Origin of the sequence: Paenibacillus sp. YPG26 (genome assembly GCF_023704175.1) — a bacterium.
GTDB lineage: Bacteria > Bacillota > Bacilli > Paenibacillales > Paenibacillaceae > Fontibacillus.
Genome location: NZ_CP084530.1, coordinates 3525343 through 3640685 on the forward strand (window position 1 = coordinate 3525343; position 115343 = coordinate 3640685).

The 115343-nt window shown below is 52.0% G+C and carries 110 protein-coding genes, 1 pseudogene and 1 riboswitch (2 of these 112 only partly in view); of the genes and pseudogenes, 31 read left to right on the forward strand and 80 right to left on the reverse strand.

The genetic code is table 11. The features are described from left to right. From LDO05_RS16690 to LDO05_RS16705, 4 genes are all read right to left on the reverse strand, one after another. Nucleotides 1–400, reverse strand: partial view of a M23 family metallopeptidase gene (locus tag LDO05_RS16690; protein ID WP_251376432.1) — the 5' portion only. Its footprint begins 344 nt before the window's first position; the window shows 400 of its 744 coding nt (coding positions 1–400); the start codon lies at nucleotides 398–400; its stop codon lies beyond the left edge, outside the window. 160 nt (nucleotides 401–560) lie between these two features. Next, nucleotides 561–1874, reverse strand: coding sequence for a stage II sporulation protein D (gene spoIID, locus LDO05_RS16695; protein ID WP_251376433.1), 1314 nt, complete (start codon nucleotides 1872–1874; stop codon nucleotides 561–563). 233 nt (nucleotides 1875–2107) lie between these two features. Next, nucleotides 2108–3451, reverse strand: coding sequence for a UDP-N-acetylglucosamine 1-carboxyvinyltransferase (gene murA / locus LDO05_RS16700; RefSeq protein ID WP_251376434.1), 1344 nt, complete (start codon nucleotides 3449–3451; stop codon nucleotides 2108–2110). Nucleotides 3452–3752: 301 nt separating this feature from the next. Beyond that, the gene (locus LDO05_RS16705; RefSeq protein WP_251376435.1) at nucleotides 3753–4010 is read right to left on the reverse strand and encodes a DUF1146 family protein; all 258 of its coding nucleotides are present in this window, start codon (nucleotides 4008–4010) and stop codon (nucleotides 3753–3755) included. A gap of 352 nt (nucleotides 4011–4362) precedes the next feature. On the opposite strand from LDO05_RS16705, the gene LDO05_RS16710 reads away from it, so the two are divergent. Beyond that, nucleotides 4363–5058 (forward strand): copper homeostasis protein CutC, encoded by a 696-nt coding sequence (locus LDO05_RS16710; protein WP_251376436.1) that lies wholly within the window; start codon nucleotides 4363–4365, stop codon nucleotides 5056–5058. A gap of 135 nt (nucleotides 5059–5193) precedes the next feature. Here LDO05_RS16710 and LDO05_RS16715 read toward each other — a convergent pair whose 3' ends face one another. The 16 genes from LDO05_RS16715 to LDO05_RS16790 all read right to left on the reverse strand — a co-directional run bounded on the left by LDO05_RS16715 (nucleotide 5194) and on the right by LDO05_RS16790 (nucleotide 18624). Continuing rightward, nucleotides 5194–5607, reverse strand: a complete 414-nt coding sequence (locus LDO05_RS16715) for a F0F1 ATP synthase subunit epsilon (RefSeq protein ID WP_251376437.1) — start codon at nucleotides 5605–5607, stop codon at nucleotides 5194–5196. A 190-nt stretch (nucleotides 5608–5797) separates the two neighbouring features. Continuing rightward, complete coding sequence (gene atpD / locus LDO05_RS16720) at nucleotides 5798–7198, reverse strand: F0F1 ATP synthase subunit beta (RefSeq protein ID WP_251376438.1); 1401 nt, start codon at nucleotides 7196–7198, stop codon at nucleotides 5798–5800. A 92-nt stretch (nucleotides 7199–7290) separates the two neighbouring features. Then, nucleotides 7291–8160: an ATP synthase F1 subunit gamma gene (atpG, locus tag LDO05_RS16725; RefSeq protein WP_251376439.1), complete on the reverse strand. Its 870-nt coding sequence runs from the start codon at nucleotides 8158–8160 to the stop codon at nucleotides 7291–7293. A 123-nt stretch (nucleotides 8161–8283) separates the two neighbouring features. Then, nucleotides 8284–9798 carry a F0F1 ATP synthase subunit alpha gene (atpA, locus tag LDO05_RS16730; protein WP_251376440.1) on the reverse strand — a complete coding sequence of 505 codons (1515 nt, stop codon included), beginning with the start codon at nucleotides 9796–9798 and terminating at the stop codon, nucleotides 8284–8286. 24 nt (nucleotides 9799–9822) lie between these two features. After that, nucleotides 9823–10362 carry a F0F1 ATP synthase subunit delta gene (locus LDO05_RS16735; RefSeq protein WP_251376441.1) on the reverse strand — a complete coding sequence of 180 codons (540 nt, stop codon included), beginning with the start codon at nucleotides 10360–10362 and terminating at the stop codon, nucleotides 9823–9825. Continuing rightward, nucleotides 10359–10847, reverse strand: coding sequence for a F0F1 ATP synthase subunit B (gene atpF / locus LDO05_RS16740; protein ID WP_251376442.1), 489 nt, complete (start codon nucleotides 10845–10847; stop codon nucleotides 10359–10361). The genes LDO05_RS16735 and atpF overlap by 4 nt, the downstream gene beginning before the upstream one ends. Nucleotides 10848–10972: 125 nt before the next feature. Continuing rightward, nucleotides 10973–11200, reverse strand: a complete 228-nt coding sequence (gene atpE / locus LDO05_RS16745) for a F0F1 ATP synthase subunit C (RefSeq protein WP_251376443.1) — start codon at nucleotides 11198–11200, stop codon at nucleotides 10973–10975. 74 nt (nucleotides 11201–11274) lie between these two features. Further along, nucleotides 11275–12090, reverse strand: a complete 816-nt coding sequence (gene atpB, locus LDO05_RS16750; protein WP_251376444.1) for a F0F1 ATP synthase subunit A — start codon at nucleotides 12088–12090, stop codon at nucleotides 11275–11277. Beyond that, complete coding sequence (locus LDO05_RS16755; protein ID WP_251376445.1) at nucleotides 12083–12496, reverse strand: ATP synthase subunit I; 414 nt, start codon at nucleotides 12494–12496, stop codon at nucleotides 12083–12085. The genes atpB and LDO05_RS16755 overlap by 8 nt, the downstream gene beginning before the upstream one ends. Continuing rightward, nucleotides 12489–12773 (reverse strand): AtpZ/AtpI family protein, encoded by a 285-nt coding sequence (locus LDO05_RS16760; RefSeq protein WP_251376446.1) that lies wholly within the window; start codon nucleotides 12771–12773, stop codon nucleotides 12489–12491. Before LDO05_RS16760 ends, LDO05_RS16755 begins: the two co-directional genes overlap by 8 nt. A 173-nt stretch (nucleotides 12774–12946) precedes the next feature. Then, nucleotides 12947–14083: a non-hydrolyzing UDP-N-acetylglucosamine 2-epimerase gene (gene wecB / locus LDO05_RS16765; protein WP_251378765.1), complete on the reverse strand. Its 1137-nt coding sequence runs from the start codon at nucleotides 14081–14083 to the stop codon at nucleotides 12947–12949. Between the two features lie 175 nt (nucleotides 14084–14258). Next, the gene (upp, locus tag LDO05_RS16770; RefSeq protein WP_251376447.1) at nucleotides 14259–14888 is read right to left on the reverse strand and encodes a uracil phosphoribosyltransferase; all 630 of its coding nucleotides are present in this window, start codon (nucleotides 14886–14888) and stop codon (nucleotides 14259–14261) included. 310 nt (nucleotides 14889–15198) lie between these two features. Beyond that, nucleotides 15199–16446: a serine hydroxymethyltransferase gene (gene glyA / locus LDO05_RS16775; protein ID WP_251376448.1), complete on the reverse strand. Its 1248-nt coding sequence runs from the start codon at nucleotides 16444–16446 to the stop codon at nucleotides 15199–15201. A gap of 70 nt (nucleotides 16447–16516) precedes the next feature. Further along, nucleotides 16517–17104 carry a TIGR01440 family protein gene (locus tag LDO05_RS16780; protein WP_251376449.1) on the reverse strand — a complete coding sequence of 196 codons (588 nt, stop codon included), beginning with the start codon at nucleotides 17102–17104 and terminating at the stop codon, nucleotides 16517–16519. Between the two features lie 184 nt (nucleotides 17105–17288). Next, nucleotides 17289–17370, reverse strand: a riboswitch (ZMP/ZTP riboswitch). A gap of 49 nt (nucleotides 17371–17419) precedes the next feature. After that, a complete protein-coding gene (locus tag LDO05_RS16785) occupies nucleotides 17420–18004 on the reverse strand; it encodes a low molecular weight protein arginine phosphatase (protein ID WP_251376450.1) in 585 nt (194 codons plus the stop codon). A gap of 59 nt (nucleotides 18005–18063) precedes the next feature. Continuing rightward, nucleotides 18064–18624: a manganese efflux pump MntP gene (locus tag LDO05_RS16790; protein WP_251376451.1), complete on the reverse strand. Its 561-nt coding sequence runs from the start codon at nucleotides 18622–18624 to the stop codon at nucleotides 18064–18066. A gap of 331 nt (nucleotides 18625–18955) precedes the next feature. Between LDO05_RS16790 and LDO05_RS16795 the strand changes: the two genes are divergently transcribed. Further along, nucleotides 18956–19408, forward strand: a complete 453-nt coding sequence (locus tag LDO05_RS16795) for a DUF2269 family protein (RefSeq protein WP_251376452.1) — start codon at nucleotides 18956–18958, stop codon at nucleotides 19406–19408. A gap of 42 nt (nucleotides 19409–19450) precedes the next feature. On the opposite strand, the gene LDO05_RS16800 is transcribed toward LDO05_RS16795, so the two are convergent. The 18 genes and pseudogenes from LDO05_RS16800 to LDO05_RS16880 form a co-directional block, all read right to left on the reverse strand. After that, entirely contained in the window at nucleotides 19451–20311 is an 861-nt protein-coding gene (locus LDO05_RS16800; protein ID WP_251376453.1) for a DUF72 domain-containing protein, read from the reverse strand. A gap of 62 nt (nucleotides 20312–20373) precedes the next feature. Next, nucleotides 20374–21495: an L-threonylcarbamoyladenylate synthase gene (locus LDO05_RS16805; RefSeq protein WP_251376454.1), complete on the reverse strand. Its 1122-nt coding sequence runs from the start codon at nucleotides 21493–21495 to the stop codon at nucleotides 20374–20376. A gap of 255 nt (nucleotides 21496–21750) precedes the next feature. Then, on the reverse strand, nucleotides 21751–22380 hold the full coding sequence (spoIIR, locus tag LDO05_RS16810) for a stage II sporulation protein R (RefSeq protein ID WP_251378766.1): 630 nt from the start codon (nucleotides 22378–22380) through the stop codon (nucleotides 21751–21753). Between the two features lie 415 nt (nucleotides 22381–22795). Continuing rightward, nucleotides 22796–23977 (reverse strand): FtsW/RodA/SpoVE family cell cycle protein, encoded by a 1182-nt coding sequence (locus LDO05_RS16815; RefSeq protein WP_251376455.1) that lies wholly within the window; start codon nucleotides 23975–23977, stop codon nucleotides 22796–22798. Between the two features lie 151 nt (nucleotides 23978–24128). Continuing rightward, complete coding sequence (locus tag LDO05_RS16820; RefSeq protein WP_251376456.1) at nucleotides 24129–24266, reverse strand: hypothetical protein; 138 nt, start codon at nucleotides 24264–24266, stop codon at nucleotides 24129–24131. Nucleotides 24267–24764: 498 nt separating this feature from the next. Beyond that, nucleotides 24765–25652, reverse strand: a complete 888-nt coding sequence (prmC, locus tag LDO05_RS16825; RefSeq protein ID WP_251376457.1) for a peptide chain release factor N(5)-glutamine methyltransferase — start codon at nucleotides 25650–25652, stop codon at nucleotides 24765–24767. A 3-nt stretch (nucleotides 25653–25655) separates the two neighbouring features. Beyond that, nucleotides 25656–26723, reverse strand: a complete 1068-nt coding sequence (gene prfA, locus LDO05_RS16830) for a peptide chain release factor 1 (protein WP_251376458.1) — start codon at nucleotides 26721–26723, stop codon at nucleotides 25656–25658. Nucleotides 26724–27111: 388 nt separating this feature from the next. Beyond that, nucleotides 27112–27246 (reverse strand): hypothetical protein, encoded by a 135-nt coding sequence (locus LDO05_RS18870; RefSeq protein WP_276575522.1) that lies wholly within the window; start codon nucleotides 27244–27246, stop codon nucleotides 27112–27114. A 64-nt stretch (nucleotides 27247–27310) separates the two neighbouring features. Then, the gene (gene ychF, locus LDO05_RS16835; protein ID WP_251376459.1) at nucleotides 27311–28411 is read right to left on the reverse strand and encodes a redox-regulated ATPase YchF; all 1101 of its coding nucleotides are present in this window, start codon (nucleotides 28409–28411) and stop codon (nucleotides 27311–27313) included. A gap of 325 nt (nucleotides 28412–28736) precedes the next feature. Then, nucleotides 28737–29798 (reverse strand): type 2 isopentenyl-diphosphate Delta-isomerase, encoded by a 1062-nt coding sequence (gene fni / locus LDO05_RS16840; RefSeq protein WP_251378767.1) that lies wholly within the window; start codon nucleotides 29796–29798, stop codon nucleotides 28737–28739. A 299-nt stretch (nucleotides 29799–30097) separates the two neighbouring features. Then, nucleotides 30098–31603, reverse strand: a pseudogene (locus LDO05_RS16845) (phytoene desaturase family protein). After that, the gene (locus tag LDO05_RS16850) at nucleotides 31579–32733 is read right to left on the reverse strand and encodes a glycosyltransferase family 2 protein (protein WP_251376460.1); all 1155 of its coding nucleotides are present in this window, start codon (nucleotides 32731–32733) and stop codon (nucleotides 31579–31581) included. The pseudogene LDO05_RS16845 and the gene LDO05_RS16850 overlap by 25 nt, the downstream one beginning before the upstream one ends. Beyond that, nucleotides 32734–33474, reverse strand: a complete 741-nt coding sequence (locus LDO05_RS16855) for a lysophospholipid acyltransferase family protein (RefSeq protein WP_251376461.1) — start codon at nucleotides 33472–33474, stop codon at nucleotides 32734–32736. Beyond that, nucleotides 33461–34222, reverse strand: coding sequence for a carotenoid biosynthesis protein (locus tag LDO05_RS16860; RefSeq protein WP_251376463.1), 762 nt, complete (start codon nucleotides 34220–34222; stop codon nucleotides 33461–33463). The genes LDO05_RS16855 and LDO05_RS16860 overlap by 14 nt, the downstream gene beginning before the upstream one ends. Beyond that, on the reverse strand, nucleotides 34213–35136 hold the full coding sequence (locus LDO05_RS16865; protein WP_251376464.1) for a phytoene/squalene synthase family protein: 924 nt from the start codon (nucleotides 35134–35136) through the stop codon (nucleotides 34213–34215). Before LDO05_RS16865 ends, LDO05_RS16860 begins: the two co-directional genes overlap by 10 nt. Further along, entirely contained in the window at nucleotides 35121–36614 is a 1494-nt protein-coding gene (locus LDO05_RS16870) for a phytoene desaturase family protein (protein WP_251376465.1), read from the reverse strand. The genes LDO05_RS16865 and LDO05_RS16870 overlap by 16 nt, the downstream gene beginning before the upstream one ends. Further along, nucleotides 36611–38161, reverse strand: coding sequence for a phytoene desaturase family protein (locus tag LDO05_RS16875; RefSeq protein WP_251376466.1), 1551 nt, complete (start codon nucleotides 38159–38161; stop codon nucleotides 36611–36613). The genes LDO05_RS16870 and LDO05_RS16875 overlap by 4 nt, the downstream gene beginning before the upstream one ends. 157 nt (nucleotides 38162–38318) lie before the next feature. Continuing rightward, complete coding sequence (locus LDO05_RS16880; protein ID WP_251376467.1) at nucleotides 38319–39236, reverse strand: MerR family transcriptional regulator; 918 nt, start codon at nucleotides 39234–39236, stop codon at nucleotides 38319–38321. Nucleotides 39237–39452: 216 nt separating this feature from the next. Between LDO05_RS16880 and LDO05_RS16885 the strand changes: the two genes are divergently transcribed. Further along, a complete protein-coding gene (locus LDO05_RS16885; protein ID WP_251376469.1) occupies nucleotides 39453–40967 on the forward strand; it encodes a phospholipase D family protein in 1515 nt (504 codons plus the stop codon). 78 nt (nucleotides 40968–41045) lie between these two features. Here the strand turns inward: LDO05_RS16885 and cls are convergent, their stop codons facing one another. Next, nucleotides 41046–42554: a cardiolipin synthase gene (cls, locus tag LDO05_RS16890; protein WP_251376470.1), complete on the reverse strand. Its 1509-nt coding sequence runs from the start codon at nucleotides 42552–42554 to the stop codon at nucleotides 41046–41048. A gap of 197 nt (nucleotides 42555–42751) precedes the next feature. Between cls and LDO05_RS16895 the strand changes: the two genes are divergently transcribed. From LDO05_RS16895 to LDO05_RS16915, 5 genes are all read left to right on the forward strand, one after another. Next, nucleotides 42752–43348, forward strand: coding sequence for a TetR/AcrR family transcriptional regulator (locus LDO05_RS16895; RefSeq protein ID WP_251376471.1), 597 nt, complete (start codon nucleotides 42752–42754; stop codon nucleotides 43346–43348). A gap of 29 nt (nucleotides 43349–43377) precedes the next feature. Beyond that, complete coding sequence (locus LDO05_RS16900; RefSeq protein ID WP_251376472.1) at nucleotides 43378–43716, forward strand: DMT family transporter; 339 nt, start codon at nucleotides 43378–43380, stop codon at nucleotides 43714–43716. After that, nucleotides 43716–44030 (forward strand): DMT family transporter, encoded by a 315-nt coding sequence (locus LDO05_RS16905; RefSeq protein ID WP_251376473.1) that lies wholly within the window; start codon nucleotides 43716–43718, stop codon nucleotides 44028–44030. Before LDO05_RS16900 ends, LDO05_RS16905 begins: the two co-directional genes overlap by 1 nt. 93 nt (nucleotides 44031–44123) lie before the next feature. After that, nucleotides 44124–45050 carry a TetR/AcrR family transcriptional regulator gene (locus LDO05_RS16910; RefSeq protein WP_251376474.1) on the forward strand — a complete coding sequence of 309 codons (927 nt, stop codon included), beginning with the start codon at nucleotides 44124–44126 and terminating at the stop codon, nucleotides 45048–45050. 34 nt (nucleotides 45051–45084) lie between these two features. Next, on the forward strand, nucleotides 45085–48351 hold the full coding sequence (locus LDO05_RS16915; RefSeq protein WP_251376475.1) for an efflux RND transporter permease subunit: 3267 nt from the start codon (nucleotides 45085–45087) through the stop codon (nucleotides 48349–48351). A 235-nt stretch (nucleotides 48352–48586) separates the two neighbouring features. Here the strand turns inward: LDO05_RS16915 and LDO05_RS16920 are convergent, their stop codons facing one another. Beyond that, nucleotides 48587–49276, reverse strand: coding sequence for a TorD/DmsD family molecular chaperone (locus LDO05_RS16920; protein WP_251376476.1), 690 nt, complete (start codon nucleotides 49274–49276; stop codon nucleotides 48587–48589). A 355-nt stretch (nucleotides 49277–49631) separates the two neighbouring features. Between LDO05_RS16920 and moaA the strand changes: the two genes are divergently transcribed. Further along, nucleotides 49632–50639 (forward strand): GTP 3',8-cyclase MoaA, encoded by a 1008-nt coding sequence (moaA, locus tag LDO05_RS16925; protein ID WP_251376477.1) that lies wholly within the window; start codon nucleotides 49632–49634, stop codon nucleotides 50637–50639. A gap of 331 nt (nucleotides 50640–50970) precedes the next feature. On the opposite strand, the gene mobA is transcribed toward moaA, so the two are convergent. Continuing rightward, nucleotides 50971–51624: a molybdenum cofactor guanylyltransferase gene (gene mobA, locus LDO05_RS16930; protein ID WP_346657592.1), complete on the reverse strand. Its 654-nt coding sequence runs from the start codon at nucleotides 51622–51624 to the stop codon at nucleotides 50971–50973. A 164-nt stretch (nucleotides 51625–51788) separates the two neighbouring features. On the opposite strand from mobA, the gene LDO05_RS16935 reads away from it, so the two are divergent. Both LDO05_RS16935 and LDO05_RS16940 read left to right on the forward strand, forming a co-directional pair. Then, nucleotides 51789–53006, forward strand: a complete 1218-nt coding sequence (locus LDO05_RS16935; RefSeq protein WP_251376480.1) for an MFS transporter — start codon at nucleotides 51789–51791, stop codon at nucleotides 53004–53006. Nucleotides 53007–53189: 183 nt separating this feature from the next. Continuing rightward, on the forward strand, nucleotides 53190–54167 hold the full coding sequence (locus LDO05_RS16940; RefSeq protein ID WP_251376481.1) for a LacI family DNA-binding transcriptional regulator: 978 nt from the start codon (nucleotides 53190–53192) through the stop codon (nucleotides 54165–54167). 104 nt (nucleotides 54168–54271) lie between these two features. Here the strand turns inward: LDO05_RS16940 and LDO05_RS16945 are convergent, their stop codons facing one another. Together LDO05_RS16945 and LDO05_RS16950 are read right to left on the reverse strand one after the other, a co-directional pair. After that, complete coding sequence (locus tag LDO05_RS16945; protein WP_251376483.1) at nucleotides 54272–54874, reverse strand: nitroreductase family protein; 603 nt, start codon at nucleotides 54872–54874, stop codon at nucleotides 54272–54274. A 226-nt stretch (nucleotides 54875–55100) separates the two neighbouring features. Then, nucleotides 55101–56789: a glutamine--tRNA ligase/YqeY domain fusion protein gene (locus LDO05_RS16950; protein WP_251376484.1), complete on the reverse strand. Its 1689-nt coding sequence runs from the start codon at nucleotides 56787–56789 to the stop codon at nucleotides 55101–55103. A 193-nt stretch (nucleotides 56790–56982) separates the two neighbouring features. Here LDO05_RS16950 and LDO05_RS16955 point away from each other — a divergent pair, with 193 nt between their 5' ends. Beyond that, the gene (locus LDO05_RS16955) at nucleotides 56983–57456 is read left to right on the forward strand and encodes a low molecular weight protein-tyrosine-phosphatase (RefSeq protein WP_251376485.1); all 474 of its coding nucleotides are present in this window, start codon (nucleotides 56983–56985) and stop codon (nucleotides 57454–57456) included. Nucleotides 57457–57567: 111 nt separating this feature from the next. Here LDO05_RS16955 and LDO05_RS16960 read toward each other — a convergent pair whose 3' ends face one another. The 8 genes from LDO05_RS16960 to LDO05_RS16995 form a co-directional block, all read right to left on the reverse strand. Further along, nucleotides 57568–58104: a GNAT family N-acetyltransferase gene (locus tag LDO05_RS16960; protein ID WP_251376487.1), complete on the reverse strand. Its 537-nt coding sequence runs from the start codon at nucleotides 58102–58104 to the stop codon at nucleotides 57568–57570. Nucleotides 58105–58192: 88 nt separating this feature from the next. Further along, nucleotides 58193–59221 carry a LacI family DNA-binding transcriptional regulator gene (locus tag LDO05_RS16965; RefSeq protein WP_251376488.1) on the reverse strand — a complete coding sequence of 343 codons (1029 nt, stop codon included), beginning with the start codon at nucleotides 59219–59221 and terminating at the stop codon, nucleotides 58193–58195. Between the two features lie 215 nt (nucleotides 59222–59436). Then, on the reverse strand, nucleotides 59437–60270 hold the full coding sequence (locus LDO05_RS16970; protein ID WP_251376489.1) for a carbohydrate ABC transporter permease: 834 nt from the start codon (nucleotides 60268–60270) through the stop codon (nucleotides 59437–59439). Next, nucleotides 60270–61112 (reverse strand): carbohydrate ABC transporter permease, encoded by an 843-nt coding sequence (locus LDO05_RS16975; RefSeq protein ID WP_251376492.1) that lies wholly within the window; start codon nucleotides 61110–61112, stop codon nucleotides 60270–60272. Before LDO05_RS16975 ends, LDO05_RS16970 begins: the two co-directional genes overlap by 1 nt. A 97-nt stretch (nucleotides 61113–61209) precedes the next feature. Beyond that, the gene (locus tag LDO05_RS16980; RefSeq protein WP_251376493.1) at nucleotides 61210–62589 is read right to left on the reverse strand and encodes an ABC transporter substrate-binding protein; all 1380 of its coding nucleotides are present in this window, start codon (nucleotides 62587–62589) and stop codon (nucleotides 61210–61212) included. 441 nt (nucleotides 62590–63030) lie between these two features. Further along, entirely contained in the window at nucleotides 63031–65109 is a 2079-nt protein-coding gene (locus LDO05_RS16985) for a molybdopterin-containing oxidoreductase family protein (protein ID WP_251378768.1), read from the reverse strand. Nucleotides 65110–65288: 179 nt separating this feature from the next. Next, complete coding sequence (locus LDO05_RS16990; protein ID WP_251376494.1) at nucleotides 65289–66122, reverse strand: formate/nitrite transporter family protein; 834 nt, start codon at nucleotides 66120–66122, stop codon at nucleotides 65289–65291. Nucleotides 66123–66316: 194 nt separating this feature from the next. Next, the gene (locus LDO05_RS16995; protein ID WP_251376495.1) at nucleotides 66317–67678 is read right to left on the reverse strand and encodes an FAD-dependent oxidoreductase; all 1362 of its coding nucleotides are present in this window, start codon (nucleotides 67676–67678) and stop codon (nucleotides 66317–66319) included. A gap of 477 nt (nucleotides 67679–68155) precedes the next feature. Here LDO05_RS16995 and LDO05_RS17000 point away from each other — a divergent pair, with 477 nt between their 5' ends. Next, nucleotides 68156–68806: an SDR family oxidoreductase gene (locus tag LDO05_RS17000; RefSeq protein ID WP_251376496.1), complete on the forward strand. Its 651-nt coding sequence runs from the start codon at nucleotides 68156–68158 to the stop codon at nucleotides 68804–68806. A gap of 196 nt (nucleotides 68807–69002) precedes the next feature. On the opposite strand, the gene LDO05_RS17005 is transcribed toward LDO05_RS17000, so the two are convergent. The 10 genes from LDO05_RS17005 to LDO05_RS17050 all read right to left on the reverse strand — a co-directional run bounded on the left by LDO05_RS17005 (nucleotide 69003) and on the right by LDO05_RS17050 (nucleotide 78284). After that, the gene (locus LDO05_RS17005) at nucleotides 69003–69413 is read right to left on the reverse strand and encodes a YjdF family protein (RefSeq protein WP_251376497.1); all 411 of its coding nucleotides are present in this window, start codon (nucleotides 69411–69413) and stop codon (nucleotides 69003–69005) included. A 228-nt stretch (nucleotides 69414–69641) separates the two neighbouring features. After that, nucleotides 69642–70439 (reverse strand): (2Fe-2S)-binding protein, encoded by a 798-nt coding sequence (locus tag LDO05_RS17010; RefSeq protein ID WP_251376498.1) that lies wholly within the window; start codon nucleotides 70437–70439, stop codon nucleotides 69642–69644. 40 nt (nucleotides 70440–70479) lie between these two features. Next, entirely contained in the window at nucleotides 70480–71343 is an 864-nt protein-coding gene (locus LDO05_RS17015; protein ID WP_251378769.1) for an ABC transporter ATP-binding protein, read from the reverse strand. Nucleotides 71344–71745: 402 nt separating this feature from the next. Then, a complete protein-coding gene (locus LDO05_RS17020; protein WP_251376499.1) occupies nucleotides 71746–72090 on the reverse strand; it encodes a DUF3243 domain-containing protein in 345 nt (114 codons plus the stop codon). Between the two features lie 89 nt (nucleotides 72091–72179). Continuing rightward, nucleotides 72180–73052: a M15 family metallopeptidase gene (locus LDO05_RS17025; RefSeq protein ID WP_481857065.1), complete on the reverse strand. Its 873-nt coding sequence runs from the start codon at nucleotides 73050–73052 to the stop codon at nucleotides 72180–72182. Between the two features lie 287 nt (nucleotides 73053–73339). Then, the gene (locus tag LDO05_RS17030) at nucleotides 73340–74980 is read right to left on the reverse strand and encodes a DEAD/DEAH box helicase (RefSeq protein ID WP_251376501.1); all 1641 of its coding nucleotides are present in this window, start codon (nucleotides 74978–74980) and stop codon (nucleotides 73340–73342) included. A gap of 281 nt (nucleotides 74981–75261) precedes the next feature. Continuing rightward, on the reverse strand, nucleotides 75262–75903 hold the full coding sequence (locus LDO05_RS17035; RefSeq protein WP_251376502.1) for a ThuA domain-containing protein: 642 nt from the start codon (nucleotides 75901–75903) through the stop codon (nucleotides 75262–75264). Nucleotides 75904–75953: 50 nt separating this feature from the next. Next, nucleotides 75954–76799 carry a uroporphyrinogen-III synthase gene (locus LDO05_RS17040; protein WP_251376503.1) on the reverse strand — a complete coding sequence of 282 codons (846 nt, stop codon included), beginning with the start codon at nucleotides 76797–76799 and terminating at the stop codon, nucleotides 75954–75956. Between the two features lie 361 nt (nucleotides 76800–77160). Continuing rightward, nucleotides 77161–77913, reverse strand: coding sequence for a winged helix-turn-helix transcriptional regulator (locus tag LDO05_RS17045; protein ID WP_251376504.1), 753 nt, complete (start codon nucleotides 77911–77913; stop codon nucleotides 77161–77163). Then, nucleotides 77895–78284, reverse strand: a complete 390-nt coding sequence (locus LDO05_RS17050) for a Fur family transcriptional regulator (RefSeq protein WP_251376505.1) — start codon at nucleotides 78282–78284, stop codon at nucleotides 77895–77897. The genes LDO05_RS17045 and LDO05_RS17050 overlap by 19 nt, the downstream gene beginning before the upstream one ends. A gap of 160 nt (nucleotides 78285–78444) precedes the next feature. Between LDO05_RS17050 and LDO05_RS17055 the strand changes: the two genes are divergently transcribed. After that, entirely contained in the window at nucleotides 78445–78675 is a 231-nt protein-coding gene (locus LDO05_RS17055; protein WP_251376506.1) for a YczF family membrane protein, read from the forward strand. An 80-nt stretch (nucleotides 78676–78755) separates the two neighbouring features. Here the strand turns inward: LDO05_RS17055 and LDO05_RS17060 are convergent, their stop codons facing one another. Genes LDO05_RS17060 through LDO05_RS17070 form a run of 3 tightly spaced genes read right to left on the reverse strand, consistent with a single transcriptional unit; the run spans nucleotide 78756 to nucleotide 83505 of the window. Next, nucleotides 78756–80135, reverse strand: coding sequence for a GerAB/ArcD/ProY family transporter (locus LDO05_RS17060; RefSeq protein ID WP_251376507.1), 1380 nt, complete (start codon nucleotides 80133–80135; stop codon nucleotides 78756–78758). Between the two features lie 5 nt (nucleotides 80136–80140). Next, nucleotides 80141–81358: a Ger(x)C family spore germination protein gene (locus tag LDO05_RS17065; protein WP_251376508.1), complete on the reverse strand. Its 1218-nt coding sequence runs from the start codon at nucleotides 81356–81358 to the stop codon at nucleotides 80141–80143. Continuing rightward, a complete protein-coding gene (locus LDO05_RS17070; RefSeq protein WP_251376509.1) occupies nucleotides 81355–83505 on the reverse strand; it encodes a spore germination protein in 2151 nt (716 codons plus the stop codon). The genes LDO05_RS17065 and LDO05_RS17070 overlap by 4 nt, the downstream gene beginning before the upstream one ends. A gap of 208 nt (nucleotides 83506–83713) precedes the next feature. On the opposite strand from LDO05_RS17070, the gene LDO05_RS17075 reads away from it, so the two are divergent. After that, nucleotides 83714–85264, forward strand: a complete 1551-nt coding sequence (locus tag LDO05_RS17075) for an FAD-dependent oxidoreductase (protein ID WP_251376510.1) — start codon at nucleotides 83714–83716, stop codon at nucleotides 85262–85264. A gap of 129 nt (nucleotides 85265–85393) precedes the next feature. Here LDO05_RS17075 and LDO05_RS17080 read toward each other — a convergent pair whose 3' ends face one another. Then, nucleotides 85394–85909, reverse strand: a complete 516-nt coding sequence (locus tag LDO05_RS17080; RefSeq protein WP_251376511.1) for a hypothetical protein — start codon at nucleotides 85907–85909, stop codon at nucleotides 85394–85396. A gap of 195 nt (nucleotides 85910–86104) precedes the next feature. Between LDO05_RS17080 and LDO05_RS17085 the strand changes: the two genes are divergently transcribed. From LDO05_RS17085 to LDO05_RS17095, 3 genes are read left to right on the forward strand one after another with little or no spacing between them, the layout of a single operon-like run. Then, nucleotides 86105–86431, forward strand: a complete 327-nt coding sequence (locus LDO05_RS17085) for a PadR family transcriptional regulator (protein ID WP_251376512.1) — start codon at nucleotides 86105–86107, stop codon at nucleotides 86429–86431. Next, entirely contained in the window at nucleotides 86428–87027 is a 600-nt protein-coding gene (locus tag LDO05_RS17090; protein WP_251376513.1) for an HAAS signaling domain-containing protein, read from the forward strand. Before LDO05_RS17085 ends, LDO05_RS17090 begins: the two co-directional genes overlap by 4 nt. Nucleotides 87028–87029: 2 nt before the next feature. Beyond that, on the forward strand, nucleotides 87030–87872 hold the full coding sequence (locus LDO05_RS17095; protein ID WP_251376514.1) for a DUF4097 family beta strand repeat-containing protein: 843 nt from the start codon (nucleotides 87030–87032) through the stop codon (nucleotides 87870–87872). Nucleotides 87873–87924: 52 nt separating this feature from the next. Here LDO05_RS17095 and LDO05_RS17100 read toward each other — a convergent pair whose 3' ends face one another. Beyond that, entirely contained in the window at nucleotides 87925–88377 is a 453-nt protein-coding gene (locus LDO05_RS17100) for a hypothetical protein (RefSeq protein ID WP_251376515.1), read from the reverse strand. 659 nt (nucleotides 88378–89036) lie between these two features. Between LDO05_RS17100 and LDO05_RS17105 the strand changes: the two genes are divergently transcribed. The 4 genes from LDO05_RS17105 to LDO05_RS17120 are packed head-to-tail and all read left to right on the forward strand — an operon-like array spanning nucleotide 89037 to nucleotide 91720. Further along, nucleotides 89037–90329 carry an ArnT family glycosyltransferase gene (locus LDO05_RS17105; protein ID WP_251376516.1) on the forward strand — a complete coding sequence of 431 codons (1293 nt, stop codon included), beginning with the start codon at nucleotides 89037–89039 and terminating at the stop codon, nucleotides 90327–90329. Further along, nucleotides 90326–91036, forward strand: a complete 711-nt coding sequence (locus LDO05_RS17110; RefSeq protein ID WP_251376517.1) for a glycosyltransferase family 2 protein — start codon at nucleotides 90326–90328, stop codon at nucleotides 91034–91036. The genes LDO05_RS17105 and LDO05_RS17110 overlap by 4 nt, the downstream gene beginning before the upstream one ends. Continuing rightward, nucleotides 91033–91380, forward strand: a complete 348-nt coding sequence (locus LDO05_RS17115) for a DUF2304 domain-containing protein (RefSeq protein WP_251376518.1) — start codon at nucleotides 91033–91035, stop codon at nucleotides 91378–91380. The genes LDO05_RS17110 and LDO05_RS17115 overlap by 4 nt, the downstream gene beginning before the upstream one ends. Next, nucleotides 91364–91720, forward strand: coding sequence for an EamA family transporter (locus LDO05_RS17120; protein ID WP_251376519.1), 357 nt, complete (start codon nucleotides 91364–91366; stop codon nucleotides 91718–91720). The genes LDO05_RS17115 and LDO05_RS17120 overlap by 17 nt, the downstream gene beginning before the upstream one ends. A 114-nt stretch (nucleotides 91721–91834) precedes the next feature. Here the strand turns inward: LDO05_RS17120 and LDO05_RS17125 are convergent, their stop codons facing one another. The 5 genes from LDO05_RS17125 to pdaA all read right to left on the reverse strand — a co-directional run bounded on the left by LDO05_RS17125 (nucleotide 91835) and on the right by pdaA (nucleotide 99649). After that, complete coding sequence (locus LDO05_RS17125; protein ID WP_481857066.1) at nucleotides 91835–94006, reverse strand: MMPL family transporter; 2172 nt, start codon at nucleotides 94004–94006, stop codon at nucleotides 91835–91837. A gap of 419 nt (nucleotides 94007–94425) precedes the next feature. Continuing rightward, nucleotides 94426–96312: an ABC transporter ATP-binding protein gene (locus LDO05_RS17130; RefSeq protein WP_276575523.1), complete on the reverse strand. Its 1887-nt coding sequence runs from the start codon at nucleotides 96310–96312 to the stop codon at nucleotides 94426–94428. Further along, complete coding sequence (locus tag LDO05_RS17135) at nucleotides 96309–98066, reverse strand: ABC transporter ATP-binding protein (protein WP_251376521.1); 1758 nt, start codon at nucleotides 98064–98066, stop codon at nucleotides 96309–96311. The genes LDO05_RS17130 and LDO05_RS17135 overlap by 4 nt, the downstream gene beginning before the upstream one ends. Before the next feature lie 36 nt (nucleotides 98067–98102). Next, nucleotides 98103–98579, reverse strand: coding sequence for a MarR family winged helix-turn-helix transcriptional regulator (locus LDO05_RS17140; protein WP_251376522.1), 477 nt, complete (start codon nucleotides 98577–98579; stop codon nucleotides 98103–98105). Nucleotides 98580–98833: 254 nt separating this feature from the next. Further along, complete coding sequence (pdaA, locus tag LDO05_RS17145; protein WP_481857001.1) at nucleotides 98834–99649, reverse strand: delta-lactam-biosynthetic de-N-acetylase; 816 nt, start codon at nucleotides 99647–99649, stop codon at nucleotides 98834–98836. Nucleotides 99650–99788: 139 nt separating this feature from the next. On the opposite strand from pdaA, the gene LDO05_RS17150 reads away from it, so the two are divergent. Beyond that, a complete protein-coding gene (locus LDO05_RS17150) occupies nucleotides 99789–100865 on the forward strand; it encodes a site-2 protease family protein (protein ID WP_251376523.1) in 1077 nt (358 codons plus the stop codon). A gap of 64 nt (nucleotides 100866–100929) precedes the next feature. Here LDO05_RS17150 and bcaP read toward each other — a convergent pair whose 3' ends face one another. The 3 genes from bcaP to cidR all read right to left on the reverse strand — a co-directional run bounded on the left by bcaP (nucleotide 100930) and on the right by cidR (nucleotide 103922). Further along, a complete protein-coding gene (gene bcaP, locus LDO05_RS17155) occupies nucleotides 100930–102330 on the reverse strand; it encodes a branched-chain amino acid transporter BcaP (RefSeq protein ID WP_251376524.1) in 1401 nt (466 codons plus the stop codon). A gap of 209 nt (nucleotides 102331–102539) precedes the next feature. Continuing rightward, complete coding sequence (locus LDO05_RS17160; protein ID WP_251376525.1) at nucleotides 102540–102974, reverse strand: Rrf2 family transcriptional regulator; 435 nt, start codon at nucleotides 102972–102974, stop codon at nucleotides 102540–102542. A gap of 57 nt (nucleotides 102975–103031) precedes the next feature. Continuing rightward, nucleotides 103032–103922, reverse strand: a complete 891-nt coding sequence (cidR, locus tag LDO05_RS17165) for a cidABC operon transcriptional activator CidR (protein WP_251376526.1) — start codon at nucleotides 103920–103922, stop codon at nucleotides 103032–103034. 124 nt (nucleotides 103923–104046) lie between these two features. On the opposite strand from cidR, the gene LDO05_RS17170 reads away from it, so the two are divergent. The 5 genes from LDO05_RS17170 (at nucleotide 104047) to LDO05_RS17190 (ending at nucleotide 108538) form a co-directional block, all read left to right on the forward strand. After that, complete coding sequence (locus tag LDO05_RS17170) at nucleotides 104047–104424, forward strand: CidA/LrgA family protein (protein WP_251376527.1); 378 nt, start codon at nucleotides 104047–104049, stop codon at nucleotides 104422–104424. Next, nucleotides 104421–105107, forward strand: a complete 687-nt coding sequence (locus LDO05_RS17175) for a CidB/LrgB family autolysis modulator (protein ID WP_251376528.1) — start codon at nucleotides 104421–104423, stop codon at nucleotides 105105–105107. The genes LDO05_RS17170 and LDO05_RS17175 overlap by 4 nt, the downstream gene beginning before the upstream one ends. A 198-nt stretch (nucleotides 105108–105305) precedes the next feature. Next, a complete protein-coding gene (locus LDO05_RS17180; RefSeq protein ID WP_251376529.1) occupies nucleotides 105306–106262 on the forward strand; it encodes a carbohydrate ABC transporter permease in 957 nt (318 codons plus the stop codon). Continuing rightward, nucleotides 106259–107086 (forward strand): carbohydrate ABC transporter permease, encoded by an 828-nt coding sequence (locus LDO05_RS17185; protein ID WP_251376530.1) that lies wholly within the window; start codon nucleotides 106259–106261, stop codon nucleotides 107084–107086. The genes LDO05_RS17180 and LDO05_RS17185 overlap by 4 nt, the downstream gene beginning before the upstream one ends. A 72-nt stretch (nucleotides 107087–107158) precedes the next feature. Further along, nucleotides 107159–108538: an ABC transporter substrate-binding protein gene (locus LDO05_RS17190; protein ID WP_251376531.1), complete on the forward strand. Its 1380-nt coding sequence runs from the start codon at nucleotides 107159–107161 to the stop codon at nucleotides 108536–108538. 102 nt (nucleotides 108539–108640) lie between these two features. Here the strand turns inward: LDO05_RS17190 and LDO05_RS17195 are convergent, their stop codons facing one another. Genes LDO05_RS17195 through LDO05_RS17205 form a run of 3 tightly spaced genes read right to left on the reverse strand, consistent with a single transcriptional unit; the run spans nucleotide 108641 to nucleotide 109935 of the window. Further along, nucleotides 108641–108838, reverse strand: coding sequence for a hypothetical protein (locus LDO05_RS17195; RefSeq protein WP_251376532.1), 198 nt, complete (start codon nucleotides 108836–108838; stop codon nucleotides 108641–108643). Then, nucleotides 108831–109376, reverse strand: coding sequence for a hypothetical protein (locus LDO05_RS17200; protein ID WP_251376533.1), 546 nt, complete (start codon nucleotides 109374–109376; stop codon nucleotides 108831–108833). The genes LDO05_RS17195 and LDO05_RS17200 overlap by 8 nt, the downstream gene beginning before the upstream one ends. A gap of 10 nt (nucleotides 109377–109386) precedes the next feature. Beyond that, nucleotides 109387–109935: an NAD(P)H-dependent oxidoreductase gene (locus LDO05_RS17205; protein WP_251376534.1), complete on the reverse strand. Its 549-nt coding sequence runs from the start codon at nucleotides 109933–109935 to the stop codon at nucleotides 109387–109389. Between the two features lie 159 nt (nucleotides 109936–110094). On the opposite strand from LDO05_RS17205, the gene LDO05_RS17210 reads away from it, so the two are divergent. Together LDO05_RS17210 and LDO05_RS17215 are read left to right on the forward strand one after the other, a co-directional pair. Then, complete coding sequence (locus LDO05_RS17210; protein WP_481857067.1) at nucleotides 110095–110736, forward strand: HlyD family secretion protein; 642 nt, start codon at nucleotides 110095–110097, stop codon at nucleotides 110734–110736. A 9-nt stretch (nucleotides 110737–110745) separates the two neighbouring features. Then, a complete protein-coding gene (locus tag LDO05_RS17215) occupies nucleotides 110746–112293 on the forward strand; it encodes a DHA2 family efflux MFS transporter permease subunit (protein ID WP_251376536.1) in 1548 nt (515 codons plus the stop codon). 81 nt (nucleotides 112294–112374) lie between these two features. Here LDO05_RS17215 and LDO05_RS17220 read toward each other — a convergent pair whose 3' ends face one another. Continuing rightward, the gene (locus LDO05_RS17220; RefSeq protein WP_251376537.1) at nucleotides 112375–112851 is read right to left on the reverse strand and encodes a GyrI-like domain-containing protein; all 477 of its coding nucleotides are present in this window, start codon (nucleotides 112849–112851) and stop codon (nucleotides 112375–112377) included. Nucleotides 112852–112866: 15 nt separating this feature from the next. Continuing rightward, the gene (locus LDO05_RS17225; protein WP_251376538.1) at nucleotides 112867–113196 is read right to left on the reverse strand and encodes a DUF6054 family protein; all 330 of its coding nucleotides are present in this window, start codon (nucleotides 113194–113196) and stop codon (nucleotides 112867–112869) included. Nucleotides 113197–113389: 193 nt separating this feature from the next. Between LDO05_RS17225 and LDO05_RS17230 the strand changes: the two genes are divergently transcribed. Then, the gene (locus LDO05_RS17230) at nucleotides 113390–113893 is read left to right on the forward strand and encodes a ferritin (RefSeq protein ID WP_481857002.1); all 504 of its coding nucleotides are present in this window, start codon (nucleotides 113390–113392) and stop codon (nucleotides 113891–113893) included. A 94-nt stretch (nucleotides 113894–113987) separates the two neighbouring features. Here LDO05_RS17230 and LDO05_RS17235 read toward each other — a convergent pair whose 3' ends face one another. Next, nucleotides 113988–115343, reverse strand: the 3' portion of a protein-coding gene (locus LDO05_RS17235; RefSeq protein WP_251376540.1) for a GGDEF domain-containing protein. The gene runs 123 nt beyond the window's last position; the window shows 1356 of its 1479 coding nt (coding positions 124–1479); the start codon falls outside the window, past its right edge; it ends in the stop codon at nucleotides 113988–113990.

The following is a 115343-nucleotide window of genomic DNA, read 5'->3' on the forward strand; positions in this document are numbered from 1 at the left end:
CCATTGCGGCAACATGATCCTCGGCTGTGCCATCCTTGTCATAGAACGGCTTAACGACAGTAACCTCGGCGGCGTTAGCCACCGGCCATACGAAATCTTCCGGCGTAGCAGCAGTAGAGACGGACGCACCTTCTTCGGTCTTGCTGGAATCCACCAGCGGAGTATTGTCCACCGTTGTGGTCATTCCCGCTGTTTCTTTGACCTGCGGCTTAGGACGGCTGGCATCCTGGTAGACCCACACTAAGGTTAGTATGATTGCCGCGGTGGCCATGTATGCTGCCGGGTATACCCACTTTCTTGACAACAGCCTTTTCCATGAGGATGCCTGGACTACCGGCTCTCCCAATCCAATTTTAGGAGATTCCTCATTCTTTTGATTCTTCTGATTTTGATCATTCATAGTTTATCACCTCAGTAACCAGTGTTACCGGGGACAACTCTTTTATACTTCGGCAATCCTATTTATTTGTAAAATAACCCAGCCACCCATTTCACGCTCTTTCCTAATGGTAAATCATATTGTGAACCTTTATACCACCATCACGATTGTAAAGCCCGCCTTAACTCTTGGACAGCAGCCTGGAGGCTTGTTCCAAAGAGATTCCCGTGTAATAGTGCTTCAGGATCTCAGTCACCGTGCGGCCTTCCCGGGCCATTCCGTTAGCTCCCCATTGACTCATTCCTACGCCGTGGCCATATCCGTAGGTTGTAATCCTGACCTCATCTCCTTCTATATCAAAACGGAACTGGCTAGACCGCAGGCCCAGCTTCTCCCGAATCTCTCTCCCGCTGAACTTGCTCCCGCCTATCTCTGCTTCCTTGACTCTATGTCCTGTGGTGCTTGATAGGATCTTGAAAAGACTTCCCGCATTGCCCTTCTGCGCACTGGCAGGCACGCTTGCCTGGTCAAGCCCGAGCTTGTGCAATACACGGCTCAGCTTCAAGGTAACCGTCTCCTTATAGGCCGGATTCAGCTTCGCATCCCAGGGGCTGGCCACACTGCGGAGATAGGGAATCTTCTGACTCCAGTACTCTTCCGAATTCTCGGTATACCCGCTGCTCGCCGAGAAAAAGGAGGCCGTGATCGGCTTGCCTTGATAGGTCATAATCGTACCGGTTGTCTCTTGTACGGCCTTCTTGATCTTGGCCAGCTTGTCGGCCTCGCCGTTCGTCTTCCACCGGGCAAGCTCAGCACGTGAGAGATAGGCCTGGTGAGTGACGGTATCTGTCACATTGGCCGACCCGCGCGGCACGCCGCTGACATGCCCATCCACCAGCCGGCGCACGATGAAGGTCCGGGCGGCGACAGCCTGGGCCTTCAGTGCCTCCAGCTCGAAGGTGGCCGGCATCTCTGCGGCTAGCACGCCAGCCACATACTCTTCGAGCGGGAGGGTCTCGGTGACGCCGGTCTTCGTGAGATAGACCCGGACCGGCGTCTTGACCGCCTGCGGCTGGGCGGCCAGCGCGGGCACCGGCGGCTTCGCCGGAACCTGCACCTGCGCGGGCTGCACCGCCGCGCCGGGCGCATGCTGCCCGCGATGGAGCGTAAGCAGCGCGGGCAGCACCAGGGCCGCCGCCGTCAGCACAGCCGCGGCGGCCAGGATCTGGCGGTCCTTTCTTCCGAATCTCCCCCGGAAGAAAGGACCGCGGCCCCCTCGCACGCGAATGCGGGTGCGGGGCGGCTCGCCCGCGCCGGGCGGCGGCGTATGCGCGCCCGGCGGCGGCAGCTGCTGCGGGCCCGCGCTTAGCGGGGCCCGCGAAGGGGCCGCAGCCGCCGCTGGATTGGTTTTTATATCATTTAAGCCAGGCTCCCCTAATCTTGATTGATAACCAGGCGTTAATGTTACTTTTATAGATGCTCTCTTCTCCCTCATGCTTCTTGCTACCTCCATCACCTACTAGTAATTTAGCTGACCTGGTCAAGATTGTCCGGTCAGTTCACTCTAGCTTTTACTCGTTATATCTTTTCGCCAATATACTTATAGATATGAGTTTTGGTCAGGAGGTAGAACCCGCACGCATAGCATTTAGCTCCACACTACGCTTATCCACACGACAAAAAAAGACCCCTGCCCTAAAGCAGAGGTCCTTCTAAATATTATGATATTTACGCCAAAGTAGGCTGGATCTTGAAAATACCCAGTTCTTCTTGAACCGCCGAAGCCTCGCTGCCGGATGCTTCCGTCTCTTCGTCCATGGATACACGCCAGATGTTAGCTCCAAGTCCTTGCAGCTTCTCAGCCAGGTTCACGTAACCCCGATCGATGTGGTGTGTTCCACTCACTTCGGTTGTGCCTTCAGCTACGAGTCCGGCAATGATAAGCGCCGCACCGGCCCGAAGATCTGTGGCGCAGACTTTCGCGCCCTTAAGGTTCGAACCGCCTGTAACAATTGCGCTGCGGCCTTCTACCTTGATCTCCGCATTCATCAAGCTGAACTGCTCTACATGCATAAAGCGATTCTCGAATACAGTCTCGGCCACCACACTGGTGCCTTCAGATTTAAGCAGCAGGGCCATCATCTGCGACTGCATATCAGTCGGGAATCCCGGATAAGGCAATGTCTTCACATCAACGGAGCGCAGCGGCTTGTTCGCTGTTACACGAATTCCGTTCTCCTGCACATCCACAGCAACGCCCATTTCTTCAAGCTTGGAGATTACAGGTCCGAGGTGATCCGCAATCGCACCCTCTACGAACACGTCTCCGCCCGTAATGGCTGCCGCGATCATATAAGTTCCTGCCTCAACACGGTCAGGGATAACAGTATGATCCACACCATGCAGCTTCTCAACGCCCTCAATGCGGATCACACCGGTTCCCGCACCGCGAATGATTGCCCCCATGCTGGTTAGATAATTCGCAAGATCGACAATTTCCGGCTCTTTCGCCGCATTTTCGATAACCGTGGTGCCTTCTGCAAGTGTAGCTGCCATCATAATGTTCTCGGTAGCTCCCACACTCGCCACGTCCAGGTAGATCTTCGCACCGCGGAGCCTGCCTTCGGACTTAGCTTCAATATAACCTTGACCAATGTTAATCTCAGCACCCATAGCCTCGAAGCCCTTAAGATGCTGATCGATCGGTCTGGTCCCTATAGCGCATCCGCCAGGGAGTGAAATTCTTGTATGTCCCATGCGTGTAAGCAGGGGTCCCATGACCAGGAAAGATGCCCGCATTTTGCGTACCCACTCATAGGGAGCTTCACAGGATACCAGTCTCTGCGCATCCACCGTGATCACTTCCTGCTCGTATGTAACAGCAGCTCCTAGATACTCCAATACCTTATTAATCGTCATCACATCATCAAGTGGTGGTGCATCTCTTATGATGCTGACCCCTTCTTCACCCAACAAAGAGGCTGCGATAATGGGCAGCACTGAGTTCTTAGCTCCGCTGACTTTGACGTTCCCGGTCAACACATTGCCACCGCGGACGATAAATTTGCTCATCTTGGTTCCCTCCGCGCGTTCATTTTCTCTTTTTAACTTTTGAAAAGAGTATCCCGCTAATTCACTAAGTTTCATAATACCATGGTTTATTTACATGACTCAAGAGTTTGTTAACATAAGAACATTGCCCAGCACGTTAAGCCGAGCCGACTTTAATCACAATGTTCTCTTACCATACTGGGGATAAAGTTGCGGGAGCATAAGATCCATATTCCCATTGTTAACACATTGTTTCGATGTTATTCGACATTTCATACTCGCTAAATAATTCCTATGAGAGATATAACCAAACGTCTGAATATTAAAACATGTATCGAAGCATTCGCGTATAACCCCAGTAATCCAGCACAAAAGAAGCAACAAAATGTCCCAAAACAACGGCTAGCAGAAGATGCAGCAGCTTGCCCTGTGGTCCTTTTGGGTTGCGTACAACCAAATCCAGCTTCAAATTCTGCAGCGCCCAGAAGGCGGCCGCAATGCTAACCAGCGATACGATGATAGCTGTCAGACCACCCACAGCTATACTTGACGGCAATTGGCTCACCGTGTTTGAATCCACTTGGATTCCTCCTCGGGCACGCTTATAATCTATGCGGGCAACCTAAAATCGGTTAATCACACACACCATAGATTATATCGGTTATTTATGAAAGAAACTGAAGGATGTATTTCCTCCACCTTATTCACGGGATTGGCGCAATTTTTTAATTTGTATTTTACAAAACAAAGACCTTCTATATCATACTTGCCAAGCTTGTAATAATCCAGCTTTTTTCATGCTTTTTCAAATTTTGTCACATGAAAGCGGTTAATTGTACAAAGTATAACTTCGCCTGCTTTTTTAATATAATTAAGAGTGGAGATAATCTGGATATGTACACTCTTACACAGTAATTTACGGGGGAAATTCTATGATACTTGAAGTCATTGCCTACACCCTCGGCGATGCAAAAGTTGCTCATGCAGCCGGAGCCGACAGGATTGAGATCATTACCGCACCCGCAGAAGGCGGGTTAACACCGAGCCGCGGTCTTGTTGAAGAGATCCGGGAACACAGCAGTATTGATATGCGTATTATGGTGCGGCCGCACAGCCGCCATTTCTGCTATGACGCAGATGACGTTCAGACTATAGTCAGAGATGCCAAATTGTTCAATGGTCTAGGTATTGACGGATTTGTATTTGGCGCGCTTACTCCTGAACGGAGGGTCGATGAAGAGCTTCTGAACAGATTCATTGAGGCGGCTGGCGGGCTTCCGATCACCTTCCACCGGGCATTTGACGAAGTTCTTGACCAGGAAGAGGCACTCATGACTTTAAGCCGTTTCCCACAGGTTACCCATGTTCTAACCTCAGGGGCTAAACCTTCTGCTGCTGAAGCTGTAGATACGCTGCGTCAGCTTCAGCATCTGGCGACTCATGCGGGTCACCTTCGGATCATTGCTGGTGCAGGCTTAACTGTAGATATACTTGCTGACTTTATTCAGAGATCTGGTGTATCTGAAGTCCATATGGGTTCCGGCGTCCGGGTGAACAATCATATCCTTCAGCCGCTGGATGCCAGTTCAATCTCGGAAGCGAGAGGTTGGGTACATCGATCCCGCTGACTTCCTCCCTGCAATCATGTTCCAAATTTGGTTCTATTATATGTAGGATTGAGGGGAATAACCTGTATATGCTGCATAAGTAAAAGAGGCATTTCCTCTGGTCACCCGGACCACGGAAATGCCTCTTCTTCTTATCTATTCCTTGCTTCGGGTAGAGACGTTGATACGGGTAATCGCTCTTTGTAATGCCAGCTCCGCACGACGGTGATCGATTAGATCCTGCTTACCACTCGAGCTTAGACGCCGTTCAGCGCGTTCTCTCGCCGCTATGGCACGTTCTACATCAATGTCCGTAGACTTCTCTGCGCTTTCGGCCAATAGAATCACTTTATCCTTCTGAACTTCAACAAAACCGCCGTGTACGGCAAGCGTTGTTGATTGCTTCGCGGACTTAATGGTGATCGGAGCTACTTTCAGTGGTGTGACAAAAGGAATGTGTCCGGGGAGAATCCCCAGTTCCCCTTCTTCCCCACGTACTGACAGGCTCTCAACCTGTTCCGAGAATACAATGCGCTCAGGAGTAACAATTTCTAATAAAAAGGTGCTCACTTGCAACCCTCCTCAAAGTTTTCCTCGAGAGGAAAACTCACTTCGTAAGCATAAGCCAAGCTATCCAAAGGATAGCTATCTTCGTAAGCACTACTAAGTTTTCCTCGAGAGGAAAACTCACTTCGTAAGCATTAAGCCAAGCTATCCAAAGGATAGCTATCTTCGTAGCATTGCTAAGTTCTCCGGTGAATTACAGAGACTTCGCTTTCTCAACAGCTTCTTCGATAGTTCCTACGTACAAGAAGGCTGCTTCCGGAAGATCATCATGCTTACCATCCAGAATTTCTCTGAAGCTGCGTACAGTCTCAGCAATTGGAACGTATTTACCTGGGAATCCGTTAAATGCCTCAGCTACGTGGAACGGCTGGGACAAGAAGCGTTGAATTCTGCGGGCACGTCCAACGATCAGCTTATCTTCTTCACTAAGCTCATCCATACCGAGGATCGCGATGATATCTTGAAGCTCTTTGTAACGGGCCAAGATTTGCTTGACACCTTGAGCTACGTTATAATGCTCTTCACCAACGACTTCCGGAGTCAGAATCCGGGAGCTGGATGCGAGTGGATCTACCGCTGGGTAGATACCCATTTCAGAGATTTTACGCTCCAGGTTCGTCGTTGCATCCAAGTGGGCAAATGTAGTTGCCGGAGCCGGGTCAGTATAGTCATCCGCTGGAACGTAGATGGCCTGAATGGAAGTAACGGAACCCTTCTTGGTTGAAGTAATCCGCTCTTGCAATTGACCCATCTCCGTAGCAAGTGTCGGCTGATAACCAACCGCTGAAGGCATACGTCCAAGAAGGGCGGATACTTCAGAACCTGCTTGTGTGAAGCGGAAGATGTTATCGATGAACAGAAGCACGTCACGGCCTTCTTGATCACGGAAGTACTCGGCCATTGTAAGACCTGTCAGAGCAACACGAAGACGCGCACCTGGTGGTTCATTCATTTGTCCGAATACCATGGCCGTCTTGCCGATAACGCCGGAATCGGTCATCTCATGGTACAAGTCATTACCTTCACGTGTACGTTCGCCTACGCCGGCGAATACGGAGATACCGCCATGCTCTTGAGCGATGTTGTTGATAAGCTCCTGGATGGTTACCGTCTTACCTACACCGGCACCACCGAACAGACCGATCTTACCACCTTTGGCATAAGGGGCAAGCAAGTCGATAACTTTGATTCCTGTTTCGAGAATCTCAGCTTGTGTGGACAGCTCTTCAAATGAAGGAGGCTGACGGTGAATCGGATTCTTTACAGTAGCCGCAGTTTCGCCTCTGTTGTCGATAGTCTCACCCAGCACGTTGAATACACGGCCCAGAGTAGCTTCACCAACAGGTACAGAGATAGGCGCGCCTGAATCTACAACTTCTGTACCGCGAACAAGACCGTCCGTAGAGGACATCGCGATACAACGAACCAGATTGTCACCCAAGTGATTGGAAACTTCAAGGATCAGGTTACTTACGTTCCCTTGTTGATCCTTCTTCTCAATTCTAATAGCATTGAAAATCTCGGGAAGTTGACCACGTTCAAATTCAACGTCGACAACCGGACCCATAATGCTGACAACGCGTCCTTTACTCATCTTTCTCGTTTCCCTCCTAGGTGTTTGCGGTGATGGCTCCAAATACTTATAGCTGCAAATCTAACCGCAAACTGTCATTGTAACCTTGATAATTAGGATTGAGCATTCGCTCCGGCCACAATCTCCGTAATTTCTTGAGTGATTGCCGCTTGGCGAGCACGGTTATAAGTCAGTGTCAATTCACCGATCATCTTGCTGGCATTCTTCGTTGCATTGCCCATCGCCGTCATCTTGGCACCAAGTTCACTTGCTTTACCCTCGAGCAAAGCACCATAAATGATGGTCTCCGCATACTTAGGTAGAAGCACTTTAAGAACGTCCTCAGGTGAAGGCTCATACTCATAGCTTGCCTTCACTTCAGTGGATGCCGCGGCCTCCGGTCCAGCAAATGGAAGAAGGAGGTTAATGGTTGGCACTTGGGTAAGTGCGTTAATGAATTTGTTGTAGCAGATGTAGACCTCGTCATACTGCTCATTCTCAAAGCTGCTAACCGCCGAGTAAGCCAAGGACTTGATATCGGCGAACGAAGGAGAGTCTGAGAGCTCAGTCACCTCGCCCACAACAGGAAGCTCACGCCGTCTGAAATAGTCGCGGCCTTTGCGTCCGACTACGAATATACCGTACTCCTCTTTGGAGGAGTGACTAGCCTTGATCTTATCCATAACAGCACGAAGCATGTTGGCATTGTAACCGCCCGCAAGTCCGGCATCGGAAGTGATGACGATGTACGCCGTTTTCTTGACTGGACGGGTAACCAGCATCGGATGAGATATTCCTTTGGTAGCCGCAGCGATCCCGTTCACTACTTCCTTCAGCTTTTCCGCGTAAGGACGTGAAGCCTGGGCTTTCTCCTGTGCTTTACGAAGCTTAGAAGCAGCTACCATCTCCATCGCTTTCGTGATCTGACGAGTACTTTGAATACTCTTGATCTGACGTTTTATTTCGCGAATCCCTTTTGCCATGATTTCACCACCTTAAAGTTTCGGACAAGCCAAAACTGACATCAGAAGCATATGTTTATGCCATACCTATATGGGAGCCTAAGCCTTGACACGTAGGTTCAAAGCTTAGGCTGACTGTGTTGTTTAAGCAGATACTGCAAAGCTCTTCTTGAACTTCTCGATAGCATCCTTCAAAGCGGACTCGTTATCTGCAGTCAGATCCTTGGTATCACGGATTGATTGCAGAATCTCCGGATGATGGCTGTCCACGAAGTTGTGGAATTCACCTTCAAAGCGGCGAACGTCAAGAACAGGGATTTCATCCAGGTACCCGCGAACTGCCGTGTACAAGCTGATTACCTGCTTCTCAACCGGAAGCGGCTGGTTAACACCCTGCTTGAGGATTTCCATCAGACGCGCACCACGGTTCAGACGAGCTTGCGTGGATTTGTCGAGGTCAGATCCGAACTGGGAGAACGCCTGAAGCTCACGATATTGAGCCAGGTCCAGACGGAGTGATCCTGCAACCTTCTTCATCGCTTTGATCTGTGCGGAACCACCGACACGGGATACAGAGATACCTACGTTGATCGCCGGACGTTGACCTGCATAGAACAAGTCAGACTCCAGGAAGATCTGTCCATCCGTGATGGAGATTACGTTGGTAGGAATGTAGGCGGATACGTCAGAAGCCTGAGTCTCGATGAAAGGCAGCGCCGTAATTGAACCGCCGCCAAGCTCATCGCTAAGCTTCGCCGCACGCTCCAGAAGACGGGAGTGCAGGTAGAAGACGTCACCAGGGAAGGCTTCCCGGCCCGGTGGACGACGGAGCAGCAAGGACAATTCGCGGTATGCCGCAGCTTGCTTGGACAAGTCATCATAGATGATGAGGACATGCTCGCCTTTGTACATGAAGTACTCGGCCATAGCTACACCGGCATAAGGTGCAATATACAGAAGCGGTGACGGATCCGAAGCAGCAGCAGTCACAACGATTGTATAATCAAGGGCACCATGCTTACGGAGAGTCTCAACCACGTTAACTACAGTGGATTGCTTTTGTCCAATAGCGACGTAGATACATTTCACGCCGTTACCCTTTTGGTTGATGATGGTATCAATCGCGATTGCGGTTTTACCAGTTTGACGGTCACCAATGATCAATTCCCGTTGGCCGCGGCCAATTGGAACCATCGCGTCAATCGCTTTAATTCCTGTTTGCATTGGTTCATGTACCGATTTACGGTCGATAACGCCTGGAGCGTTGTTCTCAACCGGACGGAATTCAGTAGTCGCAATAGGACCTCTGCCGTCAACCGGTTGTCCAAGCGGATTCACTACACGGCCAAGCAAAGCTTCGCCTGCAGGAACCTGCATGATTTGTCCAGTACGTTTCACTTGGTTACCTTCGCGAATCTCGCTGTATGGTCCCAAAATAACGACACCCACATTGCTCTCCTCAAGGTTCAGGGCAAGGCCGAAGATGCCGTTCTCAAATTCGAGCAGCTCGTTAGCCATCGCATTCTCGAGTCCGTGAACACGGGCGATCCCGTCACCAACTTGAATAACGGTTCCGACTTCAGCTACTTCGATTTCCGTTTTATATTGTTCGATTTGACTTTTGATCAGTGTACTGATCTCTTCAGGTCTGATACTCAAGAATTTCACCCCTATCTTCAGTGCTTATCTTCGAAAAGACTTTTCAAGGCGTTCCAATTTGCCGGCAAGGCTTCCGTCATACAGCTTGTCGCCGATGACTACCTTCATACCGCCGAGCAAATCTTTATCGACTACGTTATTAACACGGATTTTCTTATGAATCAACTCACCAAATTCCGCGGCAACCTTCTGTTGCTCCTGGTCATTTAACGGGTAAGTTGTGTATACCACGGCGTTAGCAACGCCTAGAGCTTCACTCGCGATTTTGACATAACTGTCAAGCAAGTCGGACAATACGTCCGATCTTCCACGCTCGATGAGCAGCTTGATTACAGCGATTACCGGTTGGGACAGCTTGCCTTCAAGGCTGCTGTTGATGATGCTCCATTTGGCTTCTTCAGAAATATTAGGCGAGGTAATAAAATTCACGATATCCTTGTCGGAAGTAAGTGCCTTTACCGCTGCTGTCAATTCCTGTTCAACTTCAAGCGTGCGGCCATCCTGCGCCGCGGCCTCATAAAGCGCTTTGGCATAGCGTTTGGCTACAACTGTCTCGCGGCTCATGATCGGCCACCGACTTCTTTGAGGTACTGATCAACCAGTTCTCCCTGCACGCTGTCTTCTTTCACTTCTTTGCCGATCAGCTTGGAAGCAATCTTGACGGATGCAACTCCAACTTCGCTGCGAAGCTGCTGCACCGCATTTTCCTTCTCGTTCTGAATCTCACGAACAGCATCATCCTTCAGACGGACAGCTTCGTTCTTGGCAAGCTCTACGATTTGAGCTGCTTGCTTGCTGCTGGTTTGTTTGGATTGTTCGATAATATCATAAGCATCCTGACGCGCCTGTTGCAGAGCTTGCTTCTGCTCCTCTACATATGCAGTTGCCTGTTCGCGCGTAGCTTTGGCTTCATCAAGCTGCTGACGAACCAGCTCACGGCGCTGCTCCATAATGGAGAACAAGGGACCAAATGCATATTTCTTAAGCAGCAAGTACAGGATTAGAAAAGCGATAAGCGTAATTGCTGTATTTTCCCATACGTAATTCAACCTCGTCACTCCTTTCCAAAAGCATCATTCATCTCAGATCGCCCGGTTAAGGGACTATTTAAGAATAAAGAAGGCGGCAGATGGACTTCGCCTTCCCCGCCAAGCTTTGGGTCGTACAATAATTATTAGGCTTTACCGTAGAACATGAACGCGAGTACCACGCCGATGATAGGCATAACCTCGATCAGACCTACTCCAAGGAACATCAAAGTTTGTAGAGTTGACTTAGCTTCTGGCTGACGAGCAACACCTTCAACTGTTTTACTGATCAAAAGACCGTTACCAATACCTGCGCCAAGTGCGCCCAGACCTGCTACAATACCTGCTGCTAACAATGCGTATCCTTCTACCATTTGTAAATCCTCCTCAAATTTGTGATTAATTTTTGTAATATCGATCAAGCTGAAATGAAAATTCAACTTGTGTGTTAATGATCTTCATGCATATCTACGGTTTGGGAGATGTACACCATCATCAGTACAACGAAGATGAAGGCTTGAATCGCGCCGATAAATATACTGAAACCCTGCCAAGCCATCAAGAGCGGTACAGATAGCACTGCGCCGATTACGTTGGATGTAGCTAGACCCATGATAACTCCGATCAGCACCTCTCCGGCAAAAATGTTCGCGTACAAACGAATACCGTGTGTAAGCAGCTTGGAGAATTGCTCAATCAAGTTAATTGGGAAGAAGATTGGATATGGCTGGAAGTAGTGTTTGAAGTAAGGCTTTGTATTCTTCACAGCTCCCAAATAGTGAACGATTACAAATACTAGAAGAGCAAGACCCATGGTTACGCCAATGTCAGCTGTTGGAGATTTCCACCAGGCAACCTCGGCATGGGGATGTTCTTCACCCTTCGCGTGCTGTTCGTCCAGCGTATGAGTGACTTGAACGAGCTCCTGACCAAAGACATGAGCTGCATCCTTATTGTCGTACTCTGTCACCACCCCAAAGATCAAACCCAGCATATTCCCTACAAAAATGAACATAATCATAGTTACGCCAAGTGCAAGGAAGGGCTTGCCTTTCTTGAAATCCATGGCGCTGGAGATCTGGGCTTGTACAAACTCGATCGCCCACTCCATGAAGTTCTGCATCTTGCTGGGGTTCTCAACAGATAAATTCCTTGTGGCAAGCTTGGCAATGATAAATACAATCACGCTGGTAACAATTAGCATTAGCACGACAGAAAGGTCAATGCGCAGTCCGCCCAACTCAATAATTGGTGATTCATGCATGTTTTTTCACCCCTTTCTCAGACGCGTCATCTTCTTCCTTTCTAGACTGGATAATACCTGCGAATAGTAGAAGGAACTGGGAGAAGACCAATCCGCCGACAACCGCGTAGATGTTGAACATCTCGGGCTTCTTAATGGCTATCATGGCAGCTGCCAAAGCAAAGGCGGCACGGGTGAAGAATCCTAGACCCCGTCGTCGTTGATCCTGGCTTGTAATTCCATCCATAAAACGTCTGACTTTAAGTGCCAAGTAATTGGCGTTCACATAACTGACGACAATGCCGAGAGCTATTCCAATCGGAATGGACTTATACTCCTGAAACAACGCTGCCGCAATGAAACATAGAGCAAGAGCGGAGTATGTCGCCACCTTCAGTACTCTACGGTATACCCGCAGTTCATCCATCGCTGTCCTCCATGACCTTCTTGATAAGATAAATGACACTAACCATGCCGATCACGACGCCGATAAGCACGCCAATTCCAGTGCGGATACCTGTCGAGGAACCGCTACCAAAACTATCCCACCAGCTGCCCAGATAATAGCCGGCAACTGTGCACACAGCAATGTCAATTCCAATCGCGGACACGAGACCTGCAGCTTTGAGGACGGTACCGGTATTAGCCGGTTTGTCAGAGTCTGAATCAGTTGATTTCTTTGGACTTTTTGAAGGTTGATCCATAGCATAACCCGCCTTATAATCCCAGTTTATTTTACTGAAATTAATGAACTTTTGTCAACGAAGAAATCTTTCACGCTTTAAAGCGAAAAGAGTACTAATTCCAGCCCTGACAACCCGCAAAGCGTACAGTATAACTGTATGCTGTCTATTTCTCGCTCATACTCCATCGGAAATCAATTTATGAACATTGTGTGAAAAGCGTCAGGACGCTCATCATTTAGCCCGAAATGGTGACAAATTGCCTTGACGATTCTCTCCGAAGCCTTACCGTCTCCATACGGGTTGGCAGCCCGGCTCATGGATTCATATAGAGCTTGATCAGACAACAGGACTCTTGTCCGCTCGTATACAGCCTCTTCATCTGTGCCTACCAGCTCCAGGGTTCCAGCTTCAATTCCTTCTGGGCGTTCGGTGGTATCCCGCAGAACCAGCACCGGAACACCAAAGGAAGGAGCTTCTTCCTGCATTCCGCCCGAGTCGGTCAGAATCAGATGCGTATGCGGATAGATGTTATGGAAATCAACCACATCCAGCGGGTCGATCAGCTTGATCCGGGGATGGCTGCCCAGGATTTCATAGGCTGGTTCCCGGACCGCCGGGCTTGGGTGGACCGGATAGACAATCGCGATATCCTCAAATTCATCGGCAATTCTCCGAACCGCTCTAAAGATATTACGGTGGGGCTCTCCTTGGGACTCCCTGCGGTGTGCCGTCATCAGAATCAATCTCTTACCCTCCGCAAAGTCCAGAACAGGGTGCTTGTAATCCGACTTCACAGTATATTGAAACACATCCGTAATCGTATTGCCTGTGACATAAATAGTTGAATCATTCTTGTTTTCTTTGCGCAGGTTGCCCGCAGACCAGTCCGTGGGTGCAAAGTGCATATCCGCAAGAACTCCGGTCAACTGACGGTTCATCTCCTCCGGGTAAGGGGAGAGCTTGTTCCACGTACGAAGGCCGGCTTCGACATGTCCAACCTGGATCTGCTGCAGGAAAGCGGCATAGCTGGCCAGGAAGGTCGTCAACGTGTCACCATGGACAAGCACAATATCCGGCTTCGCCTGGGCGAGCACTTCCTCCAGGCCTTGCAGTACCCGAATGGTAACCTCGTTCAGCGTCTGGCGTTCTTTCATCACATTCAGGTCATAGTCCGGATTGATCTGGAATACCTCAAGTACCTGATCCAGCATCTCACGGTGCTGCGCCGTCACACAGACCACAGATTCTATCTTGTCCGGATGCTTCTGAAGCTCCAGAATAAGCGGAGCCATCTTAATAGCCTCCGGTCTCACCCCAAAAATCGTCATCACTTTAATCTTGTTGTTCAAAACTGTAACCCCTTTCTATTTGCCTGAGACCGCGCCGGACTTCAGCCAGCGCCGCTCTTCCTGAAGATAATCGCAAGTAGACTTCCATGTCCTGCGATCATCTCTCGATCATCGTCCTTGAGCAGGCCTGCAGCTGAGAGCTGCAGGACCACGGCTACTTGGTTCCGTACAAGCGGTCTCCGGCATCTCCCAGACCTGGAATGATGTATCCATGATCGTCGAGGCGTTCATCCATTGCGGCTACATAAATATCCACATCCGGGTGAGCATCCTGAACCGCCTTAACCCCCTCTGGAGCCGCGATCAGGTTCATCATCTTGATCTGGGTGCAGCCCCGCTTCTTAAGGGATTCTATAGCAGCAATTGCTGAACCTCCGGTTGCCAGCATAGGATCAATAACGATCAGTTCGCGTTCTTGAACATCTGTGGGAAGCTTCACGTAGTACTCAACCGGCTGCAAAGTCTCAGGGTCACGGAACAAGCCCACATGTCCTACCTTGGCGGCAGGAAGCAGCTTGAGAACGCCATCCAGCATCCCCAGGCCAGCGCGCAGAATCGGAATAAGGCCCAGCATACGGCCGGAGATCACCTTCGATTCGGTCTCTGCAACAGGAGTCTGTACAATTATAGATTCGAGCGGCACATCTCTTGTAATCTCATAAGCCATCAAAGTGGCGACTTCATCCACCAATTCACGAAAATCCTTCGTGTTCGTACGCATATCGCGGATAAAAGTAAGTTTGTGTTGAATTAACGGGTGATCACATATCACTAATTTTCCCATGGCTAGTCCCTCCGGTTATGTTGCTGCTGTGTTCTCCTTAAGAGGCCTGGCCCTGTATACATAAGCTTCTATACACTCCAGCTTGTATTATAGCGGCCAAATCCTGTTTATTATATCACTCCCCTGGGGCATTTTCACCTTCAAATGCACCCTTATCAGCCACAAATACCAGCTTGGACAAAATCATCTGAATTATTACCGGGCTGCCCTCTCCAATAATCCCGCTATCTTAACTTATGCACCTCTATATACAGGAAGTGGCCCCTGCACTATTGAAGCACAGGAGCCACCAGAGAATTATAAGGGAGAATTAATACTTCATTTCAGGATAGAGCGGGAAGCGGTCAGTCAAGGCCACAACGCGTGCACGGGCTTGTTCAAGCACGGCTGAATCCTCAGGGGATTTCAAGGTCAAGGCAATAATCCGTCCGATTTCGACCATAGCTTCTTCATCCATTCCGCGTGAAGTCGCAGCTGGCGTACCCACACGAATACCGCTCGTTACGAATGGACTTGTAGGATCGAAAGGAATCGCGTTCTTGTTCACGGTAATTCCGATGGAGTCAAGAACATGCTCTGCATCCCGTCCGGTAATGTTCAAGCCGCGTGTATCGATCAGCATCAAGTGATTATCCGTTCCGCCAGATACCAGGTTGAGACCTTCCTCAACCAAAGTCTCAGCAAGACGCTTCGCATTCTTCACAACGTTCTCAGCATATGTCTTGAATGAAGGCTGCAGCGCTTCGCCCAAAGCGACAGCTTTGGAAGCAATAACGTGCATCAAAGGTCCACCTTGAATACCTGGGAACACAGCCTTGTCGATGGCCTGAGCCCAAGCTTTTTTACACAGGATCATGCCGCCGCGTGGACCGCGAAGCGTCTTGTGCGTTGTAGTTGTTACGAAATGAGCGTGTGGTACCGGGCTCGGATGAAGACCCGCAGCAACCAGACCCGCGATGTGCGCCATGTCCACGAAGAACAGCGCGCCTACGTCATTGGCGATCGAAGCGATAGCTTCAAAATCAATAATCCGCGGATACGCGCTCGCACCAGCCACGATCATACGAGGACGGTGTTTGAATGCAGCTTTGCGCAGATCGTTATAGTCAATTGTGAAGGAATCTTCCTGAACACCATAAGCTACGAAATTGTACAGCAGTCCCGATGCGTTAACCGGACTACCGTGAGTCAGGTGACCCCCGTGGGCAAGATTCATACCCAGCACGGTATCTCCAGGCTTAAGCGCAGCCAGATAGACGGCCATGTTGGCTTGAGCTCCCGAGTGAGGTTGAACATTCGCATGCTCCGCGCCGAACAATTCTTTCGCACGGTCACGAGCGATGTCTTCTACAATGTCAACATGCTCACAGCCGCCATAGAAGCGTTTGCCAGGGTAACCTTCAGCGTATTTGTTCGTCAGTACGGAGCCAAGGGCCTCCATAACTGCTTCACTTACAATGTTCTCGGAGGCAATCAGCTCAATGTTGTTGCGCTGACGCTTAAGCTCCAGATTCATCGCCTCAAGTACTGCCGGATCTTGCTTTCTCAAATTTTCCATGTTCGTCATCCTCTCATACTTAATAATAAATAAGTTGAATTACCAGCTTAAGCTCAACTTATACAGTTGATTAATCACACAGATTGGAGTCCTGCACGTGCGGCAGAACGTAGACGGCTCTCTCGCCGCCAATCAGCTTCGGACGGCTCCAGGCCGCATTCACCCGCGCTTCCCCTACATACCGGATGGAAGGGCGGAAAGGTACAGCAACCCGGCGCAGATGCATACCGATCATCGTCTCGCCGATATCAATCCCGGCATGAGCCTCGATGGTCTCGGCAAGGCAGGGATCCTTCAGCCGGCTGTAAGCACCGGCCGCCATGGATCCGCCTGCTTTGGGTACCGGAACCGCACTGACTTCGGTCAGGTTCAGACGTTCGAGCAGATCGCGTTCAAGAACAAGCGCCCGGTTAAGATGCTCGCAGCACTGAAACACAAGCTCGAAGCCATACCTTGCCCTTACCTGCTCCAGCCCCTCATACAGCTCTGCTGCGATATGCTCGGCCCCATGGGTGCCGATCCGCTTGCCCGCTACCTCGCTGGTGCTAACTCCGGCTACTACGATCTTGCCAGGTCCAAGCCCCGCCGCTTCCGCGAGATCAGACAATACGATTGCCGCTTGTTCCCGGATGGACAGCGCTTCATTGCCTTCATTCATTCACACATTCCTCCCATTCCAATCACAGGTACAAAGAGTACGATCCAGGCGGTACAAATCGTGAACCGAATCCGCAGGAATCAACATCCTTCCCGCTCACAACGCCCTTATTATACCTAAAAACCGACAAGAAATCGAAAGAAGGAATGAAAAAAAGAGCAGTACGCATCAAAAAAACGCGTGTGCTCTTTGCCCAGGCGACCGGCCGTATACTCCGATGCTCCATCGTGGTTAGCCCACTCTCGTCGCCAGTCACATCGGATCTGCAATTTTCAACTTCATCATATAGCAATCACAATTGCTTTGCAAGCCAAATTAATGAGACTTCCGCTGCTTCAGTATATCGATCAGCTTGTCCAGTGCAGTCCGAATCTCAGCTGCTGTGCGGTCATAGTCCTCTCTCGTACCGCCAAAGGGATCTGATATATCATATACCGGTATTCTCTGCCGGAGTTCAATCATCCGCTGGCTATCCGCCGCGCTCATCTGCTGTCCCAAAGACATCTGCAGTTCTCTTGCTGCGAGATGACCATCCAGTTCCCGGATATCCGCCAGTACCTGTTCGTCATCCTCCACATACTCCTTAAGAGTGAAGGTCTTCCCCGCTGTTCCCGGAAAATACTGAATAACCTGTCTCTTATGTCCCTGAGTTAGGGTCAGAATCAGATCTGCCCATTCCGTCAGCTCCGCCCGCAGGGCCGTGGAGGTCATAAGATCTTCAATCTGGTTCTCTCTCAGCACAGCCTCCGCATGATAGGAGATCTGTACTCCGTCCGCCGCTGACACCCCGGCGGAACGGACCTCAACATCTACGCCGTGTTCCTTGGCAAGCTTGCGCAGCATGCCCTCAGCCATCGGGCTGCGGCACGTATTTCCTGTACATACAAACAAAATCCGCATACCTGTGTCTTCACCTCCGGTAACTCTCTAGCTCCAAGCCTCTATTGTCTACTATTGTATCAAAAGATAAACATCAGTCCAAATGCAAGAAGCACAGCGCCGCCCGCCGCTTCCCCGTAATCGCCAAGACTATGGCTTACCTTGCGCCCCAGCATAAGACCCAGTACAGACATCAAGCCGCCAAAGAAGCCAAAAGCCAGCACAGTAAGCGCCAGATTGCTATGGAACATTCCCAGCGAGACACCGACCGAGAAGGAGTCAACACTCACACTCATAGCGAAGAGCAGCACCCCAACAAGCGTCCGGGGATTCACAGTCTGCATCCCGCCTCCCCGCCAGGAGCTTATGATCATATGCCCTCCAAGCAGCACGAGCAGTCCTCCAGAGACATACCCGGCTACCTGACCCAGCAGCATCCCCAGGTATTCCCCGGTAAAAATACCCAGCAGCGGCATAAGAATATGAAACAGCGCGATGACCGCGCTGATCCGCAGGACCTCGCGCAGGCGCACCCCCTTCATGCCGATGCCTATTCCCAATGAAAAAGCGTCCATTCCCAAGGCCGCTGCCATCATTACGATTGTCGCCAGCTCACCAAGCTGTTCGCCTGCTTCCAACATTCATTATTCCCCCATGTCCGCGACTCCGTTTGGTCGGAATTTGCGAGCTAGATTACGGTGTGCATTTCCGTCTTGACGGAAATTGCACCTGGAACTCGTTGCACATTTCCGTCTTGACGGAAATTGCGAACTTCACTTCGTCGCATATTTCCGTCTTGACGGAAAATGCGAACTCACTTCGTCGCATATTTCCGTCTCTAGAATCAAATTATGCGGACAAGGCAGGGTTCATGACAGCTTATCCTTTTACGGGGGCAGGCATGAATCTCGTGTATGGACAGTAAGTATGGAGTACAGGCATAGCATAGATTTTTAGAGGGGAGAGAGCAAAATGGAGGCAATGGAAACCACTCTCGTGCTTATCCATGTTCTGGCGGCAATCATCGGCATCGGGCCAGCCTTTGTACTGCCAGTTATCACACAATCCGCCAAGACAAGCAGTCAGCTGAAGTTCGCCTATCAGCTGAACGACAAGATCAACAAGTACCCGAAGGCCGCCGGAATCACCCTGCTGGTTACCGGCATTCTCCTTATGCTTCTTGATCACACGGGATTCACCAAAATGTGGCTCAATATCAGTCTCGTCCTATTTGTCCTTATCGAAATTCTGATTATCGGGTTCCTTGACCCCGCTATGAAGCGGGCCGCCCATTTAATCAGGCAGCACAAAGAGGAAGGTATCCCTGAAGACTACCTCCCCTTGGCCAGCAAAATTAACGCTCTGAACCGGATTGTCCAGGTCCTTACCGTGCTGGTCATCATGCTAATGGTGATCCGCCCTTAAGCACGAACACGGGCCCGGCATTCCTGCTGAACCCGCACTCTCCTAGGACTCTCCGAACAGATCCATCTGACGCGGAGCGTTACCGGCTGGCTCCATGCCGAGAAGGGCCATCATTTCCTTGGCATTGTCTGCCGCATCGCCGCCGGAGTTATTGTTGAAAATCATATAGATATCGCCCGCATCCTTCTTGCGCAGCTCGTCCAGGTGATCACGCCACTCAAGAAGCTCCTCCGTAGAGTAGCGGTACAGCGTCCGGATCTCCCGCCAGTTCGGAGCACTGCTCTTCTTCCATCCTTCCGCATTCCTGCCGTGCAGGCGAATGAAGGTACGGCCTGGCGCCCCGGGCTCAAGCACGGTTGGAACCGACCCATGCCCAATCTGCGGCTCGTCGCAGATCACATGGAACCACCCTTCCTCCCGCATGAACTGAATCGTCTTCTCCCGGGTATCCTCCTGGAACCAGCTCGGGTTCCGGAATTCTATGGCGAGCGGCAGGTCCCCCATCCATTTGCGGATGGCCCGCAGCCGGCGGATACTGTCCAGCGTACAGTCGAACCAGGGCGGGAACTGAAAGAGCACCGCATTCAGCTTGCCTGCCTCCACCACGGGGTCAATGGAACGAATAAAGGCTTCGAACATTTCTCCCGGGCCTGCGAACTTCTGGTTTTTCCCGCGCGAATGGCCCGTCATCCCCTGATAAGCTTTAACAAAAAAAGTAAAGTTCTCAGGGGTTATATCCACCCAGCGCTGAAAATTAGCCTGGGATTGTATAGCATAAAAGGAGCTGTCCACTTCGACCACAGGGAAGTGCTGCCCGTAGATCCGCAGCTTGTCCCGAGCAGGCGTGCGCGCTGGATATAGGTCATCATGATCTCCCCATCCGGTTACTCCTACCTGGATCATCGCTACCCCCGCCTCTCCTGACTAGTAATATCGCGAATTCTTTTCGATATGAAAAGGATTCCCTATACGTCTATTACCTCGTCCCCAGCGGCTTTAAGCAGACGATTCATCACGGCCAGGCCGACCCCTTCCTCGGGGCAGGCCTCGGCGACCATGAAGGTGGCGCCTTCTTCATCGAAGCGGCGCAGCCCCGCATAGAGTCGGTGCGCCGCGTTCTCCAGCGCACCGACCGGGCCGAGCGAGATCGCGATGCTCGCCCGGTAATGGTGCAGGTGCTCGTCATACGCGAGCACCCCCGTCACTTCGCCGCGCGCCTCCGCCGCGGCGAGCTCCGCCTGGACCCGGGCCACAACGGCCCCCGGGTCCTGCCCACGCACAATGCGCAGGCTGCCGCGCGGCGCATAGTGCGTGTACTTCATGCCCGGCGAGCGCGGCGCCGGGCTGCTCTCTCCCCGCCCGCTGTGCAGGGCGGGGTCGGTGTGCACGCTTGCCGCGACGCGGGCAAGCGCTGCGGCCGTGACCGAGCCGGGGCGCAGCACGGTCACGGTGCCGTCCGGGCCGGCCTCGGCCACGGTGGACTCGAGGCCCACGCCGGTGGGCCCGCCGTCCACGATGCCGCCGATCAGGCCGGCGAGGTCCTCGCCCACGTGGCTCGCGAGCGTGGGGCTCGGGCGCCCGGACCGGTTGGCGCTGGGCGCCGCCACCGGGCAGCCTGCGGCGGCGATGAGCCGCAGGGCGATATCATGGGCCGGCATACGCACGGCCACGGTGGACAGGCCCGCGGTCACGCGCGGGGAGACCGCGCCGGGACGGACCGGCAGCACCAGGGTGAGCGGCCCCGGCCAGTAAGCCTCCATAAGCCGCCGGGCCGTATCGTTCACGTCCAGGACAATCTCGTCCAGCTGGGACAGCTCCGCGATGTGGACAATGAGAGGATTGTCCGACGGCCGGCCCTTGGCGGCAAAAATCCGCTCCACAGCTTCATCGCTCCGCGCATCAGCTCCGAGGCCGTATACCGTCTCCGTCGGGAAGGCCACCGTCTCTCCGGCACGCAGCAGAGCGGCCGCCTCCTGAATAGCCTCATTCAGGTCATGTTCCCGTGTGGGATGTCCAGAGGCTGCACCTTCCGCAGCCGACACATCCCAGTATTTCGTGGCCCGATCGCCCGCATGCTTATTTTCCATTAAGATCCCAAGCTTTCTATGTGAGATTTGAATATACACCGTTACATACCAAAAAGCGCCCCAATCTCCCAGTATAGTGCGGAATGCACCGGACTGCGGCAGAGTGAGAGCACTCTTAACAGCTGAATGAAGCTGATGGATGCCATCGGTTGTGCTTGCCGTTATATAAAATATAAGAATAAGTGCCACAATAACAACGAATATTTTACCATAATAACTGCTTGAAACAAACGACTATCCCCTGCAAAATTCCCCTTAAGAGAACAAGCTGCCTACCCAGCTGAACAAGCTGCTGAGCACATCCCACAGGAAGAAGCGAACCTCCGGGGCCTTGGCCTCCGCCTTAGAGTCAGCCTCTATGCCGCCCGCGGCGGACGTTGTCTTCACCGCATCTCCAGTCTTGGGGGCCGCGTCCCCGGTTCCGGCGTCAATGAAGCAGAGCGGCGGGAACAGCACACACCACCAGTTCTTGCCTTCCCCTGTCCCCAGGGTTACACGGACAGCCTCGTAATCCCCCGCCGGATATACTTCCCCGCCATACAGCTTGGTTGGAAAAGGAACGACCCCAAGCTCCACCTTATAGCTGTATGATTCCCCATTGGCCCGAAGCGTCCGGCCCACCTGATCCTCAATCTCGTGAAGCCGGGTGCGAACAACCTCCCTCGCCTCTTCAAGGCTCTGCGGGTGATCCAGCTTCTCGACCCACCCATTCATCTGCTCGACAACGGCATCCCTGACATTACGCTTCACAATCTGATCCTCGGGACGATCGGAGTTGGCAAGAATGCGAAGCCGGATCGAATCCTTGGGAATCTCCGTTCTCGCTATGGCCGCATCCGTCTTCTGGCCCTCCCAGGACATGAGCAGAACCGCCATACACAGCATGAGCAGCAATGCATTCCGCAGCAGGCTGGTTCCTCTCGTTCCTATCGCTCCCCTATTTCCTGTGATTTCCTTGTTCCCGCTATTCCGATTCTCGGTCATTCCGGCATCCCCCTTACCGTGATGTGCTGATGTCTATCAGTATGTCCGGTTAAGAGATTCATAAACCTATGAATCTAGCATTTACTAACTTTCCCGTATCCCAGGCATGTGCCTTTATCTGTTGTGCAGCAAATCCCTGGTCTCAGAATATGAAAACCGCCCTGCCAAACCTGCGAAATCAGCAGGGGAGCAAGACGGCTATTTGTGTACTGTTGTATTTGCGTGCTGTTGTATTCCTGTATTGTTCTATTCTGTATTATTCTATTCTGTACTGTACTATTTCCGTTATGTTCTCTTCCAGACGCCTGTCCAGAGGTTAACTGGTGCGGCTAAGAGCGGCTTTGCTCGTCCGCGGAATATCATCGTCTACTTCATGACCGTGAATACGCACACTCATGGCCAATCCCAGACTAGCCATATTGATCAAAAGTGAGGTTCCCCCATAGCTGATGAATGGCAGCGTAATCCCGGTCAGCGGCATCAGGCCCATGAACATGCCGATATTCTCAAATATCTGATAGAGCCACATGGCCACAATACCCACGATGAGCAGCGGCCCGCTTTTATCCTTGCATTCGAGAGAGATCAGAATGAGCCTGTGGATGAGTATGAAATAAAGCAGGAGCAATACCGAGCAGCCAAAGAAGCCAAATTCCTCGGCCACCACCACAAAGATGGAATCCGAATATGTGTAAGGTACCCTTCCAGACTGAACATACGCTCCCTGCATATATCCGCTGCCGAACATGCCTCCGGCGGCAATGGCTACAGTGGCATTCTTCGTATGATAAGACGCGTCCTTGTCCGCCTTCTCCGGCAGCAGCCAGGGATCGATCCGGTTCAGCCAGTGCTGCTTATTGGTCTGCTTCAGGGTTGTGGAAATCTGCTCATGGAAGGTGATATATGTCTTGACTCCCACAGTTATTGTTACAGCCGCAACGATCAGAATAATAAGAGCATGGGAATACTTCAACTTACCTATCCAGAGCAGACCAAGCAGGATTACCAGATAGCTGAGACCGTTACCGATATCATTCTGGACCATTGCAAGCGCGAACGGAATCATGGTAACAAGCCCAAGCGGCACCACATCTCTCCAGAAAGAGAGACGCAGCCGGTATTTGCGCATAAGCAAGGCGGTCAAAGTAATGATCAAGATAAGCTTGAACAGCTCTGCGGGCTGCAGACTAACAAAGCCCAGATCCAGCCAGCCTTTTGCCCCGTTCAGTTCACTCCCGTTAAATATAACAACGACCATTAGTAAAACTCCTGCCCCGAACAAATACAGGAAGTATTTCGTCAGCAGCCTGAAATCAACCAGCATCATGCCAAAAAAGGCGATAAAGCCGGCAATGTAAAAGAACAACATTTTCGTCTCATAGCCCTTGAATTTCGGCCAAGCAGCAACACCGCTATGGATCAGGACGACACTTAGTATCCCAAAAATAAACACGATAAAAACAATCGACCAATCCACTTTTTTCCACTTGTTAAGCATGAAGCGGCTCCCTCCAGCGTTCCCCGGGCACAGCACTACCACTGTTTTTCCAGAAGCTATCTATATTTCTGTATTCTGTGTTCCTATATCTCTGTATTTCTCTAATTCTATTCTTCTCCACACTTCTTAGGTGTGCTTCTTTTTCTCTGTATTACTGTATCTCTGTATTACTGTATCTCTGTTCTTCTGTACTTCTGTACTTCTGTACTTCTGTACTTCTGTACTTCTGTTCTTCTGTTCTTCTGTTCTTCTGTTCTTTTGCTCTTCTGCTCTTCTGCTCTTCTGTCATTCTGTATTTCAGTTCTTCTAATTCTATTCCTAAAACTGCCGCATCTCTGCATCTCTACAGTTCTGTATTACTATCTCTCATGTTCAAGGCCATAACCGATCCAGCCCCTGGCCAGGCAGAGACCAGTGCAACCAATGTTAAGTCTAAGGGTACACTATCGCTCTTAATGGTACACTATCGCTCTGTACGCGAACAAGCGCAGCGGCTTCTGTTAATTCTAATATAGAGCAGGCAGTCTGCGAAACGCAAATTACCTGGGAGAAGCTGCAAGGTTTCCCTATTCCGCTTCAGCGGTGAATTAAGCTGCAGCCAACTATAGCTTCGGGGAGATCGCCAGACCTTCCTAATCCTATGGATCAATAGTTCAGCCTACTTTTCAGAATTAGAATCTCCCATTCCGGGTCTAGTCAAATACCACCCAGTATCTGGCCAAATTTATTAAGCAGTCCAGGCAGGATAGGGCCTCCCGGTGGTTGGCATAGCGGAGATTCATCCTCTCTAATTGCGGGCAATTCCGAGAACGTGCCGGTCAATCCCCGCAAGATCCGGAATGGTTACGATCTCTTCCCAATGACCTGCCGACCGGAGAAGCGCCGCCACGTCCGCGGCTTGTCCCATACCCAGCTCAAATCCAATAAGCCGCGGCGGGGCGGGAAGCAGACGGAGCTGGTCCATCATGATCCGGTACGGGGCCAGCCCGTCGGGGCCTCCGTCCAGAGCCAGCCGGGGCTCGAAATCCTTGACCTCCGGCTCCAGGGTCTCAATCTCCTCCGCCGGGATGTAAGGCGGGTTGGAGACGATAATATCGAGCGGCTCGCCGGCGAACGGTTCAAGCAGGTTCCCCTGCTTGAACGTGATGTCGGCCCCAAGCCGGGCCGCATTCTCCCGCGCAAGCGCAAGCGCATCCGGCGACAGATCGCCGGCAGCAATCTGCCACGCGGGACGCAGATGCTTCAGGGCAGCCGCAATTGCGCTGCTGCCCGTCCCAATATCGGCCGTGCGCGGCGATCCGCCCGACCAGAGCTTGTCGCCTTCGGCGGCAATGGCTTCCACGAGCAGCTCCGTCTCGGGGCGCGGAATCAAGACGGCCGGGGTGACCTTGAAGGTCAGGCCGTAGAATTCCTGCTCCCCGGTAATGTACTGCGCGGGCTCCCCCGCCGCCTTCCGGCGCACAGCTTCTTCCCAGGCGGCCGCATGCTGCGCCGGGAACGGATCACGCAGGGCCATCAAATACTCGGCCCTGCTTACCTTCAGCACATGCCGCAGCAGCAGCTCGGCATTGGACTCCGGCTCATGCACTCCCGCCGATGCTAAAAAAGAAGAAGCCTCCTTAAAGGCTTCTATCAACGTACTTCCTGAAGACAGCTTGAACTCGTCTATATTCAAGGACTATTCTCCTTTGTCCATCATTTCTGCCTGCTCCGCAATCGTAAGCGCGGACACAAATTCCTCAATCTCGCCGTTCATCACTTGATCCAGCTTATGCACAGTCAAGCCGATCCGGTGGTCCGTTACACGGCTCTGCGGGAAGTTGTACGTACGGATCCGTTCACTGCGGTCACCCGTACCCACCTTGCTCTTGCGCTCCCCGGCGAATTTCGCTTCTTCTTCCTGACGCTTCACATCATAGATACGGGCCCGGAGCACCTGAAGGGCTTTCTCTTTGTTCGAGTTCTGCGACTTGCCATCCTGACAGGTAGCCACAATCCCGGTTGGAATGTGGGTAACCCGCACTGCGGATTTGGTAGTGTTAACGGACTGGCCGCCCGCACCGCTGGAGCAGAACGTGTCTACACGAATATCCTTGTCGTGGATTTCGATATCGAAATCCTCAACTTCCGGCATTACCGCTACGGTAGAGGTGGAAGTATGGATACGTCCGCCCGACTCCGTGGAAGGAATGCGCTGTACCCGGTGGGCACCGCTCTCGAATTTCATTTTACTGTAAGCCCCGCGTCCATTGATCATGAAAATAACCTCTTTGAAGCCGCCCAGATCACTCGCGTTCACGTCCATGACATCCACGCGCCAGCCTTGGGAATCAGCATAACGGGTGTACATGCGGTACAAATCCGCCGCGAATAGAGCCGCTTCATCGCCGCCTGCCGCACCGCGGATCTCTACGATCACGTTCTTGTCATCGTTCGGGTCCTTCGGAAGCAGAAGGATATGAATCTTCTCCTCCAGCTCCTGCTGGCGCGCGGACAGTTCTTCAATCTCCATCTTGACCATTTCACGCATCTCATCGTCAAGCTTCTCCGCCTGCATCGCTTTCGCGGCATCCAGTTCTTCCATGACGTTCTTATATTCGGTAAAAGCCTCGTAAGCAGGCTGTAAGTCTGATTGTTCCTTGGAATAATCCCTAAGCTTCTTCGGATCACTGGCCACGTCCGGATCACACAGCAGCTCGCTTAATTTCTCATAACGATCAGCAAGGGATGAAAGTCGATCTAACAAGGAAAGCACCTCTCTTCACATACATTATTTCCTGATTAAAAAGTTAAGGCAAACGACTTTTTATTATAGCATGGTTTTGTCCATTTGAATAGATGGCCGGTACCCGGCCAGCTGGGGTCTGCTGGGGTCTGCTGGGGTCTGCTGGGGTCTGCTGGGGTCTGCTGGGGTCTGCTAAGTGACTACTCATATATGGATTTCAGGGAAATATACCCTATATTCATGTGCAGGGACAGGGGTTTTTAACCATGACTAGCTGAGCAGCTACAGTAAGCTATCCCCAGCTGACCGTTCCAAGCTGAGTATATCCATTCTATGCGGATCATCTTTCGTCTGTTCGCAGGTGTTCTGTGCATCCCGCTAACTTCATTGTCATCATGCATCCTGTCCTCTACTCGCCCTGCCTCCTTACCGCCTTATCCGCCTTATCTTCCTTAACTCCTGCATTCTTGTTGCACGCGCTCTTGGAGACAAGTGCCATACCTCTCCCCGCATGGTCTCCAAGGGCAGCCTGCAGCCCATACACAAAAGCCCCGTCCGTCTACACGGGCAGGGCTTCTAGCTGTACGCTCTTTATATGGGATTAAGGCCTATACGTTAAAGCGGAAATGCATAACATCGCCGTCCTGTACGACATACTCTTTGCCTTCAAGACGAAGCTGACCGCGCTCTTTGGCTACGTTCATGGAGCCTGCGGCAACCAGGTCATTGTAGGAGACTACCTCGGCCCGGATGAATCCGCGCTCGAAGTCGGAGTGAATTACTCCTGCTGCACCAGGAGCTTTGGTTCCCTTACGAATGGTCCAGGCCCGAACCTCCTGAACACCGGCAGTGAAGTAAGTGTAGAGTCCGAGCAGGCGGTAGGCCGCTTGAATCAGGCGGTCCAGACCGGAAGCATCCAGGCCAAGCTCCTCGAGGAACATCGCTTTGTCTTCGCCTTCAAGCTCGGCAATCTCCGCTTCCACCTTCGCACTGATCGGCACTACTTCCGCATTCTCGGCAGCGGCGAATTCTCTTACCTGCTGAACATACGGGTTGCTGTCCGCTTCCGTAACTCCATCTTCGCTGACATTTGCCGCATACAGAACAGGCTTCAGGGTAAGCAGATGCAGATCACGAACGATCGCCTTCTCATCCTCTGACAGCTCGATGCTGCGCGCCGGCATATCGTTGTACAATGCTTCCTTCACACGCTCCAGCACTTCAACCTCTTGGGCGTACTGCTTGTTGCCGCCCTTCATGTTTTTGCGGGAACGCTCGATCTTCTTCTCCACGCTGTCCAGGTCAGCCAGAATCAGCTCCAGATTGATCGTCTGGATGTCGCTGATCGGGTTGATCTTGCCGTCCACGTGAGTAATGTTCTCGTCCTCGAAGCAGCGGACCACATGCACAATTGCATCCACTTCACGGATGTGGGCAAGGAACTTGTTCCCAAGGCCTTCCCCTTTGCTGGCACCGCGCACAAGCCCGGCGATATCTACGAATTCGAACGCCGTTGGCACGGTGCGGTTCGGCACCACGAGCTCAGTCAGCTTGTCGAGCCGCTCGTCAGGCACTTCTACTACGCCTACGTTCGGATCGATGGTGCAGAACGGATAGTTCGCGGATTCGGCACCTGCCTGCGTGATCGCATTGAACAGTGTCGATTTGCCGACATTCGGCAGACCCACGATTCCTGCTTTTAAAGCCATATCTATGACAACTCCTCATTATTGTAATTGCTCAGTCTTCTTCAACCATAGTACATATACCCCGGGAATATTTCAAGGACAGCCGTCGAAAAAAACTCCACCCGCGTCCTGCCGAAGAGGCTCCTATATGGCAAAAACCAATCCGCTGGGGATTGGTCTCGCATAACAGCTATATATCTGCCGCTGAATCATTTCGGCATCGCTTATGCTCCCATAATGGCCTGAAGGAGCGAGCGGAGATGATCTTCCGCCTGTGTGAATGAAGTCCCAGCCCCTTACCCGGCCTGCACAGGAATCATCCGCTGGGGATTGGTCTTCCCATCGGCTATTTGCGAACCAGGCGCTCTGTGGCCTTAAGCGCCGGAATGTCGGCAGCGCCGATTCCGAACATTGCAGTCCGCAGCTCCAGCTCCACCCGTCCAAGCACCTCGTCAAGCCGCTGCTCGGACTGGACCGCAGGCCCTAACAAGGCTCTGCCGAAGCCCGCCAAGTCAGCGCCAAGCGCCAGCGCCTTGGCCGCATCCACACCCGAGTGCAGTCCGCCGCTGCCAATAAGCGCACAGCCCGGAAGCGCGGCCCGCACAGTCTGAATGCACTCGGTTGTCGGGATGCCCCAGCCTGCGAAGGCTTCTGCCGCCTGGCGGCGGAGCGGATCGCCGCTGCGGAACTTCTCCACCTGGCTCCAGGACGTGCCGCCCGCACCGGCCACATCAATGAACGAGACTCCGGCGTTATGCAGCCGGATCGCTGTGTCGTCATCGATGCCCCAGCCCACTTCTTTTACCCCTACGGGTACAGCCAGGGTCTGACACAGCTGCTCCACCCGCTGCAAAAGCCCGCCGAAATTCGTATTCCCTTCCGGCTGGAACACCTCCTGCAGACCGTTCAAGTGAAGGACCAACATGTCCGCCTCTGCGATCTCAACCGCCTTCCGGCAGTCATCGATGCCAAAGCCGTAATTCAACTGTACAGCGCCAAGGTTCGCGATAATCGGAATGGTCGGCGCTTTACGGCGAACCGCGAACGTTGAAGCAAGCTCGGCGTGTTCCACGGCCGCCCGAACCGAGCCCACTCCCATCGCCCAGCCCCGGCGCTCTGCGGCCTCTGCAAGCCGCTCATTTATGCGCCCAGCCGTCTCGCTGCCCCCGGTCATCGAGCTTATTAATAACGGCGTTCTCAGCCTCCGGTTCATGAAGTCCGCACTCAGGCTAATGTCATCAAAGTCGATCTCCGGGAGAGCATTATGCCGGAAGGCATACTGATTGAAGCCGCTGGTTACACCGGCGGCGTTGACTTCTTCCTCAAGACATATACGGATATGCTCCGTCTTGCGGCCGGATGTCATGGACAAGGCGGCACCTGTGGAAGCGTGCCTGTGATTTTCCATCTTCGCACGGTCTGTCTTGCTTATGCTCGCACTGTCCGTCAAGTTCATATTCGCACTGTCTGTCTCGATTGATGTCTCCAATCTCTTCAACCTGGCTCCGTTCATTCTCCTGCCCGCCAAGCTCCTGCTTCTACGTCTGCCCCCAACTCTATTACGTTCCTTCATCCCCGCTCCTCCTGCCGGCTGCTGTCGTTCATTGCTTTATTTCGCAGCATAACATTCCCATCTATTGCTGCTATTATAATCTACAAGCCGGGAACTAGCCTAACTTTTCATACAAAGTCCTGCCATCAAGGCGTTCACAAGGTCTCTTTGGCGATATAGTCCGCCACCAGCTGACCGGACAGAGTAACCATCGGGGTCCCTCCGCCCGGATGTGTTGTGCCGCCGGCGAACCAAAGCCCTTGAATATCCTTGCTGCGATTCGGAGGCCGGAAGAAGGCCTGGTTCATGCTGTTCGAAGAAATACCATAAATTGCTCCCCTGTGCGCACGTGTATCCTTAGCCAAATCAGCGGGGGTATAGGTCTTCAACACATCGCTTTGTCTTATTCCCTTCAGTCCCAGACGCTCAAGCTTGGACAGAATCAGCCAGGTATATGCCTCTTTCTCCCTCGTCCAGTCCCAAGCTGCTGATAAATAGGGGGCATTGGCCAATATGAACAGATTGCTGCTTCCCGCCGGTGCTCCGGATCCATCAGAATAAGAGGAATCGCAGACATAGATGGCCGGATCAAGGGGAGGACGCTCATATGTGAATATGTCCCTGAATTCCCGCTTGTAATCGGCTGGATAGAACACGGTATGATGGAGCAGCTCAGTGAACTTGACTGGAACTCCCGCCATAAGGGAGAAACCCGATAAGGAAGGCTCGTAAGCGGAGATCTTCCGATCAGACAGGGAGGGCCGATTCCTGTCCTCAATCAGCTCCGCGGACGCGCTTAGCAGATCTCCATTCATAACAACAACCGGAGCTTCATAGTTTCCCCGGTTCGTCTCGACTCCGGCGGCCCGCCCGCCGCTGACTCTCAGGCTTGTCACTTGAGTCCCTGTCTCAATCCGTACTCACGACTCCTCGGCCAGCCGCCGAAATCCCCGGATCAGCTCGTAGGTTCCGCCTCGTACCCCGTATATTCCCTGCTCCGCCTCCACATGGGCAAGCATCCCGAAGATGGACGGCGCCTCATACGGAGATGAACCTACATATGTTGCGTAACGGTCGTACATCGCCAGCGTATTCGGATGGTTGAAGTAACGAAGAAGCAGCTTCTGGAGGGTGAGGTGTGGCCGGATTCTCAGAAGCCCAAGGACCATGTCCGGAGCAAGCTTGTCCCTCCAGGTCAGGGGAAGCTTATTCAGAAACCTGTCTTCGGCATAACGGTACAGCTGCCCCGATTCCTGAAGAAAATCATTATAGCGAAGGGCGTCCCGCGGGCTGAATTTTTCGATCTGCTCCCGCATCCGCTCCCGGTCAGAGGTTAAGTCCACTACATTTCCATCCGCAAAAACATTCCGTGTACGCGGCTCGAGCGGATATAACTGTATGTAGTCATCCATATTTTTGCCCGCGTGAGTGAACACATTCCTAAATATATGCGGCATGGTAATCGTGCTCGGTCCGCGGTCAAAATGGTACTTCCCGGCGGTGATCCGCTGCAGCTTGCCGCCGACCTCCTGCTGGCGCTCGAGCACAGTCACTTCATAACCTTGACAAGCAAGCCGAATCGCACAGGACAATCCTCCAAATCCCGCGCCTACGATCAGGGCCTTTCCTCTCTTTGTCATGAATAGTGCCTTCCTTTCCATATGTAGCCTTTACCACCATTCCCCGATCTCCAGGAAGCCGCTGCAATCGCGATGAACACAGCAGCACTGGCTGGCATTAGAGCGCCTCCCCATATTGGCCTGCCGCTCCGGCCATCACTCACCGCCTTGATCACCATCCCAAGAGCCGTCGTAATAGCGGCAAGTCCGGCAGTCTCCCACCAGCCGAGAAAGAGTGCCAGAATCAGTACCACGGCGGGCAGTACATACCCCAGCATGTATCCTGTCAGAATGCTCCCAAGCAGGAATCCATTTCTCGAGACCCCTTCGTAAATGTTCTTTTTGTATCCATTCCACACCTGCTCCGCATTACGGTACATCCGCATATCCGCTACCTCATGAATGCCGCACAGCAGCACAGGATCTCCGGCTTCCTTGACTCGCCGGGCAAGCATCATATCGTCCAGAAGAGAGGAGGCGATGCCGGCGTGGCCGCCGGATGCCGCGTAGCTGTCGCGGTGAATGCACATGAACGCGCCATGGGCCGCTACGAAGCGGGGATCACCACTCTGTCTAACCATCCGTATAGGCAGATGGCAGGCAATAACCAGTGCCATCATCGGCACAGCCAGTTTCTCAAGCCATGTTCCGGTCTCCTGTCTGGGGAATCCGGTAATCAGCCCCCGACCCTGTACGTCTGCTTCAGCCATAACGGCCTGCAGCGCATTCGGCCGCAGCCGCACATCCGCGTCCAGGAACAGCCACCAGATTCCATTGGCTTCCTGAGCCAATTGGTGACAAGCGTAGGATTTGCCCATCCACCCTGGTGGACGCCGCGCCCCCCGGATCACACGAACCCGTGAATCCCGCTCGGCTGCAGCTTGAGCAAGCTTGTATGTGGCATCCGTTGATCGATCGTCTAACACGATCACCTCCAGCTCCAAGTCTCCGGCTTGGCAGCCGAGAACCGAAGTCAGACAAGCAGGCAGATTGTCCTCTTCATTACGCGCGGGAATCAGTACCGAGATCTTGGCTGCATTCTGAGGGAACCGAGCCCGTAGAGCCCCGTTGGACCGCCGCAGCGGCAGCCGCGGCAATTGTGACGTGTTCCAGCATACGAAGACCAGCTGAACACTTAATATCACGGTCAGAGACAACCATAGATAGTACATTTACAGCCCCACCCTTCTTCTGGCCTCATCATAGATCTCATTTGTAGACCGGCTTTTATTAAGCAGCAGCGCATATCCGATTGGCAGCTCTCCCCTGGCCTCAAGAATTTCCGCTTTATGCAGATTCAGCTCCGTCTCCAGACGAGTACAGAGCAGCTGGGCAGAGCCAGAAGAGCCAAGATGGCCCCACGGCTCCGCCACGGGGGTACCCACCCTCATGTAAGCATCCGGCTTCATGCCGAGGAATAATCCGTGATACAGCGTAACCGGGATCACGACCGTCTCAGGACAACGCTCCAGCAAGTAACCAACGCCGCGGCGGAACTCCAGCGGCCGGGACTCGAGAGGCAGCATTTCTCCTTGTGGAAAGATCCAGACCCTGCCTTCGCGGCTCAGCAGCTGCTCCGTATATTTCAAGGTGCTCCTCAGTGAGCCGGGACTCTGGCTGTTGATGGAGAAAGCCCCCAGCCTGCGGAAGAACCGATACTTTTGAAGCTGCTCCTCCTCCATCATCATGTAATGGTCCCCGGCCGACTGCCTGCGGATCGCATGGTAGACGAGAAGGCCATCCCACCAGGAAGTATGGTTCATTACATACATAATAGGACGTCCCGAATTCAAGGCTCCGCAGTCCAGCTGACCTTTTATAGCGATAGAACGGAAGTGTCTGCTCAATAAGTAGGATCTGTTGTACCGGTCGAACAGGTGCTGAAATGCAGCCGATTTATCAGCCTTTAACATGACGGCAGCTCCTCTCGGCAAGCAGGATTCCGGCGGCCGCAATTATCGGGCAGAGCCAAAGACCATAACGAAGCGCCACGAGTCCGAACAGCAGCAGAATCATCTGGTACAGAATCTTGCCTTTCCGCATCCAGACAGGCCCCAAAGGCTTATGCGGCAAAATTAAAGACAGCAGTGCTCCTATCAGGAACCAGCACAGGAAGTTGCTCCACGGCACTCCATAGAATCCCCCTGCAGAGGACCAGTACCAGTACCCGCTGTGCTGGGCTACGGGATCCAGGACGAGATCAAGCAGCACCGCCCACGCTCCCGTCCGGGCAGCTCGCATGATCCGGGAGCCTCTTCCGCGCACGGAATCGTTGTTCCCGCTGATCAGGAACGCGTTCACAACAACGGCGATCCAGGCGAACCCAAGCGTCACGGGGACTCCCATTACCAGCGGTCCCAAGACATCCGAGTAGCTGTAACTCCCGAACAGAAGGCCGCTGTTCACGCCGATCCACTCCACAGCCATGCCGCCCAGCCAGATTATGGTCGCCGCAAGCACGATATACCCGGTTCTTTGGCGCCAGGCAACAGGGTAATCAAGCCGATTTTCCGCCTGGTGGAGAAGGCTTAGAGCGTATGCGCCGTACAGAACCAGGAACAGCCCGTTCGAGAACTTCAAGCCTTCGGGCACCTTCATGAACACCAACAACACGGCTCCTACGCTGTACCAGAGCCAGAATACACGCGATACTACAGCCATCCAACCGTATCGGCCATCTGCTGCTGACCACTAAGCTTCTTCGGAACAAACTCATGATCAACCTCGGAGCCGCCGAAATGCCGCAGCTTGACCCTGCGATAGATTTGAAATTTCATCCTGTCTTCCACAAAGGCCCGCTTGCGAAATACGTCAAATCCATTGTCCTTGACCGCCGTAAGGATCGCCCCATACAGCACTGCGGATAATTCTACCGCGAACGCGCTCTCTGGCGGATATGCGTCCAGACGCTTCATTCCAGCTTGCAGCCAGCCTGCCGCAAGCTGTTCGAGATCTTGAACAAGGGCGATCCATTTCCCGTTAACCTCGCCGCGAAGCAGCTCTTCCTCGGTGTAGCCATGGCGAACCATAAGCTCAAGCGGTATATATCTGCGGCCGCGTGCCAGGTCTTCACCAACATCTCTGATAATATTGACAATCTGCATCGCCTTGCCTAGCGCAATTCCTGATTCCTGTACCGCTTCATTGCTCTCATCATCAACCTCCCGCAGGACAGGCAGCAGCATCTCGCCGACGGTTCCGGCAACCAGATAGCAATACCGTTCCAGCTGATTCATTGTAATGTAATGGGTAAAGGTCAAATCGCTGTGCTGCCCTTCCATCTGGCGCAAGAACGGCTCTTTCGTAAGTCTTGGAAAAGAAGCGAACAACCCGCGCAGAGCCGGCCATATAAAATGACCATCGGCCTTCTCCAGCTCCATGAGGTGATCTCCCAATTGATCAAGGGTATAGAGCGAGTGTTCAGGTTCATCCACACTGTCATCAATCATTCGGCAGAATGCGTAGATGGTGAACACCGCCTCGCGGCGCGGGCTCGGCAGACCTCTGAATGCTTCATAGAACGAGGAGGACCTCTCTCTCATCAAATCTTCGCACTGCTTCATTTGGATATCCACTCGATTCCCATCTCCTTTAACATTTGCTCGGACGCCATTCCGGCTCCCTGCATGACGATCGGAACTCCGCCGCCTGGATGAATTGAAGCGCCCGCCGCGTACAATCCGCGAATGTTGTAAGGCCGCGGCTGGGGACGATACACTCCGGATTGACGAAGCACGGGGGCGATACCGAAGCTTCCTCCCCCATACAGTCCGTCCGCCGCGGCATCCTCCGGCGTCCGAATTCTTCGCCAGGCTATCGCCCCTCTCAGGCCGGGGAATCCCCGCCGTTCAGCATCCTCCAGCACCCGTTCGACCAGGGGTTCCGCAGCATCCGCCCAGCTCAGTCCGTGAAGACCTGGCGGTACCGGAATAAGCATATAGAGAACGCTCTCCCCGGGCGGGGCCGCCTCTTCATCAAGAGCAGCCGGATTAAAGACATAATAAGAAGGCTGGCCTGGAATACGGCCATGCTCAAAGACCTCATGCATATGATCCATGAAGGACTCCGGCAGGAAGAATTGATGCGTCCGCCGCTCCGACCATCTGCGCCTGACACCCAGATAGACCAGCACACAACCTGAGGAGGGCTTGAACGTTCTCTTGCGTGAGGCCGGCTTCCCTTCCATTCCTTCCACAAGCAGCTCTTCCATTCCCGTGAATTCTCCGTTATAGAGGACAGCGTCATAGGCCTGCCGCTCTCCTTCCGCCACAACGCCACGGCAGACGCCATTCTCCACAACCAGCTGGTCAATCCGCCGGCCAGTCTCTATGGTTCCTCCGCGCCTGCGAAGCTCCTCCTCAAGAACGAGAGGCAATGACGCGTAACCTCCCTTCAGCATCCAGACCCCGAAAGCATGCTCCGCGTAAGGGAGCATCGTATAGATTCCAGGGGTCTGATGCGGCGCTCCCCCGATATACAGGCTTTGCAGGGAGAAGGCGTCGCGGACCTCGCTTGTGCTGAAGTAGCCGGCCGCGGCTGTCCGCAGGCTCTGGTAAGCCCGGAGTCTCCACATTAGGCGCAGATTATCCGGGGTGAAGAAGTCGCGCCGGCGGGGAAAGGAACGTTCCAGAAACGACTCCTGTCCCGCGGGATACAGCTTCTCCATTCGCTCCATGAAACGGATGAAGCCGCCCTCCTCTCCAGGAAAGACCTTGGCCAGCTCTTCAGCCATAGCGTCCCGCTCCCGGTATTTCGTAAGCTTTCTACCGTTCGCGTAATGAATGTCATACATGGGCTCACAGGGAAGAAGCGTGATCCGGCTCCGGGAGACACCCGCCTCTTCCAGCAGCGACAACAGCATTTCCGGCAGCAGAACAATAGTGGGACCCTGATCAATTCTGTAGGCTCCTTCCTGCTCAAAGGCAAGCCGGCCTCCCACCTTGTTCTTCTGCTCGTACAGCGTGACATCCACACCATGTCTGTTCAGCATAAGAGCCGCGGTTAGTCCCCCGATTCCACCCCCTACTATCGCCACGCGCTTCATCGGCTTCATACAACGCCGCCTTTCCCGGCCATCGGAGGGGAGCCCGATCCAGCCGTCTTGCGGAGCTCATCCTGCTGCATCAGCATGGAGACGCTGATCTTCGCGGATTCAAATATCGTCGGCAGCCCGCTGCCGGGATGCGTGCCTCCGCCAACCAGCCATACCCCTTCAACTTCCTCGAACCGGTTATGCGGCCGCCGAAGCATCATCTGATTCAGCGAATGGGACAGATTGAATGTCGCCCCCTGATACACATGGAGCTGACTCTCCCAGTCCTGCGGTGTGAAGATCAGCTCCTCCTCAATTCTATTCCGGATTCCCACAAGCGCTGGAATCCTCTCCAGCCGGTCAAGGATGGCTTCGCGGTAAGCGGGAGCCTCACGGGACCAGTCTGTTCCAGACTTCAGGTTCGGTACCGGAACCAGCACGTACAGCGAGGATTTGCCGGGTGGAGCGAGTGTGGGATCAACGACGGATGGATTATGAATATATAGGGAAAAGTCCTTGGAGATCTGCATGCGGCGAGTGATATCGTCCACGTTACGCCGATAGTCTTCAGCGAAATATACGGAGTGGTGCGGCAGATCGATTGCTCCGTTGATGCCGAGGTACATCATGCAGGTGGACAGTGAATACTTTTTGCGTGACAGCTTATCTGGTGTATACTTCTTCAGTTCTCCCGGAGGGAACAAGCTGTTCATGGCAGCGGCAAAGTCGGCATTCAGCACAACATGGTCTGCCTCAATTCTCTCTCCATTGTCGAGAACAACACCCTCTGCCTGCCCGTTCCGGGTAATCACCCGCTTCACTCCGGTAGACAGCCGGATTCTCCCGCCATCTTCGCGGATAATCCGGGCCATGGCTTCGAACACCTGGTGGATGCCGCCGACAGGATGAAAAAGGCCGTAGCGGTGTTCGAGGAACGACAGGATCGTAAAGGTTCCGGGACAATTCCAAGGAGACATGCCCAAATACTTCGCCTGAAAGGTGAATGCCAGCTTCAACCGTTCATCCTCGAAATACCGGGACAGCCGCTCATATACCGTCTCCGTCAGATGCAGCTTGGGCAATGCCTTGAACACATCGGGCTTGAAATAGTCACGCAGCGAAGTGAATGGCCTCTGAAGAAGCGGCATCACCCTGCCAAACTTGATCTCTTCATCCTTCATGAATCGCCGGTAGCCGGCCTCTTCTCCCGGGAACAACCGCGCAATGGAAGCCGCGGTCGCTTCAGGATCGGCTGACGGCGCGAATACGGTATCTCCAAAATGCAGTGAATACAGCGGACTTAGCTTCTTCATGACAATATAGTCATCCAAGGAACGGCCTGCAGCGGTAAATAATTCTTCTAGCAGCTGCGGCATCATCAGAAAGGTTGCTCCCCGGTCAAAGCGATACTCCCCCAATGTGATCCCGGATGATCTGCCTCCAACTCGATCATTCTTCTCCAGCACTTCAACCTCGTAGCCTTGATGCGCCAGCAGCATCGCGGCAGCGAGACCTCCCGGTCCGGCTCCGATTACAACGACTCGCCTCCCGTTAGGGCGTTGGGCCATATACAGGCCACCTCTTTCCTGTCCAATCTTTATACCAACGTTATACAAATATCATACAAATATTATACTCCGTTGTAAATGACGAACTTTCCAGGCTGCCCTCGAAAGATCCAAACACGCAAAAAAAGCCTCCTTGTTCCCAGAGGGACGGAGACTTCTAGTGTTTGGATGACTTGCGGACCAGCGATTCCAGCCAATCCTTCCATTCCTCGGCCGGCAGCTTGAGGACCGATTCAGGATATTTACAATTAGGAGAACGCTCATAAGCCTTGCCTCCGAGCGCCACCGTAATATGCGGACAGGCTGACTTCAGGCGGCTTACCAGCTCGTCTGTCTCTTCGATCAGAGAAGGATCTGTCAGGGATAGACAGACCAGAGAGATGTCCTGAGCATGGATAATTCTGACCAGATCCTCCTCAGGAGTGTTCGCCCCCAGATAGAGAACCTCCACCCCGTGCTTGCGCAGGAATAAGGAGAACAGCAGAAGGCCGACCTGATGGTGCTCGCCTGGCGGGCAGAAGGATAGCGCCTTGGGCATGAGATGATTGACCGGGAACAAATGAAAGAATTGAAAGAAACGCTGTGAGATGAGCTGGGTCATATAGTGTTCCTGCGCCACACTCGCCCGCCCCTGCTCCCAGGCTGCACCCACTCGAATCAGAACAGGCACCAGCACGTGATAGAACATGGCGTCATAACCGTAGAGCGAGAAGCCGAAATCAATCAGCCCGTTCGCCCTCTCCCCTTGAAAGGAGAGGAGCGCCTCATAGATTTGCTCCTCCATCTTGGCATAAGCGGTCTGATCGCCTGCCTTGGGAAGTTCCGACAGAAGCGCCGAGGCTTGATCCTCCTCTTTCTTTCGGCTCTTGAGCATTTTCACGGCCTGGGAGATCGTCGCCCCCCGCTCTTCAACCTGGGCTTTAAGCCATTTGAGATCTTCTACATTCTCCTCGGTGTATAAGCGGTATCCAGCATCCGTACGCTCGGGTACCACGGCCTCGTAGCGGTTCTCCCACGCGCGGATTGTCACCGTTGGGATATTCAGCATCGCTGAGACTTGTTTGATCGAATACAACCCTTTCACTCCACTCTGGTTCTATTTCCGTCACTGCGTCTATCTTCATATTCCAGCATACCAAACATTGTACAAAAAAAGTACACTCATTATACACCAGGAGAGCGCCAGAACAACATACCATCTTCCGGTTAGTTCACTTCGGGTTGTTGAAATTGCTTCAACACGGCTGCAAATACGTTAAATAGAACATAAACAAGCAGTAGGAGGGTAACTATGGCGCCTTTATCCAATCCGCGTATCTCTTCGCAAAGCTCCCGGAAGCGTTCCCTGCTCAGCCGGCTCCTTATTTCTCTCGCTGTGCTCACAGTATGGCTGGCCGCCGTCATGATCTATCAGACTCATAAGCCTCTTCCCGCGGGAACTTCGTATGAGAGCCCCCTGTACAGCGTGGATGAAGTGAATTTTCTGTATGATCTGACCTATCCGGATGGAAAAGGGGGCGTGCACCAGGAACGGCAAATTGTAGACCGGGTGCTTCAAATGATAGAGGAAGCCCGGGAATATGTCGTGCTCGATCTGTTCCTGTTCAACGATTATGTACATGAAGGTCAGCGTTATCCCGATGTCAGCGGTGAAGTGACCCGAAGGCTGATCGCTCAGAAAAAGAAGCATCCCCGCCTTCAAATTACGTTCGTCACCGATGAGATCAACACCAATTACGGCTCGGCTCCGAATCCCCTGCTCGAGCAGCTCAAGCAGGCGGGTGCCCAGATTGTTATTACCGACGTCAATCCGCTAAGGGATTCGACTCCCGCTTATTCAGCGATATGGCGGACCTTCATCCAATGGTTCGGCCATTCGGGGACCGGCTGGATCCCGAATCTCATGGCTTCAAGCGGACCTGACATTACCGCGCGCTCCTATCTGAAGCTGCTTAATGTGAAGGCTAATCACCGAAAGGTGGTTGCGACCGAGAATAGTGCCTTAATCTCCTCGGGAAATATACATAATGCCAGTGCGCTGCACTCCAATATCGCATTTGAGGTGCGCGGGAATATAACCGCGGATATCCTGTCCAGTGAACAGGCTGTGGCGGACTTCTCCGGCGGCGGAGCTCTGCCAAGGTGGCAGGGCGCTTCTTCCAATCAAGGGTCCAAGGGTCCGGGCGGTATATCCCAGACCGCTTCCGCTCCCCTTCAGATCCGATATCTCACTGAAGGCAAGATCTATAAATATCTGCTTGAGTCGATCCGGAGTACCACCAAGGGAGATACCTTATGGATGGGTATGTTCTATCTGGCCGATAGCCAGGTTCTGAACGAGCTTGTAGAGGCTGGGCAGCGCGGTGTCCAGATTCGTCTCATCCTCGATCCGAATCAGAACGCGTTCGGTCAGGAGAAGATCGGACTTCTCAATCGTCCAGTGGCCCAAGAGCTTCTGGAACGCTCAGGTCAGGAGATGCAGATACGCTGGTACAATACTACGAAGGAGCAATACCACACAAAGCTTCTCTATATTGCCAAGGCGAAAGGCCCCAGCATGGTGATGGGCGGCTCGGCCAACTTCACAGCCCGCAATCTGGACGACCTCAACCTCGAGAATGATCTGTGGATATCCGTGCCTAAGGGGAACAAGCTGACCCGGGATCTGGACCATTACTTCAATAGGATCTGGTATAACGAGGGAGCTGAATACAGCCTGGATTACAGTGCCTATCATGAAGAATCCGTCTGGTTCAAGGACATCATGTACCGGCTTCAGAAGGGGCTGGGCTTCACAACAAATTAATAAAAAGCGGCTGACTCAAGGATTCGTCATCCTGAGTCAGCCGCTTTTTGGCTTGCGCCGGGCTTAGATACCACCTGCCTAGAGCAGCGGCGACATGAGCCGGGCTGCCGATTCCATAAGCCGTACTACAACGCGCTTCTGCATGAAGGCTTTTCTCTCAATCAGCTTGGTGGAGTTCAGATCACGCTCGAAATCTTCAACAATCTTGCGAACACTGTCACTCTGAACCAGAAGCGCGCTGACCTCGAAGTTCAAATGGAAGCTTCGCATATCCATATTGGCCGTGCCGACCGTTGCCACTTCCCCGTCAGCAATAAGCAGCTTGGCGTGCAGGAAGCCCTTCTCATACTCGTAGATCTTCACGCCTGCTTCAAGCAGGGAGGGGAAGTAAGAGTGTGAGGCCAGGTAAGGCAGCCATTTGTCAGGCTTCGCCGGGAACAGAATGCGCACATCAAGACCCGAAATTGCCGCTACGCGCAGTGCCGTCAGCAGATCCTCATCCGGTATGAAGTAAGGTGTTGCGAGCCATACCGACTCTTTGGCCGAGGTAATGATAGAGAAGAAGATATCCTTGAGCGAGCGGGTCGGATTATCCGGACCACTCGGCACAATTTGGACCGCGCCGCTGCAGCCCAGCTCCATTTCAGGAGACAAGTACTCCAGGCCAAGAATTTTCTCGCCGGTTACATACTTCCAGTCCTGGAGGAAAATAATCTGCAGAGACCTCACCGCTTCCCCCTTCACCAGCATATGGGTATCCCGCCAGAAGCCATAGGTTTTGCTGCGGCTTAGGTACTCATCCCCGACATTCAGGCCACCCATGAAGGCGGTGTTGCCGTCAATGACAACGATTTTACGGTGGTTACGGTAGTTCACCCGGCTCGACAAGGCCAGGAACCGGACCTGTCCGTAAATCCCGATCTGGATCCCCGCTTCCCTCATCTCATTGAGGAAGGCCTTAGACAGGCCAATGCTGCCCACCGCATCGAACATAAAGCGGACCTCAACACCTTCCCGCGCCTTCTCGATAAGCGTACGCTGAATTTCACGCCCGATCTCATCCGCACGGTAGATGTAATATTCCATGTGAATATGGTGCTTCGCCATCTTCAGTTCCTTCAGCAGCGAGGAGAACGTCTCCTCCCCGTTGGTGAGCACTCGTGTCCGGGTCGCCATGGAGAACGGGGTGCGCGCGATCTTATGAGACATCTTGAGCAGCTTCTGCTGTCCCGGCGTGAACGTGGACAGATCAAAGCCCGCATGCAGATTGGTGTTATCAATCATCTCGTAAGCCTTCTGGTCGTTCAGCGCCTTCTTGTCGAACTTCCTCCGTTTGAAATAGTTCTGGCCGAGCAGGAAATACAGGATCAGGCCAACCACCGGCAGAAGCACCAGCAGCAGGATCCAGGCCAGGGTACTGGAAGGATTCCGGTTCTCCATGAAGATGGCCAGCCCCACCGTAATTACAGTCAGCGTCTGAAATATGCTGACCAGCGTGCCGCCGAAGCTCCCCAGGAATCCGAAGCCCAGAATATAAAAGGCAAATAATATTGCCGCAATAAGTATAATTTGCAAGCCGCGTCTCATGCATGATCTCCTTTTCCACGATGTAACACTTATTCTGACATAATACCATTTTACATGAAGCTGACTATTCCTCCTAACCATATTCCTCCAAAATCTGTATTAGGCTGCAAGAACTTGCAATCCCGCCTACCTTGACAAGGTTATGGTTATGTGAAAAAATCACCCTAACGACCGTTAGGAAGGTGGGCTATAACTCTATGACAACAGGCAGACAACGGATTCAGGAAGCCGCCTTGGCCCAGTTCGCAAGAGACGGATACGAAGGGGCTTCTCTACAGCAGATTGCGGCTGCGGCCGGGATCAAGAAGCCATCCATTTACGCCCATTTCAAAGGCAAGGAAGATTTGTATATGAGCGTACTGGGCAGGGTGTTCAGGAAGGAGAAGCATAGAATTGTGCAGTTTTTTCTAAGTCGTCAACGTGATCCTCTTGAGGAAAGGCTGCAGGGTCTGTTCGTTATGCTTCAGGAAGAATATGAGCGAAATGAGGATATGAAGTTCCTGCTTCGCATGCTGTTTTTCCCGCCTCATGCCATTCGTGACGAGGTTATCGGCATCATCTACCCGTTCCTTGATTCCCTTGAGAGAAAGTTGATTAAGCTAATGGAGGCAGAGTCCCGAAGAGGCACATTCCAGCCCGCGGATATTCATCAGGCCGCCATTGCCTATATGACCTTAGCAGACGGGATTATGGTTGAACTGCTGTACTCACAGCCCGAAAGATCCAGGACACGCCTGGAGGCCGCCTGGCCCATCTATTGGGAGGGAATTACCGGGCAGAGCGACAGGCAATAATACTGGATCACAATTAGGAGGAGACAAACATGAACAGACACTGGCTGTACGTCCTTATAGGCGGATTAATAGAAGTAATATGGGTAAGCGGACTTAAGCACTCGGCTGCCTGGTGGCATTGGCTAATTACCGCCGCAGCTATCGCGATCAGCTTCTGGCTCATTATTGAAGCATCGAGAAGACTTCCGGTGGGAACCGTCTATGCCGTCTTCACAGGCATAGGAACTGCGGGAACGGTTATTGCGGAGATGGCTGTCTTCGGCGAGCCCTTCAGATGGTCGAAGACGCTGCTGATCGCGCTGCTCCTGGTTGGTGTAATCGGCCTGAAGCTGATGGCGGAAGGCACGAATGAGGAGGCGACTTCATAATGGCCTGGATAGCTCTTATTATTGCCGGATGCTGCGAAGTTCTAGGGGTCATCGGCATCAAGCAGGTTACCCTGCGGGGGAATCTGGCCGCGTACGGTCTGCTGGGAATCGGATTTCTGTGCAGCTTCTCGCTGCTTACTTTTGCCATGACTACACTGCCTATGGGAACTGCCTACGCGGTATGGACGGGGATAGGCACCGTAGGAAGCGCCTTGGTGGGCATGTTCTTGTATAAGGAGCCCAAGGAATGGCGGAGACTGGTCTTCATCGCCATTATTCTGGTGGCATCTGTAGGTCTGAAGCTGATTCATTAGAACAAATTTGAATCTCCGAATCGGAGTGTAATATAATGTCATTGACTAGTTGGTCATTAGTGAAACCCGCTGGTCAGAAAGGAGTAGAAGCTGTTGTCTGAGAAGTCCACAGATAAAAGAAAGCATATCATCCGAACAGCCATGGAACTGTTCTCGGCCAAGGGGCCATCGGCGACCTCCATGCAGGAAATCGCCGAGCACTGCGGGATGTCCAAGGGAAGCCTGTACCTGCACTTTAAATCCAAGGTGGAGCTGGAGACCAGCATTTACAACCACTGTTATCAAATGCTGCAGGAGCACTTGATTGAAGCCGATCAATTGCCGGGGCTGTCCCCGAAGGAAATTCTGCAAAAGCAGATCGAGGTTCTGCTTAGTCTGGTTCTGGAGCTGCGGGAATTTCTGCTGATGCAGCTTAGGGACTGGGTAACTAACGGCAAGAAGAGCATGGAGCCCCAGTGTGTCAAGGATAACAATCTGATGCTGCTGAGCTGGGCACAGACGCGGCTCGTGCGGGCCTATGGCCCTGAGATCGCCCCTTATGCTGCGGATCTTACTTTGTTCCTGCACGGCTCGTTCGGTTCCTATATACGTCTGCTGTTTGATTCAAGGATCAACATTAGCATTCAGATGATGTCGGAGCACCTGATGTTCGCGCTGGATCAGTTAAGCGACGGATTCCTGCATAAGCGTCCGCTGCCTCTATTCTCGGCGGAGATCCTGGAACAATGGGCCAATGAAGGGCTTGAGGGCCTGGCTCCGAACAGACACCCGCTTCAGGTGATCAAATCCATGAAGATTAGAGCGAGGGATCTCAGCCTGCCTGCTGACCGGAAAGAAGAGGTTATGGACTCTCTGCAGATTCTCGAACAGGAGATTGTTGAGCTCCAGCCAAGGCGCGTCATCCTGCAGGGGATGCTCAGGAATCTGGAGAATATTCCCGAGCTTGATGAGGAGTTCAAGGAATTGGAAGCCGCCATGCTTCATACGAATTCAAGACCAAACCCTGTCACACAAGGGTGATTAGAGAGAAACGGAGAGGAGCAGTTGCTTACGTATGAAAGGAATTATTAATTTTTCACTGCGGAACAAATTCGCGATCTGGCTGCTTACAATCATCGTGGTTGCCGCTGGGCTGTATAGCGGTCTGACCATGAAGCAGGAGACCATCCCGAATATTAACGTACCCTATTTAAGCATCTCGGCAGTATATCCAGGTGCAGCACCCGAGAATGTGGTGGACGAGATTACCAAGCCTCTGGAACAGAGTCTGCGGAATGTCGATGGCATCAAGACCATCACCTCGACTTCGATGGAGAATGCTTCATCCATTATTCTTGAGTTCAACTATGGGGCGAATCTGGATAACGCTTCTGCTGCCGTACGGGAAGCTCTGAACAGCGCTACTCTACCAGACGGGGCTCAGAAGCCGCAGATTACGCGGTTCAGCCTGAACTCATTGCCCGTGATCTCACTCAGCATGAGTGCCAAGAACGGCAGCAATCTGGAGAACCTGACCCGGACGGCTGAGAGTGATGTGAAGCCTGCCCTGGAGAAGCTGGAAGGTGTCGCTTCCGTCCAGGTGGCCGGTCAGTATGTGAAGGAAGTTCAATTGAAGTTCAACCAGGAGAAGCTTAAGGAGCTCGGCCTGACTGAAGATACGGTAAAAGGGGTCGTTCAAGCCTCGGCCGTCCGTGTGCCGCTCGGCTTGTTCGAAATGGACAAATCGCAGAAGGCTGTCGTTGTTGATGGAGCCATCACAACGGTGGAGGACCTGAAGAATGTCACCATCCCTGTGACTCCTGGCAGCGGCGCGGCTGCTGGCGGAGCCGGAGCGCAAGGTGCAGCAGGCCAAGGTGCGGCCGCTGGCGGAGCTGGAGCACAAGGCGCAGCAGGCCAAAGCGCGGCCGCTGGCGGAGTTGGTGCGCAAGGCGCGGCAGGCCAAAGCGCGGCGGGCCAAGGTGCTGCTGCTGGCGGGGCCGGAGCACAAGCTGCAGCTGTGCCAGCGTCTATTCCTACGGTTAAGCTGACAGATGTGGCCGCAATCAATGTCGTGGGCAAGGCGGAGTCCATCTCCCGGACGAATGGCAAGGAATCCATCGGGATTCAGATTGTGAAGTCCAATGACGCCAATACCGTTGATGTGGTTAACAAAGTCAAGGACCGGGCAGAGTCCCTGAAGTCCGAATTCAAGGATCTTGAGATTACCACCCTGATGGATCAAGGTAAGCCGATTGAGGATTCCGTGAACACTATGCTTAGCAAAGCTGTATTCGGCGCCCTGTTCGCCGTGCTGATCATTCTGATCTTCCTGCGGAATATCCGCTCTACCATTATCTCGGTAATCTCGATTCCTCTCTCGCTGCTTATTGCCGTGTTGGCTCTGCGCCAGATGAATATTACGCTGAACATGATGACCCTGGGTGCAATGACTGTAGCTATCGGCCGGGTCGTCGATGACTCCATCGTTGTCATTGAGAATATCTACCGGCGCCTATCCCTAACCGGCGAGAAGCTTAAGGGCAGCGAACTCATCCGCGAGGCGACGCGCGAAATGTTCGTTCCGATCGCCTCATCTACAATCGTAACGATCGCGGTCTTCCTGCCGCTTGCCTTCGTTAGCGGCATGGTGGGCGAGCTGTTCACCCCATTCGCTCTCACCATGGTGTTCTCACTGCTTGCGTCCTTGCTGGTTGCCATCACTCTGGTACCCGCATTGGCCCATACCTTGTTCAGGAATGGTCTCAAGAAGACGCATGATCATGAGGAGAAGCCCGGTGCGATGGCCCGCGGCTACCAGAAGATTCTGAACTGGTCCCTGAACCATAAGCTGATCACCTTCGGATTCGCGGTTCTGCTGCTGATTGGCAGTCTGTTCCTGACCAAATTCATCGGCACCAGCTTCATGCCGGAGCAATCCGAGAAGTATGCTATGGTGACCTACTCGCCTGCACCAGGCGACACGCGTGAGGATGTCGAGCAGCGTGCGCTGACTGCCGAGAAGTTTATTTTGAAGCAGCCTGGTCTTGATAAAATGCAGTATTCCGTAGGGGGCTCCAATCCGCTCAGTCCCGGCCCTTCCAACTCCGCTTTGTTCTATGTGATCTATAAAGAGGACACGAAGAACTTTGAAGATGTGAAGAAGAAGTTAGTCGATGATCTGAAGGTTCAGGTGCCTGAGGGAACCTGGAAGGAGATGTCCGGCATGGGCGGAGGCATGGGCGGCAGCAAGCTTGCCGTTCAGGTCTTTGGCGATAATCTGAAGCAGATCCAGCCGGTATCCGATCAGATTCTGAAATGGGTGAATGAGGACAAGGCTCATTTTGACAAAGGCGATTCCAGCTTGTCCAAAGCTTATGACCAGTACACCCTGATCGCGGACCAGGAGAAGCTCAGCTCACTTGGACTTACAGCCGGACAACTGGCCATGAAGCTCAGTCCGCAGCGTGACCGTCCGGTGCTGACCGAGGTGCAGATCGATAACAAGGACTACAAGGTCTATATCGAAGCTGACAACAAGACCTACAAGAGCCTGGAAGACATCGAGAATGAGACACTCCTGTCTCCGCTTGGCAAGGAAGTAGCTATTAAGGATGTAGCCAAAGTAGACAAAGGCATCTCACCTAACTCCATCATGCGTATTGACGGCAAAATGGTTATTGAGGTTAGTGCCAATATCGTTTCTACAGATGTAAGCAGCGCTTCCAAAAGCCTGCAGGACAAAGTTAACGCCTATGACAAGCCGGATGGCGTCACAGTGGAATTCGGCGGAGTTACAGCACAGATTAACGATACCTTCACCCAGCTTGGCCTTGCCATGGCCGCCGCGGTTGCAATCGTATATTTCGTGCTTGTAGTTACGTTTGGGGGCGGGCTTGCGCCATTTGCCATCCTGTTCTCCCTGCCATTCATCGTTATTGGCGCACTGATCGCCCTGTTGATCGGCGGAGAAACTCTGAACGTATCGTCACTTATGGGTGCACTCATGCTGATCGGGATCGTGGTTACCAATGCCATCGTCCTGATCGACCGTGTAATTCATAAGGAACGCGAAGGCCTCTCTACCCGGGAAGCTATTCTGGAGGCCGGTGCAACCCGTCTTCGTCCGATTTTGATGACCGCTCTGGCCACAATCGGTGCGCTGCTGCCGCTTGTCATCGGTCTTGAGAACAGTGCTGGAATCATCTCGCGGGGGCTCGGAATTACCGTAATCGGCGGACTGATCAGTTCGACCCTGCTGACACTCGTGATTGTGCCGATTGTCTATGAGTTCCTGATGAAGCTGCGCCGAGGCGGAAGATCCAAGTCTACAGCTAAAGCTTGATTTGAATTAAGCACTCTGCATTCATAATCACAACAACCATATAATAAAGGGCCGCACCCTAAGTAGATAACTCTACAGGGGTGCGGCCCTTTGTCCTATCACCAACATCATTTCCTCTTGCCCGATCCGCCCACTCACACTAAGAGCGGGAGTAGGTCAAAACGGTAGGGTAGATCACGCAATAATCTGCACAGGTCAAATGGTCTTAGCTTGTGCCTATCAGCGTGTGTATGAATCAGTCTAGTGCAGCTCTCCATAAACGCAGCATGCTGAGATCCCGCGCCAGAAAGTCCGACAGCAGTACAGCCAGACCTTTGTATAACGGAGTCCTCGCCTCTCTCCGCAGGGCTTCAGCGAAGGCTGGTGCCCACTGCAGCAGGTGGGACTCCAGGAACCACATCTGCATGTCGGCAAGCTCCGTGCATTTGTTCCTGACACAGCCTGCCACAAGCATCCGGTCTGCAAGCACGGACATGAACTCCAGTTCAATCGCGATATGATCATCCCGTTCATTATGCAGCTTGTTGAACACAACTCCGCACTCACAATAGACTTCCCCGAGCCCCGAGATGTTCCTCAAGGCCTCGGAACCTTCCCGTCTAGCCCGGAATACCCCTTCTGTCAGAGGCAGTACAGCCTGACTCCCCGCGAACAGCCTCATATATTCATCAGCTTCTTCATAACATACCTGCCGAAGCCGGCTTTCATTTATACTATCCAAGTATCCCTTCAGTAAGCGGGCACCCTCACCCGATATCACCGGACCTTTAAGCTTGCCTTCGCGGCGGTACTGTGCAATTAAGGAGAGACGAGGCTCACGGCGCAGAAAATCAACCAGCAGCTGGTATACCCAGCCTCTGCGTTCCAGCCACAGCATTTGTTCTTCGCTTGCAGTAACTCTATCCGGCAATATAGTCGTTGTCATCCTAAGTCAGCTCCCTGGATTCACTTATATTAGAGATACCGCCTTCCTTACCTGATTGACGACGTCTCTTCTCTTATATTATAGCCAATACAGATCTTTCCAAGTGAACGATTTCACATTTAATATTGACATTAGCGTGAACGCGCTTTCATAATATTCTTCCAATCGACCATGTTCGCTCCCACAGCTCGAAGCCTCCTCTCCGTCACATCTCCCCTCTGATGTCACTTTCCAAGGTTCAATATTTTTTTTAAAAGATTGCCCAATCACTTGCTTCGCGATACCTCAAAATGAACTATAATAAGTATTATTAGTTCCTATTCCAAGCTTCATATCGCAGAAAGGGTGAATCTGGATGGAAATGCTGAATGACTCTTTCGGACGGATTCACGATTATCTCCGGATTTCAGTAACGGACCGCTGTAATTTGCGCTGTGTGTACTGCATGCCCGCCGAGGGGATGGTCTTCCAGCCTCACGACGAGATTATGTCCTATGAGGAGATCGCTGAAGTCGCCGCCGCCTTGGCTCCTATCGGGCTGCGCAAGATCCGTCTTACCGGGGGAGAACCGCTTGTCCGCAAAAATCTGGAGCAGCTTGTATCCATGCTGTCCAGCATAGAGGGAATTGAAGATATTTCGCTCACAACGAACGGCATTTTCCTTCCCAAGAAGGCAGCCCTCCTTAAGGAAGCAGGTCTGAACCGTATCAACATCAGCCTCGACTCACTTCACAAGGACAGGTATGCTCTGATTACCCGGGGAGGCGACGTCTCCAAAGTGCTCGAGGGGATTACAGCCGCGGAAGAAGCCGGACTTGAGCCTATCAAGCTGAATGTAGTGCTGATGAAGGGATACAATGATGATGAGATTCAAGACTTCATCGCCATGACTTTGGAACGTCCTATTCATGTGCGGTTTATAGAATATATGCCAATCGGCAGTGCTACCGATTCGTGGCGGGAGTCCTACCTGCCTCTGGAAGCTGTTATGGAGGCCTGCCGGGCGGCAGGCTGGGAGACGGAGGCTGCAGGCCAGCTGAAGGGCAATGGCCCTTCCCAGAACATGAGAGTCAAGAACGCCCAAGGCACGTTCGGCCTGATCCACCCGGTTAGCGATCACTTCTGTGATAATTGCAACCGGCTCCGGTTGACTGCAGACGGCCATATCAAATCCTGTCTGTACTGGTCTGAAGAATTCAATGTCCGGAAGGTTACGGGCAGGAATGACCCTGATGCAATCCGGTCCATGTTCATTAACTCCCTGGGGACGAAGCCGAAGAACCACGAGATGGCACTCGCTCTGGAAAAGAAAGATCAAAGCAACACCCCCACCTCACGCCGGATGTCCCAGATCGGCGGATAAGCAGGATCTGATGCCCTGATAGGCAGCAACGATTCCATAGACAACCGGACAAGCCACCCACGCTTCTTCATTGAGGCCGGGTGGCTTGTCTTTACAAATTAACCCGCCACCCATTTTACTTGCATATGCTCGTCCATGCATGTCTATGCCAGTACATGCCCATCTATGCTCGTCTATATCGTCATTCGCCTATGTCCATCCATACCCATGTTTGCCTCTTTATATCTTCGTCCGCCTATGTCCGACTATACCTATCTATCTGCGCTTGTCTGGATCATCCACTGTCTATGTCCATCCATACCCACCTATGCCTGTCTATGTCGTCGTCCGCCTATGTCCGCCTGATCTTGTACTCCTCATAGATCTCACAAGCCTTCTCATAATCCCCGGGCCGGTTCATATTGAAAGAGAGCATCTCCTCTGTTACTCCTGCTTCTCTGCACAGCTCCTGTGCAGGAATATAAGCAGCATGCAGGGTCTGAGTCCAGGGGATAAGACGCAGCTGCTCTTCTCTGAGAGCCGCATCAAGACTCGGCAGCACGGAGCGCCTGTACATCGCAAGCAGCGGCAGCACAGAGCCCTCGGCGGTAAGCGGAATCACTGCTTCGATGAGTTCCCTCGTGCCCATTTGGTGTTCCTTTGCGCTAAGAGCCTCAGCCTCTGATATAAGCCGCTGTAAGACGGCTGTGTTCACAAAGGGCATGTCGCAGGCTGTAATAAGGTTCCATGAGCTTGTGGATGCGGACAGCCCGGCATGGATTCCCGCAAGCGGCCCAGCTTGTCTGTAGATGTCAGGTATAATTTCCGCACCCAAATGCAGATAGGGAGATTCTTCGTTCGATACAACAAGCACCCTTTTGGTAATATCCGCCAATTGCCGAACCAGGTTCTCTATCACCGGGAGCTCTCCTACAGGGAGCAGTGCCTTGTTCCTCCCCATACGGCTTGACCTCCCTCCCGCAATCACTATAGCTGTAATATCCATGAATTAAGCGCTCCCCTCTGTGCCATAATTAAGAAAATCCTATAAAACATGGTTTGTATCCCTTTCCATCACATGATACATTGATCTTATCCGGTTTTATTTACTTAGCGACCATTGTCTTCTTCACCCGAGTTCAGGCCGTTATTCATACAGGCCAGAAAGGAATGGCGCGTTTGCGACATCAATACGCTTCACTAAGAACACAGTCACTGCTTCCTCTTAAGTTTCTTAACTTTCTCATCTATGGGGCCATGGTTATTTTTGCGGCCTTTTTCCAATTATATTTGCAGGAAGCCGGCATGAACAAGCTGGAGATCGGTCTGCTTCTATCCATGGGACCTATCGTCTCGCTTGCTGCCAATCCATTCTGGAAATACTGCAATGATCGTCAGCAGAATACGAAATATGTACTTCTTCTGATGATGTCCGGGCTCCTGCTTGTCGGCTATCTTATATTTCTGGTAGATACCTACCGTATGCTCTATTGGACCATGATATTATTCTACTTCCTGCAGACACCATTGCTTGCTCAGAGCAACACGATGACCCTGTGTTATGCCGAGAATTCCGGACGAAGATTCGAATCCTTCCGCATGTGGGGTTCACTCGGCTGGGCATGTGTCGCGGTAGCTGCCGGAGCAGCTATGGACGCATCCGGTGCGTACGGCATGTACCTGCTGTTCATGCTGGTCCTGTTTCTTGCGATCAGCTCCGCCCTGGTGCTTAGGCCGCTTCGCCGTGCCCCGGATACACCGTGGCTGAACCTGTGGGAATTCACCCGTTCCCTGAGGAACAGGTACTTTGTATCTTTTATCATCCTGGGTATGCTTGTCGCTGTCCCAAGCTCCATGAACGCCATGTTCATGCCCTTTTTCATCACAGATCTCGGTGGATCTCGGCTCTACGTCGGCTTGGCTGTATTCGTCTCGACGATTTTGGAAGCGGGCGTATTTATGCTGCTGCGCAGATATATGACAAGGAAAATCACCCACCTCATGGTCTGCATGTTCCTGGTCAGCCTGCTGCTCGCTCTAAGATGGATGATGATGGCCGAGGTCACTAGTTCTCTGCAAATTGTATTTATTCAGGTGCTGCACGCTGTAACCTTTGGCGGATTCTTCTATGTCGGTACACAGCTGACCACCTTATTCCTGCCAAGACCATACAGGTCGTCTGGACAAGCCGTATACACCCTGGTTCTCGGCGGAATATCCGGCATGATCGCCGGAGCATTTGGAGGATGGCTCTACCACTATTTCGGCGCGGTTACGATGTACAAGATAAGTCTTATGCTGACCTTATGCGGAACGCTGGGGTTCGCTGTGATGGGGTATCGACTGTATCGGCACGGCTACACGCCAGTTATTCATCACAAGGAATAACAGACAATCCACGCAAGACCGTCACGCCCTGGACTCAGGTAACGCCGGTTCTATGTGGATTGTCTGCTGCGTGGGACTGAGAAATAAGCCTTATCCCTTTGCTAATATAATTTGTGAAACGCATTTCAGAGCAAGTGATTTGTTCGGATTAATTATAATGGCTGAGTGGGAGGTGAGAGATCCATGGCCAATATCAAGGAAATCGCCAAGATCGCCGGAGTCTCTGTAACTACCGTGTCACGTGTTCTCAATAATCACCCTTATGTCAAGGAAGACAAGCGTAGAGCAGTGCTCGAGACCATCGATCGTCTGAACTATTCCCGTAATATTAATGCCCTGCATCTGCTGAAAGGCAGGACCCAGATTATCGGGGTGATCCTGCCCATGATTAATCACTCCTACTTCGGCGCCATGATGGAAGGGATAGCGGGAGAAGCACTTAAGTCCGGTTATCAGCTCATGGTATCTCAGACAAGCTACCAGCCTGAGGAAGAGCAGCGAATGCTGGAAATGATGCGGAACAAGCAAATTGACGGCGTTATTATCTGCTCACGTGCTCTACCCCTTCAGCATATTGAGGCCTATAACTCGTATGGGCCAATTGTGCTCTGTGAGGACATTGGGGCGGCTTCGATGTCTTCGGTGTTCTTGAACCATTACAATTGCTTCCAGGAGGTAATCCGGCACTTATGGAATAAAGGCTACCGTACCATCGGATATTCCATTGGCCGCACGGAGGGTACCAGCAGCAGCAGGCGGTATGAAGCTTACTGTGATATTCATGAGGAATTCGGCATTTCGGTTAATCCGGACTGGATTTATGACCATTGCCTGGACATTGAAGACGGGGTGCTTCTGGTGCGCCATATGCTGGAACAGACCAACCGTCCATCTGCCCTTGTGGTCACAAGCGCTCAGGTAGCAGCTGGAATTCTGCTTGAAGCTGGACGTCAAGGACTTAAGATTCCCGAGGACCTGGCTTTGATTAGCTTCGATAATATGCCAATTTCTGAAGTGCTCGGCATCTCAACCATGGACAACGGGATTTATACTATGGGATCAAGCGCAATGACGATTATTGACGAACTGGTTCGCGGAACTGCCAGCGGTCCTATAACCAGAGAGATTTCATTTCAACTGATTGAAAGATCAACCGCATAATCATAAACGTATGTTGGCAGCATCTAACACCAATAAGGCCCGTATTCAAAAGCTGCTGCTTCTGAATACGGGCCTTGTTAAGTTTTAATCCAGGGAAGAGCTAATTATTTGAATACTTTCACGCGCTCTTCAAGCGGTTGGAATTGCTTCTCGCCGGCCGGAGCCACGATTTTACCGAAAGGAAGCTGAGCTCTTAGTTTCCAGGACTCCGGAATTCCCCATTCGGATACAATCGCCTCGTCGATGATCGGGTTGTAGTGCTGCAGGGAAGCGCCAAGGCCTTCTTGCTCAAGAGCGGTCCATACGACGAATTGAAGCATACCGGAAGATTGCTCAGACCAGATCGGGAAGTTATCCGCATAAGAAGCGTACTGCTGCTGCAGACCTCCAATCACATTCGTATCCTCGAAGAACAGAACTGTACCGTAACCCGCACGGAACGATTCCATTTTCTCAGCAGTGGACTTGAAATTCTCATCATTATTTATAATTTTGCGAAGGATATCTTCCGTATGATTCCACAGCTTGTCATGCTGCTCACCAAGCAGAACAACCACCCGTGCACTCTGGGAGTTAAAAGCAGAAGGAGTATGTTTTACAGCTTCGTTCACGATTTCTTGGATTCTTTCGTCAGAAATAGGGGATTCTTTGCTAATTGCATAAATACTACGTCTGTTTTTCACCGCATCGAAGAATGCATTTGCCATTTGGAATACCTACCTTCTTTTAGTTAGTTATTTACTTTTTAATTGTAACATACGTCTTAGTTCAAAAACAATCTTTTTGACAATCATTTTCCTGTTTTTCCTAATTAGATATTTTACAGCATATTTATTACAATTACCCGCTCCGTCTATAATTATGCAGCACAAAAAAAGCGTACATTCGTATGCAAATACGAATGTACGCTCTTCAGGCCGCTGGTCAGCCAGCTTATTGAGATTTGGGCAGCTGGAATGAGCTCTTCAGCGATACAATCAGGTTGAATACCGGCTCTCCAGGCTTCGAATGCTTGCTGTCCACATTGAAGTAACCATGACGGAAGAACTGGAATTTATCCTGCGGCTTCGCATCCTTCAGTTCCGGCTCCACATAACCTTGAACCACAGTCAGGGAATTGGGATTAATCTGATCCAGGAAGGTCTTCTCTTCCGCTCCCCCGGTCTCCGCTTCCTCCCCGCTATCCTCTTCAAGAATAAGGGGCTCGTAGAGACGGAACTCAGCCGGAACAGCTGACCCTGCATCTACCCAGTGAATGGTTCCCTTGACCTTGCGGCCGGTGAACCCGCTGCCGCTCTTCGTCTCAGGATCATAAGTGCAGTGGATCTCTACAACATTCCCGGCCTCATCCTTAATGACTTCATTACACTTGATGAAGTAGGCATGCTTCAGGCGAACTTCATTGCCCGGGAAGAGGCGGAAGTATTTGCTTGGCGGATTCTCCATGAAGTCGTCTTGTTCAATGTATAGCTCACGCGAAAAAGGAATTTGGCGGCTTCCCATATCCGGATTCTCCGTGTTGTTCTCGGCTTCGAGCAATTCCGTCTGGCCTTCCGGGTAATTCGTGATAACCACCTTCAGCGGATGGAGCACGGCCATGGTGCGGGGAGCTGTAAGCTTGAGATCCTCCCGGATAAAATGATCCAGCATGGCGGTCTCAACCTGCCCTTGGGCCTTCGAGATCCCGGCTTCATAGACAAAGCTCTTGATCGCATCCGGTGTATACCCGCGGCGGCGCAGTCCCGAGATGGTTGGCAGACGCGGGTCATCCCAGCCATCAACAATTCCCTCATCCACAAGCATCTTAAGCTTACGCTTGCTCGTAACTGCAGAAGCCAGGTTCAGGCGGCCGAACTCATATTGATGCGGGGCATGCGGCATCTCCGTCTCCGCAATAACCCAATCGTAGAATGGCCGCTGATCTTCGAACTCGATCGTACAGAGAGAGTGGGTAACCCCCTCAATGGCATCCTCCAATGGATGCGCGAAGCTGTACATCGGATAGATACACCAGGTATCACCGGTGTTGTGGTGGGTCGCATGGGCGATCCGGTAAATAACAGGGTCACGCAAATTAATATTCGGGGAAGCCATGTCAATCTTGGCGCGGAGCACCTTCTCCCCGTTCTTGAACTCACCGGCACGCATGCGGGTGAATAAGTCCAGATTCTCTTCTATTGAACGATTCCGGTAAGGGCTGTCTTCCCCCGGCTCTGTAAGCGTACCGCGCTTCTCGCGGATCTCATCCGCGCTAAGATCGTCCACATAGGCCTTCCCCTTCTTAATCAGCAGCACAGCGCGATTGTACATTTCTTCGAAGTAATCGGAAGCGAAGCGAAGCTCATCCCATTCGAACCCAAGCCACTTCACGTCTTCCTTAATTGAATTCACATACTCGATATCTTCCTTGACCGGATTGGTATCGTCGAATCGCAGATTGGTTCTCCCCCCGAATTCATCCGCGAGGGTGAAATTAATCCAGATGGCTTTGGCATGTCCGATATGAAGGTAGCCATTGGGCTCAGGAGGGAAGCGGGTAACAATCTCCTTTACCTTGCCGCTCTTTAGATCTTCCGTAATAATATTTTTGATAAAATTCGGAGGTGTGCTCGCATTCGTCACAGTATCTCCACCTTTCCGTCTGTTCTCTCTAGGTTTAAATATACCGATATCTGCACAATAGTTCAATGCACCTTCGCCTTGGAAGACCCCCGGCACTATGAATCCTTTGATAATCTCTACGAACTTCGATATAGTGACAATGAACAGGTGATAATTACGTCATCATGAATTTAAGGCAAAGGAGTTAGCTCGCATGGTAAAAGTTTTGTTCGTATGCTTGGGCAACATCTGCAGATCGCCCATGGCAGAGGCAATGTTCAAGCATCTGGTTAAGCAGGAAGGCTTAGAGGGACAATTTCAAATCGATAGTGCGGGTACTGGTGACTGGCACATTGGCAACCCCCCGCATCAAGGCACTTTAGATATTTTGAAGAAATATCAGGTCAGTTCTGAAGGACTCTTCGCCAGGCAGATTACTCCAGAGGATATGGAACAGTTCGATTACATCATAGCAATGGATGACAGCAACATTCAGAATATGTACAAAATCTCAGGTAAGCAGGAAGGCCGCAACACATTCCGGCTGCTCGACTTCAAGCAAGAGCTTCAGGTCAAGGATGTGCCGGATCCTTACTTCACCGGAGACTTCCAGGAGACCTACGATCTGCTTACTGAGGGACTTGAGGCTTTGCTGGCACATATCAAGCAAGAACAGGCTATCTCGTGATTTGATACCAGGGATATCCGGTGGAGATATGCTTCCCTAACGGCAGCCAGGTGAGCTCCATAATCCTGTATTCTGTAAGGGGAGCTATTGTCACTTAGAGTCAGCATCACCTTAAGGGCACTCTTTTACACCTTCCTGCCCTTCATCTGCTTTGGGCTGCTTAAGCGGGTACCACAGCAGAATATCATCAACATATCTGCCACCTAAATAGAATTCCTCTACAAGCCGTCCCTGCTCCATGAATCCGCAGCTGCGGTAGAATTCAAGCGCCTTTCCATTCGTCGCCAGCACGCGAAGACAAAGCTTGCGTATGCCCTGCCGGGCAGCATGCTGCTTCATGCCATCCATTAGCGCCCGGCCAATACCCTGCCGCTGATAGGACGGATGCACGGCAATATTAATTTCGTACACGTGGCCGTTGCTCTGAAGAGGCGTCGGGCAGTAGAAGCCCAGGTATCCGCATATTCTCTCTTCGATGACAGCAACCAGCTGTGAACCGGGTGGATTCTGCTGCAGGAAGCTCTCCCGTGTAACAGGTGCCAGCTCAGCAGGTGTCGTCTCCGAGCTCCATACCAGCTTATCAATTTCAATCAGCTCCGCCGCATCTCTAAGCTCGGATACGCGGATGAGCGTCTGTCCGAATCTCATCGTGTCGCTACCCTCCAGTCCAATGCTCCGTATTCTTGCCTGTGTATATATGATAAATACAACCTCATACGCGCAAAAAACCCAGCTCTTATGTTAAAAGCCGGGTGGATTCCCGAATCACAAGCTCCGCCGGGAAAATTTTATGAGCATGCTTAACCTTCTTATTTATCATATCGAACAGGATTCGTATCGTCTCTTCGGCAATCTCTTCCACCGGCTGCCTGATCGTAGTAATAGACGGATTATAATAAAATGACATATCCACTCCATCAAATCCGGCAACGGAGTAATCCTCCGGCACCTTCTTGCCTGCCTCCAGCAAGGCTTTGCACGCACCAATGGCCATGCTATCAGAGACGGCATAAATGGCTGTGAACTCTTCCTTAGACTGTAACAGCTCTTTCGTAACCACATACCCATTCTCCATGGAGTAGCTCTCAACATCTTCCTTCATGCTCAGAACCAATTGATCATTCAGCTGGACGCCATGATCCTCCAGCGCTTTCTTGTAGCCATCATACCTTAACTTCCCGATACTTACGTCATCCACAGGAGCTGTAATAATTGCAATCTTCTTATGACCCAAGCTGCACAGGTAGTCCACCATTTTGTAACTTTCCTTGAAGTCATCCACGGCTACATAAGAGAGCTCATCCGGATCGAACTCTTCCGTCGTTCCTATGGTGCTCAGCACAAAAGGCACGGTCAGCTGATCGAGCTTAACTCTGGGATGAGAGAAGCTTCCTCCGAGAAATACAATTCCCTTAAGACGTTTCTCCTTCACGAGCTCTATCGCAACCTCGATCTCATCCTGGTTCTCATCTACCCGCTGAAGAATGAAGGAGTATTTCTTGGTCTGGATCTCCTTCTCAAATACCTGTATCATCCGGTTGAAGAAGGCGTTGGTGATCCCCTTAATAAGTACGGCAATCGTCTTGGAAGCGGACCGCTTCAGATTTCGAGCGCTGTTATTCGGGACATAATGGTTCTCTTTAATTACCTGCATAATCATGGCTTTGGTCTCTTCATTAATGTCCGGGTGGTTATTAATGGCTCTTGAGACGGTAGTAACGCCCACGCCACACATTCTAGCAATATCTATAATCGTAATAGCCATATTTATTCTTTCCTTACGCTGTAGCCGCCATCATCACGTAACTACATCCTTTGTTTTTAATAATCATAAATATAGCAATTTAAGAAGCAAATGACAATAAACTGTTATTGGCTTATACATCCAATTGGCCTCTTCAAAACAAAAAGCAGGGTACCCCTGATCACATGATCAGGAGAGTTACCCTACTAATATCTATACATCCATAGACTTGAAAGTTAACCTTTAACTGCACCAGCTACTACGCCTTCAATAATATACTTCTGGCATAGCAAGTAGAATACGACAATCGGAACGATAGCCAATACGAGCATTGCCATCATAGCCCCCATGTCGATAGAACCATATCCACCCTTGAGGTATTGAATCGCAAGCGGAATGGTCTGCCACTCTGTACCAATGACCAATTTAGGCAATAGATAGTCATTCCATACCCACATTACGTTAAGGATAGCTACCGTAATCGCAATGGGCTTAAGGATAGGAAATACGACTTTGAAGAACGCCTGAATCGGGCCGCAGCCGTCAATCATCACAGCCTCTTCAACTTCCAGCGGGATCGATTTCACAAATCCGCTGAACAAGAAGACGGACAGACCTGCGCCAAAGCCCAAGTAGATCAGAATAATCCCGATGGGGTTATCGATATTCAGCGTGTTCGCTGTCTTCGTCATTGTGAACATTACCATTTGGAAAGGAACGATCATGGAGAAGACAAACATATAGTACAGCAAGCTGGTGAACTTGCTTTTTACCCGGGTAATGTACCAAGCTGTCATTGCTGTCAACAGAACGATAACCGCTACTGAAGCCACCGTAATGAAGACCGACATACCAAATGCACTTAAGAAATCTGTCTTCGCTATACCACCAGTATAGTTCTTCAGACCAGCAGAAGTCGTGCTGGTTGGCAGATCAAAAGGCGTATCGCTGATGAAGAACTTTCCTTTGAAGGAGTTCATCAGAACGATGAATATAGGAGATAAGAATATAATAGACAGAATCAGCATGATAATGAAAATGGTATAATCTTTCGCACGTGCCTTTTGCATTAATTCTCAACTTCCTTTCTTCTGGTAATGACGAGCTGCACTAAGGCGATCAGTGCTACCAGGACAAAGAATACAACCGCTTTGGCCTGACCCACGCCTTCCCAACCGGTCCTACCATAGAAAGTATTATAGATATCCAGAGCCAACATCGAAGTCTCTTTTGCTGGAGCTCCGGCCGTGAGTGCCAAGTTTTGGTCAAACAGCTTAAATGAATTAGATAAGGACAAGAACAAACAGATTGTAATGGATGGCATAACCATAGGCAGAGTTACGCTGCGAAGAATTCTGAAGCGGTTCGCTCCATCAATTTGTGCCGCTTCCATCAAATCCTTAGGTACGTTCTGAATTCCGGCAATGTAGATGATCATCATATAACCGATCAATTGCCAGTTCATGAGGACAACGAGCCCCCAGAAGCCGTAAGTTGCGCTAGAAGTCAAGGTAAGATCGAATTTAATCAGGACACCGTTAATAATCAACTGCCAGATGTAACCTAGTACGATACCGCCTATCAGGTTAGGCATGAAGAAGATCGTTCTAAATAAATTGGTACCTTTCTTCCCCCGGGTTAACAGCAGACCGAGCAAGAAGGCGAATACATTGATCGTAATTACAGACACAATTGTAAATTTAACCGTGAACCATAGAGCGTCCAGAAACTCTTGGTTTGAGAATGCTCTGACGTAATTTTTAAGCCCTATCCATTTGGCATCGTTCACTGTGGTGAATTCAGTAAAGGATAGATAAATACCCAGTATGAACGGAATTATAAATGCGATTAAGAATGCTAGTATGGTTGGTAATGCAAAAAGAGCAAAATATTTTTTTATCGACTTTTGCATATTCCTACTCCTTATCCAGGATTAATGGTTATGCCACTGTTCGCCAGAAGGTTCACAGTGGCATATTTTTATCTATAGTCTAATACATTTTCAACAACTATTTTGCTTTTTCGGATTTCCAGGAATCGATAACAGCTTTCTCTACATCAGCCCATTGCAGGCCGCCTTGTACGTATTGCAGCAATGCACTACCGAAGCTGTTCTTGAACTCTTCACTTGGGAATGCGGCGAATGTCCAAGGCACTGTGTTCAGGCCTTTGCTCATCCAGCTGCTAACTTCTTTCGCAAGCGGATCTGCTGGTCTTTCTTCTTCTTTAAATGTGTTGAAAGGAGCGATAAATCCAAGCTCACCACTTACATACTTCTTACCTTTTTCACTGGAGAACAACCACTCCAAGAAAGCGATTGATGCTTTTTGCTTCTCAGCGGATACTTTGCTGTTCACAGCGAAGTAGTTCTCAGTACCGATAGCCAGACCTTGCTTCTCTTCACCAGCAACACCAGTGTAAATAGGCATGAATTTAACATCTTCGGCTTTAACTACGTTACCGTCTACACCGTTGATTTGGGACCAGCCCCAGTTACCGTTCTGAACCATAGCGGATTGACCCAAAGCGAATTCAGCCATAGAGTCAGCTACTGTTTTGCTGCCCAGCAATGTTTTCTTAGTTACAGAGTTGTTCGTGTACAGATCGAAAATGTTTTGGAAGTTCTTACCGTACTTGAATGTAATTTCATTAGATTGAAGACCTGCTTGAACCGGATCCTTCACAGATGTGTTGTCTTTGAACTCATAGAACAAAGGAAGGTTAGCCAAGTGGGACTGCCATCTCCATTGCTCGCCTGCACCCAGGGAAGTAGAGGAGAATACGCCTTTAATGCCGAGCTGATCTTTCTTGGCTGTCATATCTTCAACAACCGCTTTCAGCTTGTCAAATGTGTTAACTTCAGCTACAGAAGCGTAAGGAACCGCTTTGTCAGCCAGAGCAAAGTACTTCTTCATGATCGCGTCATTGTAGATGATACCGTAACCTTCTACTACATAAGGAATACCGTATACGCCTTCGCCATCTTTAACTGCCAGACTGTTATCTGTCAGATAGCTATAAAGCTTAGTATCCTTAAGATCTAGTGTGTAATCCTTCCAAGATTGGTAGCCTACAGGCCCGTTAATCTGGAAAATTGTAGGAGCGTCAGATTTTGCAATCTCAGCTTTAAGCGTAGGCTCATAAGTTCCACTAGCAGCAGTTACAACTTTAACTTTCACGCCAGTCTCAGCTTCATAATCCTTAGCAATTTTGTCGTAAGTCTCAGCAATTTCAGGCTTAAAGTTAAGGAAGTAGATTTCTTCTTTAGCCGTCTTTCCTGTTGTACCATTTGTACCGGTGTTAGTCTCCTCTTTGTTACCGCAGCCTACAGCCAATCCAGCAAGCAAGGTCATGGAGAGCATAAGCGTTAGCCATTTCTTCATCTTCATTCTATTTCCCCCTTGTTCATACAATGTTCGAATTGAATGCGTTTCCGTGAATAGGATCGAAAATCGTGGTAACGCTTCCGACAACCTTATCGGCAACCATTCCGGTAACGTTTTCAACTGCACGGTTATAGTAACATATTAATTTTTACTTGGCAATAATTTTGTTTGGGCATTTAACAAAATATAACTTAACATTTTTTTCAAGCTACAGACACTCTGCCCGTCATCTGGCTTGTACTTCCGTTGTGGACCTGACTTGGGACGGGACCAGATTGGTCATACATACTATGCCCGCGCTTTCTGGGAATATACAACATTATATTCGCAATCGCCGTCTTCACAGACTCGTTCACTTAGAACCCTAGGTCTATAATCAATCTAAAAAAGGAACCCCGCGGGGTTCCTTGACTCTTTCCGTTATTAGCAGCGCTGCCTCAGATATTACCTGCCGTTCCGTTTCACATCAACTACAGTGGAGAAGAAGGTGGCCCCTCCTCCCATATCCGCAAGGCGGCTCGGGGTGAGTGCGTTGGCACGCTGTCTCCCGTTATCTCCTTCCCACCAAAGCCCCTGACTGACCACGATGCCTGGAAGCATCTTATCTACGACTAGCGCTTTGACAATGAAGCTGCCGCGATCGTTCCACACTGTGACTTCATCGCCATCGTTAATTCCCCGATGCCGGGCGTCTTCAGGATGAATCTGAAGGGCAGGGCCTTTCTCAAGCCGCATCAGCTTTGGCACATTGGCAAAGGTCGAATTCAGGAAGCTGTGATTCGGCGGGGAAATGAACATCAGCGGATAGGTGGATTCCTTACCCGGACGTCGTTGTCCGTCATAGCCCTCATGCAGTGGCACGTAAGTGGGAAGCGGAGGCAGACCCGCCTCAGCCAGCGTGGCTGAGTACAGTTCGATCCTGCCTGATGGCGTTGTCAGACGATCCAGATAATGCAGCCGCTCATCTATATTAAGCTGTACGAATCGGCGATCCTTGAGCGCTTCATAGGTAACCCCTGTGAGATACGGGTTATTCTCCACCTGGAGGGCAGCTTGGATCATTTCAGGCTCCGTCTCCTGGAATGCCTCGTCCTCAAAGCCCATCGCCTTTGCCAGCAGCTTGAAGGTCTCCACATTGCTCTTGCTCTCCCCGATTGCCGGGATCACCGGCTCCTGAAGCTGCACATAAGTGTGCCAGTAGGAAGTATACAGGTCCGTATTCTCAAAGGTTGATGTGGCTGGGAGAATTATATCTGCGTATTTCGCGGTATCTGTAATGAAGAGGTCATGAACCACGGTGAACAGATCCTCACGCAGCAGCCCCTGCTCCACTCTGCCTGTCTCCGGAGCCACTACAGCCGGGTTGGCGCAGTAGACGAACAAGGCATGAATGGGAGGGTCAAGCTGCAGCAGCACATCGCCAAGCTGATTCATGCTGACGCTTCTCGCTTCCGGGTTCGGCCGCAGGTCAGGCCGTTCCAGCGCTTCGCTGTTAACTTTGGCATAGGGTCCATTGGACTTGAAGGCCCCGCCCCCCTTAACCAGCCACTGACCCGTCAGCGCAGGCAGGCAGGTGATGGTTCTGACTGTCATACCGCCATTGTCATGATGCTGGAGCCCGTTGCCAATATGAATATACGCCGGTGAAGTCTTCCCATACATCATGGCAAGCTTCACAATGTCTTCCGCAGGCACGCCTGTAATCGTGCTTACAAGCTCAGGTGTATACTCCCGGACATGCTCTCGCAGCTCCTCATGACCTACCGTGTACCGGGCAAGGAACGCCTCATTCACCAGACCCCGGTCAAACAGAACATGCATCATCCCCACAGCTAGTGCTCCGTCTGTTCCCGGATACAGCGGTATGAACCAGTCGGCCCGCTCTGCGGTCCGGTTGCGGTGAACATCGATCACAACCAGCTTCGCTCCGCGCTTCCTGGCCTGTTCGATAATCGGAATCATATGCATGTTCGTGCTAACAATATTGCCGCCCCATACAATGAACAGCTCGGCTTCCGCAGCATCCTCCGGAATCGTCCCGCCGCCGAAACCCATCGTATACTTAAATCCCGCATTACCCGCAGCATTGCAGATCCCCTGCTGGAGCTTGGTTGATCCCATGCGGTTGAAGAACCTCCGGTCCATGCCATCCACACTGAGGATCCCCATATTGCCGTAAAAGCTGTACGGCAGAATAGTCTCAGGACCATGCTCCGCGATCAACTGCTTGTACCGGGCGGCAATCTCCGCAGCAGCCTCGTCCCAAGAGATGCGTTCGAATTTGCCCTCGCCCTTCGCGCCTATACGCTTGAGTGGATAGAGCACCCGCTCCGGATGGTATACCCGCTCAGTCATATTCCGTACTTTGTTACATATGGCGCCGCGAGTAACCGGATGCTCAGGATTACCCGTCACCTTGACAATTCTTCCATGCTCTTTATGCAGTAATAACCCGCATGTATCTGGACAATCCAGTGGACACACCGCGGGGAATATTCCATTCTCTTGGTCTATCAAGCTCATCTCTCCCCTTAACCTGATCAAATCTATCATAAAGGGAGCGCCTTCCGACTGCAAAAAATAATAATTCAACCCGTTTCAACTCAGAGCCAGGGAGGTAATAATAACTAATGTTCAGCATAAAGCAGGGTTATTCCCCCAAATCCTGCTTTATGCTGAATTTTTGTGTTGTAAGGTACACTCTAGACCACGCTCTTGCGAAGCGGCTCTGTGCCCCTTAACTCCGGCTTCGCTGCCGTCTTCTCTTTGACACCCCGGAGATAGGCCACATAATACGCCGCTGCAACGAAGATGGATCCGCCTACCAGATTCCCGAGCCATACCGGAACGAAATTCCCGAAATACACGGCCCATGTGTAATGCCCTGCAAAAATTGCAGCCGGAATCAGGAACATATTTGCAACCACGTGCTGGAATCCAATTGCCACGAAGGACATCGTAGGGAACCAGATGGCGAGGATTTTGCCGCTCATATTATCAGCCCCATAAGATAACCACACCGCAAGCGCCACCAGCCAGTTACATCCGATTCCCGACACAAAAGCCTGTATAAAAGTGGCATCCAGCTTATGTCCAGCCATCTCGACAGTCTTGGCCAGATAAGGGCCGGTCTCTGTCAATCCCGCCACATGCCCGAAGAAATATGCAACGAACAGTGCACCGGCAAAATTACTTAGCGTTATCACAAGAATATTAATGGCTCCCTCGCGAAGCGTAATCTTCCTGGCCATCCCGGCAAGCGGAACTGCCATCATATTGCCCGTCAGCAGCTCACCTCCCGCAAGCAGGACAAGAATCAGCCCTACCGGGAACACCGAAGCTCCAATAAATGTGGCAAAGCTGCCCCACGCCTCAGGCGCACTGGCAATAACGCGAATATCAAGCAAAAATCCCAAGGCAATAAAGGCTCCCGCCAAAAATCCCAGAATTAACATGTTAGCCAGCTTGTTATGTGCCTTGTGTGTTCCGTTCTGAACCGTTATCTCTGCAATTTGGTCCGGTTTATAATACGCCATACTAAAGGCCTCCTCAATAGATTGGTCTCTCACTCCAACCCTATTGTAGTGCGTGCCCACCGCTTATAAAGTAACAAAAATCATAATTAGTGAATATTTTCACATAACAAAAAGAGACCTTGTAACATGACAAAAGCTGCCCCCCTTATGGGAGGACAGCTGTGGAGATGTCAAGCTATGGTTAGCAGGCTGGTTCAGACATGTGCCGGCTGCTTCGATGGAACTGGAGGAAGCGCCTGAAGACCAGCGGTATTCAAGAAGTTCCAAGGCTTGTTGTAATGCGGCTGGAAGAAGAAGTCGATGAAGGCCAGCTGCTCCATCTTCATATTGTTCTGAACGCATACCGAAATCGTATTGATCGATTGAGTAAGCTCCGCTTTCGACATGAGCTGTGCCCCGAGAATGCGGCGGGTTTCTTTTTCGAATACGACCTTCAGCTTGACAGGTTCATGTGTCGGCATGAATTCAGGACGGTAGTTCTCGTTAATGATGACGGCATCGGCATCGATTCCCGCCTCTCTGGCTGCCACCTCAGTCAGCCCGGTTCCGGCGATGTTATCCTCATAAATCTTGATGCCCGAGGTACCTTGAGTTCCCATATAGGACACGGTAGGCTCAACCAGGTTGCGGGCTACAAGCGTACCCATACGAACCGCGTTGGTAGCCAGCGGAATATAAGCATGCTTCTTCGTTGGATTATAGAAGACCGCACAGCTGTCACCAGCGGCATACACATTCTTCTTGCTCGTCTGCATGAATTCATCCACGATGATCGCACCGTTATCCAGCATATCCACCTGACCCTTCAGCAGGCCCGTATTCGGACGGAAGCCGATACACATAATCACGAGATCTGCCTCGTATTCCCCCTTGGAGGTTACGACTTTAGTTACATTGCCGTACTCGCCTTCGAACCGGGTCACCTTCTCCCCAAGAGCAAGCTTAATGCCATGCTCCTTAAGATTGTCCTCAATGGCATCTGTGAACTCTGGATCCAGGTATTTGCTGAGAATGCGTTCTTCGGCATCTATCAACGTCACCTGCTTGCCATTCAGCTGGAAAGCCTCCACAAGCTCAACGCCAATATATCCGGCACCTACAACCACGATGTTGCGGGAATCCTTAGCCTTCTCGATAATCGCATTGGAATGATTCCAGTTCTTCGAGAGAACAATATTGTTAAGCTCGCTGCCTTCGAATTTGGGTACGATTGGCCATGAACCTGTAGTTACGATCAGCTTGTCATAGCTATCCTGGAATTCTTCACCTGTCTCCAGATTACGTGCGACCAGCACACTCTTGTCAGTATCTACACTCACTACCTCATGAAGCATCTTCGTATTCACACCCAGCTCGGCAAGCTGATCCGGCGAGGAATAGAACAGACCCTGAGGATCCTTAACCATACCACCCACATAAAGGGCGATCCCGCAAGACAAGAAGGAAATATTGTCATTACGTTCGTACACGGTAATTTCGGCCTCTGGATACAACTTGGCGGTGTTAACGATAGCTGCGGTTCCTGCATGGGTACATCCGATAACTGCTACTTTCATAATTACTTCCTCCTCCATATTTATAAGCAAAATATTTTTCAGCGCTCATCTTATCTCTTCATCATCTTGTGAAAATGTTCACTTTTAAAAGGATGATCTTGTGAATTAATTCACCTCATGACGTTATTATAGTGTGATTTTTTTCACATTACAATAGGTAAAGCAGTTATTCACATATTGTTCACAATCAGAAGCATTTTTTGCGTTGTTTCTAATTGCTTTTTTACAAGTCATGATATGAGGGCATTGGAGGATATCTGCTGCTATTGATGGTGCTGCGCTGTTGCTGTTACCGCTCTGTTGCCTGTCTTTTACGCTTGGCGGAACTGCTGCAATCCTAGTCTCCCCGGTGGGACGGTGGCCTATCCACTCCCCCTTTTCTTTTTAAAGGTCAATTATGCGGGTAATGGAATGCATATAAGGGAAAGATGAATCTAGGATCATGCTGCGTGAATTTTGATAAGGAGGCCGGATTTCATGAAAACCATTTTTGTCGCCGGAGCACACGGGGAGACAGGACGGCGCATTGTCCGTGATTTAATTGATGCCGGTTATCGGGTACACGGACTAGTTAGAACAGAAGATCAGGCAGCAGCAATACGGCAGGTGGGCGCTGAACCTTTTATCGGGGATCTGAACGGGGTATTCTCGGAAGGACTTAAGGGAGCGGATGCGGTGATCTGTGCTGTAGGCGCGGGGGCCTCTGGCAATCCGGAAGAAGTTGACCATCTAGGCACGGTACGGCTCATTGAGCAGTCCATCTTGGATGGTGTAGAGCGGTTCATCCTGATCAGCTCGGTCGGTACCCTAGCGCCTGACCAGATGCCGGATCTGCTGAAGCCTTTCCTGCTTGCCAAAAGACGGGCCGAGAAGGTGCTTGAGGAAAGCACGCTGAACCATACCATTATTCGCCCGGGCGGCCTGACGAACGAACCGCCGACTGGACGGGTTACGACATCCATAGGGGCGACCCGGCACGGGCGGATCTCCAGAGATGACGTTGCCAAGGCAGCGGTTCTCGCCTTGTCTCTTCCTCAGACCGAATTATGCGCATTCGAGATGATTGAGGGAGACGTTCCTCTGGAAGAAGCGCTGCAGCAGCTTAGGCAGGATCAGGCACAGGAATAGGAACGGAGCTGGGAATAGAAATGGAAACGATGGAATTAGAAGTGGGAATGAGAACGAAGAAAAGCAAGGACAAGAGCAAAGACAAGAAGGCTCGCGCTGATACGACGTGATCTCCTTCTATGTGAAATAAGCCGTCTCCCCATGAGGGAGGCGGCTTATTCCACTAACACGAAGCATACAAGATTACAATGACGAGCTAACGGCCCCTATGCTTGTCCTTGGCCTTCTGCCGCACGATTTCCCGCTTGCGCTCCTTAAATTCCTCACGCTGTGCCTTGCTGACCACCCGCCTCAGCCGCTTCCGCTGCTCCATCTGCAGCTTAATCGCCTGATCGGCATAACTTCCGGCGCCATGCGCTCTGCTCTCCTCGGCTGCAAGCCTCTGAAGCCGCTTGGGATTCACCCGGCGTGTGGGCATCAGCTTACCCTCCACCTCGGCTGTCATCGATTCCATAAGTGAAGTTAGATGCTTGCTAATAAATTCAAGCACCTCGGCATCAGCCGGTTCGGTGCCGAATATGAATCGGCCAGCCCGTAATCTGCCTTCTTCCTCTTCTTGCACCACACCCACCCAATACCGGCCTTCGTAATACACTGTTAACGTCATACCTGTTAACCCCCTCTGTTCATCCGAAAGCGAAGGACATCCCGAGGGGGGAAGGTTACTGCTCTCGAACGGCCAAAGCGGATGACTCGCTTCTGTGCCATAGAGAGGTCCGGACTACCAACCGGACTGTGTTTGTACGCCTTCCTTCTCATGATACGAGAACGCGCGCACAGGTGCAATTCATAGGACGGCAAAAGAAAAAGGACCGCTGCTGCGCAGTCCGATCCTTTATGAAGACTTCACCGCGGCCCTGATGGACGCCGCCTTTTCTTCCCGCTGCTCACGGGTTAATTTGGGACAGGAATAGCAGTATCCATGCCCCGTATCCGTCCGGTAAGCCAGGCAGCAGGTGGGCTTCATCTGCGACAACTGACCTGGATTATATAGATCTTCAATCCATTTGGGCTTGTAGTTAAATGGATTTCTGCTAAGGCCAAAGACGGAGGAATCCACGCCCTTAATCAAATACTCATGGTCTTCCTGCAGACGGAGACGATCCGCTTCATGTTCCAGTTCACCACTAATATGCCTGATGTAATAGGCAACACCAAGCGGCAGCTGTCCCCAGACCTGGGCCGCCGGAAGCCCCGATACATTTGCCAGCATCCCGAACACCGGGCGCAGTGTATCCCTGTAGAAGCCCTCAAGGGCATCTGCTCTCAAGCGGTCCCGTTCCTGTGCAGGCCAAGGATGTTCAGCCGCATCTTGAAGCAGGAAGAATAGGGCCGGGTAACCTTTCTTCCGGCTGATATGCAGGGACAAATTGGTCAACGAGAGATCCAATCGCGTCTCACTTAGAGAGATCATGTATTGAAATACAACACATACTCCGCGCCATGCCGAAGCGAAGTAGGTGGAAGCGACCTGCAAGTCCTGCCCTTTGATCTCTGCCTGAAAGGCCTTAAGGAAATCTATAGCCTGATCTTCCTTAAGGAGGTCAGAAGCCTGAATGCTTAGAACCGCATCATGAGGCTCTTCTCTTACGATGTTGAACAACTGCTCGAACTGTTCATAATTGAGTTTCACAAATGTCCCTGCCTTCCTGTGACCTGGCTAATATTCCAGGCTATCTTGAAGATGCCGCTCTCATGCCCACACCCGCTGGCCGGACAGCGGATTTCTTGGCTGGTCTAAGCTCATGGGGGCGGGAAGCAAGATCATACGGAAGACACAGGGGCACGCCGCTGCGAGGGTCCGTCACAATATCAGCTTCAATTCCAAACACCTCACGAAGCACATCCTGGGTTACGACTTCCTCAGGAGTACCTGAAGCTATGGCCTGCCCCTTCTTGATGGCAATGACGTGATTGGCATAACGTGCCGCATGGTTCAAATCATGCACGACCATAACGATCGTGCGATTGGCTTCCGCGTTAAGCCGTTCAAGCAGATGAAGAACCTCAAGCTGGTGGGCCATGTCGAGGAAAGTAGTAGGCTCATCAAGGAACAGAATCGCCGTCTCCTGAGCCAGAGCCATCGCAATCCAGGCACGCTGACGCTGCCCGCCCGACAGCTGGTCAAGAGGCCGGTCTCTGAATTCCTGCATGCCTGTGGCTTCAATTGCCCACTCAATGACCTGCTTATCCTCGCTTCTCAAGCTGCCAAATCCCTTCTGATAAGGGAACCGCCCATAGGAGACAAGCTCATACACAGTCAGGCCCTCCGGGGCAGTCGGATTCTGCGGAAGAATGGCCAGCTGCTTGGCTACTTCGCGGGTGGATTGTTTATGAATAGACTTGCCGTTCAGAATCACACTGCCGCCCTTCGGCTGCATAATCCGGGCCATGGTCTTAAGAATTGTCGATTTGCCGGAACCATTCGCTCCCACAAGAGCTGTAATCTTGCCTTCAGGAATCTGTATATTCAAATCTTCAACGATTAATCGGTCTTCGTAAGCTATATCCAAGTGTGAGGTCTGTAAAGATACCATCATCATTCTCCCTCTCCGGTAAGCTGTATTCTCAATTGAGCCAAATGATAACCATTATCAACTTCATATTTAAAGATACTGATAATCATTATCAGTGTCAATGTCTTTTTTTCATATATATCTACGATCCCGTCAACATATTCTTCTTATTGGGAGTCCACCCACCTCTGGGGTGATCATCTGTGCTTCAAGTCTCCGCTTCTACAGAGATTAATCAATCGGAGCTTTATTGATCCATTATCCGTCCGCCCGAGGCTCCCAAATGCAGAGACAGGTTCTCATTCACCTATAGTATCCTTCTGCATGAATTTAACAGGATTCAGCCGCCGGAATGTAAAAAGAGCAGCCTGCTCCTCGGATGAAGGAGAGCTGCTCTTGCATTTAGATATTAGTTGTAACAGCTTAGCCCTCTGCTTGTGCAAGACGAACGAGCAGGTGTGCAAGCTGATGGCGCTGCTGCTGATCTCCGACTTTCCAGAGCTCTTGCAGAAGCTTCTCCTCACGGTTGCGCGGCTCTTCGTTCGCTGCGAGGTAACCCGCAATTTTCTCAGCCGTCTTAGCTATTGTCTCTTCGCTAAGTCCAATGTTTTGAGCAAGTTCAATTCGCTCAGAAAGATATTTCTTGAAGGATTGGAAATTATTCAAAATCTCATCCTTCTGTCCTTGATCCATCCGGTCCAACGCATCATCTACTTTATTCAGCGCAACTTCGCCTTCCTTGTTAACAGCATGTTCTAATTCAGACATGGTACTGCCTCCTTTGGATGATTGAATGAGTTGTGCGTGTACATACCTTCATAACCCATAGGATTGATGGATGAATCATAGACTACTTGCTATGGAGTCCCGGATACCTCTACAGCATCATAATATTCTTCGAGCGTAATTCCTTTGCTGGTCACATCCTGCGCAATCTCCTTGCCGACATAACGGATATGCCAAGGCTCGTATTTATAGCCGGTTATCGACTCCTTGCCTTCAGGATACCGGACGATATAGCCATACTCCTGCACATGCTCTTTCAGCCACTCGGCTTCCTTGGTTCCTCCAAAGCAGGATTCCGCCGCACATTTCCCATCGCTACCGGACACGTCAATAGCGAGGCCTGTCTGATGTTCGCTGTAACCGGGTACTGCGCTGTAGGTTTTGGCCTTCTCCAGGCCGTCCTTCTTCACGTAACGATTGAACAGACTCGTCTGTGTCTTCTTGGACCGGTAGGCGGATACCCCCGCCAGATGGACCCCATCCTGCCTGGCAGCTGCGAACATCTCTTCCAGAGCTGCGGCAGCCTCTTTGCGCATTTTGCGCTTGTCGATCTTCTCGCTGAACGTGAACGGAACATCAGGGTATACAAGGTCGTTCGGCTCGTAGTCGTCCGGCAGACCAAACTGCTTGTTCACCAGGACCGCTTCGCTCTCCGGATCGGTTGCGGCCGTCTTCACGTCTTCACTTTGGCCTTCAGGCTTCGGGCCATCCGGCTCCTCCGTTCCCCCGTTAGTATGCCCCGATTGTGTTCCCGAAGATTCAGGCTGAGCTACGGCAGGTTCCGTAACCTTCCCCTGTTCCGTCTCTGCTGTCTGCCCGTTAGAAGAGGACTCTGGACTCTGGGTGCCCGGCGCTGCCTTATCTTCCCCGCAGCCATTGAGCAAGGCAGCTGTAAGCATTAACGCGGACGCTGCCAGGGCCAGACGGGCCGCCCGGCTTCTCATGCGAGGCTTGGCCTCACGGGATTGTATCTCTTCACATGAATTTCTCATTCCTTGTGGTTCCTCCTGTCGTCCGGAGTGATCCGGTTCTCTGTACTATATTTAGACTGATGCATGCGATAAAAGGTTACATGAACAGCGGCCAGGAACGGCGAAGCGGCTGACGCCCCACCGGGCGGACACAGCTCGGCCCTAGAGCCGCGCAAGGAATAGACCGGTCGTGCCTTATTCGACCGGCTGCACACAAGCAAAAGCCGGCTCAATGAGATGAGCCGGCTGCATGCAAGGGCCTACCGCTTGCCGCCTCTGCGGCTGCGGTCACTGCCGCCGGCACGGCCGCCTTGGCCGGCCTGCCGGGCGGACCCGCCCGGGCGCGGCTTCGAGCCGCCGCGCCCGCGGGAATCGCCGCCGCCAGGGAACGGCGGCGCGTCACTCCGGCCGGCGGAGCTGCTGCGCCGGCCGCTGGCTTGCCCGCGGCTCTCGCTGCCCGTGCCGCGGCCACCTTGGCTGCGCTCGCCGCCGAAGCCGTGCCCGCTTCCGCGGGCCCCGCCGCTGCGCTCGGCACTGCCGCGCTCGCGTCCGCCGCGGCCCTCTTGGCTGCGGCCGCGTCCATCGCCGCGCTCGCCGCTGCCTCCGCGACCACCACGGCCGCCCTGACTGCGCTCGCGGCCACCGCTGCGTCCGCCGCTTCGGCCTCCGCTGCGCTCACCACGGCGGGAGCCTTCCCGCTCCCCGCCTGATCTCGACGAGCGGCCCTCGCCTTCCTCGTGGCTCACCGAGGATTTCTTCACTGCCGTGAACGAATGGCTTGACGGCTCATAGCGCTCCCGATCAATCCGCTGATTGATGCCGCGCTCGATATCCCGCAGCTCCGGCATGTCCTTCGGGGCCACGAAGGTCACCGCAAGCCCCTTCTCTCCCGCACGGCCTGTCCGGCCAATCCGGTGGATGTAGCTCTCATGATCCTGAGGAACATCATAGTTATAGACATGGGTTACCCCTTCAACGTCGATTCCGCGGGCCGCCACATCCGTAGCCACAAGGAACTGAAGCTTCGCACTCCGGAAAGAGCGCATGACCTGCTCACGCTTCGCCTGGGAGAGATCGCCGTGCAGCTCACCGGAGATATAACCTCTCTCCTGCAGGGCTTGATTCAGCGCCTTGGCCCGAACCTTGGTCCGGCAGAAGACTACAGCGAGATAGGGGTGATCGCGCTCCATCATATCAACAAGAGCGTCCTCCCGGGTGCGGTCTGTACATTCAATGACCAGCTGGCGGATATTCCCGCGCGGGATATGATCCTGCTTGGAGGCAATCCGGACATCCTGCGGCTCTTTCATATAGACCTTGGCCAAATTCCTGACTTTCTCCGGCATCGTTGCCGAGAAGAGCATCGTCTGACGGCTTCTCGGGATGGAGCGCATAATGGTCTCAACTTCCTCGAAGAATCCCATATGCAGCATCTGATCCGCTTCATCAAGCACCAGCATTCTGACCTTGTCCAGCTTAAGGGCCCCGCGTCTCATATGATCCAGCAGACGCCCCGGTGTCCCGATGACGAGCTGACAGCCACCCGCAAGCTTGCGCAGCTGGCGTTCCACATCCTGTCCTCCGTATGCGGCCAGCACAGACACCCCTTCACGTCCGGCGGCAAGCCTGCGCGCTTCAGCGGTAATCTGGATCGCGAGCTCCCGGGTCGGTGTAATGACAAGAGCCTGGGCATTGTCCACCTCTGGTCGAATTTTGTGCATAATCGGGAGCAGGAACGCAAGCGTCTTCCCTGTACCCGTCTGGGCCTGGGCAATCAAGTCATGTCCCGCAAGCAGCTTTGGAATCGCCGCTTCCTGCACAGGCGTAGGATTCACAATCCCCTGTTCCTGCAAAATATCATAAAAGGCGGGCAGAAAGCCCCAATCTTGAAAAGTCGTCAAATCAATTCACCTCATAATTCAGATAGTCCGGCCAACCACCGGACTTCAGCCCCGCCCTCCACTGTACACCGGTACAGCTTAAGAAAGGGTAACCATTTCCTCATGTGTATGGCCCTAGGTCCTGTTACTCATACCTGGCCTACACTTATTGTACCAAGGACTTCCGCTACAAACAAAAGACCGATCCGCCTTTGCCAGGCGTTCCGGCCTTTTCTCTATTGTTCAGTATAACACGGTTTGTCTATCATGAACCCTCAAATTAATCCTGGTTCTTCGGCTGCCTATCCAGACACCCGTGCAGCCCACTTCGCAGCTTGCAGCAGCAGCTTCTGGTACACAGGATGCTGGAATGCAGGCTGGTCGTTACCCGGCATCAAATATACAACACGCCCCAGGCCGTAGGAATGCGCCCACGCTGCGGGATGCCATTCACCATCAGTCGTTGTGTACTCAAGCAGAACCGTCTTTTCCGTAAAAGGGTCGAATTCGAAGCGGTAAGGCTCATCCTCGATCTTGAAGCCTTCAATCCCCCGCGTAACATCATGCCCCGGCCCGGTCACTCGAAGCTCCAGAGTCTGTCTGGAGCGATGGGCGGTGTGCTTTGCTCCGATGAGCTGAGCCAGCTCGTAACGGTTATCCATAATAATACCGTTGTGCAAGATTAGCAGACCCCCGCCGCCGCTGACAAAAGACAGCAGGCCTCCGGTCTGCTTCAACGACAGCTTCTCTGTCCAGCTGTCCAGATAGGATATACACAGATCAAATGCACCGAGGTTGTTATATTCGAACATATGATTATTCTCACTGCACTGCACACTGAGATAGTCCTGCAGGGTATGGGTGATCTCCGCATCCACACCCTGCAGAGGGTGAAACTTGGGATGCGTATAGTCCCCGATTAACAGCGCCTTCTTCTTATTCATAGGTCATCTCCTCACGCAAGGGATCTTATCATCACAGGAACAATCTGTACCTAGTTCAACTCGTCTCCACGCTTATAAAATGGCTGGCTTTCTCCGGCATAATATTTGGCCAGCTCTACCATCATGCTCCCCATCCGTTCCTCTCTGGGAGCAACAATCCTCGGAATTCCGGCTTCCACAAGCCCCTGCGCCGTAACCTTCCCAACTGCTACGGCTACAACCGGCCCGCTAAGCGCTCCGATTAATTCGGTTAACCGTCCGCTTTGGTCCGCATAATCCATGAGGAATCTGACCTGCGGCGTGCTTGTGAAGGTAACCGCATCAATCCGCCCCCCAAGAAGATCGGCTAACAGAAGCTCCAGATTCTCGTCCGCAGGTGGAATGTGACGATAAGGGAGGATCTGCATCGTCTTCGCACCCTGCTCTTCCAGCCAGCTGATCAGCCTGGGTGCGGGATCACCATGAAGCTGGATCATCACCGTCTTGCCCTGGAGATTATGAGTGGAGAAGGCCCGTATCAATCCCTCCGTGCTGCCATCATCATCTCTTACCATAGGCTCAAGCTGCCGTTTCTTAAGTCCGTTCACGGTCTTGTAACCTCTCGCAGCGATCATGGTATTACGCAGGAGATCCGAGTAATCCCCGGCAACCCCCATATCTTCAGCCGTCTCGAATAGAGCATCCAGACCGACACCAGTCGTAAATATGGCCCAATCCGGACGATTCTCCATCCAGACGGTCAGTCCGTCACGAAGATCCGCATGGTCAAGGAACACCGTTCCCTGTGCCGGTCGAAGCAGCGGGATTCCCCCCATATTCTCGACCAGCTTGCCAAGCTCCTGTGCTTTCCTGGGACCTGTAAGTGCGATTCTCTTTCCCTCAAGTCTTCTTGCCATCGTTCTCCCCCCAACGCCTACACCACAGCTTGCCTACTGCTATCAGCTTATACGAGACCGAAAAGGATGTAAATCGTTCTAAGGTATTCTTTCCGTTAATCGCAGCTTTTAATATGCTCCAGATTAACTAAAAGCCTGGGGCCCTCGTCAGCCCACGCTCTCCGTTTCTAACTGCAGGCGATCCATGGGCTCAGTAATGACACAAGCGATGCCGTTATCTAAGTCCTGGCCAGTGCCCGGTAATAAGAAATGGCGCCACAGATCTGAGAATCCGTGACGCCATTATTTCAAGATTACGTGGATGTATCAGCCAGTCAGTCCAATCCTCGGATGGAACCTCCTGGATCGTTCTCGCCATTACCTAGTCGGCCATCCGGTAGCCTACACCTCGTACCGTGGCGATATAGGCTGGATTGGAGGCCCGGTCGCCCAGCTTTTTGCGCAAGCTTTTGATATGGACATCAACCACGTTGCTTCCGCCCAGAAATGAAGTATCCCATATATCACTGAGCAAATCCTCCCGGGTCAGCACCGCTCCATCACTAAGCAGAAGCTTCAAGAGCAGATCATATTCCGTCTTCGTCAGCTCAATGCGTGTCCCGTCCCGGTAGACGGACATCTTCTTGCGGTCAATCCACAGATCCTTATAGATGGCGGGGGATGTGCCGCTCAGGAGCAGGGAGGCTGGCGCTTTCTTCGTACTGGTCCGAATAATACGCTGAGCATGGTACAACACCTCTTGAGGTCTGGCCGGCCATACCAGCAGCTCCTGCTGACGAAGGCGCTCATCCACCAGGGGCAGCATGGACTCCTTAATCAGCAGGAGGGTAGGAATCTCTTCCGTATGCTGCAGCATCAAGTTCTTCAGTACCGCTTCATCTTCCTGTTCCCGGTAGGCTGTGAGATCAAGAATAAGCAGATCGGCAGACTGGGCATTGCGGATTCCCTGCTCCAGATGATGGAATACCATCACGTCGAAGCAGCCGTCCGACAGATCGCGCACCAGTTCATGAAGCCCCCGGGGAAGGGGACTTACCACAATCACCCGCTGTGTAACCGGACAGAACTCCGGCTGCAGGCCGGGTACCGCTGTCCTTATTTCTTCTGATGACATTGTGCACATACCCCCCCAAATACGACATGCGCGTGGTGGACATGGTACCCGGTCTCCTTCGCAACCTCAGCACTCCATGCGTCCGGAATTTGGGTCATCACTTCATCTACACGCCCGCATACCTCGCAAATAATATGCTGATGATCGTCCAGCTTGGCATCATAGCGGCTCGCAGCCTCTCCGAGCTTAAGCTCCCGGATCATTTCTTTGTCTGTCAAATATCTAAGTGAATTATATACGGTACCGTAAGCGAAATTATGTCCACGCTCGACGAGACGGTTCATAACCTCGGCTGCCGTAGGATGATCATTTGAATTCCGGACCACTTCATATACAGCCCGGCGCTGTGTAGTTAGGTTCAGTGACTTCATACTTACTCATTCCCTTGATTGTATTTAGAATAAGTATAAATATAAAATGAACCTGTGTCAATGGAGCTCCCTTCCCTGGCTGAATGACCGCCTCTCTGTCCTCACATAATATTGAGAGGCCCGTAGCTCCGGGGGAAGTAATCTAAGGAGGCTGATCATCATGTTAAAAAGGTATGCGGTTATCGCTATGCTGTCTGTTCTCTCGCTGGGCATGATGCTGCTTATGGATTTCATTACAGGCCAGCAGTGGCAGAACACGCTGTATAATATAAGATATCAGCTGCTCGCGGGATCAGAACAATTGATGATAGCCGCTCTGTTCGCAGGCTGGCTGGTCCCTGATCTCATCAAAGTGATCGCGAAGCGGCGGAAGAAACGGGGCTCAGTCTGAGCCCGCTGGAGCGGCTTAGTGGTCTCCCAAGGGGTCGCTGGGCGTCAGACCTTCGGGAGGGAGCTCAAGCCCGTTCCATCTCACTTAGGCTTCTGCTGCTGGCCTTCCTGCCCGTCACCCTGTGCCTGTTCCGCATCCGCCCCCTGCCCGCCGCTCTGAGCCTGCTCCGCACCCGCTCCCTGCTTGCCACCCTGTGCCTGCTCCGCATCTGCTCCCTGTCCGCCACCCTGCGCCTGTTCCGTATCTGCTCCCTGCCCGCCACCCTGCGCCTGCTCTGCATCTGCTCCCTGCCCGCCACTCTGTGTCTGCTCCGAATCTCCTTGCTGTCCGCCGCTCTGCGTCTGCTCGGCATCTGCTCCCTGCCCGCCGCCTGAAGCCTTACGAATCTTGTATATCCACCCCGCAGCGTACAGGATCAGCGGGATAATTACGAAGAACAAGGGGGTGAAACGGTACAGGATGATAGCTCCTTCTTCCAGATGCTCGGGCAGGCTTTTTGCCACCACTAGTGAAATAAACAGAACCAGCAGGGCCATCGGATAGATCAGCTTGCGATAGTCCATTTTGAATAGGTCCGCGGTTCCTACCAGAGCAACATAGAAATACACAGCCACCTTGAAAAAGTCATCTATGATTAAAGTCATAACAATCAGAATATCGTTGCGCTGGATAAAATCAGATATTGAAGCCTTGCTGATTGTCGTCATTAGAGGCAGCGGGGAACGCTGAACCATATCCACTCCAAGCACCGCCACATTAATAACCGAGGTGTAGCTTAGGATAATGCCCGACACCAGGATTGCGATATAGCCGGCTTTTACCCCCGTCTTCGCATTTCCCAGATAAGGCAGAATCATGGAGAAGGTAATAATCTCACTGAACGGGAATGCGTAGCTTTGACGAATAAATGTCTCCAGCACAGGTCGAAGCCCTTCTCCTAGAACCGGGAAGACACGCTCTATTTCAATAACTCCCGATAAAACAAGCAAAATTGTGCTGAAGCCCCCAATCAGAACAACGACAACGGCAAAGATGACCGCCGTTCTGGCGAGCACCTCAATCCCCTTATGGATGGCGTAGGCCACGGACATAATCATCAACGCATTGGCGACAATTAACGGCGTCTGCTTAAGTGCTGTGGACAGAACCAGGGCACCGCCATCGCGCAGGTCGCGGCCAGTCTGGTAGATGAAGAATACGGTATATAGCAAGCCGATGACCCAGCCCACATGCTTGCCCAGCAGTTTACGGACATATGTGGTTGGAAGTATTTCAGGGAATAGCTTGTAGAGGAACACGAATATTCCGAAGAGCAGAAGACCATATCCCATCCCGAGCAGGATGGAGATCCAGGCATCTTTTCCAGCGCGCATACCCAAATTAACGACCAGTGAGGTTCCAAGCTGAAACAGGAGCATCAGTGAGAAAAATTGAAAGGAGGTTATACGGTTCTTTTCCACTTCAGCTACTCCTCCTTTGTGGTCTGGCTGCTCTGATAAGAGCGGTCTCTCATACCGGAGTATCGAATCACGGACTGAACGCTGTACTCCACCTCTAGGCGCGCAAATACATCTGCCCATCGGGGCTCCAGGCTTTTCCACACTTTTGGATTGGTTCGTTCGATGACCGAGCCAAAGCCGAACACATCGCTCTTTATTCTCTGTGCTTCATCCACCGCAGCCTGCATCTCTTGCTTGATTACTTTATTAAGCTCTTCCTGGAGCTGATTCAATACAGCGTTTTTACTGACGTCCAGGCCACAATTCACTTCCTTTATCGCGGCTTGCGGCATAACTGAGATCTGAATGACTGGATGCTCCGGATCTTTAAGCTGGGCCTTCACCCTGGTTCGGGAACGGATGATCTCGTAAGCAATGTACCCTTTCTGGTCGAGACATCCGGTTACCAGCGCTGTCTGCTTAATCTTGTCGCTTACCCAGACGAGCCCCCGGCTCTGGTTCAAACTCAGCCAGGACATTAATTTATCGCCGGCGAAGAGTCCTGCTCCTTCAACCTGGAGGATCGCAGGTGTGTTGATCTGCTCAATATTCGCCTTGGTGGGAGCGGTCTCCAGATCACCTTCAATCCGGACCCCGTTAATGACAGGACCGCCTCCATGGACCTGAAGTGCCCGGATTACATCGTCAATTTCCACCCTGTAGGTATTTCCCAGCAGCATGGAGGACGCCTGGGACTTCTGAGACAGGTCGCTGGACGGGATCTTGCCAATTGGCGTCATGAGCTTCACCATATCCGCGGCCTCCTGACCCTTTGCCAGGTACACCTGGGATGTTGTTCGAATCTGGGCATCACGCTCCACATAATCCAGCACATCCTTGATTCCGGTCCTCGCAAGCTCTTCGGAGAAAATGAGGGCATTAATATGCCCCAAAGAAAGGTATCTTGGAACCTTGCGTGAAGCTTCGCGAACGGCTTCAAATATTGTTCTTCCCTCGCCATAGTACACGGAGACAGGGGAACCGCCCCGGCTGTATTTCCCGGAGATCTCATCCGCAATAATTACCTGAAGGGATACCTTATACTTCGGCTTCTCCCCCTGCTGAAGGTCGATACCCATGCCGGATACCACCGCCCGCCGATTCAGCTCAATACTGTCCCAGCAGCCGGAGAGAAGCACCAGAGCCACGACGAGTCCTGTCAACCCCATCCATCTTCTGATCATGATGTCTGATTCCCTCCCTCTGTGCTATTGGAAGACTTCGGGTCATTATCTGAGAGCTCGTGAGTGGCCTTGCCCCACCTGCCGGGCTTCCCGCCTGTCTGACTCCCGAGCGGCTCGGCTTGGAGCTTATTCTCCGCCTTTCGCTCATCATCCGGGTTGAGCGGCTGGTTCTGGTTCTGGTTCTGGTTCTGGTTCTGGTTCTGGTTCTGGTTCTGGTTCTGGTTCTGGTTCTGGTTTTGATTCTGGTTCTGTCCCGAGCTTTGGTTCTGGTTCTGTCCCGAGCTTTGGTTCTGGTTCTGTCCCGAGCTTTGGTTCTGGTTCTGTCCCGAGCTTTGGTTCTGGTTCTGTCCCGAGCTTTGGTTCTGGTTCTGGTTCTGTCCCGAGCTTTGGTTCTGGTTCTGTCCCGAGCTTTGGTTCTGGTTCTGTCCCGAGCTTTGGTTCTGGTTCTGTCCCGAGCTTTGGTTCTGGTTCTGGTTCTGTCCCGAGCTTTGGTTCTGGTTCTGGTTCTGTCCCGAGCTTTGGTTCTGGTTCTGTCCCGAGCTCTGGCCGTCCGCCGCCTTGCTATTCTTCGCAGAACCCGGATTCTGGACGGATCCGTTCTTTCGCAGCGCCCAGAATGGGAAGATGAGCACCGTATCCTTCTGACTGGACAGCACGAATGGACTTAGCGGAGTCAAGTAAGGCAGACCGAACGACCGCAGGCTGTTCAGGTGGGCAACCAGCACAATGAGGCCAAGGGTAATGCCGTAGAAACCGAACATCCCCGCGAGGATCATGAAGAAAAAGCGGACCAGTCTCCCTGCAATAGACAGATTGTAGGCAGGAATGGCGAAGCTGGCAATCCCTGTGAGCGCCACTACAATAACCATGACGGGTGTGATGATGCCGGCTTCAACAACCGCCTGTCCGAGAATAAGAGCGCCTACGATAGACACGGTCTGTCCAATCGCCCGCGGCATGCGTACACCCGCCTCCCTGAGAATTTCGAAGGCCGTCTCCATGAGCACGGCCTCTACAAAGGCCGGAAAAGGCACCCCTTCACGCTGGGCCATCAGACTGATCAGCAGCTGGGTTGGAATCATTTCATAGTGAAAGGTAGTCAAGGCGATATAGATGGCGGGTCCAAGAATGAGCACCACAAAACTCACATACCGGACCAATCTCATAAGGATACTAATGTCAAACCGCTGGGAATAATCCTCAGCAGAATGGAAGAACTGGGGAAAGGATGCCGGCATGATTAATGCGAACGGAGTTCCGTCGATCAAGATAACTACCCTGCCCTCCACAAGGTTCCCTGCAGCCACGTCCGGCCGCTCTGTATTGAAGATCGTAGGGAAAGGGGTAAAGGTATGATCCTGAATAAATTCCTCGATATACGCCGATTCCAGAATGGAGTCGGTATCAATCTTCTCAAGTCTTTGGCGCACCTCATCAACCAGCCGCTTCTCGGCAATATTCTGAATGTACATGATCGACACCCGGGTATTGGTGATACTGCCGATCTTCATGTTCTCTAACCGGACATCCGCAGACTTAATCCTGCGCCTAATCAGTGACACATTGGTCACGACAGACTCCACGAAGCTGTCCTTAGGACCCCGTACGACCAACTGAGAGGTGGGCTCTGTAATGGAACGGGCTTCTCCCCCCTGCGTTCCCACAGATATTACCTGCTCACATCCATCCAGAACAAGAACCGAATGCCCTGACAAAATAGTGAGCAGCATATCCTTCCACTCGGTTATCACCTGGACCTCCCCCGAGGCAATTGCCCGGTCTACAAGGAATTGGATCCATCCTTCCGTGTCCCCCGGATCAAGGTCGTCTTCTTGGGTGTCCAGTAATGAGCCTGTAACGAACTCGTTGATCGTCTTGTTGTCTACGAGTCCATTCATATAGACCAGGGCAGCATGCTTGGTTGTTTTTTGTCCGATCCTCAGTCTGCGGACCACAATATCTGAGCTGTCCCCGAACTCCTGCTTAATCCGGTCCAGGATCTGCTCAAGCTCTCTCGAAGCGGGCATGCCCCCTTCTGAGGATTTGCCCACCTCAGGGGAATGGCCGTTATTCTCTTGCTGTGCCGGCTCCGCCGTATAGCTGCGGATGCTTCTTCCGCCCCTTCTGGAAGTCCTGGTGCGATTCATGGATGCCTCCTGTTCCTTTCATGCGCTTTAATTCCATTATTTACTCTGAGAGGTCCTCTTATACGAACCTGCCACGCAAGGACTATCCCGCGCAGACCGTCCTCTGCCCGGAGAGGGCCGTCAGCTTTCGCGGATATCCGTTTCTAAACCCTCATAAATGGTAATAAATGAATAACAAGAGTTGCCATTTGATAGGAGGCTAATATTCATGAACAGTTCCATTCCACCGCATAGTGACCTCCCAAGGTTCCCCGAGTCCCTGTGGAGAAGCACCACGGATCTGCCTGTCTTCGACAAATTGCAGGAGACAATATATACCGATGTTGCCGTTATCGGGGCAGGGATCGCTGGGATAACCACTGCATACTTGCTAGCTAAAGAGGGAGTAAAAGTTACTCTGGTCGACATGAACCGGGTGCTTGAGGGCACCACCGGCTATACAACAGCCAAGATTACAACGCAGCATGGGTTAATCTATGACAAGCTGCTTCAGCATTTTGGCGAGGAACAGGCCCGGCTGTATCACGATGCCAATCATGAAGCTATGGAGTTCATTCGCCGGACCGTTGCCGAGCATGGAATTGATTGTGATCTTGAGAAGCAGGACGCCTATCTGTACGCCGATACGGACGAGTCCCTCAAGCAGCTGCAGAAGGAATGGTCTGCCTATGAGAAGCTGGGTCTGCCTGGGGAATGGACGGAGTCCATCCCGATTCCCCTTCTGGTCAAGGGGGCTATTAAGATGCCGGATCAGGCCCAGTTCCATCCGCTTCACTATTTGGTAACGATGCTTGATTACATTGCGGCACACGGCGGAACCATATACGAGCAGACCATGCTTAGCGGGGAGATTCAGGAGGAGAACGGAGTTCTGCATCTGAAGACCTCGGACGGGCATACACTTAAATGCAACAAAGTGGTTGCAGCCACCCACTTCCCGTTCTATGACGGGGGCGGCCTCTTCTTCGCCCGCCTTCATGCCGAGAGGTCCTATGCTATAGCCATTGAACCGGAGACCTCCTATGTCGGGGGCATGTATCTGAGTGCGGGCTCTCCTTCAAGATCACTGCGCTCAGCCAAGCTGGATGGACGCGAGGTCGTCATTGTCGGCGGAGAGAACCACAAGACGGGGCAGGGGCTGTGCACCATCAGATACTACGAGAATCTGGAGCTGTTCGGAGGGGAGCTGCTGGGCTCCAAGCGGATTCCCTACCGCTGGTCTGCCCAGGATCTGATCACCCTGGACGAGGTTCCTTACATCGGACGGCTGAGCGACAAGCATCCGAATATCTATGTGGCGACCGGATTTGCCAAATGGGGTATGACGAACGGAACCCTGTCCGCGCTCCTCATCCGGGACTTGATTCTGAACCGGGAGAACCGATACGCGGAGCTGTTCACTCCGTCCAGATTCAAGGCGGACCCGAGCATCAGGAATCTGGTAGCCGAGAATGCGAATGTGGCCAAGGAACTTATCGCCGGCAAGCTGGATATCATTCACCGCAAGGCCGACGATCTTAAGCCTGATGAGGGAAGTCTGGTTCGACATCTGGGGAAAAAGGCGGCTGCCTACAAGGACAAGGACGGCAAGCTGTTCATTGTGGACGCCACCTGCACCCATATGGGCTGTGAGGTGAACTGGAATGAAGGGGAGCGCACCTGGGATTGCCCATGTCACGGCTCCCGGTTCGACCATAAGGGCGAGGTGATCGAAGGCCCGGCCACAGAGCCGTTGAAGCCTTACGATTCACAACACTAGACTGTATGCTGACTTAAGCCAGTATGCTGCAGTAGACCAAAGCGCTTACCTTGAGGAACTAAAAAATGACGTACATCACGGGCTCGTGAGTACGTCATTTTATTTGGCCATATCCATGATTCAAGTCTCTTAATTGCCAGTCTGATCCCCATACTTCTCCTCCCAGCGGCTCTTCCACTCTGCAAAAGTCAGCCCTGTCAGTTCCTCAAGCACCTTCCCCTCCAGGGAATAGACTGCGCCAACCAGGGGCTCATCGGAATGAGGGAAGGAATACCCGCCTATAACTCTGCCGTCTGTCATCATCATGTTCACTTCGACAGGAAGCTGAAGCTTCTTCGACAAGGGGTGATTCTCCACAACGAATCCATAGGTGGTTATCTCCCTGCCCCAGTAATTCTCCGGCGGTTCGCTCTGAACCGACCAGATCTGTTCGCACCAGATCTCCCGGAGCAACGACTTCTGCAGGGTGTATGTACTCAGCTCGCCCCGGTAGCCTGTAATTGAGTAACCTTTTGATTGGATGTATGCCTCTGCCGCCTTCTCATCTCCCCGATACAAATGCGGCTTAGGGGTACCCGCCCCGATAGAATACCCCATGGTTAGTAGCATCATCAGCAGCAAGATTGCGAAGCCTGCTTTTCTCACTCTGTCCCCCCCCTATCTCCTGACCCTATAACGCCCATCCCGCCGCAGAAGTTGCAGGCCGTCAAATCTTACGTATTTATTAATTTATAATCAGTATGTTGCATTATTCAGTAGTGCATGATACTATTTAGCTCAGATACTAATTAATGTTCAGTACTAAGGATTACACCACACATGAAAAAGAGGGGATGTCCCTTGGATATCAGTATCCAATTCAAGAAAGGTGCTCTGGAGCTGTGTGTGCTTGTGCTCATTCATGAGCGGGACCGCTACGGATATGAATTAGCCCAATCCGTCTCCGAGCATATTGAGGTCGCCGAGGGCGCTCTATATCCGCTGCTTCGCAGGTTGGTCAACGATGGATACTGCACCACGTATTTGCAGGAGTCTACAGGAGGACCACCGCGGAAATATTACAAGCTTACATCAACCGGTGAGACCCACATGAAGAAATTAGTCACCGAATGGAAGCAATTCGTATACAGCGTATCGAGATTAATCGAGAGAGGGCCACTATTATGACAAAACATGAATTTCTTACCCAGCTAAGCGTGCAGCTGTCCCAGCTGCCTCCGGAGGAAAGACTGGAACTGCTTGAGGATTATGAAGCTCATTTCGCTTTCGGCAAGCAAAATGGCAAGTCGGAGGAAGAGATCGTAAGCGAGCTAGGCGATCCACATGAGCTTGCCAAGGAAGCGCTCGGGGAGCGGTTCATCTCACAGGAGCCTGTGTACTGGTATCACGACCCTAATAAGAAGCAATCCCAGCAGCATACAGCCGCTCCCGCACAGCGTCCGGGAAGAGGTATTACAGCCCAGGTGTTCGTTCTGATTGGCATGTTCTTCATGAATATCGTGCTGGCTCCGCTGATGATTGCCTTCTGGGCGGTTGTCATCTCTATCATGGCAGCGGCTTTGGCCGGAATCTTAAGCCCTGCGCTATTAGTTATGGATATGATATTCTACACCGTATCGCCTGCCAAATGGTTCGCCAGTATCTTCATGGTTGGACTCGGAATTCTGCTTGGTATAGGCTCCAAAGGTCTGCTTAAAGGCGTGCTCTTCACAACGCGCAAATACCTCAGCTGGAACTACCACCTTGCCAAAGGAGATGCTTAATTATGAAAAAATTTGCTATCTTAGCCATCCTGCTTATGATTGTTGGGGCCGGAGGCATGGCTGCCCAGAAATTCGCGTTCGGTGACGAGCTCCCTTCTTATACTAAGAAGTGGACATTTAGCCCGGGCGAGCTCAAGGAGCTTGTGATCAACAGCAGTTCCGCTTCCATAGAAGCCGAATTCATCCAGAGCCAGAATGGCAGCAATTATGTGGAGCTCTCGGGGAACACGAATCAAAATGTAATTCATAAGCTTGACCAAGTCAGTGTGAACGGAGGAAGACTTGAGGTTGACCTGTCTAACGATAGCGAGTTCCGGTTCTTCAACGTGAACTTCCAATCTTACAAGCAGCATATGACCGTTGCCTTATCTGACCCAGCCGAACTGGCCAAGGTTGAAGCCAATCTGGACTCGGCTGATGTGGAGTTCAAGGGAACTCAGGCGGATCAGATTCATATTTCAGCCAGTTCAGGCGTGATCAAGCTGAGTTCTGTCCAGGCCAAGACACTGAAGGCATCTGTAGACTCGGGTATTATTAAAGCGGAGAAAGTTCAAGCCGATGTTGCGCTTAGCGCAGAATCAGGTAATCTTGAGCTTGATCACTGGGTGGGGAACGGCAGCCTGAAGACATCGTCAGGCAGCATCCGGATTCAGGATCAACAGGCCACACAGCTTGATCTGGAAGCTGATTCAGGTATGATTGAAGTAGAGGCTAATCCGAACTTTAAAGGGTTCTACGATGCGCAAGCCGAGTCGGGAGTAGTAGAGGTTCCGGATTCACCACGGACAACGACCGATGTCATTAAGGCCCGCGTAGATTCGGGCATTATTAGTATCGGGGAATAGTGTTACATGAAGAAGGAGGACGCCCAGGGCGTCCTCCTTCTTCATGTGGTTCTTATGCAATTTCTTGTGCAATAGCTTCCCGGTAGGATTGAAGCGAGACATAAATCATGGTCTGCAGCACACTTTGATCCACCTCGGGGAGGATCTCCTCCGCGTAGTGCCAAGCGTTCTCCTCAATCAGCAGAGCAATCTTCTTGCGCTCAAGCTCATCCTCGCACATATCGAACTGATCGGAGAGCGTGGATAGATCGCGATCCGCAGAGTGCCCCAGCTCATGGGCGAACACGATTCTCAGAACCTCCTCATATCGCTCAAGGGATCCAAAGATGTTCATACATTGCTTCCTGATCTCTTCCAAGTACATGGTAATGCCATGCTCATTCATACTATATTTGCCGCCTACATTCCGTCCCCCAGGGAACCGGCTCCGAATACGGACGTTAACTTGACTGCCTGTTCTCGCCACCAACTCATCAAAAATATGCTTCGCTATCGTTCTGTTCAATATATTCCCCTTATTTCTTCGTAATTTCCGTTAAAGCAGACTTAGTATGTCCTATTATAATGGAAATCAAGGGGATTTAGAACAATTAACTAGTCTTTTACCCAAAAAAAACATGCTTAAAACAATTTATTTACAGTAAACTTCACATTAGTCCCTCCGGGCATGAATGAAACGTGCTGTTAAGCCGCGCCGGACATGGTTGAAATACGGGTTCAATCCAGCTAAAATATAGGTACCAAGCATGGCCGGATGACATTGAGGAGGGTTGCAGAAGATCTGCAGCCCTCTCTTTAGGTTGTCAGAACGTATCCTCCCCGAGTTCACCTTATCCTGATTCGATGGAGACCTGCACCATAAGAGTAGATACCCCATCTCTCTGGACACCTTACGGGGCATTGCCAGCCTGTACTTATGGGAGGCGATCAACCGCGGAGCGGTGGACTCGGCCCAGGCTTTGGAGGATCTCGTCCAGTCTGCTCCGAAGCCGGGTCCATGATTTACCTGGGCTGTAGGATGACCCCACAGTAACTTTTTACAATAATACAACGTTTGAAAGATAAGCATGGAACTTTCATGGAATTTGAGATAACATGGACAATGGGCAACATCCGGTAAATCCTGTAATTTTCCATATATTATAGAGTGGGGTTGAAATTAAATTGTTCTCTTTATCCGAGGTCAGCCGTCCTGCAAAACGGCTTCTTGCGGTGTTCATCGCGCTCGTGCTCATTCTCTCTTGTATTATTGTACTGAGCTATAACAACTACTTTCTGCTCGGGGATCTGATTAAACGCAACAATGATGACGTAAAGTACATTCACAGCGCCAAGCTGCTGCTAAATGAGGGGATACTCGCCTACAATTCCGGTGAGCAGCCCTCTGCCTTCATTATGCCGGGAATGCCGATTCTGCTGGCAGGTGTCATGGCTGTTTTTGGACAGGATGATGTGGGCATTAATGCCTTCCGCATTCTCCAATGTGTCATGCAGGCTTTCTCCGTCTATCTGATCTTCATTATTGGCCGCCGCGTATTTAATACACGAGTTGCCTTAATTACCGCAGCCATCTGTGTCGTCTATCCGCCGGATTACTTCTCATCGGGAAGCATTCTGTCCGAGACCACGTTCCGTACCATGCAGCTGCTGCTGATCTGTCTGGCTTTTGTCGCCATGGATAAGCGGAAGACGTTCTGGTATATTCTCATTGGTCTGCTTGTCGCGGCTGCCGCTTATCTCAAGCCGCATGCGACCTTGTATCCGGCCATCTTCTTCATATTGTGGTGGAAGCAGCGGACGCCTTGGAGAGAGATTGTCAAATATGCAGGCGCCATGGCCGCAGTCTATATTGTGTGCCTTCTGCCTTGGTGGATACGGAATATGATCACCTTTGACAAGTTCATTCTGTTCACCAACTCGGGGGGAAGCCCCTTCCTGCTGGGCACCAAAATTCGCGGAGCATTGCCTCCTGCCGGATTCTTCGTAGAGCACCCGGAATATGACCCGAAGACGATCTTTCAAGGTTCAGACAGCACCGCGGTCGCCAAAGGCCTCGATATTATCAAATACGGATTCTTGCATGAACCGGTGAAATATACGTACTGGTATACTTTAGGCCGATGGGTCGAACTTTATATTCATCCGTTCTATTCCCGGCCTTTCTGGCCGATCACCCGCCCGGTGATGAACGTGCTTCAAATGATTATGATGGCGGTAAGTATTATCGGGCTTGTCTGGGCGCTGATCAAGCACCGGATGGAGCGAATGCTGCCGCTGCTGCTTACGCTGGCTTATTTTACACTCATCTACCAGCCATTCGTGGCCTTCAACCGTTATGGTTATCCTAATGTAATCATATTGTTCTTATTCGCAGCTTATCTGATTGACCGATGTATCGCTATGAGACACAAAGAACCATTGCTTAACGCAAATCAGGGAGGAACAGGCATCCGATGAAGATACTCATCATTATTCCGGCATATAACGAAGAGGGAAGTATTGTGCGGGTTATCCAGGATATTAATACACATGCGCCGGAGGCGGACATTGTCGTTGTGAACGACGGGTCTACAGACCGTACCGAAGAGCTGGCACTTGGAGCCGGGGCACATGTGCTGACCATGCCTTTTAACGTAGGAATCGGAGGAGGGATGCAGACCGGCTACATGTATGCGCGCAACAACGGCTATGATGTAGCGATCCAGATGGATGCGGACGGTCAGCATCCTGCCGAGGAGCTGCCCAAGCTGATCGCCAAAGCCTCGGATCACGATCTCGTGATCGGCTCAAGGTTCGTGGAGGCTACCTCCTACCGTTCATCCAGCGCGCGCCGGGTCGGCATCATCTTTTTCTCCAAGCTGGTGACCCTGGTGACCCGCCAGAAGTTCACGGACACCACCAGCGGATTCCGCGCAGCGGGACGCAAGGTGATTAATCTGTATTCCGAGTATTACCCAATGGACTATCCCGAAGTGGAATCGATCGTCTATTTGAAGCGCAGGGGCTGCAAGCTTACAGAGGTCTCCACCGAAATGCGCTCCAGAGAGACCGGGAAGTCCTCGATTACACCAATCAGGTCCGTATATTATATGATCAAGGTTACGCTCTCTGTGCTGATGAGCGCGGTCCGTTATGACAAACCGAAAGCCGGTGAGATCGGGTGACCATATACTTCCTTTCCGTAATATTATCGTTCTTATTCCTTGCCATTGTACTTGAGCTGGTTCGCCATCAGAAGCTGAAGGAGCAGTACTCCCTGCTCTGGATTCTGTTCGGGGTTCTCTTGTTCATCATTTCGCTCAACGTCCGATTCATTGAGACCATTGCTTCCTGGCTTGGTGTCAAATATGCGCCGGCCATGCTGTTCCTGTTCGGTCTGCTCTTCTGCTTCGCCTTCATTCTGCATCTGACGCTGGTTGTGACGAAGCTCTCCAATCAAGTCCTCAGATTGACACAAGAGCTGACGATCCGCAAAGAAAAGGAGTCCCGTCATGGACAAAATGATTAGTTACGCCTACCTGCTCGGCAATATCCTGCTGCTGGTTACCGGGCAGATTCTGTTCAAGATCGGCCTGCAGAAGAATGGCGGCCTGTCCGGTATTGGACAATGGACCAAACTAGTCTTCTCGCCGACCATTCTCGGCGGACTTGCCTTGTACGGAATCGCCACCCTGCTCTGGTTCGCCGTGCTGAACCGGCTGCCGCTAACGGTGGCCTACCCGATGCAGAGCTTGGCTTATGTCTTCGCAATGGTTGCCGCTTACTTCCTCTTCGGCGAAGCGATCACGGCGACCAAAATCGCGGGCGTTGCCGTGATTCTGGTGGGCGTGTACCTGCTGGCGAAGTAATGGCTTATATAGCAGCACGTCAATTCATGTAATTAGCGTGTATATGGTTAGCAAGAACACACGAACAAGGCGCTCCGGTAACGGAGCGCCTTGTTCGTTATTTGTTCATCCTGCTTACCTCGCCCGATCTGCGGTGGAGGCAGCCTGGTCCGGGACCGGCACGTGCTTGCCCGGCCAGAAGGCCCAGCGGCCAAGCAGCACGGTAATGGCCGGAACCAGGAACGGCCGCACGATGAAGGTATCCAGCAGCACGCCGACAGCTGTGATAATGCCGAAGTGAACGAGCACCTGGATCGGCAGGCTCGCAAGCACCGCGAATGTGCCTGCGAGTATAATGCCGGCTGAGGTAATCACAGAGCCCGTCTCGCTGACTCCTTCACGGATGGCCTGTTTGAGCGGCATATGCTTTCTTTTCTCCCAAATGCTTGAGATCATGAAGATATTGTAGTCCTCGCCCAGCGCTACAAGGAAGACGAAAGAGTATAGCGGAATCGCGCCTTGTATGGCTTCGGCCCCCAGCCCGTAGTGAAGAATAATCCACCCCAGGCCAAGCGCCGAGAAGTAGGAGAGAATAACCGTAAGGACCAGATACACCGTGGCTACCACGGAGCGCAGATAGATGAGCAGCAGCAGGGTGATTAGGCCAATGACAACAGGAATGATGATGCGCGTATCCCGGTCGCCCGTAACCTTCGTATCATACTGGGTTGCCGTAGGCCCGCTGATCCAGACAGATTGCCCAGGCGCAGACACACCCGCTTCCTTAAGCGCCTGCTCAGAGGCGAGACGCAGGTCCGGAATGTGATCCATAGCCTCCATAGAATACGGGTTCATCTTGAACTGGACATCATAAGCGAGAATCTGCGGATTCTCCTTACCCTGCTTGGGCTCACCCACCTTATCCACGAAATCCAGCTTTTCCAGCTTCTCGCCAAGATCTGTAGAATTGCCTTTTGTATCCACCATTAATTTCACCGGAGCAAGCTCACCCTTGGAGAACTGCTTACCGATGATGTCAAAGCCTTCTCTTGAAGCCATATTTTTTGGAAATGAGGATAGAATGTCATAAGTGAATTTGATCTGTGTAGAAAATGCGGCAAGGACACCGAGCATAAGAACCGTGATGAGCATGACAGTCCACGGTCTGCGTACAACAAAGCTGCCAATCCGCATCGCATCCGGCTTACGCTTTCTTACGGATCTGCCTTTGGCACGGGCGCGTGACTGTTCCATGTCCGGGGTGCGCGGAATGAGCGGCCAGAAGGATGCCCTTCCGAAGATCGCAAGCAGAGCGGGCACCAGCGTGAGGCTGGCAATCCCCATGATGAGGATTGAGATGCTGAACGGTATGGCAAAGCGGTGATAAGAACCATATTCCGCAAGCAATAGAGCGAACAAGGACAGCACCACCGTGAATCCGCTCATGGCTATCGCTCCCGAGGTGCTCGTAATGGCCCGCAGCAGAGCCTTGCTCTTGCTGTCTTCTTCATGCAGCAGCTGACGGAACCTGGAGATCAGGAACAGACAATAATCGGTTCCGGCGCCGAACAGCAGTACCGTCATTATGGATATGGACTGCGAGTCGGCCACGATCCAGCCTTTGTGAGCCATGATGCCCAGCAGTGGGCTGATCACTCCATAAGCAAAGCCGACCGCAACAAGCGGAATCAGAGCCAGAATAGGCGAGCGGTAGATCAGAAGCAGGATGACAAGAACCAGTACCACCGTGGATAAAAGCAGAGAGAAATCCGCGTTCTTGAACAATCCCGTTGCATCAACCGAGATTCCGACGGGACCTGTGATTCTGGCTGTCATCTCCCCGCCCGAGGTATCCTCGACCGCAAAAGGATCGTTCCCGAACTCCGCGGCAGCCTGGCTCTTGAACTTATCCAGGCTCGTCTTGAGCTGGTCTGTCTCCGCGGACTTATCAAATACAATCGGTGCAGCAAGCGTGCTGCCGTCCTTGGACAACTCCGCTTTCAGCGCAGGCAGCGGCGCTTTGTGCAGCGGTACTACGAAGACCTGCTCAGGCAGGGGCGACTTCTCCACCTCTGCGGTAAGCTGTTGAATATGTATTAAATCCTCATCCTTCAGGCCGCCCTCCCGGTGCCAGACGATGATGGCCGGCAGGCCTTCCCCTGTAGGAAACTCACGGCTTGCCACGGCTTCAGCCTGAACCGACGGCTTACTGTCAGATAAATTCGGAGAATTATTAATCTCCTCTTTGTTCACACCTGGCCATATCGCGCTAAGAGCCGCAGCAAGAATGACCCACAGCGCCAGCATGATCCATTTACCGCGCCGGCTAGAGACCCAGGCGCCGAAACCTTTCTTAGGCTGATCCACTTGCATTCCTCCTCCATTATTCAGTAATTCCTAAACCCCGGGAATCGAACCCCTATTCTCAAGAGTAATGACCCGCGGGTCATTTCCAAGTCATATTATATATACCCAATGTGTGTTTCCGCAACCCAGGATCTATAAATTACACTGAATTTTCAAATAGAGGCAGCTTATAAGTGGAAATATCCTTAAAGGATTAGCGATTTCGTATGCAATATCTGTTGCTCTGTCGCTCAGGTTCTCAGTTGCTTAGGGGCTGATTACCAGCCAAATAGCCTCACTCCCGCAATACACGGATGTGAGGCTCTTCGAACTTATTAATACTCATATTTAGCTGAAATGCTGCTCTATTCAATCAACGCTTACCCTACGGCCTCCCGGCTGCTGTTATTGAACTGGCTGTTGTACAGGTCAGCGTAGAAGCCGCCCTGTTGCAGCAGATCCTCATGCGTGCCTTTCTCGATGACTTTCCCATGATTCATCACCAGAATCAGACTCGCATCCCGGATCGTGGACAGACGATGGGCGATGACGAAGCTGGTCCTGTTCTTCATCAGCTCATTCATTGCCTGCTGAATCAGCACCTCGGTCCGGGTGTCGACACTGCTTGTCGCTTCATCCAGGATGAGAATAGACGGATCGGCGAGAATAGCGCGGGCTATGGTCAGAAGCTGCTTCTGGCCTTGAGATATGTTGGAGGCTTCTTCGTTGAGAACCGTGTCGTATCCATCCGGCAGTGTGCGGATGAAGTGATCCGCATGCGCAGTCCTGGCTGCCGCAACGACCTCCTCTTCCGAAGCTCCAATGCGGCCATACGCGATATTGTCACGGATCGTCCCATTGAAGAGCCAGGTGTCCTGAAGGACCATCCCGAACAGGTTCCGCAGTTCTCCCCGCTTGAAGTCGGCAATATTCACCCCGTCTACAGTGATCCGGCCTTCATTCACCTCATAGAAGCGCATGAGCAGATTAATGAGTGTCGTCTTGCCCGCCCCCGTTGGTCCGACAATCGCAATCGTCTGTCCCTGCTTGACCTCTATATTCATGTCCTCAATCAGCATGTGCTGATCATTGTACCCGAAGCTTACATGCTCGAAGTCGACGTCTCCCCGAACTTTGGCAAGCTGGACTGGCCGAGTGGACTCCGGTACCTCCTCCTCCTCGTCAAGCAGTTCGAATACCCGCTCAGCTGAAGCGACGGTAGATTGAATGATGTTGGCGATGTTGGCGGTCTGTGTGATCGGCATCGTGAACTGCCGTACATACTGGATGAAGGCCTGAATGTCCCCGATATCCATCGCTTTGCGAGTGACCATAATTCCGCCAATGACACTGATCAGCACGTAGCCGATATTTCCGATGAAGCTCATGATCGGCATGATCATCCCCGAGATGAACTGGGCTTTCCAGCCGGATTCATACAACCGCTCATTGATCTGGTCAAATTTCTCGATCGACTTCTCCTCACGTCCGAACGCTTTGATAATCCGGTGTCCGGTATACATCTCCTCTACATGTCCGTTCAGTTCCCCCAAATTGTGCTGTTGACCGATAAAATGCTTCTGGGAGCTCCCGCTGATCTTCTTGATCGCCAAGAAGCTGAGCGGCAGCGTAACCAGCGCAATCAGGGTCAGCAGAGGGCTGATCGTCAGCATCATCACGATTACCCCAATGATGGTCAGCACCGAGGTAATCAGCTGGGTCAAGCTCTGCTGCAGCGTCGTGCTGATATTGTCCACGTCATTGACGGCACGGCTAAGAATCTCCCCGTTCGTACGGGAGTCAAAGTATTTCAGCGGCAGTCTGCCCAGCTTGTCATTCACATCCTGCCTGAGGTCGTAGACCGTCTTCTGCGCTACACCGGCCATTAATAATTGCATGATGTAAGTGAACACAGAGCTAATGATATACAGAACAAGCAGGAACAGAATGATCTGCCATATATAACCGAAATCGATATGTGCTCCGGGCTCCTGCAGCAGGCGGCCTTTCACCCCTTCAAACAGCTCGGTTGTGGCCTTCCCCATAATCTTCGGGCTTACAATACTAAATATCGTACTTAGTACAGCCATAGCAATCACGGCAATAATCTGAGCCCGGTGCGGCTGCAAATATCTAAGCAATCTGCGAAGGGTGCCTTTGAAGTCCTTGGCCTTCTCGCCCGGCAGGACCATACCCGGCCCCCCAGGTCCATGACCCCTTCCGAATCCTCCGCCTGGCGGGGGCCCTTGTCTGCGCGGCTCACTCATGCGATCTCCTCCTCTGACAGCTGGGAATAGACGATCTCGCGATAGACCCTGCTGTTCTCAAGCAGTTCTTGGTGGGTACCCATCCCTGCAATGCGGCTCTCATCCATAACGATAATCCGGTCGGCATCCTTCACCGTGCTTACGCGCTGAGCCACAATAATGACGGTGGATTCACCCGTCTCATCTTTCAAGGCGGCCCGCAGCTTCGCGTCGGTCTTGAAGTCCAGGGCCGAGAAGCTATCGTCAAAGATATAAATCTCAGGTCTTCTGACGAGCGCCCTTGCGATCGACAAGCGCTGCTTCTGACCACCGGATACATTGTTCCCCCCTTGGGATATCTCGGCGTCATATCCTTTCTCCATCTCGGAGATGAATTCCTCAGCCTGGGCAATACGCGCCGCCTGCCTAACCTCCTCATCCGTCGCCGCTTCATTTCCATAGCGGATATTCTCCGCGATGGAGCCGGTGAACAGCACGGCCTTCTGCGGCACGAAGCCGATCTTCCTCCGCAGCTCCTCTTGAGGAATGTCACGAACATCTTGGCCGTCAACCCGCACACAGCCGCTGTCCACATCATAAAAGCGGGGGATCAGGCTGATCAGTGTTGTTTTGCCCGAACCGGTTCCCCCGATAATAGCGGTAATCTCGCCCGGCTCGGCCCGGAACGAAATGCCTGACACGGCGGGCTGCTCCGCTCCCGGATAGCTGAAGCTGACATCCTCGAACTCGACGTATCCGCTTAAGCTTGGAGCAGGGGCGGCATACTCGCTAGGTTCAGGTCTCCCAGACTTCTCTTGCGCATCCTTGATCACTGGCAGGGTATCCAGCACCTCATTAATCCGGGTTGCCGATGCCGAAGCTCTCGGGACCATCACGAACATGATGGACACCATGATGAAGGAGAACATAATCTGCATGGCATACTGCAGAAATGCGATCAGGTCACCCACGGCCATACTGCCGTTATCAATACGGATTCCGCCATACCATATGATTGCAATGGACGATACGTTCAGGACGAGCATCATGGTAGGCATCATGGCGGCCATGACCTTATTCACTTTGATTGAGGTTTCTGTGAGGTCAAAGTTGGCTTTCTCGAACCGCTTGGCCTCATGCCCGGTCCGGTTGAACGAGCGGATGACACGGATCCCCGTGAGACCTTCGCGCAGAACGAGGTTCAGCCGGTCAATTCGGGTCTGGATAATCTTGAATAACGGAATTCCCCTGCTCGCAATTAGCAGGATCGCGCCCATAAGCACCGGAATAATTACCACAAATACGAGCGAGAGCGTCTTATCCTTCGACATCGCCATAATGATGCCCCCGATCGCAAGCAGCGGCGCGCTGACCATCATCCGCATCATCATCAGCAGTACCTGCTGAATCTGTGTAATATCATTGGTCGTACGCGTAATGAGTGAAGCGGTGCCGAGCTTATCGAACTCTTCCAGCGAGAACCGCTCCACATGCGAGAATACCTTGCTCCGAAGCGTCTTGCCGAATCCCGTTGCCACCCTCGAGGAGTAATAGCTGGCCGCGATAGAAGTAATAATTCCTCCTAGAGCGACAACCAGCATGAACAGCCCGATCCGCCAAATATATCCGATGTCCCCTGTGACAACACCCTTATTCACAATATCCGCCATCAGCGTCGGCAGGTACAGCTCTGACAGAGACTGAAGAAACACAAGTACAATCACGAAGATCAGTGGAATACGGTACGGCTTCAAAAAACGAAAAATTCTGATCATATCTGCTGTCTCCTCCCACGATTCAACATGGTATATCTAGCGATCATGCTTCTCGACACTGCTTCGTTCCTGATCCTCACTCAAGAACCGGGTAACCTTCTCCAGAAGTTCCGCCAACTGCTGGCTCTGTACCTCCCCCAAATGCTCATACAGCTCATGGAACCGTCCAAAGAAAGACTCCATTGCTTTGTGTGTCAACTCGGCTCCCACGGGTGTCAGCTTGACGCGCACAACCCTCCGATCATTTGGATCCATCCTGCGTTCTACCAATCCGCCCGCCTCCACACTGTTAATCAGCTGGGTAACTGTTGGTGAGGTGACCTCCAGCGCGCTGCTGAGCTCCGATACGGTGAAGCCCTCCTCATGTTTCTCCATACCTTTCTTGATATAAAAGAGCAGCTTCATCTCACTCGGCTTGCACTGCCCTACTGAGGGTCTGCGCCAATCTGCCCTACGAACACGGTTAAAGGCCTCGAAAAGCCTCTGAACCTTCGGATTCTCGTTGATGTCCACTAATTCACCCTCTTTGAATTTACTTACACAACTTAATAATTAGGTAACCTATTATATTGTAAAGCTAATTATATTCCTCCCTTGTTATGCATGTCAATTATGCTTGCTCCTGCCTGCCTATATAACGAAAAAGGCCCCCTCTTAGGGGACCTTGGAACAACCTTCTATCGAACAACAGGCCAATTAACCGACTTCGCTAACTGCCTGGAATCACGCTTGAATCCCGCCTGGGATGGCTCCGAATCCACTTAGAATCAGTCGGTGCCCGGAGCCTTTTGCTGACCAGGCAGGTCATTCAGGCTCTTGAACGTGTAGCCCTGCCTTCTGGCTTCATCAATAATGGCCCCCAGGGCGTCCGTGTTATCTTTGGATATCGCATGGATAAGCAGCACAGCGCCCGGATGCAGCTGACTGGTCACCTTCCGGAAGGCATAGTCCGCGCCCTTCTGGTCATTCACATCCCAATCCTTATAGGCCACCGACCAGAAGACATTCGTATATCCATACTGGCGCGTAACCCTCAGAGTACGATCATTGAATATCCCTCTTGGCGGGCGCAGGAAGGTCATCTCCTTCACTCCGGTTACCTCTGTAACGGCCTGCTTCACTTTATCCAACTCTTCCTTGATCCGCTCATCGGATACCGTGGTCATATCGGGATGGCTCCAGGAATGGTTGCCGATAATATGTCCCTCCGCAGCCATTCGCTTGACCAGTTCAGGCTGATCCTTCACATAGTGTCCGGTAATGAAGAACGCCACAGGCACCTTTTTCTCCTTCAAGGTATCCAGTATCTTCGAGGTATAGGCATTATTCTCGTAGCCGTTGTCAAAAGTCAGGAAGATGTCCTTCCTGCTGGTGTCTCCTGTAAATATCGCACCATTCTTATCAAGAATGTCCTTGAATCCTTCCTCGTTGATCGAGGGAAGACTTCCATTCACGCTCTTCTTGAACCCGAAATGAAACGGTCCATCTGCCCTGACCGTATTACCTGATGTGGCCATATTTATTCCCAGACACAAGCACAAGCATATGCCTATGGCTGTCGCCATCCATACCCTATGTTTCATTGGTCTTCTCCCTTGTATATATTTGTAACCTGCCCTGCTGCACTGTAATATGGTCTTAACCTTTGTACAATGAGCCGCTTCTATACCTGAAGACCAATATTAAATTTCTTAATTCCAATACAGAAAGGCATGAAGGCAATTGGAGCAACAACAACATCCCAAGACACGTAAGAAGAACTCCCTCTGGTGGCTGGGCAGTCTGATCGCACTAATTCTGGCAAAAGGAAAGACGCTGCTCGCTGTCCTGAAGTTCAGCAAGCTGGGCGGCGCCCTGATCTCCATGGCGGTGTCCATAGGCGCCTACGCTCTCATTTATCCATGGGGCTTTGCGGTAGGCTTTGTCGCTCTCTTGTTCGTACATGAGCTCGGTCATGTGATCGCCGCCAAGCGGAAAGGGCTTCCGGTATCCGCCCCGCTATTCATTCCTTTTCTGGGCGCATTAATCACGATGAAGCGGAATCCGCGGGATGCGCAGACCGAGGCCTATATTGCCCTTGGCGGCCCGATCCTTGGAAGTCTTGGCGCCCTGGCTATGTTCGCCGCGGCCTATTACCTGGACAGTCCGCTGCTGTACGCGCTGGCCAATGTAGGATTCTTCCTTAACCTGCTTAATCTGCTGCCCATTCATCCGCTGGATGGCGGCAGGATCGCCACGGCGGTAACCCGCTGGCTGTGGCTGGTCGGACTCATAGGAGGTCTATATGTTATTATTCTCCTGAAATCGTTCCTGTTCTTTATTATCTGGGTGATGTTCGCCTTTGATCTATACGGGAAGTATGGACGTCAGAAGAAACAGGCTCCTCGTTCACTTCGGGGCACATTCCAGGTCCCGGTGGAACACCTGCGGGAACAGGGTTACCTTATCCCGGGAACCGGGCACCGGCGGGAGCTGCCCTTCACCACGTACAGTGAACTGGACGGGCAGCAGTATGTGAAGGCGATATGGGAAGGCCTGGATTTCGAAGGCTTGATCGCCCTTCCTCAGCAGGGTCTGATTCAGAAGGTTCAAGTGGTTCAAATCGAACATGTGGAGAAGGAAGACGGCCTGCACCTCGCCATACAGTGTCAGGTTGAATACGAGGTCTTCGAGAATAACAAATACTATGATGTTCCGGTCGCTTCCCGCATTGGCTACGGAATCACCTACGTTCTGCTTGCCGCGGGATTGGCAGGAATGATGTATGTAGTGCATCAGGTTAGCGATCTCACTTTATAAGCCTGTACGAATAGAGGCTGGTCACCCGTCTACATGACAGGGACCAGCCTCTTGGAGTGCTTGCTTATTCGTCTTGCGTCGGCTTCGTTAGCCCGCTGTTCTTAATTCCGTAGGTGAAGTATATAACCAGACCGATCGCCATCCAGATCAGGAAGGCTTCCCAGGTCACAAGCGGCAGGCTGAACAGCAGATACCCGCAGAAGATAATAGCCAGCAGTGGAATTACCGGAACCCAGGGCACCCGGAAGGAACGCTGCAGATCCGGACGCGCCTTGCGCAAAATAATAATACCGATGGCCACCGAGATGAACGCGAACAGGGTACCAATGCTGACCAGATCCGACAATCTGTCGAGGGGAAGCACACCCGCGAAGAAAGCCACGATGATTCCTGTTGCCCATGTGCTGACCGTAGGTGCTTTGGTCTTCGGATTCAACCGGGACAGCTTCTTCGGCAGCAGGCCGTCACGTCCAATTGCATAGAGCAGGCGTGTCTGTCCATACAAGAGCACGAACAATACCGTGGTGATCCCGACAATAGCTCCGATTGAGATGAATCCGGCAATCCAGTCCTGATGAATGAACTGAATGGCGAAGGCTACCGGGTTCTTCACATCAAGCATCTGGTAAGGCACGATGCCGGTTAGCACGGCCGTCACCAGCACGTACAGCAGGGCGCATACAACTAGCGAAGCAATGATGCCGCGCGGGAGATCTCTCTGCGGATTACGAACTTCCTCCGCTGCGGTTGCTACTACATCGAAGCCGATGTAGGCGATGAATGCGGTGGCTGCGCCCGTCATTACACCTCCGAAGCCGAACGGCATGAACGGAGTCCAGTTGGCGGGCTTCACATAGAATACACCGACAACGAGGAAGAGCACGATGACAGCAATCTTGATTACCACCATAATCGTGTTCAGCCGGGTTGACTCCTTGGCTCCCCGCGAGACCATGAAGGTCAGCAGCAGCGCAATAAGGACAGCAGGCAGATCAATATAGGTTCCTTTACTCGTATCAAAAGCACTTGTGAAGGCATGCGGCAGATGAATGCCGAAGCCGGACAGCAGCCCCTGGAAGTATCCCGACCATCCACTGGCTACCATCGATGCCGCGAAACCGTATTCCAGGATAAGATCCCAGCCTAATATCCAGGCGACAATCTCCCCGAAGGTGGCATAACTGTAAGTATATGCACTGCCGGAGACAGGGACCATTGAGGCCAGCTCCGCGTAACAGAGCGCACAGAAGGCACAGACCAGTCCTGCAATTACGAACGACAGGATCAATGCTGGTCCTGCATGCCGGGCAGCCGCTACACCGGTCATAACGAAGATCCCGGTACCCACCACGCAGCCAATTCCCAGCATGGTCAGATCAAATGCGCCCAGCTCTTTCTTTAAGGTATTGCCTTTGTTCTTCATCTCCATCATGGATGAGATGGATTTTCTCCTCATTATGTTCATCCGGATTCCCCTACTCTAAATTTAGTCAGTTCTAGCTTGTTATGAGTATTAATTTCTTGTATCATATTTCGCTATTATAAGAAATTTAACCAAACAAAAGAAGAATAAGCTGTGAGGTAATATATTACTTTTTTATTTTTTTGGGTTTCAGACGCAAAAAAAGCACCCCGTCTGGATGCTTTCACTAATATTCCAAGCCTTTGGGCATCTTAATTGGCAGTCTCGCGCCGGATTAAATCGTTGACGATGTACTCCATCGTAATGGATGACAGTTCCTTCTCCATCGCGTTCTGCGCCCGGGTGAAGGAAGTCTCAAGCGTCGACTGAATGTTCCTTCCAACCGTGCACTCCGGATTCGGATTGCCATGGATGGAGAACAACTCATCTGAGATATCGACCTGAACGGCCCGGTAGACATCCAGTAAAGTGATATCTTCAAGAGGACGCGCAAGCCTGGCGCCGGCCACATCTGGCGAGGTCGCCACAAGCTTTGCACGGCTTAACATACTTATAATCCGGCTTATTACCACAGGATCTGTATTTACACTGCCGGCAATGAACTCTGAAGTCATGCGTCCTTCCTTCTCCAGATTAAGCAGGGATAATATGTGTACTGCAACAGATACACGGCTGCTGATCGCCATTTCGTCTACCTCCCCAATCTAGTATAACCTAATTATACCAGAGACTGCTGCCGTATGTTATTCCCCTCCGGTTAATACTTCTTGGGCGAACCGGATCCATTCTCTTGCGGCAAATGATAAATAGCGGTCTTCCCGCCAAATGATACCGAGCTTCCAGGGAATGACCGGGTCTACCAGAGGCAGAACCGTAACCCGGGAAGGGTCCATCTCCCGGCATACCGTCTCCGGCAGAAGGGCAATGCCGAGATTGGCGGCTACCATCTCACTGATCAAGTCCCATTGAGAGCTCTCGTAGACAACCCGGGGCTGGAATCCAGCACGGACACATTCGGTAATAATCCGGTCATGCAGGACGAAGTCCTCCCGGAACAAGACAAAGGACTCTGCTGCAAGCTCAGTCAGGGGGACTTCCCCAAGCACTGCAAGCCGATGCGACGGGTGCACGATCAGATTCAGCTTCTCTTCCACAAAAGAAAAGCACTCCAGACCTTCCACAGTGACGGGCAGCACCGTGATGCCTACATCCAGCGCGCCGCTGTCCGTGTCCGCCTCCACCTTCTTGGCCCCATCCTCGAACAGCTGAATCGTAATGTCCGGATACCGCTTATGGAACTGCCCGATGATCTTCGGGAAGAAGCTCGCGCCTACCATCGGCGGAAGCCCGATTCGGATATGTCCCTTCTTCAAATTCCGCAGATCATCCAGCTCCGCCGACATGCTATTGAAGGACTTAACGATATTCTGGGCTTGATTAACCATAATCTGCCCAGCATCCGTCAGACTGATCCGCTTGCCGCTTCTGTCAAACAAAGTGATCCCGAGCTCTTCCTCCATCTGCCTGATCGTCTTGCTGATCGTCGGCTGGGTGATATACAGCGACTCCGCCGCTTTCGTGAAGCTCTTCAGTCTGGCGACCTCAATAAGATACTGCAGTTGACGGATATCCACGAAAGCACCTCATCTCTAACCATAGCCATTTGGAATGCAAAACATTCGATATATGCATTATACCTATGAAAGAAATTGATGTAAAATTTCAATACACACAGAAAATGAAAGAAGGATTTCGCAAATGGGAAAATTAAAGTCCTTGCTGATGGGTGTCCTGCAAATCGCCATCCTGTTCTTTATTTCCATGGCTATGAATAAAATTGTGGACCTGCTCCACCTGAATATACCAGGAAGTATCCTTGGCATTATCGTTATATTTACGCTCCTGAAGACAGGTATCGTGAAGCTGGAGTGGATCGAGAAGGGGGCCAATTGGCTGCTCGCAGAGCTTCTGCTGTTCTTCATCCCTTCCGCTGTAGGCGTAATGAAATATATCCCCATGCTTGAAAGTGATGGAGTTCGCATCCTCATTGTTGTCATTTTTAGCACATTTATTGTTATGGCCAGCTCCGGACTCACCGCGTCGGGAATGGCCAAGCGAAAGGAGAAGCAGGTATGATCACCGGTCTATTCTGTCTGTTCATCACGATAAGCCTATATTTTGCATGCAAAAAATTGTACAGTGTAAGGCCGCGCGTCTATTTCTCCCCGCTGCTGGTCACGCCGCTCGTCCTGGTCATCGGGCTGCTGCTCGTACATATTCCGTATGAAGCCTACAACAGCGGGGGACAGTGGCTCAGCAGCATGCTGCAGCCGGCCACGGTGGCTTTTGCCGTACCTCTCTTCAAATACTATAAAGTGCTCAAGAAATATGCGGCCCTGATTCTGATCAGTGTGCTGTCGGGTTCGCTTGTAGCCATCGTATCTTCCCTGCTGCTGGCTCAGAGCATGCATCTGGATAATGCTCTTGTCAGCAGTCTGGTGCCCCGCTCGGTCACTACGCCTATTGCGATGAGCGTCTCCGAGGTTATTGGCGGCGTACCGAACATTACGGCAGTCTTCGTTATTATTACCGGGCTGCTCGGTTCCATGATTGGTCCCATGATCGTGAAGATGTTCCGTATCGACAACGAGGTTGCACGCGGTGTCCTGCTGGGTACGGGCGCCCATGGCACCGGCACCTCCAAAGCCTTCGAGCTGAGCTCGCTGACAGGCACCATCTCCAGCATTTCGATGATTGTCGCCGCCTTGTTCACTCTAGGAGCAGCCCCCCTTATCATCTCCGTGCTTGCCCGGCTCTAGTTGTAACCATAGCTCTTCCTCTTACCGAGAAGCTCTGTCCTTAGGGATCAGGGCTTTTCTTTGCGTATCATCATAGCCAGGTTAAATGGGAGTATGCTTGGATTTTACATTATACAAAGTTTAACACCCGCTTCATGTTCCGTTGACACCTCTTGTCTACACTGGACTGAGATGTCTTATTAAGGAGGAACCCTCTTCATGAGTATGCTGCACAAAAGGGCCCCATTATCGCCCACTGCGGTCCCGCCTGCCTCTTCAACCGTCCGAAGACGGTTCAACCTGGCCCGCTTGAAGGAGAACGCGCTGGCTTACGTCTTTCTCGCTCCATCCCTGTTGTTCTTTGGAACCTTTCTACTCTATCCCATGCTGAAATCCATATATCTCAGCTTCCATCTGACCGACCCCCGCGGACGTATCGCCGCCTATGTGGGGCTGGATAACTTCAAGTCCCTGTTCCTGTCCGAGGCTCTCTGGAGCGGTCTGGCGGTAACCGGCCAATTCGCCCTGCTTACCGTACCGACCGGTATTGTTCTGGGTCTCCTCATGTCCGCTCTGGCTCATGCCAAGCTTCGCGGGATACGTATCTTTCAATTCATCTTCTCACTGCCGCTGGCCGTATCGGTCAGCACCGCATCCGTAATCTGGATGATGCTGTTCCATCCAACGATGGGCATGTTCAACTACTTCTTAAGCCTGGCGGGAATTCCCTCGGTACAGTGGCTTACCGATCCTTCCTGGGCGCTGCTGTCCATCGCTGTAATGACCATATGGATGAACTCGGGCTTTAACTTTATCGTGCTGCTCAGCGGACTTCAGGGCATCTCCGAAGATATCTATGACAGCGCCAAGATTGACGGCTCAGGGCCTATCCGGACTTTCATCCGGCTGGTTATGCCGCTGCTGTCCCCGACCATCTTTTTTCTCTTCGTTGTGTCTGTCATCAATTCGCTTCAAGCCTTCGGACAGATTCACATCCTGACCAAAGGCGGTCCAGCCGGATCGACAGAGGTATTGGTCTATTCGATCTATAAAGAGGCCTTCGTGAACTATCAATTCGGAACCGGAAGCGCGATCTCCATTGTGCTGTTCCTCATTATTCTGCTGCTCACGCTTATTCAATTCATTTATGTCGAGAAGAAGGTGCATTATCAATGATCCTGAGCCGGACCCTGTCTCGGGGGAGTGTCTATCTGCTGCTGTGTCTGATCAGCTTATGTATGATCTATCCGCTCCTGTATACCTTCCTGTCCGTCTTCATGACACCTGATGAGACCAGCCAGTATCCGCCGAAGCTTCTGCCGTCAAGCCTGTATCTCGGCAGCCTGGAAGCTGTGCTGAATCTCATTCCCGTAGGAAGATTTATTCTCAATAGCTTTATTGTCTCGTTCCTGGTCATGGCGGGGCAGGTAATTACAGGCAGTATGGCAGCCTATGCCTTTGCGTTCATCTCTTTCAAGGGCAAGGCCATCTGGTTCGCCGTCTTCATGTCCACCCTGATGATTCCCTGGGAAGTGACGATGATTCCGAATTTCCTGTTAATCAAATCCTGGGGCTGGCTCGACTCGTATCCAGGTATGGTCGTTCCATTTCTCGCTTCAGCGTTCGGCGTATTCCTTCTACGCCAGTTCTTCCTTCAACTGCCCAAGGAGCTGTTCGAGGCTGCCCGGATGGACGGGTGCGGACATCTGCGCTATTTCCTGCATATTGCGCTGCCTTTGTCTAAGCCCGCGCTGGCTACCTTGTCCGTCTACGTCTTCCTGAATACCTGGAACATGTATCTATGGCCGCTGCTGATTACGAACACCGACACCATGCGTACGGTTCAGATTGGCATCAGCATGCTTCAGTTCGAGGATTCCACCGCCTGGAACGTCGTTCTCTGCGGGGTGGCCCTGGTTCTGCTGCCTTCACTTCTGCTCATTGTATTCGGGCTGAAATATCTCGTTCGCGGTCTTACAGCGGGCGCCATCAAGGGATAGATCCGGTAATTCCCGTCCAGGTGACGGCTTACACATAATAAATATACAGGATAAGGGAGAGATTAACGGACAATGAGAAAGTATGCACTTCGTGGATGGTTCATCCTGACTTCAGTCGCTATTATGCTGATGGTATCCGCCTGCGGCGGAGCATCGGGAGGAACTGCGGATTCTACCGCCACAGCGGAAGCCCAAGAGAAGAGCGCGGCAAGCGGCGGTTCCAAGACCAAAGTGGTCTGGTGGCACTCCATGGGCGGCGAGCTTGGCAAGGCGGTAGACCAGCTTGTGACAGATTATAATAAGTCGCAGGATAAAATCGAGGTCGAGGCAATATTCCAGGGGACCTACGATGAGAGCATCAACAAAATGAAGGCATCCATGGACTCCGAGAGCGGCCCGTCCATGATCCAGGTGTATGAGATCGGCTCCCGCTTCATGATCGATTCCAAGGCGATTACGCCTGTACAGCAGTTCATTGATCAGGATAAATACGATCTGAGTCAGCTGGAAGAGAACATTTCCAATTACTATACCTTTGATGGCAAGCAGTACTCGATGCCTTTTAATACGTCCAACCCGATCCTGTATTATAACAAGGACCTGTTCAAGGCCGCAGGACTTGATCCGGAGAAGCCTCCGGCAACCTATGAGGAAGTGAAGAAAGCGGCGGAGGCGCTCAGCGCGAAAGGGCATCCGGCTTCATTTGCCATCTATGGCTGGTTCCTTGAGCAGTTCTTCGCTAACCAAGGCAAGGAGTATATTAACAACGGCAATGGCCGGACATCCCCGGCTACAGAGTCTCTCGTTAACACCGATGCCGGTGTGAACACACTGGACTGGTGGAAAAGCATGATTGACAGCAAGGCAGCTATTAATCTAGGCCGCAAGACCGATGATACCAAGAAGGCTTTCATCGCGGGTCAGATTGCTATGACGCTCGACTCCACTGCATCCCTTCGCGGGATTGTAGACGGTACACAGGGCAAATTTGAAGTAGGTACCGCATTCCTGCCTAAGCCGGATGCTTCGACTGAAGGCGGGGTTGTAGTAGGCGGAGCCAGCCTGTGGATTCTGAACAACAAGCCGGAAGCCGAGCAGAAGGCGGCGTGGGAGTTCATCAAGTATCTGGCACAGCCGGATACACAGGCGAAATGGCACATTGCCACAGGTTACTTCCCGATTACGAAAAAAGCTTATGATGAGCAGATCGTTAAGGATAATCTGGCCAAATATCCACAGTTCCAGACTGCCGTGGATCAGCTTCATGCCTCCAAGCCAAGCCCGGCTACCCAAGGCGCTGTAATGGGTGTATTCCCGGAAGCGCGCCAGACGGTTGAAGGCGCAATCGAAGAGGTGCTTGGCGGATCCAAGCCTTCCGCACAGGCACTGGATGATGCTGCCAAAGCGATTACCGAGAAGATCAGCAGCTACAACAAAACTGTTCAAAAATAAGGAATAACGCACAAAGAACCGCATGGCCTATAGGCTGTGCGGTTCTTTGATGCGTTGGCCCACTGGCTGTGCGGTTCTATGGATGAATCCCGGCCTGCGGGCTTATTGATTCCTGCCCTGCATGCCCAGGTTCTTGTTGATCCATGTGGCGACTTCAGACTCGGCGGGAACTCCCGGTTCCTCCGAGAATTCCGCATCCATTCCGGCTGTCTCATCCTGACCGGCAAAATTCCGCAGAGCCGAACGAAATGCCTGATCCGGCAATTGAGAATTGCTTTCCGAGCCCTTGTGATTACTCATTCCCGCTGCCCCTTTCGCTATGATCTGCTGATTTCCTCTCCAGAATACTCCGAAGAGCCTCGCGGTAAGCTTTATCTCCGGCATCATCCCTGTTATCATCGCTGCCTTCAATTAGCGGCTTCTCCGCCTGCTCAGGCTCGGCCATCCGCCTTAGAGCCTGGCGGTAATGCTCATCACGGGATGTCGTCCCGGTACTGGACAGAACCCGGTCAACAGCTGTGCCGGCACGATCCCCCTGCTCTGCTGGTGGTGCTGCCTGCGCATTAAGCTCCGTTATATCCTGTTGCTTTCCCGGGGATACAGGCTCCAGTATCTCATTAATCTGCATCACCGTAGGATCAGCCCCGTCAGGGTCGCCTGCTTCCGGACGGAGTGCGTGGTCCGATTGAGCTGCTGTCCCCTCGGAGTCTTGTGCCCCTGTTCCGCTAATTTGGCCTGATCTTCTCTGCTGCTCTCTGACCCTTCTGCTGGTACGTATATTGAATATGACAAGAAAGATAACCCCAATGACCGCCAATACTGCAAATGCGTACTCCATAGAGCGCCCCCTACCTGATCTTGGCATCGGATAATTTAGCCGCAACGCCTGCGGCCCTCTTGCCCAGCGCTCTTCCAAGATTCAGATCCTTCTCGGACGGCAGATTGGGCGGATCATACGGGGACAGCTCTACAGGACAGGTAACTCCGACCCCGTAGTAAGAGCCGTACAGCGCGTTCTCCCGGATATTTCCCGGCAAGCCGACAATAATCATGCCTTGATGCAGCATAGGCACAATCAAGTTCAGCATCGTGGCCTCAACTCCGCCGTGTACTGTGGCGGTTGTGCAGAACACGGCCCCTACCTTGCCGACAAGGGCACCTTGTGCCCATAAGTACCCCAGCTTGTCGATCCAATTCTTCAGTCCCCCGCTGATTGACCCGAAATGCCCCGGACAGCCCCAGAGGATGGCATCCATGTTGGGGAGATCTTCCACTCTTGCATCCCTTACGTGATGAAGATGCACCTTGGCACCAGGAATCTCCGCCCCTTGGGCCACCGCCCGGGCCAGCGCTTCAGTATGGCCGTTATCACTGTCATATACGACATAAATATTCATATCCAGCCCCCTTTACCTTCAATTCTTCGTGTATAGGTATGCCCGAAACAGACAAGAATCATTAGCGCCACAGGCTGAATAAGGGAAGAACTTTCAGGAAATCCTCTTCACAGGAATAAGGACATGAACTTTAAATATCGATAGACAATAGAGGGGGCAATACGAATGAGTTCACGCGCCATACTGGTCAATATTCTGGTTATTGTGGTGATTCTGGCCGGGGCCGGAGCAGGCATCTACTATTACAATCAGAACGCCAACTATGTCAGTACTGATAACGCGCAGGTTGCCGGGCAGCCCATTACGATCAGCGCGCCGGCAGCCGGGAAGCTGGTGAGATGGAATGCCAAGGTGGGCCAGGCCTACAGCGCGGGGGAACGTCTTGGTTCCGTTCAGTCCGCCGCCGGGGCAGCGGACATTACGCTTCCCATCGCCGGTACGGTTGTACAGCAGACCGGCGTACAGAATGCTCTGGTTGCGGCGGGCGCGCCGCTCGGCAGAGCCTATGACTTTGATAACCTCTGGATCACCGCCAATATTGACGAGACCCGGATTAATGACATTCAAGCCGGGCAGAGCGTGGATGTGTATATCGATGCTTTTCCGGGAACAGTCATCTCGGGCAAGGTCGACAGCATCGGATTAGCTACGGCAGGCACCTTCTCCCTGCTTCCGACTTCCAACACCAATGCCAACTATACCAAGGTAGCTCAGGTGATTCCGATCGTGATTACTGTAGAGGGATATAAGGGACTTGGCATCGTTCCAGGCATGAACGCATCTGTAAGAATTCATATTTAGGGGGCACCTATGGACAAAATATCACTGGGCCGCACCTTGACCGTTCTTATGTTGGGCGCGTTCATCTCCATCCTGAACCAGACGCTTCTCAATGTGGCCATCCCGCATTTGATGAACGACTTTAACGTGTCAGCCACAACGGTGCAGTGGCTATCGACCGCCTATATGCTGGTCAATGGCGTTCTGATTCCGATAACCGCCTTCCTGATTGAATCGTTCGGCACGCGGTCCCTCTTCATCTCGGCTATGGCCCTGTTCGGAGCAGGCTCTGTCATATGTGCCATAGCCCCGACTTTCTCCATCATACTGATTGGCCGGATCATTCAAGCGGGCGGCGCTGGCATTATCATGCCTCTCGTCATGAATGTGTTCCTGACGGTCTTCCCGCCCGAGAGGCGGGGCGCCGCCATGGGAACGATGGGCATTGCCATGATGTTCGCTCCTGCGATTGGTCCTACCCTGTCCGGCTGGATCGTGGAGCACTACACCTGGCGCATCCTGTTCATCATGGTCATTCCGCTGACTTTGCTCGATATCATCCTGTCCTGGCTGTGGCTGCGGAATGTGTCCAAGCTGTCATCACCCAAGTTCGATGCGCTCGGCACGCTCTTCTCCACCATTGGGTTCGGAACTCTGCTGTATGGATTCAGCTCAGCGGGCAGCAAGGGATGGGACAGCGCTACGGTCGTCATCTCACTTGTGCTGGGTGTCCTGTTCATCCTGTTCTTCATCTTCCGTGAGCTCGGCATGGAGAGTCCAATGCTGGAGTTCCGTGTGTTCAAGTACGATATCTTCACCATCTCCACCTTTATTGGGTCTGCCGTAAATATGACCATGTTCGGAGCCATGCTGCTCCTGCCGATCTACCTGCAGAATATACGCGGCTTCACCCCGCTGGAATCCGGCCTGCTTCTCCTTCCAGGCGCACTGCTGATGGGAGTGATGTCGCCGATCTCGGGAAGCATCTTCGACCGGATCGGCGCCAGACCGCTTGCGATTGTAGGCCTTGCCATTACCGCGATCACGACCTTCGAGTTCAGCAAGCTGACCTCGGATACCACGTATGCCCACATTATGATGCTCTATACAGTGCGCAGCTTCGGCATGTCCCTGTTGATGATGTCTGTGCAGACTGAGGGGCTTAATCAGCTGCCCCGGCATCTCGGGAGCCATGGAACGGCCATGTCCAACACCGTCAGGCAGATTGCCGGCTCGATCGGGACAGCTCTGCTTGTCACCGTCATGACAACGAAATCCACCGCACATCTGGCTGACTACGGAAATGCGGTGACTACGAACAACCCATCCGTAACCGAGCAAATCGGGAGCCTCGGCCAGACTCTCGCTGTGGCGGGAGGACTTCCGCCTGAAACTGCACAGGGGGCAGCGCTTCAGGTCGTCTACGGCCTTGCCTCCAAGGAATCCGCCATCCACGGGATTAACGACGCCTTCATTATTGCCACTTGGATCGCCGTCATTGGCCTGGTTCTCTCCCTGTTCCTGAGAAGATCGGTGAAGCCGTCTGCGTTAAAGCCGGTCGATACCCGGGAGCCTTGACCGGATCGCCGCACCAGCCAAGTACAACAAAGGACCCCAAAGCGCACTTAACGCTGGGGTCCTTACTTGTATGAATTCAGGTTATTTGAGTATAGGAATAAGGATGTTAAATTCAGGAGCATCCGTATTCGGGTCCTGACCGATCGGATACTCTTCACAGTGGGTGAGGTCTCCGGGTGCCTTCTTGTATCCCTGCTCCTCAATCCAGGCAAAAATCCGCTCATAGGATTTGTCGATACTCTGTCCCTTACGATGTTCCAATCGGGCATAGGAGAGCGCCGGCACCGATAGGCTGACCATCCCTTCCGGCACCTCTTGAACAGCCGACACCTGCAGAACCGAGTAATGGGTGAATCCTTCCTCTGTTACCTGATAGGAGAGGCCCAGCAGGATAGCCGCATTGGACACATGTTGGATCTCCTGCTGACGTTCTTGCATTTCCCCAATAACTTTACGGATACTTCCCGCACCTGCCTCGGCAAAAGTTCCCTCCCACCGGATTCCTACTGCCTGAAGGGCCGGTCTCTCAACAATGGTGACTTCATGGCTCTGAATCATCTTCAGCTTCGCTCCCTAGTCAACAATATATTCACTCAACAGCTGCTCCACACTCCCGGCGAAATCCTCCGAGGCTCCCCAGTCGAACTTGAAGATGATCCCTTCCGATGAGCCGGTTGAAATCGCTCTGACTTCCGTTGTGCCATAGATATTGTCGGCAATAACCACAAGTGCAACCCGGTTCTTCACGCGAAAGAAGTATTTCTCGAAGATCAATGTGCCGATCTCCCGTCCATCGCCCAGATCATGAGACTCCTCATGAATCAGATCGGCGTCCAGGCCTTCTTTTACCAGCTCCCGTACATCCCTTGGTGTCAAATTCACTTTGAATCTGCTTTCGCTCAACTTCTTTGCATCCTCCCTGTATAAGAGTTGTTGGCGCATCGACTAAGCGGTAGAATCTCTATATTCAGCCTAACATTTCCAGGGGGTGCGTTTCAAATCTGCGCCTTGCTTACTTGGTAGCTGTCCGGGCTTAACGTGATATGGTAGTATAAGAATGATTTCACATATCCAACACAGGAAGGGCGTGGACGACTTGGTAAATGAATCATTATACGAAGCTCTGAACGAACAATTTAATTTTGAACTCCATTCTGCGCATGTCTACCTGGCTATCGCCGGCTACTGCTCAGCCGTCAATTGGGACGGTTTCGCCAACTTCTTCCTGGTCCAGGCTGAAGAAGAGCGGTTCCATGCATCCAAGATTTATAAGTTCCTGAACGATCGCGGCAGACGGGTGAATCTCTCCGCACTCGAAGAACCCAAGAACACTTACGACTCTATTCTCGATGCCTTCGAGCATGCCTACAAACATGAGCAGGTGAATACCCAGCGGATCTATCATCTATCGGATCTTGCCCTGGATGCCCGGGAGCACGCAACGCTCCAGTTCCTCTCCTGGTTCATTGAAGAACAAGTGGAGGAAGAAGCTCTGTTCGACGGCATTATTCAGAAGCTGAAGCGGATTGATGTGAACAGCATGGCTTTCTTCGAGCTGGATAAGGAATTTGGTGGCCGCTCCTTCTCACCAGAGTCCTAAGATTAATCATGGACTATACCCAAACAGCAAGAAAGAGGGCTCATCGCCCTCTTTCTTTGCGTTCTATGAATAAGCTTATTTACACATGGTGTAATCATTCATATATCGTATAGAGATTGCTCCCCTTTTCTTTGGAGCGGTACATCGCTATGTCCGAGAGTTTCATAAGGTTATCGGGAGTCTGTGCATGATCCGGGTAGATCGCGATTCCAATGCTGGTTCTGGGCAGCAGACAGATTCCATTCATCGTGACCGGCTCAGTAATCGCCGTGATCATCGTCTGTGCATAATGGTGAACCTCTTGATCCGCACCGCTACAGGGAAGAAGCACAACAAATTCATCTCCACCCAATCGCGCCTGCAGCATATCTTCACGCTGAAGGCGCTGCATTCGTGCGGCTATGGTTCTGAGGAGCGCATCTCCCACGTCATGACCATGAGTATCATTAACCTGCTTGAACCCGTCCAGGTCAAAGAACATTAACGCCATTCGCTGTCCAGGGCGGTGGAACCCCTGCATATAAGCCGCAAGCTTCTCTTCAAATGTTCTCCGATTAAGCAAGCAGGTCAGCCCATCATGACTCGCCAGATATTCGGACTTCTCCAGAGCATGCTTCAATTCATTCAACAGCCTGCTATTCTCGACCATAACGGTAATCTGCCTGAGTGAGATAAGAAGAACGGACACTACAATCCCGCTTACAATACTATCATTCAGGCCCGCTTCAAACAGCAAGAGTACAACCAGACTGCCGAGCACAGTATAGGGAAGCCACATCTTCCCCTTGGAGATATGACCTGTCTCTCCCTCGGACACCGCCTCAGCAGAAGCGGGCTGATCGGAATAGATGCATGCCAGGGTCAGCAGAAAGGTGGCGGCTAACCAGAAGGGATTGAGCAGATTATCAACTTCATATCCGGCAAGGTCACCGAGCAGAAGATATATCGTGTCCCCTACCACATATACCAGGAATCCTAGGGTCAGGAATCTATTAACCGAAGTAACGAACGTAGTTCTCCTATTGTATATCAGTAGAAAGTTAAGAAGCAGAATAGTTATATCGCTGAGCGGATAGATCAAATCCACAATAATTGTAGCCAGGTCGCCGGACGAAGCCACAATCGGCTGAATTAAATACTTCCAGCTAATGGAGAAGGTGCCCACCAGAATAATGGCCATATCCAGGGAATACCTTAGTCCATATATAGTCTGCTTACTGCGGACGATCAAAGCTGCGATAAAGGCGATGGATTGAAGTATCCAAAAGATATCCGCCTCGCTTAGATCAGGTGTGGGACTATGAAGCACCTTATCGTAATAGACCCATATGGATTGGGCCAGCAATTCACCGAATATACCCAGCATTAATAAGAACCAGAATAGCCTGTGCTCCCCAGGGAGCTTCTTCATCATGAGCCCGAATACCAATATAGCCACAACTGGCGCCAT

Excerpts from the sequence above, each read along its gene's own strand:
- spoIID (WP_251376433.1), bottom strand. The coding sequence starts at position 1,874 with ATGAGGGAGAAGAGAGCATCTATAAAAGTAACATTAACGCCTGGTTAT.
- murA (WP_251376434.1), bottom strand. The coding sequence starts at position 3,451 with ATGAGCAAATTTATCGTCCGCGGTGGCAATGTGTTGACCGGGAACGTC.
- LDO05_RS16710 (WP_251376436.1), top strand. The coding sequence starts at position 4,363 with ATGATACTTGAAGTCATTGCCTACACCCTCGGCGATGCAAAAGTTGCT.
- atpD (WP_251376438.1), bottom strand. The coding sequence starts at position 7,198 with ATGAGTAAAGGACGCGTTGTCAGCATTATGGGTCCGGTTGTCGACGTT.
- atpG (WP_251376439.1), bottom strand. The coding sequence starts at position 8,160 with ATGGCAAAAGGGATTCGCGAAATAAAACGTCAGATCAAGAGTATTCAA.
- LDO05_RS16735 (WP_251376441.1), bottom strand. The coding sequence starts at position 10,362 with ATGAGCCGCGAGACAGTTGTAGCCAAACGCTATGCCAAAGCGCTTTAT.
- atpE (WP_251376443.1), bottom strand. The coding sequence starts at position 11,200 with ATGGTAGAAGGATACGCATTGTTAGCAGCAGGTATTGTAGCAGGTCTG.
- atpB (WP_251376444.1), bottom strand. The coding sequence starts at position 12,090 with ATGCATGAATCACCAATTATTGAGTTGGGCGGACTGCGCATTGACCTT.
- LDO05_RS16755 (WP_251376445.1), bottom strand. The coding sequence starts at position 12,496 with ATGGATGAACTGCGGGTATACCGTAGAGTACTGAAGGTGGCGACATAC.
- LDO05_RS16760 (WP_251376446.1), bottom strand. The coding sequence starts at position 12,773 with ATGGATCAACCTTCAAAAAGTCCAAAGAAATCAACTGATTCAGACTCT.
- wecB (WP_251378765.1), bottom strand. The coding sequence starts at position 14,083 with ATGACGATTTTTGGGGTGAGACCGGAGGCTATTAAGATGGCTCCGCTT.
- upp (WP_251376447.1), bottom strand. The coding sequence starts at position 14,888 with ATGGGAAAATTAGTGATATGTGATCACCCGTTAATTCAACACAAACTT.
- glyA (WP_251376448.1), bottom strand. The coding sequence starts at position 16,446 with ATGGAAAATTTGAGAAAGCAAGATCCGGCAGTACTTGAGGCGATGAAT.
- LDO05_RS16780 (WP_251376449.1), bottom strand. The coding sequence starts at position 17,104 with ATGAATGAAGGCAATGAAGCGCTGTCCATCCGGGAACAAGCGGCAATC.
- LDO05_RS16785 (WP_251376450.1), bottom strand. The coding sequence starts at position 18,004 with ATGCGGATTTTGTTTGTATGTACAGGAAATACGTGCCGCAGCCCGATG.
- LDO05_RS16790 (WP_251376451.1), bottom strand. The coding sequence starts at position 18,624 with ATGTTGGAAGCAGGCGAACAGCTTGGTGAGCTGGCGACAATCGTAATG.
- LDO05_RS16795 (WP_251376452.1), top strand. The coding sequence starts at position 18,956 with ATGGAGGCAATGGAAACCACTCTCGTGCTTATCCATGTTCTGGCGGCA.
- LDO05_RS16800 (WP_251376453.1), bottom strand. The coding sequence starts at position 20,311 with ATGATCCAGGTAGGAGTAACCGGATGGGGAGATCATGATGACCTATAT.
- LDO05_RS16805 (WP_251376454.1), bottom strand. The coding sequence starts at position 21,495 with ATGGAAAATAAGCATGCGGGCGATCGGGCCACGAAATACTGGGATGTG.
- spoIIR (WP_251378766.1), bottom strand. The coding sequence starts at position 22,380 with ATGCTGTGTATGGCGGTTCTGCTCATGTCCTGGGAGGGCCAGAAGACG.
- LDO05_RS16815 (WP_251376455.1), bottom strand. The coding sequence starts at position 23,977 with ATGCTTAACAAGTGGAAAAAAGTGGATTGGTCGATTGTTTTTATCGTG.
- LDO05_RS16820 (WP_251376456.1), bottom strand. The coding sequence starts at position 24,266 with ATGACAGAAGAGCAGAAGAGCAGAAGAGCAAAAGAACAGAAGAACAGA.
- ychF (WP_251376459.1), bottom strand. The coding sequence starts at position 28,411 with ATGGCTTTAAAAGCAGGAATCGTGGGTCTGCCGAATGTCGGCAAATCG.
- fni (WP_251378767.1), bottom strand. The coding sequence starts at position 29,798 with ATGGAAAATCACAGGCACGCTTCCACAGGTGCCGCCTTGTCCATGACA.
- LDO05_RS16850 (WP_251376460.1), bottom strand. The coding sequence starts at position 32,733 with ATGTACTATCTATGGTTGTCTCTGACCGTGATATTAAGTGTTCAGCTG.
- LDO05_RS16855 (WP_251376461.1), bottom strand. The coding sequence starts at position 33,474 with ATGTTAAAGGCTGATAAATCGGCTGCATTTCAGCACCTGTTCGACCGG.
- LDO05_RS16860 (WP_251376463.1), bottom strand. The coding sequence starts at position 34,222 with ATGGCTGTAGTATCGCGTGTATTCTGGCTCTGGTACAGCGTAGGAGCC.
- LDO05_RS16870 (WP_251376465.1), bottom strand. The coding sequence starts at position 36,614 with ATGAAGCCGATGAAGCGCGTGGCGATAGTAGGGGGTGGAATCGGGGGA.
- LDO05_RS16875 (WP_251376466.1), bottom strand. The coding sequence starts at position 38,161 with ATGGCCCAACGCCCTAACGGGAGGCGAGTCGTTGTAATCGGAGCCGGA.
- LDO05_RS16885 (WP_251376469.1), top strand. The coding sequence starts at position 39,453 with ATGGCGCCTTTATCCAATCCGCGTATCTCTTCGCAAAGCTCCCGGAAG.
- cls (WP_251376470.1), bottom strand. The coding sequence starts at position 42,554 with ATGAGACGCGGCTTGCAAATTATACTTATTGCGGCAATATTATTTGCC.
- LDO05_RS16895 (WP_251376471.1), top strand. The coding sequence starts at position 42,752 with ATGACAACAGGCAGACAACGGATTCAGGAAGCCGCCTTGGCCCAGTTC.
- LDO05_RS16900 (WP_251376472.1), top strand. The coding sequence starts at position 43,378 with ATGAACAGACACTGGCTGTACGTCCTTATAGGCGGATTAATAGAAGTA.
- LDO05_RS16905 (WP_251376473.1), top strand. The coding sequence starts at position 43,716 with ATGGCCTGGATAGCTCTTATTATTGCCGGATGCTGCGAAGTTCTAGGG.
- LDO05_RS16915 (WP_251376475.1), top strand. The coding sequence starts at position 45,085 with ATGAAAGGAATTATTAATTTTTCACTGCGGAACAAATTCGCGATCTGG.
- LDO05_RS16920 (WP_251376476.1), bottom strand. The coding sequence starts at position 49,276 with ATGACAACGACTATATTGCCGGATAGAGTTACTGCAAGCGAAGAACAA.
- moaA (WP_251376477.1), top strand. The coding sequence starts at position 49,632 with ATGGAAATGCTGAATGACTCTTTCGGACGGATTCACGATTATCTCCGG.
- mobA (WP_346657592.1), bottom strand. The coding sequence starts at position 51,624 with ATGGATATTACAGCTATAGTGATTGCGGGAGGGAGGTCAAGCCGTATG.
- LDO05_RS16935 (WP_251376480.1), top strand. The coding sequence starts at position 51,789 with ATGGCGCGTTTGCGACATCAATACGCTTCACTAAGAACACAGTCACTG.
- LDO05_RS16940 (WP_251376481.1), top strand. The coding sequence starts at position 53,190 with ATGGCCAATATCAAGGAAATCGCCAAGATCGCCGGAGTCTCTGTAACT.
- LDO05_RS16945 (WP_251376483.1), bottom strand. The coding sequence starts at position 54,874 with ATGGCAAATGCATTCTTCGATGCGGTGAAAAACAGACGTAGTATTTAT.
- LDO05_RS16955 (WP_251376485.1), top strand. The coding sequence starts at position 56,983 with ATGGTAAAAGTTTTGTTCGTATGCTTGGGCAACATCTGCAGATCGCCC.
- LDO05_RS16960 (WP_251376487.1), bottom strand. The coding sequence starts at position 58,104 with ATGAGATTCGGACAGACGCTCATCCGCGTATCCGAGCTTAGAGATGCG.
- LDO05_RS16965 (WP_251376488.1), bottom strand. The coding sequence starts at position 59,221 with ATGGCTATTACGATTATAGATATTGCTAGAATGTGTGGCGTGGGCGTT.
- LDO05_RS16970 (WP_251376489.1), bottom strand. The coding sequence starts at position 60,270 with ATGCAAAAGGCACGTGCGAAAGATTATACCATTTTCATTATCATGCTG.
- LDO05_RS16975 (WP_251376492.1), bottom strand. The coding sequence starts at position 61,112 with ATGCAAAAGTCGATAAAAAAATATTTTGCTCTTTTTGCATTACCAACC.
- LDO05_RS16980 (WP_251376493.1), bottom strand. The coding sequence starts at position 62,589 with ATGAAGATGAAGAAATGGCTAACGCTTATGCTCTCCATGACCTTGCTT.
- LDO05_RS16985 (WP_251378768.1), bottom strand. The coding sequence starts at position 65,109 with ATGAGCTTGATAGACCAAGAGAATGGAATATTCCCCGCGGTGTGTCCA.
- LDO05_RS16990 (WP_251376494.1), bottom strand. The coding sequence starts at position 66,122 with ATGGCGTATTATAAACCGGACCAAATTGCAGAGATAACGGTTCAGAAC.
- LDO05_RS16995 (WP_251376495.1), bottom strand. The coding sequence starts at position 67,678 with ATGAAAGTAGCAGTTATCGGATGTACCCATGCAGGAACCGCAGCTATC.
- LDO05_RS17000 (WP_251376496.1), top strand. The coding sequence starts at position 68,156 with ATGAAAACCATTTTTGTCGCCGGAGCACACGGGGAGACAGGACGGCGC.
- LDO05_RS17005 (WP_251376497.1), bottom strand. The coding sequence starts at position 69,413 with ATGACGTTAACAGTGTATTACGAAGGCCGGTATTGGGTGGGTGTGGTG.
- LDO05_RS17015 (WP_251378769.1), bottom strand. The coding sequence starts at position 71,343 with ATGGTATCTTTACAGACCTCACACTTGGATATAGCTTACGAAGACCGA.
- LDO05_RS17020 (WP_251376499.1), bottom strand. The coding sequence starts at position 72,090 with ATGTCTGAATTAGAACATGCTGTTAACAAGGAAGGCGAAGTTGCGCTG.
- LDO05_RS17025 (WP_481857065.1), bottom strand. The coding sequence starts at position 73,052 with ATGAGAAGCCGGGCGGCCCGTCTGGCCCTGGCAGCGTCCGCGTTAATG.
- LDO05_RS17035 (WP_251376502.1), bottom strand. The coding sequence starts at position 75,903 with ATGAATAAGAAGAAGGCGCTGTTAATCGGGGACTATACGCATCCCAAG.
- LDO05_RS17040 (WP_251376503.1), bottom strand. The coding sequence starts at position 76,799 with ATGGCAAGAAGACTTGAGGGAAAGAGAATCGCACTTACAGGTCCCAGG.
- LDO05_RS17045 (WP_251376504.1), bottom strand. The coding sequence starts at position 77,913 with ATGTCATCAGAAGAAATAAGGACAGCGGTACCCGGCCTGCAGCCGGAG.
- LDO05_RS17050 (WP_251376505.1), bottom strand. The coding sequence starts at position 78,284 with ATGAAGTCACTGAACCTAACTACACAGCGCCGGGCTGTATATGAAGTG.
- LDO05_RS17055 (WP_251376506.1), top strand. The coding sequence starts at position 78,445 with ATGTTAAAAAGGTATGCGGTTATCGCTATGCTGTCTGTTCTCTCGCTG.
- LDO05_RS17065 (WP_251376508.1), bottom strand. The coding sequence starts at position 81,358 with ATGATCAGAAGATGGATGGGGTTGACAGGACTCGTCGTGGCTCTGGTG.
- LDO05_RS17070 (WP_251376509.1), bottom strand. The coding sequence starts at position 83,505 with ATGAATCGCACCAGGACTTCCAGAAGGGGCGGAAGAAGCATCCGCAGC.
- LDO05_RS17075 (WP_251376510.1), top strand. The coding sequence starts at position 83,714 with ATGAACAGTTCCATTCCACCGCATAGTGACCTCCCAAGGTTCCCCGAG.
- LDO05_RS17090 (WP_251376513.1), top strand. The coding sequence starts at position 86,428 with ATGACAAAACATGAATTTCTTACCCAGCTAAGCGTGCAGCTGTCCCAG.
- LDO05_RS17095 (WP_251376514.1), top strand. The coding sequence starts at position 87,030 with ATGAAAAAATTTGCTATCTTAGCCATCCTGCTTATGATTGTTGGGGCC.
- LDO05_RS17110 (WP_251376517.1), top strand. The coding sequence starts at position 90,326 with ATGAAGATACTCATCATTATTCCGGCATATAACGAAGAGGGAAGTATT.
- LDO05_RS17120 (WP_251376519.1), top strand. The coding sequence starts at position 91,364 with ATGGACAAAATGATTAGTTACGCCTACCTGCTCGGCAATATCCTGCTG.
- LDO05_RS17125 (WP_481857066.1), bottom strand. The coding sequence starts at position 94,006 with ATGCTGGCGCTGTGGGTCATTCTTGCTGCGGCTCTTAGCGCGATATGG.
- LDO05_RS17130 (WP_276575523.1), bottom strand. The coding sequence starts at position 96,312 with ATGAGTGAGCCGCGCAGACAAGGGCCCCCGCCAGGCGGAGGATTCGGA.
- LDO05_RS17135 (WP_251376521.1), bottom strand. The coding sequence starts at position 98,066 with ATGATCAGAATTTTTCGTTTTTTGAAGCCGTACCGTATTCCACTGATC.
- pdaA (WP_481857001.1), bottom strand. The coding sequence starts at position 99,649 with ATGAAACATAGGGTATGGATGGCGACAGCCATAGGCATATGCTTGTGC.
- bcaP (WP_251376524.1), bottom strand. The coding sequence starts at position 102,330 with ATGAACATAATGAGGAGAAAATCCATCTCATCCATGATGGAGATGAAG.
- LDO05_RS17160 (WP_251376525.1), bottom strand. The coding sequence starts at position 102,974 with ATGGCGATCAGCAGCCGTGTATCTGTTGCAGTACACATATTATCCCTG.
- LDO05_RS17170 (WP_251376527.1), top strand. The coding sequence starts at position 104,047 with ATGGGAAAATTAAAGTCCTTGCTGATGGGTGTCCTGCAAATCGCCATC.
- LDO05_RS17175 (WP_251376528.1), top strand. The coding sequence starts at position 104,421 with ATGATCACCGGTCTATTCTGTCTGTTCATCACGATAAGCCTATATTTT.
- LDO05_RS17180 (WP_251376529.1), top strand. The coding sequence starts at position 105,306 with ATGAGTATGCTGCACAAAAGGGCCCCATTATCGCCCACTGCGGTCCCG.
- LDO05_RS17185 (WP_251376530.1), top strand. The coding sequence starts at position 106,259 with ATGATCCTGAGCCGGACCCTGTCTCGGGGGAGTGTCTATCTGCTGCTG.
- LDO05_RS17190 (WP_251376531.1), top strand. The coding sequence starts at position 107,159 with ATGAGAAAGTATGCACTTCGTGGATGGTTCATCCTGACTTCAGTCGCT.
- LDO05_RS17195 (WP_251376532.1), bottom strand. The coding sequence starts at position 108,838 with ATGAGTAATCACAAGGGCTCGGAAAGCAATTCTCAATTGCCGGATCAG.
- LDO05_RS17200 (WP_251376533.1), bottom strand. The coding sequence starts at position 109,376 with ATGGAGTACGCATTTGCAGTATTGGCGGTCATTGGGGTTATCTTTCTT.
- LDO05_RS17205 (WP_251376534.1), bottom strand. The coding sequence starts at position 109,935 with ATGAATATTTATGTCGTATATGACAGTGATAACGGCCATACTGAAGCG.
- LDO05_RS17215 (WP_251376536.1), top strand. The coding sequence starts at position 110,746 with ATGGACAAAATATCACTGGGCCGCACCTTGACCGTTCTTATGTTGGGC.
- LDO05_RS17220 (WP_251376537.1), bottom strand. The coding sequence starts at position 112,851 with ATGATTCAGAGCCATGAAGTCACCATTGTTGAGAGACCGGCCCTTCAG.